Source organism: Polaribacter sp. NJDZ03, assembly GCF_019263805.1.
In the GTDB taxonomy this organism is placed as follows: domain Bacteria; phylum Bacteroidota; class Bacteroidia; order Flavobacteriales; family Flavobacteriaceae; genus Polaribacter.
In genome coordinates this window covers 3,616,099-3,731,441 of sequence record NZ_CP079195.1, presented here as the reverse complement: position 1 = coordinate 3,731,441, position 115,343 = coordinate 3,616,099, and the positions used below count along the sequence as shown (strand labels likewise).

The 115,343-nt window shown below is 30.4% G+C and carries 100 protein-coding genes (2 of these 100 only partly in view); 30 read left to right on the top strand and 70 right to left on the bottom strand.

Annotated elements, in window-relative coordinates; translation table 11 throughout:
• From KV700_RS15855 to KV700_RS15780, 16 genes are all read right to left on the bottom strand, one after another.
• Positions 1-349, bottom strand: the start of a protein-coding gene (locus tag KV700_RS15855) for a right-handed parallel beta-helix repeat-containing protein (protein ID WP_254712934.1). Its footprint begins 1,472 nt before the window's first position; only the first 349 of its 1,821 coding nucleotides appear in the window; its start codon is at positions 347-349; its stop codon lies off the left edge, out of view.
• A gap of 151 nt (positions 350-500) precedes the next feature.
• A complete protein-coding gene (locus KV700_RS15850) occupies positions 501-3,740 on the bottom strand; it encodes a glycoside hydrolase family 2 TIM barrel-domain containing protein (protein ID WP_218598470.1) in 3,240 nt (1,079 codons plus the stop codon).
• Between the two features lie 165 nt (positions 3,741-3,905).
• Positions 3,906-5,417, bottom strand: coding sequence for a sulfatase (locus KV700_RS15845; RefSeq protein WP_208889976.1), 1,512 nt, complete (start codon positions 5,415-5,417; stop codon positions 3,906-3,908).
• A 55-nt stretch (positions 5,418-5,472) separates the two neighbouring features.
• Positions 5,473-8,133, bottom strand: coding sequence for a PQQ-like beta-propeller repeat protein (locus KV700_RS15840; protein ID WP_218598469.1), 2,661 nt, complete (start codon positions 8,131-8,133; stop codon positions 5,473-5,475).
• 38 nt (positions 8,134-8,171) lie between these two features.
• Positions 8,172-9,713: a sulfatase gene (locus KV700_RS15835; protein ID WP_218598468.1), complete on the bottom strand. Its 1,542-nt coding sequence runs from the start codon at positions 9,711-9,713 to the stop codon at positions 8,172-8,174.
• Between the two features lie 19 nt (positions 9,714-9,732).
• Positions 9,733-11,157, bottom strand: coding sequence for a sulfatase (locus KV700_RS15830; RefSeq protein WP_218598467.1), 1,425 nt, complete (start codon positions 11,155-11,157; stop codon positions 9,733-9,735).
• 87 nt (positions 11,158-11,244) lie between these two features.
• Positions 11,245-12,801, bottom strand: coding sequence for a sulfatase (locus tag KV700_RS15825; RefSeq protein ID WP_218598466.1), 1,557 nt, complete (start codon positions 12,799-12,801; stop codon positions 11,245-11,247).
• A gap of 4 nt (positions 12,802-12,805) precedes the next feature.
• A complete protein-coding gene (locus KV700_RS15820; RefSeq protein WP_218598465.1) occupies positions 12,806-13,624 on the bottom strand; it encodes a sialate O-acetylesterase in 819 nt (272 codons plus the stop codon).
• A gap of 40 nt (positions 13,625-13,664) precedes the next feature.
• A complete protein-coding gene (locus KV700_RS15815) occupies positions 13,665-14,552 on the bottom strand; it encodes a sialate O-acetylesterase (RefSeq protein ID WP_218598464.1) in 888 nt (295 codons plus the stop codon).
• A 136-nt stretch (positions 14,553-14,688) separates the two neighbouring features.
• Positions 14,689-16,968, bottom strand: a complete 2,280-nt coding sequence (locus tag KV700_RS15810; RefSeq protein ID WP_218598463.1) for a beta-galactosidase — start codon at positions 16,966-16,968, stop codon at positions 14,689-14,691.
• A 6-nt stretch (positions 16,969-16,974) separates the two neighbouring features.
• Positions 16,975-18,783, bottom strand: a complete 1,809-nt coding sequence (locus KV700_RS15805) for a right-handed parallel beta-helix repeat-containing protein (RefSeq protein ID WP_254712933.1) — start codon at positions 18,781-18,783, stop codon at positions 16,975-16,977.
• Positions 18,784-18,792: 9 nt separating this feature from the next.
• Positions 18,793-20,268 carry a sulfatase gene (locus KV700_RS15800; protein ID WP_218598462.1) on the bottom strand — a complete coding sequence of 492 codons (1,476 nt, stop codon included), beginning with the start codon at positions 20,266-20,268 and terminating at the stop codon, positions 18,793-18,795.
• Positions 20,269-20,531: 263 nt separating this feature from the next.
• Positions 20,532-23,363: a PQQ-binding-like beta-propeller repeat protein gene (locus KV700_RS15795; protein ID WP_218598461.1), complete on the bottom strand. Its 2,832-nt coding sequence runs from the start codon at positions 23,361-23,363 to the stop codon at positions 20,532-20,534.
• A 260-nt stretch (positions 23,364-23,623) separates the two neighbouring features.
• Positions 23,624-27,751, bottom strand: a complete 4,128-nt coding sequence (locus KV700_RS15790; RefSeq protein ID WP_218598460.1) for a hybrid sensor histidine kinase/response regulator transcription factor — start codon at positions 27,749-27,751, stop codon at positions 23,624-23,626.
• 398 nt (positions 27,752-28,149) lie between these two features.
• Entirely contained in the window at positions 28,150-28,578 is a 429-nt protein-coding gene (locus KV700_RS15785; RefSeq protein ID WP_218598459.1) for a GNAT family N-acetyltransferase, read from the bottom strand.
• Between the two features lie 286 nt (positions 28,579-28,864).
• Entirely contained in the window at positions 28,865-30,454 is a 1,590-nt protein-coding gene (locus KV700_RS15780; RefSeq protein ID WP_218598458.1) for an FMN-binding glutamate synthase family protein, read from the bottom strand.
• Between the two features lie 545 nt (positions 30,455-30,999).
• Here KV700_RS15780 and KV700_RS15775 point away from each other — a divergent pair.
• Positions 31,000-31,446, top strand: coding sequence for a GNAT family N-acetyltransferase (locus KV700_RS15775; RefSeq protein WP_218598457.1), 447 nt, complete (start codon positions 31,000-31,002; stop codon positions 31,444-31,446).
• Positions 31,446-32,348 carry a DMT family transporter gene (locus KV700_RS15770; protein WP_218598456.1) on the top strand — a complete coding sequence of 301 codons (903 nt, stop codon included), beginning with the start codon at positions 31,446-31,448 and terminating at the stop codon, positions 32,346-32,348. Before KV700_RS15775 ends, KV700_RS15770 begins: the two co-directional genes overlap by 1 nt.
• A 290-nt stretch (positions 32,349-32,638) precedes the next feature.
• Here KV700_RS15770 and KV700_RS15765 read toward each other — a convergent pair whose 3' ends face one another.
• Both KV700_RS15765 and KV700_RS15760 read right to left on the bottom strand, forming a co-directional pair.
• A complete protein-coding gene (locus KV700_RS15765; protein WP_218598455.1) occupies positions 32,639-34,138 on the bottom strand; it encodes an aminotransferase class V-fold PLP-dependent enzyme in 1,500 nt (499 codons plus the stop codon).
• Positions 34,139-34,146: 8 nt separating this feature from the next.
• Positions 34,147-36,126 (bottom strand): cytochrome c biogenesis protein CcdA, encoded by a 1,980-nt coding sequence (locus KV700_RS15760; protein ID WP_218598454.1) that lies wholly within the window; start codon positions 36,124-36,126, stop codon positions 34,147-34,149.
• A 623-nt stretch (positions 36,127-36,749) separates the two neighbouring features.
• Between KV700_RS15760 and KV700_RS15755 the strand changes: the two genes are divergently transcribed.
• Positions 36,750-37,991 carry a DEAD/DEAH box helicase gene (locus KV700_RS15755; RefSeq protein ID WP_218598453.1) on the top strand — a complete coding sequence of 414 codons (1,242 nt, stop codon included), beginning with the start codon at positions 36,750-36,752 and terminating at the stop codon, positions 37,989-37,991.
• A gap of 104 nt (positions 37,992-38,095) precedes the next feature.
• Here KV700_RS15755 and KV700_RS15750 read toward each other — a convergent pair whose 3' ends face one another.
• The 3 genes from KV700_RS15750 to KV700_RS15740 form a co-directional block, all read right to left on the bottom strand.
• Positions 38,096-38,701 (bottom strand): thioredoxin family protein, encoded by a 606-nt coding sequence (locus KV700_RS15750; RefSeq protein ID WP_166382697.1) that lies wholly within the window; start codon positions 38,699-38,701, stop codon positions 38,096-38,098.
• Between the two features lie 17 nt (positions 38,702-38,718).
• Positions 38,719-39,225: a TlpA disulfide reductase family protein gene (locus KV700_RS15745; RefSeq protein ID WP_218598452.1), complete on the bottom strand. Its 507-nt coding sequence runs from the start codon at positions 39,223-39,225 to the stop codon at positions 38,719-38,721.
• Between the two features lie 216 nt (positions 39,226-39,441).
• Positions 39,442-40,221 carry a S1/P1 nuclease gene (locus KV700_RS15740; RefSeq protein WP_218598451.1) on the bottom strand — a complete coding sequence of 260 codons (780 nt, stop codon included), beginning with the start codon at positions 40,219-40,221 and terminating at the stop codon, positions 39,442-39,444.
• Between the two features lie 122 nt (positions 40,222-40,343).
• Between KV700_RS15740 and KV700_RS15735 the strand changes: the two genes are divergently transcribed.
• The 7 genes from KV700_RS15735 (at position 40,344) to KV700_RS15705 (ending at position 45,587) form a co-directional block, all read left to right on the top strand.
• Positions 40,344-41,204 (top strand): SPFH domain-containing protein, encoded by an 861-nt coding sequence (locus tag KV700_RS15735; protein WP_218598450.1) that lies wholly within the window; start codon positions 40,344-40,346, stop codon positions 41,202-41,204.
• Between the two features lie 39 nt (positions 41,205-41,243).
• The gene (locus tag KV700_RS15730) at positions 41,244-41,411 is read left to right on the top strand and encodes a DUF4177 domain-containing protein (protein ID WP_166382691.1); all 168 of its coding nucleotides are present in this window, start codon (positions 41,244-41,246) and stop codon (positions 41,409-41,411) included.
• Position 41,412: 1 nt separating this feature from the next.
• Entirely contained in the window at positions 41,413-41,913 is a 501-nt protein-coding gene (locus tag KV700_RS15725; RefSeq protein WP_218598449.1) for a hypothetical protein, read from the top strand.
• 1 nt (position 41,914) lies between these two features.
• Positions 41,915-42,838, top strand: a complete 924-nt coding sequence (locus KV700_RS15720; RefSeq protein ID WP_218598448.1) for a S9 family peptidase — start codon at positions 41,915-41,917, stop codon at positions 42,836-42,838.
• 1 nt (position 42,839) lies between these two features.
• A complete protein-coding gene (locus tag KV700_RS15715; RefSeq protein ID WP_218598447.1) occupies positions 42,840-43,004 on the top strand; it encodes an Arc family DNA-binding protein in 165 nt (54 codons plus the stop codon).
• Positions 43,005-43,545: 541 nt separating this feature from the next.
• The gene (locus KV700_RS15710; RefSeq protein WP_166382685.1) at positions 43,546-44,853 is read left to right on the top strand and encodes a DUF819 domain-containing protein; all 1,308 of its coding nucleotides are present in this window, start codon (positions 43,546-43,548) and stop codon (positions 44,851-44,853) included.
• A gap of 38 nt (positions 44,854-44,891) precedes the next feature.
• Complete coding sequence (locus KV700_RS15705; RefSeq protein ID WP_166382683.1) at positions 44,892-45,587, top strand: DUF4369 domain-containing protein; 696 nt, start codon at positions 44,892-44,894, stop codon at positions 45,585-45,587.
• Between the two features lie 173 nt (positions 45,588-45,760).
• Here KV700_RS15705 and KV700_RS15700 read toward each other — a convergent pair whose 3' ends face one another.
• The 36 genes from KV700_RS15700 to rpsL all read right to left on the bottom strand — a co-directional run bounded on the left by KV700_RS15700 (position 45,761) and on the right by rpsL (position 68,365).
• On the bottom strand, positions 45,761-46,675 hold the full coding sequence (locus KV700_RS15700; RefSeq protein WP_218599870.1) for a dimethylarginine dimethylaminohydrolase family protein: 915 nt from the start codon (positions 46,673-46,675) through the stop codon (positions 45,761-45,763).
• A gap of 64 nt (positions 46,676-46,739) precedes the next feature.
• Entirely contained in the window at positions 46,740-48,026 is a 1,287-nt protein-coding gene (locus tag KV700_RS15695; protein WP_166382681.1) for a citrate synthase, read from the bottom strand.
• Positions 48,027-48,203: 177 nt separating this feature from the next.
• A complete protein-coding gene (eno, locus tag KV700_RS15690; protein WP_166382679.1) occupies positions 48,204-49,493 on the bottom strand; it encodes a phosphopyruvate hydratase in 1,290 nt (429 codons plus the stop codon).
• A gap of 127 nt (positions 49,494-49,620) precedes the next feature.
• A complete protein-coding gene (gene carA / locus KV700_RS15685) occupies positions 49,621-50,739 on the bottom strand; it encodes a glutamine-hydrolyzing carbamoyl-phosphate synthase small subunit (protein WP_218598446.1) in 1,119 nt (372 codons plus the stop codon).
• 92 nt (positions 50,740-50,831) lie between these two features.
• Positions 50,832-51,305, bottom strand: coding sequence for a 50S ribosomal protein L17 (rplQ, locus tag KV700_RS15680; protein ID WP_166382674.1), 474 nt, complete (start codon positions 51,303-51,305; stop codon positions 50,832-50,834).
• A 60-nt stretch (positions 51,306-51,365) separates the two neighbouring features.
• Positions 51,366-52,358: a DNA-directed RNA polymerase subunit alpha gene (locus KV700_RS15675; protein WP_165732609.1), complete on the bottom strand. Its 993-nt coding sequence runs from the start codon at positions 52,356-52,358 to the stop codon at positions 51,366-51,368.
• Between the two features lie 93 nt (positions 52,359-52,451).
• Positions 52,452-53,057, bottom strand: coding sequence for a 30S ribosomal protein S4 (rpsD, locus tag KV700_RS15670; RefSeq protein ID WP_166382672.1), 606 nt, complete (start codon positions 53,055-53,057; stop codon positions 52,452-52,454).
• 82 nt (positions 53,058-53,139) lie between these two features.
• Entirely contained in the window at positions 53,140-53,523 is a 384-nt protein-coding gene (gene rpsK / locus KV700_RS15665) for a 30S ribosomal protein S11 (protein WP_036825729.1), read from the bottom strand.
• A 77-nt stretch (positions 53,524-53,600) separates the two neighbouring features.
• Positions 53,601-53,966, bottom strand: a complete 366-nt coding sequence (rpsM, locus tag KV700_RS15660) for a 30S ribosomal protein S13 (protein ID WP_166382670.1) — start codon at positions 53,964-53,966, stop codon at positions 53,601-53,603.
• Positions 53,966-54,082, bottom strand: coding sequence for a type B 50S ribosomal protein L36 (gene ykgO / locus KV700_RS15655; protein ID WP_004568720.1), 117 nt, complete (start codon positions 54,080-54,082; stop codon positions 53,966-53,968). The genes rpsM and ykgO overlap by 1 nt, the downstream gene beginning before the upstream one ends.
• Before the next feature lie 13 nt (positions 54,083-54,095).
• Positions 54,096-54,311, bottom strand: coding sequence for a translation initiation factor IF-1 (infA, locus tag KV700_RS15650; protein ID WP_004568721.1), 216 nt, complete (start codon positions 54,309-54,311; stop codon positions 54,096-54,098).
• Between the two features lies 1 nt (position 54,312).
• Positions 54,313-55,635: a preprotein translocase subunit SecY gene (gene secY, locus KV700_RS15645; protein WP_166383215.1), complete on the bottom strand. Its 1,323-nt coding sequence runs from the start codon at positions 55,633-55,635 to the stop codon at positions 54,313-54,315.
• Between the two features lie 13 nt (positions 55,636-55,648).
• Positions 55,649-56,098 (bottom strand): 50S ribosomal protein L15, encoded by a 450-nt coding sequence (rplO, locus tag KV700_RS15640; protein WP_166382668.1) that lies wholly within the window; start codon positions 56,096-56,098, stop codon positions 55,649-55,651.
• A gap of 13 nt (positions 56,099-56,111) precedes the next feature.
• Positions 56,112-56,294 (bottom strand): 50S ribosomal protein L30, encoded by a 183-nt coding sequence (gene rpmD / locus KV700_RS15635; RefSeq protein ID WP_036783629.1) that lies wholly within the window; start codon positions 56,292-56,294, stop codon positions 56,112-56,114.
• A gap of 11 nt (positions 56,295-56,305) precedes the next feature.
• Complete coding sequence (gene rpsE, locus KV700_RS15630) at positions 56,306-56,830, bottom strand: 30S ribosomal protein S5 (RefSeq protein ID WP_166383213.1); 525 nt, start codon at positions 56,828-56,830, stop codon at positions 56,306-56,308.
• Positions 56,831-56,833: 3 nt separating this feature from the next.
• Complete coding sequence (gene rplR / locus KV700_RS15625; protein WP_165732605.1) at positions 56,834-57,184, bottom strand: 50S ribosomal protein L18; 351 nt, start codon at positions 57,182-57,184, stop codon at positions 56,834-56,836.
• Positions 57,185-57,195: 11 nt separating this feature from the next.
• Positions 57,196-57,741 carry a 50S ribosomal protein L6 gene (rplF, locus tag KV700_RS15620; protein WP_166382666.1) on the bottom strand — a complete coding sequence of 182 codons (546 nt, stop codon included), beginning with the start codon at positions 57,739-57,741 and terminating at the stop codon, positions 57,196-57,198.
• Between the two features lie 9 nt (positions 57,742-57,750).
• Positions 57,751-58,149, bottom strand: a complete 399-nt coding sequence (gene rpsH / locus KV700_RS15615) for a 30S ribosomal protein S8 (RefSeq protein ID WP_068451535.1) — start codon at positions 58,147-58,149, stop codon at positions 57,751-57,753.
• Between the two features lie 164 nt (positions 58,150-58,313).
• The gene (rpsN, locus tag KV700_RS15610) at positions 58,314-58,583 is read right to left on the bottom strand and encodes a 30S ribosomal protein S14 (RefSeq protein ID WP_165732603.1); all 270 of its coding nucleotides are present in this window, start codon (positions 58,581-58,583) and stop codon (positions 58,314-58,316) included.
• 3 nt (positions 58,584-58,586) lie between these two features.
• A complete protein-coding gene (gene rplE / locus KV700_RS15605) occupies positions 58,587-59,138 on the bottom strand; it encodes a 50S ribosomal protein L5 (protein ID WP_068451529.1) in 552 nt (183 codons plus the stop codon).
• A gap of 8 nt (positions 59,139-59,146) precedes the next feature.
• Positions 59,147-59,449, bottom strand: a complete 303-nt coding sequence (gene rplX / locus KV700_RS15600; protein WP_068451526.1) for a 50S ribosomal protein L24 — start codon at positions 59,447-59,449, stop codon at positions 59,147-59,149.
• Positions 59,450-59,462: 13 nt separating this feature from the next.
• A complete protein-coding gene (gene rplN / locus KV700_RS15595) occupies positions 59,463-59,831 on the bottom strand; it encodes a 50S ribosomal protein L14 (protein ID WP_068451523.1) in 369 nt (122 codons plus the stop codon).
• Between the two features lies 1 nt (position 59,832).
• Positions 59,833-60,090 (bottom strand): 30S ribosomal protein S17, encoded by a 258-nt coding sequence (gene rpsQ / locus KV700_RS15590; protein ID WP_065320234.1) that lies wholly within the window; start codon positions 60,088-60,090, stop codon positions 59,833-59,835.
• A 20-nt stretch (positions 60,091-60,110) separates the two neighbouring features.
• Entirely contained in the window at positions 60,111-60,302 is a 192-nt protein-coding gene (gene rpmC / locus KV700_RS15585) for a 50S ribosomal protein L29 (protein ID WP_100947456.1), read from the bottom strand.
• A gap of 11 nt (positions 60,303-60,313) precedes the next feature.
• Positions 60,314-60,745 carry a 50S ribosomal protein L16 gene (gene rplP / locus KV700_RS15580; protein ID WP_165732601.1) on the bottom strand — a complete coding sequence of 144 codons (432 nt, stop codon included), beginning with the start codon at positions 60,743-60,745 and terminating at the stop codon, positions 60,314-60,316.
• A 22-nt stretch (positions 60,746-60,767) separates the two neighbouring features.
• The gene (gene rpsC, locus KV700_RS15575) at positions 60,768-61,493 is read right to left on the bottom strand and encodes a 30S ribosomal protein S3 (RefSeq protein WP_166382664.1); all 726 of its coding nucleotides are present in this window, start codon (positions 61,491-61,493) and stop codon (positions 60,768-60,770) included.
• Between the two features lie 11 nt (positions 61,494-61,504).
• A complete protein-coding gene (rplV, locus tag KV700_RS15570; protein WP_166382662.1) occupies positions 61,505-61,909 on the bottom strand; it encodes a 50S ribosomal protein L22 in 405 nt (134 codons plus the stop codon).
• A gap of 6 nt (positions 61,910-61,915) precedes the next feature.
• Positions 61,916-62,194 carry a 30S ribosomal protein S19 gene (gene rpsS / locus KV700_RS15565; protein ID WP_068451508.1) on the bottom strand — a complete coding sequence of 93 codons (279 nt, stop codon included), beginning with the start codon at positions 62,192-62,194 and terminating at the stop codon, positions 61,916-61,918.
• Between the two features lie 6 nt (positions 62,195-62,200).
• Positions 62,201-63,025, bottom strand: a complete 825-nt coding sequence (rplB, locus tag KV700_RS15560) for a 50S ribosomal protein L2 (RefSeq protein WP_166382660.1) — start codon at positions 63,023-63,025, stop codon at positions 62,201-62,203.
• Between the two features lie 12 nt (positions 63,026-63,037).
• Positions 63,038-63,328, bottom strand: coding sequence for a 50S ribosomal protein L23 (gene rplW, locus KV700_RS15555; RefSeq protein ID WP_166382658.1), 291 nt, complete (start codon positions 63,326-63,328; stop codon positions 63,038-63,040).
• Positions 63,329-63,337: 9 nt separating this feature from the next.
• Positions 63,338-63,967 (bottom strand): 50S ribosomal protein L4, encoded by a 630-nt coding sequence (gene rplD / locus KV700_RS15550; RefSeq protein ID WP_165732598.1) that lies wholly within the window; start codon positions 63,965-63,967, stop codon positions 63,338-63,340.
• Positions 63,967-64,584: a 50S ribosomal protein L3 gene (rplC, locus tag KV700_RS15545; protein WP_165732597.1), complete on the bottom strand. Its 618-nt coding sequence runs from the start codon at positions 64,582-64,584 to the stop codon at positions 63,967-63,969. The genes rplD and rplC overlap by 1 nt, the downstream gene beginning before the upstream one ends.
• 341 nt (positions 64,585-64,925) lie before the next feature.
• On the bottom strand, positions 64,926-65,231 hold the full coding sequence (gene rpsJ, locus KV700_RS15540) for a 30S ribosomal protein S10 (protein WP_004568745.1): 306 nt from the start codon (positions 65,229-65,231) through the stop codon (positions 64,926-64,928).
• Positions 65,232-65,250: 19 nt separating this feature from the next.
• Positions 65,251-67,368 carry an elongation factor G gene (gene fusA, locus KV700_RS15535; protein WP_166382656.1) on the bottom strand — a complete coding sequence of 706 codons (2,118 nt, stop codon included), beginning with the start codon at positions 67,366-67,368 and terminating at the stop codon, positions 65,251-65,253.
• A 5-nt stretch (positions 67,369-67,373) separates the two neighbouring features.
• Positions 67,374-67,853: a 30S ribosomal protein S7 gene (gene rpsG / locus KV700_RS15530; RefSeq protein ID WP_087522435.1), complete on the bottom strand. Its 480-nt coding sequence runs from the start codon at positions 67,851-67,853 to the stop codon at positions 67,374-67,376.
• A gap of 137 nt (positions 67,854-67,990) precedes the next feature.
• Positions 67,991-68,365 carry a 30S ribosomal protein S12 gene (gene rpsL, locus KV700_RS15525; protein WP_018943587.1) on the bottom strand — a complete coding sequence of 125 codons (375 nt, stop codon included), beginning with the start codon at positions 68,363-68,365 and terminating at the stop codon, positions 67,991-67,993.
• 176 nt (positions 68,366-68,541) lie between these two features.
• On the opposite strand from rpsL, the gene KV700_RS15520 reads away from it, so the two are divergent.
• The 7 genes from KV700_RS15520 to rlmB all read left to right on the top strand — a co-directional run bounded on the left by KV700_RS15520 (position 68,542) and on the right by rlmB (position 82,220).
• The gene (locus tag KV700_RS15520) at positions 68,542-70,206 is read left to right on the top strand and encodes a POTRA domain-containing protein (protein ID WP_218598445.1); all 1,665 of its coding nucleotides are present in this window, start codon (positions 68,542-68,544) and stop codon (positions 70,204-70,206) included.
• 117 nt (positions 70,207-70,323) lie between these two features.
• Entirely contained in the window at positions 70,324-73,521 is a 3,198-nt protein-coding gene (locus tag KV700_RS15515) for a SusC/RagA family TonB-linked outer membrane protein (RefSeq protein WP_218598444.1), read from the top strand.
• 13 nt (positions 73,522-73,534) lie between these two features.
• Entirely contained in the window at positions 73,535-75,010 is a 1,476-nt protein-coding gene (locus tag KV700_RS15510) for a RagB/SusD family nutrient uptake outer membrane protein (RefSeq protein WP_218598443.1), read from the top strand.
• A gap of 964 nt (positions 75,011-75,974) precedes the next feature.
• Positions 75,975-79,055 (top strand): SusC/RagA family TonB-linked outer membrane protein, encoded by a 3,081-nt coding sequence (locus tag KV700_RS15505; protein ID WP_218598442.1) that lies wholly within the window; start codon positions 75,975-75,977, stop codon positions 79,053-79,055.
• Positions 79,056-79,081: 26 nt separating this feature from the next.
• Positions 79,082-80,569 (top strand): SusD/RagB family nutrient-binding outer membrane lipoprotein, encoded by a 1,488-nt coding sequence (locus KV700_RS15500; RefSeq protein ID WP_218598441.1) that lies wholly within the window; start codon positions 79,082-79,084, stop codon positions 80,567-80,569.
• Positions 80,570-80,592: 23 nt separating this feature from the next.
• Positions 80,593-81,366 carry a hypothetical protein gene (locus tag KV700_RS15495; protein WP_218598440.1) on the top strand — a complete coding sequence of 258 codons (774 nt, stop codon included), beginning with the start codon at positions 80,593-80,595 and terminating at the stop codon, positions 81,364-81,366.
• Between the two features lie 92 nt (positions 81,367-81,458).
• Entirely contained in the window at positions 81,459-82,220 is a 762-nt protein-coding gene (gene rlmB, locus KV700_RS15490; RefSeq protein ID WP_166382642.1) for a 23S rRNA (guanosine(2251)-2'-O)-methyltransferase RlmB, read from the top strand.
• A 103-nt stretch (positions 82,221-82,323) separates the two neighbouring features.
• On the opposite strand, the gene KV700_RS15485 is transcribed toward rlmB, so the two are convergent.
• Positions 82,324-83,001 carry a rhomboid family intramembrane serine protease gene (locus tag KV700_RS15485; RefSeq protein WP_218598439.1) on the bottom strand — a complete coding sequence of 226 codons (678 nt, stop codon included), beginning with the start codon at positions 82,999-83,001 and terminating at the stop codon, positions 82,324-82,326.
• 77 nt (positions 83,002-83,078) lie between these two features.
• Between KV700_RS15485 and KV700_RS15480 the strand changes: the two genes are divergently transcribed.
• Positions 83,079-84,350 (top strand): replication-associated recombination protein A, encoded by a 1,272-nt coding sequence (locus tag KV700_RS15480; protein ID WP_218598438.1) that lies wholly within the window; start codon positions 83,079-83,081, stop codon positions 84,348-84,350.
• Between the two features lie 143 nt (positions 84,351-84,493).
• Here KV700_RS15480 and KV700_RS15475 read toward each other — a convergent pair whose 3' ends face one another.
• On the bottom strand, positions 84,494-85,240 hold the full coding sequence (locus KV700_RS15475) for a hypothetical protein (RefSeq protein ID WP_166382636.1): 747 nt from the start codon (positions 85,238-85,240) through the stop codon (positions 84,494-84,496).
• A gap of 136 nt (positions 85,241-85,376) precedes the next feature.
• Entirely contained in the window at positions 85,377-86,063 is a 687-nt protein-coding gene (locus KV700_RS15470; protein ID WP_166382634.1) for a YjjG family noncanonical pyrimidine nucleotidase, read from the bottom strand.
• 38 nt (positions 86,064-86,101) lie between these two features.
• Here KV700_RS15470 and KV700_RS15465 point away from each other — a divergent pair, with 38 nt between their 5' ends.
• From KV700_RS15465 to KV700_RS15455, 3 genes are read left to right on the top strand one after another with little or no spacing between them, the layout of a single operon-like run.
• Positions 86,102-87,388 (top strand): lipopolysaccharide biosynthesis protein, encoded by a 1,287-nt coding sequence (locus tag KV700_RS15465; protein WP_218598437.1) that lies wholly within the window; start codon positions 86,102-86,104, stop codon positions 87,386-87,388.
• 3 nt (positions 87,389-87,391) lie between these two features.
• Entirely contained in the window at positions 87,392-88,501 is a 1,110-nt protein-coding gene (locus KV700_RS15460; RefSeq protein WP_218598436.1) for a CapA family protein, read from the top strand.
• Positions 88,501-90,093, top strand: coding sequence for an asparagine synthetase B family protein (locus tag KV700_RS15455; RefSeq protein WP_218598435.1), 1,593 nt, complete (start codon positions 88,501-88,503; stop codon positions 90,091-90,093). The genes KV700_RS15460 and KV700_RS15455 overlap by 1 nt, the downstream gene beginning before the upstream one ends.
• A 156-nt stretch (positions 90,094-90,249) precedes the next feature.
• On the opposite strand, the gene KV700_RS15450 is transcribed toward KV700_RS15455, so the two are convergent.
• The 6 genes from KV700_RS15450 to KV700_RS15425 form a co-directional block, all read right to left on the bottom strand.
• The gene (locus KV700_RS15450) at positions 90,250-91,350 is read right to left on the bottom strand and encodes a GNAT family N-acetyltransferase (protein ID WP_218598434.1); all 1,101 of its coding nucleotides are present in this window, start codon (positions 91,348-91,350) and stop codon (positions 90,250-90,252) included.
• Entirely contained in the window at positions 91,351-92,319 is a 969-nt protein-coding gene (locus KV700_RS15445) for a polysaccharide deacetylase family protein (RefSeq protein ID WP_218598433.1), read from the bottom strand.
• Between the two features lie 14 nt (positions 92,320-92,333).
• Positions 92,334-93,203: a hypothetical protein gene (locus KV700_RS15440; RefSeq protein WP_218598432.1), complete on the bottom strand. Its 870-nt coding sequence runs from the start codon at positions 93,201-93,203 to the stop codon at positions 92,334-92,336.
• Entirely contained in the window at positions 93,203-94,507 is a 1,305-nt protein-coding gene (locus KV700_RS15435; RefSeq protein ID WP_218598431.1) for a polysaccharide deacetylase family protein, read from the bottom strand. Before KV700_RS15435 ends, KV700_RS15440 begins: the two co-directional genes overlap by 1 nt.
• Positions 94,508-94,600: 93 nt before the next feature.
• On the bottom strand, positions 94,601-95,287 hold the full coding sequence (gene radC, locus KV700_RS15430) for a DNA repair protein RadC (protein WP_166382618.1): 687 nt from the start codon (positions 95,285-95,287) through the stop codon (positions 94,601-94,603).
• A gap of 80 nt (positions 95,288-95,367) precedes the next feature.
• A complete protein-coding gene (locus tag KV700_RS15425) occupies positions 95,368-97,572 on the bottom strand; it encodes a multiheme c-type cytochrome (RefSeq protein ID WP_218598430.1) in 2,205 nt (734 codons plus the stop codon).
• A 449-nt stretch (positions 97,573-98,021) separates the two neighbouring features.
• Here KV700_RS15425 and trkA point away from each other — a divergent pair, with 449 nt between their 5' ends.
• The 4 genes from trkA to KV700_RS15405 all read left to right on the top strand — a co-directional run bounded on the left by trkA (position 98,022) and on the right by KV700_RS15405 (position 103,189).
• Positions 98,022-99,368: a Trk system potassium transporter TrkA gene (trkA, locus tag KV700_RS15420; RefSeq protein WP_166382614.1), complete on the top strand. Its 1,347-nt coding sequence runs from the start codon at positions 98,022-98,024 to the stop codon at positions 99,366-99,368.
• Between the two features lie 2 nt (positions 99,369-99,370).
• Positions 99,371-100,873, top strand: a complete 1,503-nt coding sequence (locus tag KV700_RS15415; RefSeq protein ID WP_166382612.1) for a TrkH family potassium uptake protein — start codon at positions 99,371-99,373, stop codon at positions 100,871-100,873.
• 89 nt (positions 100,874-100,962) lie between these two features.
• The gene (locus tag KV700_RS15410) at positions 100,963-102,102 is read left to right on the top strand and encodes a hypothetical protein (protein ID WP_218598429.1); all 1,140 of its coding nucleotides are present in this window, start codon (positions 100,963-100,965) and stop codon (positions 102,100-102,102) included.
• Entirely contained in the window at positions 102,092-103,189 is a 1,098-nt protein-coding gene (locus KV700_RS15405; protein ID WP_218598428.1) for a nucleotidyltransferase family protein, read from the top strand. Before KV700_RS15410 ends, KV700_RS15405 begins: the two co-directional genes overlap by 11 nt.
• Here KV700_RS15405 and KV700_RS15400 read toward each other — a convergent pair.
• A complete protein-coding gene (locus KV700_RS15400) occupies positions 103,173-104,525 on the bottom strand; it encodes a UDP-N-acetylmuramate--L-alanine ligase (RefSeq protein WP_218598427.1) in 1,353 nt (450 codons plus the stop codon). The two genes, KV700_RS15405 and KV700_RS15400, sit on opposite strands and share 17 nt — an antisense overlap.
• A gap of 130 nt (positions 104,526-104,655) precedes the next feature.
• Here KV700_RS15400 and KV700_RS15395 point away from each other — a divergent pair, with 130 nt between their 5' ends.
• From KV700_RS15395 to KV700_RS15380, 4 genes are all read left to right on the top strand, one after another.
• On the top strand, positions 104,656-110,781 hold the full coding sequence (locus KV700_RS15395) for an alpha-2-macroglobulin (protein WP_218598426.1): 6,126 nt from the start codon (positions 104,656-104,658) through the stop codon (positions 110,779-110,781).
• Positions 110,782-110,867: 86 nt separating this feature from the next.
• Positions 110,868-111,314 (top strand): hypothetical protein, encoded by a 447-nt coding sequence (locus tag KV700_RS15390; RefSeq protein ID WP_218598425.1) that lies wholly within the window; start codon positions 110,868-110,870, stop codon positions 111,312-111,314.
• Between the two features lie 165 nt (positions 111,315-111,479).
• Positions 111,480-111,926 (top strand): hypothetical protein, encoded by a 447-nt coding sequence (locus KV700_RS15385; protein WP_166382600.1) that lies wholly within the window; start codon positions 111,480-111,482, stop codon positions 111,924-111,926.
• 348 nt (positions 111,927-112,274) lie between these two features.
• Positions 112,275-112,757 (top strand): hypothetical protein, encoded by a 483-nt coding sequence (locus tag KV700_RS15380; RefSeq protein ID WP_166382598.1) that lies wholly within the window; start codon positions 112,275-112,277, stop codon positions 112,755-112,757.
• A gap of 32 nt (positions 112,758-112,789) precedes the next feature.
• Here the strand turns inward: KV700_RS15380 and KV700_RS15375 are convergent, their stop codons facing one another.
• From KV700_RS15375 to KV700_RS15365, 3 genes are read right to left on the bottom strand one after another with little or no spacing between them, the layout of a single operon-like run.
• Positions 112,790-113,146 carry a TfoX/Sxy family protein gene (locus tag KV700_RS15375; RefSeq protein WP_166382596.1) on the bottom strand — a complete coding sequence of 119 codons (357 nt, stop codon included), beginning with the start codon at positions 113,144-113,146 and terminating at the stop codon, positions 112,790-112,792.
• A gap of 8 nt (positions 113,147-113,154) precedes the next feature.
• Entirely contained in the window at positions 113,155-113,670 is a 516-nt protein-coding gene (locus KV700_RS15370) for a DUF4136 domain-containing protein (RefSeq protein ID WP_218598424.1), read from the bottom strand.
• An 8-nt stretch (positions 113,671-113,678) separates the two neighbouring features.
• Positions 113,679-114,668, bottom strand: a complete 990-nt coding sequence (locus KV700_RS15365) for a M28 family peptidase (protein WP_218598423.1) — start codon at positions 114,666-114,668, stop codon at positions 113,679-113,681.
• Between the two features lie 67 nt (positions 114,669-114,735).
• On the opposite strand from KV700_RS15365, the gene kdsA reads away from it, so the two are divergent.
• Positions 114,736-115,343, top strand: the 5' portion of a protein-coding gene (kdsA, locus tag KV700_RS15360; protein WP_166382590.1) for a 3-deoxy-8-phosphooctulonate synthase. Its footprint extends 211 nt past the window's final position; only the first 608 of its 819 coding nucleotides appear in the window; the start codon lies at positions 114,736-114,738; its stop codon lies off the right edge, out of view.

Here is a 115,343-nt window from a genome sequence, read left to right as displayed (position 1 = left end):
CTGTAATTGGTACAATTTTACCATGAAACATAAATGTAGAACCGTTTCCATCTAACGTAAAACCATCGAAATTAAAAATTGGAAAAGCTATTTTCTTTAAACTATTATCGTGGTTTGTAACTGCTCTATAAACCTCGAAAGCATTCTCTGGATAAAATTCATATTGCCCTTTTGGAAAAAACAACGTGATGTTTTTCTTTCCTTCTAAAGAGTCTATTAATTGATACAGCTCTAACGTAACATCTTTACCTGGTTTAATACCAAAATCTGCAACATTTATGGTTTCATTTTGTGCACTAGAAGTGAATCCTAAAAATAACAAAAACATAAAAGTGAAAAAGTTCTTCATAAAAATATAATTTTAATTTCTTATGTAAACCTAAGCACATAATGCTCTTATACTGTATTTATGCGTATAAAGATTGTATTCTTTAGTATAAACTTCTATTTATAAAACATTTAAGAGAAAACAATACTTAAATTGTTTTCTCTTAAATGTTTTAATTTTTGGTATTAATTATAAATTCAAACTCATACTTTTTTGAAGGAACTACATATTTTGGTAAAGTTTCAGACAACGTTCCATTTACACTCATTTGAATTAAGTGTAAATTCAAGGTATAAAAACCTTGTTTCATTAAATCATAAGGATGTTTGGCATTCTGAATATTTTCTGGCGAATACGGCCAAATTGAAAATCCGAATTTTGGTGAACCTTCTATTTTTAAAGTGTTCTTTTTATTTTCTGATAATTGCAACCATCTTACATCAGAACGGTTTCCGTTTTCTTGTGGAAAAACATAGTTTGTAAATAAATCGTCTGTTTTAAAGGTGAATTCATCTACTTCTGTACCTCGTTTTCTATCAATGTAGTTTTCATTAGGCCCTTTTCCGAAGAAAGTAGTTGTTTTATAGTCTTTAGAAATACCTAATGTCATTCCGAATTTCACCAAACCCGGTAAACTTTCTTTTGCATCTAAATCCATCTTAACAACAATTCTACCATCACTTAAAAAAGTATAAATCAAATTAAGTTGTACCTCATCTTTGTAAGTTTTCTCAACAACAACTTTTGTTTCATTCGTTTTATCAGAAATAACTTTTACAGATTTCGTTTCTAATTTATCATTTAAAAACTCCCAATATTTTCTAGATTTTTTAAAATCGCCACTACTTGCTCCACGTAAATCGTTATCTATTGGTGGTCTAAAAAAGTTAGCTTTTAAAGGTGATAGAATTTGTTCTTTTTCATTTTTGATGAATGAAGTTAATTCTCCTGATTTTTTAGAAACTTTAGCTTTATATTTTCTACTTGAAACAGAAATTTCAGTATTATTTTCTACGACTTCTAATTTAGAGTTTGATGTTGAATTATAATTATTTTCTGATGATGTTTCTTTGACTACTAATTGTTCTTTTGCAACTTCAAATCCTTTTTCTGCCCAAAAAGTAGCTGCTTTTTCTTGCACTGAAATTTTTAACCAATATTCATTTTCATCTTTAAAACGCACTTTTTTAAATGGAATGTTTATTCCTGATGATGAACTTGCTTTCACATCAACATTTTCTAAAAGCCCAGACTGAATTTCTTTTCCGTTTTCAGACAACGTCCATTTTACATTGTATTTATTTAAATTGGTTTCATTTAAATGATTTATTGCTAAAACTACTCCATTTTCTACATCAACAGACTTAAAATTAAATGGTTGATGAATGTATTTTACTTCCCATGCATGTGGATTTGGTTTTCTATCCGCAGAAAAAACACCATTTATACAGAAATTTTTATCATTCGGATAATCTTCAAAATCTCCTCCATACGCGTAAAAATCATTTCCATTTTTGTCCTTTTTAACCAAACCTTGGTCTATCATATCCCAAATAAAACCTCCTATTAAATTCTTTTTCGAGTTTATTAAATCCCAATACTCTCCTAAACCACCAATGGAATTCCCCATGGCATGCGCATATTCACACATTATAATGGGTCTGTCTATATATTTGCTTTCAGACATTGCTTTTAGTTGATAAATCTCTGGATACATTCTACTTAAGACATCTACATATTTAGGATCATCAGGATTTGCATGCGTAGGTCCTCTAAATACCTTCTGCCCTTCTTCTCCTTCTTTATAATCTGGATGATTTGGGTTTCCTTGCGCTCCTTCATAATGTATAAAACGTGATGGATCATAATCTTTAGCCCAACTTGCAGCTGCTGCAAAAGCAGGTCCTGTTCCTGCTTCATTACCCATAGACCAAGAAATTATGGAAGCATAATTTTTATCTCTATCAATCATTCTCATAATTCTACTTAAAATAGGAATGGACAAACTAGGTTGTTGTGGCGCGTAACTGCCTAAATGATGCGTTTCTACATTCGCTTCATCCATCACATAAATTCCGTATTTGTCACACAATTCATAGAAATAAGGATCATTTGGGTAATGTGACGTTCTTACGGCATTAAAATTGAATTTCTTCAACAACTTCACATCATCTTCTAAATCTTTCCTGGTTAACGCTTTTCCTCTTACAGGATGATGATCGTGCCTGTTTACTCCTTTTATTTTTGTTGCTTTTCCATTGATTAACAGCTCGTTTTCTTTACTAAAACCTATTTGTCTAAAACCAACTTTCTGCCTTCTAGATTCTAAAATTTTACCTGATGCATCTTTTACATCAAAAACCAACGTGTACAAATATGGGTTTTCTGATGACCATTTTATTGGATTTTTAATGCTTGCTTCTAAAAATGCAAACTTGGTAATATCTCTTTGTGGCCATCTTTCAAAAAAAACGTCTTCAATAGAACAAGACATTGTTTTTTTGGTTACTTTTTTATTTTCAGCATCATACAAATCAGCTGAAATAGTATACCCTTTTAAGTTATCTTCATCACCTTTCATCCATAAATGCGGACGAACTTCTAATTTGGCATCTTCCAACTTATCATCGAACTTTATTCTTACAAAAAAGTCATTTAAAGCTATTTTAGGTTGTGCTAAAAGGAGTACTTCTCTATGAATTCCACTTAAACGCCACATATCTTGGTCTTCTAAATAACTACCATCACTCCATCTAAAAACCTGAATTGCAACCCTGTTTTTTCTTTCTGATAAAAATTCTGTAATATCAAATTCTGCAGCCAATCTACTACCTTGGCTATAGCCTACTTTTTTGCCATTTACCCAAACATAAAATGCTGATGAAACACCACCAAAATGTAAAATAACAGATTGCTCTTTCCAATCATCCGGAATGGTAAAATCTCTGTAATAACTTCCAACAGGATTGTCTCTATACTTTTCTATAAATGGAAATTGAGGGGGATGTGGTCCCATATAATTAAAATTTCTTTTTCCTCCATTTTTAATATCGGGAGTAAAAGGATAAATTATATTGGTATAAATTGGTTGTCCGAAACCTTGTAATTCCCAATTTGAAGGCACAGCAATATCACTCCAACTTTCTCCATTAAAATCATTCTTGATAAAATCTGTTGGTCTGTTTTGAGATTTCTCTACAAAATTAAACTTCCACGTTCCGTTTAAAGATTGCATTCTAGACTTGTCTCTATTTCCTTCTAAAGCATCTGCATGATTGGTAAAAGAATAACTCGGCACTCTTGATCGTAATTTATTTTGTTCAAACATCAATTCGTTTTCCCAATCGTTTTGAGAAAAAGAAATTTGAGAAATTAAGATTAATAAAAAAACTATAGAAGACTTTGTATTCATAATAATGAGTGTTTTTTAGCTGTAATTCAAACCTTAATCAAAAAATTACATTAGGATATCTAATATTTAAAGGCAATTATTTGGTCTTATAAACATAAAAAGGATTTGAATAAATACGCCTAAACATTTTATCCAAATCCAATCTAATTTTATCTTAAAACGGCATTACTCCGTAATATATTTCTGTCCTAATTTTAAACCAGGTTCATCATACATTTTCATTTGCTTAAACAATTCTGCTTGCATCATTTTTGCAATACCTGCATATGCTGCATCGTGGTAAAAATTAATCAACTCATCCGGATCTTTTTGTAAATCGAATAAATATGGTTTTTCTTTTTTATCAATTACCAATTTATATCTATCACTTACTGCAGAAACCCACCATCCGCCAGACTTGGCGAAATACGTAATCCTATCACTATTTACTACTTTTTTATTGTTTGTAAAATCGTCTGAAGTATCTAAACCTTGAAATTTAGCATCCGTTTTAACATTCATCAAACTTAAAATAGTGGGTGTAAAATCTACATTTGTATAAGCTGTATTGATTACTTTCCCTGAAGGAATTTTGTTTGGATAACGAATTAAAAAAGGAATTCTTGCAGAACCTTCATAAGGTACACCTTTGTTACGTCTGTTGTGTTCAAAAAACATATCTCCATGATCTGAAGTAAAAATAACAATGGTATTTTCTGTAAGGTGATTATCTTCTAAAAACTGTAGAATTCTACCTACAGAATCATCAATATGACTCACCATTCCGAAATACTGTTTCAACGCATTTTTTTCATTTTCAAAAGCCTTTTTACCAAAAGCTTCGTTATTGTCTGGTTTACCGCCACCAGCCCAAGAAGGCTTTATGGCAGTGTATTCTGGTGCCATTGTTTTTGGTGCTTCAATATTTAAATCTTCATACATGGTATTGTATGGAGGCTTTGCGTAATCTGGCGTATGCGGATCTGGAATAGAAAGCATTAACGCAAAAGGTTTATTTTTATCTCTTTCTAAAATTTCTAAGGTTTTATCCGTAAAATAATCAGTTGAATGAACAACTTCTTCTTTTGGAAGTTTCGCTGCATTATTCTCATTAATCCCTTTAAATTTATCTCCTTTTATATGAAAATAAGGTGCATGTCCACCTTTCATCATATATCGATTATCATCAAAACCAGCTTTGTATTTAATACCAAAAGCATATTTTTCATGCCCCGCTAAATGCCATTTACCAACATAAGAAGTTGCATAGCCTTGGTCTCTTAAAATGGTTGCAAAAGTGGGTACATCTTCACTAATATGCATTCCGTTTTTTGGAGCACCAGTAGCTCCTGGATGCAAACCTGTAACCAAAGAAGCTCTAGATGGCGTACAAACTGGAGAAGCTGCATAATAGCTTGTTGCAATAGCTCCTTCTTCTGCCAATTTATCTATATACGGAGTTTTAGAGTTGTTTCCTTTTCCCCAAACAAAAGCTTGTGCTTCTGGTAATAATTTTTGATACGCACTAATGGTTCTAAAATTATGCTCATCCGTATGAATGATAATTAAATTTGGCTTTTCATTTGTATTTAAAACAACCTCCTCTTTAGCTTGATTGGTAACTTTTTTCTGACTTGTGCAACTCATTATAGAGAAAACACAAACTACAGAAAACAGTAATTGGTTTTTAATTTTCATGTTATTTCGTTTGATTTTGTTATTAGTTAAATACTGTTGCTGCTTTTTTTAATAATTAATACGTTACATCAATAAATCTTAAAGAACCCGCCGGTACTTTTACATCCATTTGACTTTTAGAAACTATTAAATTTTCTTTACTTAAAATATCTTGTACAGATTTTGGTTTTCTATGTTGAAATACAATGGTTACATCCCTTTCTTGAGGTTCAATATATCCGGAATCCATTAAAATGATTCTTGTATGGTTTTCATCAATTTTAATAGCAGACCAAGCAGCACCTTTTACCAAAATAGGTAACCGCTTTGCACCCGTTTCTATAATCTTTTTTAATTCTGAAGCATATTTTTTAGCGGATACAAATTCATTATTAGAAAGCCCTTGTTTCGCATTACTGATACTAAAAGGAATGTTCTTTTCTGATAACTCTTGGGCACTTTCTATCGGCGCAATTGCGACCATTCCATTAGGAATTTCTGGCATATAGTTCAACCATCTGTATTTTACACCCAAAGCGATTTTAGAGAAATCATTATCTGGAATATTTGTTCCTGCCCAATGCATTTGTGCTAAAGAAAAAATAGCATTCTCATCGTCTTTTTTATATTGTTTTATATTATGATGATTATCTACCGTATGAATCAATTTTTCATCTACATCTTTTATTAAATGCCAAGAACCTATAGATAAAATATCTTCGTTTTCTACCACTGGTAAAACGCCAGATTTCATCATTGCAAATAGAATATCTAAACCCGGTTCTTCTACAAAACCAGAAGTAGAAACAATACCGTAACGCGCACCGTAAGCAGCCATCATAACTCCTTGTCTTAAATAAGGCGAAACTGAATTTTGACCTCCAGGAGTTAAAGGTCTCCAACTTGTAGGATTATCATCAATCAAACGCATGGCAAAATCATTAATATAACCGCCAGATTTCATTCCAATTCGTCCCGCCAAGTTTAAATCTTGAGTTCTATTGCTGGTATCTTCAGATGCAGGCACTAAAAAATCGCTGTATTTTCCTGATAAAAAAACATCTTTCCAAAGTGGTAAATGTGTAGTTGCAGCCCAAAACATATTTTTATATCTAAAATAGAGTTTTGCTCTGTTTTTTTTTCTGATTGCTTTCGCCAATCTTGGTAAATATTCTTTTACAAAATATTGCACTCTCGGGTCTTCTACATTATCCATTTCTGCATATACAAATCCATAGCAAGTGTTTGGAGCAACTTCTAAAATTTGTTCTAAAGTTTCTATTTGAATGTAAAAAGGATCATTACCATGACCTGCCCAAAAAGTAAAAGGTTGCCCTTCTGCTTCGTAATCTCTAGCCATTTGAATAATTTGTTCTCTAGAATCTTGGTACTTTCCTCGTTTGTCTTTTTTTAAAGCCGATTCACCAATTTTGTTTACTAAATACGTTCTATCTGTAGCTTCTTTAGGCGATTTCTGAATCACAAATTTCACGTTTCCTCCGTCTAACTTTTCAACTTTATCAGAAGCTCCATTTTTTGTAATCATCACAAAATCTTTGTTCGATTTCTTCTGATAACTAGGTATTTTATACTCTAAGATTTGGTTGTATAGTTTTGTTATATTTTGCTCCACAGCTAACATTCTACCTTGTTTTTTGTGCGCAGTTTTGTACCAGTTATCTTTTGATAAGTTAAAAAAATCTACATTATTTCCACCATCTACAGTTCCTGTTCCTATTAATTGGTTTGATTTAGGTTCATAAACAAAATCACTATAAACACCCTTTCCGTATTTTTCTCCACCTGTATTTAATAACTTTCCTTTTGTGTCTAAAATAATTAAAATACCGCCGTGTTGAAACATAATTTCGTTTCTACTTGCCAAAAAACTTCCATGAGAATGTGCATAACGTTGCACCTGCTTTTTACTACCTGCATATTCTGCTAAAACATTAAAGTCAGCATCTAAAGCAGAAAAGAAAGGTTTAAAACTATTATCGGCAAAAAATAAAATATCATCTTTTTGATCATTATTGATGTCGGCTATCGCAATATCTGTAACCATCGTTTTGGTTAACGCTTTTAATTCTTTCTTTTTAATACTAACTTCCTTTAAAACTTGTTTAGAATCAGCATCTAAAATCCCCATAAATTCCCAACGGAATTTATCATGAAAATACGTCATTAAAAAAAGTGATTGTTTACCGGAATCTGTAAAAACTCCTGTTTCAATTTTTCTAACTACTCCTTCAATTCTTGTTGATGAAACTTGTTTACCGTTTATATCTATTTCATACAAATGATAATCATTTCCACCTGCAAAAATTTGAATTTTATCACCATTTTTTACCACAGCAATTTCTGACAAACGTACTTTATGATCTGGAGTAAATTGCCATAGTAAGCTACCATTACTATCAATACAATACACTATTCCGTTACCAGCAACAGCTAATAAATCATCATTGTCATCATTATTAATATCTTCTGCAATAATTTCAAAAATCACCGAAGGTTGGTCTATTTTATAGTTCCAAAGTTCTTTTCCTTCTAAAGAATAAGCAGCTAAACTTTCACTTAACTCTGATACAAATAAAATGGGTTTATGATTAATTTCTCCAACAACCGAATTTCTAATATTATTAGTTTTTGTTGAAAAATCCTTAGACTGAAAAGCAAACAATTGAGTTGATAACAAAAAACTTATTGCGAAACTAAAAAGTGAATTTATTTTCATTGATAAAGAATATTAATTAGACTTAAAAATAAAAGGACTTAAAACTCTAATATTGAATTTGGTGGTAAAGGAACTTTGTTGTCTTTTCTCCAAGAAACCAATTCTTTTAATAAGCTTTCTGTGGTTTCTACTTCTATATTGGATAAATTCTTAGATTCTTTAGGGTCCGCTTTTAAGTTGTATAATTCTAGTTTTCCATCAGCCAAAAACTGAATTAACTTATAATCTCCTTTTCTTATAACAGAACAAGTTCCGTGTTTAAAACGACTTGCTAAATGCCAAAACAATGGTCTTTCTGATAACTTTTTATCATCCGAAGAAAATAAATCTGTAATAGAATTCCCATCTAAAGTTCCTTTAAAATCAGTAATATTTGCTAAATTCATCAACGTAGGAAAAACATCTAAACCACTTACAGCAACTTCACTCCTTCTAGGCGTTACTTTATTGGGCCAGTTTACAAACATCGGCACTTTAATTCCGCCTTCGTAAATATGCCCTTTTGAGCCACGCATTAAATCATTAGCACTTGCCATACTATGATAACCATTGTCTGACGTGAAAATAATTACCGTATTTTCTCTTAAGTTATTAGCGTCTAAATAATCTGTAATTCTTTTGATATTATCATCTACAGATTCCACCATCGTTGCATAACTTGCAAAATATTCGTGCTTCTTTTTATTAGCATGTAATCCTTGACCGGTAATAGTATCACCCCGTTTATCAAAGTATTTTTGATACAATTCTTTACTTCTATATTTTATAGGTCTGTGAACCGCATAATAATTTAAATTGATTAAAAAAGGCTCGTTTTTATGTTCAGCAATAAACTCAATAGCATCATCTGTTAAACGATCTGTTAGCCAATTATCTGTCGGTTTTTTCTCTATAAACGGATTGCTAAATGGTGCCCAATAACCACCTGCTTTACTTTTGTAACCATCTTGTTCATAAGCTGGATCTCCTCTAAAACTTCCTCCAACATTTTTTATAAAACCTCTTCCTTCCGGATAATATTGTTGAATATCTGGCTTTTTATGAGCTGCTACCCAAGAATAATCACCTGTATTTGGCTGTTTTAATTTTTCTTTAAGCGGATATTCCATTGCCAATTCTTCCTTAGGATAAGGGCCAACAATATGCCATTTACCCAAATGGATAGATTTGTAACCTTCTTTAGCCAAAGGTTCTGCATAAATAGGATGCTCTTTACCCACAGTCCATCTAGAAAAAATATTTTCTTGATCGTCTCCTTTTTCTAAAACAGGCACTGTATAAACGCCTGTTCTAAAAGATTGTTTCCCCGTAAAAATTGCAGTTCTAGAAGGCGAACATGTAGGGTACATATAGGCATTATCTAACACCAAACTTTCTTTTGCTAGCGCATCTATATTTGGAGTTTCAAAATATGTGGAGCCATTAAAACCAACATCTGCGTAGCCTAAATCATCCACCAAAACAAATATGATGTTTGGTTTTTTAACATCCTTAGAAACTTCTTTTTTTACACTATTGCATGAAATAAAAAAAGGAATTATGATTATTGATGCATAAAGGTGTTTTAAGCGAAACGTCATATTATTCTTAATTAAATTTTTATTTCAAGATACTTTTCAATTCTTTTCTAAATGCATTCAAAACCTCTTTATTAGAAGAGTTTTTAGCAATATTTGTCCACTCATTTGGGTCTATTCTATGATCGTACAACTCCTCAAAACCATCTGAATATACGGTATATCTATAATCTTTATTTCTTAAAGAATGAATTCCTTTGTCTTTAGAAGTCAACACATATTCTTTTACTACGTTCGTAGGATTTTTTACTAAATCATAGATGCTTTTTCCTTCTAACTCTTTATTTATAGGAAGGTTTGCCATTTCCACTAACGTTGGATAGACATCTAATAAAGAAACTAAAGAAGTACTTACTTTTGGTTTCCCATCTCCTCTTGGGTCAAAAATTAACAAAGGTGTTTTTGCAGAACGTTCCCACAATACATTTTTAGACCAATGCTCTTTTTCACCTAAATGCCAACCATGATCTCCCATTAAAACGACAATGGTATTATCTGCGTATTTACTTTCTTTTAATCCGTTTAATAAATGTCCTACACAAGCATCAGCAAAAGAAATATTAGCCATATACGCTCTCACCGCTTCTTTCCATTTTCCATGTTCTACAACAGATTTATGAACGCCTCTTTTTGCCATATTCTGCCCCATTTTACCAACATCATCTAAATCATTTTTTAGAGTTTCTGGTAACTTTATGTCTTCTAGGTTATACATATCAAAAAATTCCTTCGGGGCAAACCAAGGCAAATGCGGTCTAAAAATTCCGCAAGCTAAAAAGAAAGGTTTATCGTGCTTTTCTTCTAAAAATTTAGCTGCATAATCCGCAGATTCAAAATCATTATTTTCTTCTAAAGTTACATCTACAGGAAACCAATCAAAAGAATGTAAAAAAGAACCTTTTACTCCGTATTTTTTCAAATTTAATCCGTGAGATTGTTTGTCTTTATCTTCTGGAAAAGCACCTCCTAAACCACCTTTTCTTTCTTGTTGAAAAGATCCAGGATCACTACCTGGTCTTGGTTTTTTCCCATTTCCTCTTGGACTATGAAATATTTTTCCAGCAGCAGCTGTTTTATACCCATTTTTCTCGAAATACTGAGGAATGGTTACTGTATTCTCAAATCCTTTTACATCTCTAAAATGCTCTGAATTACCATAAACGCCCGTGGTAGAAGGTCTATAACCAGACATGATACTTGCTCTAGAAGGATTACACAAAGGAGCAGAACAATAGGCATTTTTAAAAATGGTACTTTTATCTGCAAGTGCATCTATATTTGGTGTTTTTGTTTGCGGATTTCCTCCAAAAGCGCCCACCCAATCATTTAAATCATCAACCATAATGAATAGTACATTTGGTTTAGAAGCATCATTTTGAGCAAAACTTGAAAATGTAATTGAAACAAAAAAGAGCGTAATTACACCTTTGATAAATATAGATTTCATTTTTTTTTATTTTTAAACAAAGAAACTTTAAACTTATAGGTTGTTTGTATTCTAAGGTTTATAATATGTCTTTATGTGTAGTTTTTACTACTTTTTAAACTGATCGTATTCTGGGTTTATTTTGGCATTTTTAAAGCGAGGTCTGTCTTTCCACATATTGTACGTTGCTTCTAGTTGCTTAGCATCTTCAGGAAACTGACCTTTATCTCCTGTTTCTTTAATCCAGTTTTCTAAAACATTTCTGTGCTTTAATAAAACTTCTGAATACTCAGTATTCAATGCTAAATTATTCATTTGATTCGGATCTTTTTTCAAATCATACAATTCTTCTACAGGACGAACCCCAAACCAATGTTGTTCTTGATATGGTGTTAATTTACCTTCCTCATGCAATTTTCTAAAATCTGTTACAATCTTTTTATTATCTCTATAACCAGCTTGCATCATTGGTCTTTCAGGAAAATAATTTTTAATATATCTGTACTCTTCAGAAACTACGGTTCTTATTTTATCAATTGTATAATCACATCTATCTCTTGCTCCAATTACATATTCTTTTTCTTGATAATCATTCGAAAATAAATCTTGTCCCACTAAATAAGAAGGCATTTTAGCATTACCTAGTGCTAATGTAGTTGCAGAAACATCTAGCAAAGAAACCAAATCGTTTCTTACAGTTCCGGCTTTTAAAACAGGATTATCACCTTTAATAATTAAAGGCACCAACAATCCACCTTCATAACAAAATTGTTTATGTCTTAACGAAGTTGGACTACCATGGTCTGAAAAGAAAAAGATGATGGTATTCTCTAACTCGCCATCTGCTTCTAATTGCTTTATCACTTTTTCTAAAGTAACATCAGAACCTCTGTTTGCATTGTAATGTGTTGTCCAAGCTTCTCTTTGCGATTTTATATTTGGAAAATAAGGTGGTAGTGGCACATCATTAGTAGCCAATTTTTCTCCTTCTCTTACATATTTTGCATCTTTTTTACCTCCCATAATTTGAACTTGTCCAAACCAAGGTTGATTTTTATCTTTTCTAGCATTCCACACATACTCTTTTACTGTCATAAAGTCTATAGCATGATTTCCTTGCCAACCATTCATACCTGCTTTATAATCTTCTTTGGTGCCAACATCATACAAGGCTCTTCTATCGTAATCAAAATTATAATCGTCTTTACCACTATTAAACGTAAAATAACCGGCTTCTTTCATCAATTCCGGAATCGTTTTCATTCCTTCTGGCAAGTGTATTCTTAATTCTTCTGGTACAATTTCACCATCTGTAAACCTACTAGATCTATGATTATGTGTACCTGTTGTGGTTTGATACACACCTGTTATTAATGCAGATCTTGCTGCAGAACAAACTGGTGCAGTTGCATAGGCTCTTTTAAATAAAATGCCTTCTGATGCTAATTTATCGATTACTGGTGTGTGCCCTTTATTTATAGAATCTCCATAAGCACCCATAAATGGGGATAAATCTTCTGCTACAACCCATAAAATATTAGGCTTTTTTACTATTTCTTTTGTTTGTTTTGTTGCTTTTTCTTTTTGATTACAAGCTACAAAAGTAGTAGCTAACATTAAAACACATAAAATTCTAACTGCGAAATAAGAATACTGTTTTTTCATTTTGTTAATTATTTGAAAGTTTTATTAATTCTTTAGCAAAGGCAATGCCTAATCTTTTTTGCCCTATGGTATTGTAATGTAAATTGTCTGAATGTTTCGGGAAATCTAACCAATTTTCATTGGTGGATGTTTCTATAATTTCTATATTCTTGTCAGAATTAGCTACAGATAACATTGCATTTCTAACTTGTGTTGGGCCAATTTTATATTTTCTTGGCAGCACATTTACTTGTCCTATTACAATTGGTAAATCTTTTATTTTTAATTCACTTCTATACCCATTTATCAAATTCTGAAGATTCTTTTGATAAGACGTTGCTGTAATGGCCTTATTAGTATCACTCTCTCCTTGCATCCAAAGTAAACCTAAGATTTTAAAGGTTTTATTTTCTGCTTTTAATTCTTCTAAATTCTGATGAATATTTTTAATATGAGCAGCATATAATTGCAATGCTTGTCTTTCTTCTCCTCGTTCTGCAATCATTGCTTTTTCTTTTGTCCATTCTGTGCTCCAAGCACCGTACAAAGAAGTTCCTCCAACAGCTTTTTTAATCAATAAATAATGTTGTTCTGGATTTGCTTCTGCTAAAGTTAACCCCACCATTAATTCTGGACCAAAACTCTTCTTAAAAGAGGATAACGGTTCTGGCTTCTTTTTTTCTATATCTGATGTTGAGATTAAAACTCTATCAGAAACATCTTGAATTCTTTTTATAAGAGCAGCATCTAATTCTTTAGAAACACCACGACCTGCCATATTAGATTGTCCTGCCAACAAAACAACATGAATTTCTTCTTGAGAAAAAGTTATCGAAGAAATCATAAGGCAAGTCAAAAAACTCAGTAGTAACTTATTCATAAACTTATTTTAGAAAATCTATTAATTCTTGTGCCAATTGTACACCTAACCTTTTTTGTCCCTCCGCATTGTAGTGTACATTGTCTGTATGTTTAGGAAAATCCGACCAACTTGTATCTGTACTTGTTTTAACTAAACGCACATTTTTTACTGCTGATGGTACTTTTTCCATCTGTTCTCTAACCGTTTTTGCGCCCTTTTTAATTCCGTATCTAGAGTTAATCTGACCAAAAACAAACGGCATTTCTTCTACATTAAAAGTCGTTCTGTACTTTTTTATTAATTTTTCTAAATTATCTGCGTAACTATTTGCTGCTTTTTCTAAAGTAGCATCATTTTCTCCTTGCATCCAGGCAAACCCAATAATTTTATAAGACTTTCCTTTTTTCTTTAAAATAGCTAAGTTCTCATTGATTAAATTGATGTGTTGTTCAACTAAATTCCAGCTTTGTTTTTTTGCCCCTTTTTCTATTTCTTTCGCTTTTTCTAAAGTCCAATCTGGGTTCCAAGCTCCATATAAAGCAGTACCTCCTTTAGCGTGTTTTATCAACAAAAATTCTTTGTTAGGATATTTTTCTGCCAAGGTTAAACCAATCATTAATTCCGGACCAAAACGTTTTGTAAAATCGTATTTTTCACTTGGTTTATTTTTATACCAAGACAATGGTGTTTGGTCTGTATTAGACTGACTTATAAAAACTCTATTTGCAACTTTTTCAATTCTTACTTTGATGGATGCATCCAAATTATCATAATTACCTGCTCCTGCCATATTAGATTGTCCTGCTAATAAAACAACTTGGACTTCTTTCTTCTCTTGAGAAATTAAGACTGTTTTACAAGAAAAAAATACGGTTATTAATACTACTGATAAGATTTTAGATAATTTCATAAAATTATTTTTTTTACCTGCCAGGTTTCAAAAACCTTGTAGGTATTGTGTTTTTCAAGGACTATTTTAATCGTCTTTTTAGTATTTAAAATACCTACAAGGTCAAAAAAAAACCTTGCAGGAGTTCGTATCCTTATTATTTTAAAGTAACCTCAACAAAATATACCTCATTTGGTTTTAAAATAGGTGTTGATGAAACTGCTATTCCTTTTATTAAATCTTTACAAATGATATTTTCATTACCTTTTAATGAAATTTTTAGTGAAGCGTCTGTATTACCAACATTTACAATAGACAATACATTATTATCAGCATTGTTTTTTACAACTCTCCAAATACATCCTTTTCTATCTGCTGTATTTGTTTCTTCAATAGAAATATCAGAAAGTAGATTTTTTTCTTTTAAGAGTGATAAAACTTCGTTTCTAATTTTAGCAACCGAATTCAATCTAATAATAGTTCCCTTCCCTTTCGTTAAAGCAATTAATTCGTTTCCGTATTCGTTTTTCACTAAACTAATGTCATCAATAATTATAGTTCCTCCATTATTCAAATATGATTGTAAGGCGTTTAATTCATCTTTGGTAACAAAAGGAGTATTATACACAGCAACAAGATTCCAATTTTTATTATTCTGTTTTTTAATGATATTTTCAGTTATAAATCCTAAAGGAATTCCTTCAAAATTTAAACCTTCATACAAACGATAAAGATCATCCATATGTGCTTTTTTATTAATAGCAGACGTTTTAGAATAAAACAAACGGACTGGTTTTCTGTCTCTTTGAATTGCCATTATTTCTTCTGAATTAGCATTCAAATCTATTAACGTCATGGCAACTTCATTAGTTACTCTTGGTTGCTGATTGTTAGAACCAGCATACCCTTTATCCTTTTTTGCTTTATTGGAAATAGAACCATCTGCGTTTCTTGGCCAATACCAAATCTGGCTTGCAGTCATACCGTAAGAATGCGCCAACCAAAAACTAGCTCTTGCATAATTTGGGTCTAAATCTAATTTACGAGACCTTACTGTTGATAAATAATGTAACTCAGAATTAAAGTTTATTTTATTAGGACTTACAGATTTCATAAAATCATATCCCATACACAACTCTCTCCATTCAAAAGCATAATGTTTTTGCCATTCATGAGGTTTCCCCCAGGTATAGGTGTGATCGGCACCAGAATCGTTACCAATAATTCCGCTTAAATCTGTTAATGCTTCTAAATCTATTCCATGAACTCTTTGGTTATTCGTCCAAAGATTTGGCATAATTTTTAAATGCACTTTTGCATCTGCATCGTGTTTTGCTATTTCTGTTTTTAAGAAGGCATACCAATCTGTTACTCTATCCATATTAAAAGCAGCCCAATCATACCAAATTGGCAATCCTTTTAAACTGATATCAATAGGAATATCTATTTGTACATCATTAAAATCTTTAAAATTGGTATTCCAAACTGCATTTAAAGCAGCTATATTTTGATGTTTCTTTGATAACCAAACTTTAAACTTTTCAATTGTAAATTGAGAAACACCACCAGAAGCCCAGGGTAATTTTTTCTTTTTCGCATCTGTATAGGTATAGAAATGAGGTTCATTTACCAACATATATCCTAACTGACTAAACTTTTTTCCTGCTATTTTTGGTACAAAAGCTTCTAATAATTTTGTTTGAATTTCTCTTGCCCCAGGATTATCTATATCATACGCAGTATAGGTATCTTCTCTCATAGAAAAATTTGGACCGTATTTTTCTTCTGCCCATTTTGGAACACCTTTATGATTCATAAAAATAAAACCTAAAGAACCATCCGTTTTTTCGTTCAATAAGTCCATTCTTTTTTTATTGATAGTTCCGTCTTCTTTTGAAACATAAGTAGGCGTTATAAAGAAACTATCTTGATTTCCATGAAACTCAGTAAGTTCTTTAGTTTTAGGTTTCCAAGTATAATCCGCTAAAAAAACAGGTCGATTATTAAACGTTAACTGGTCATTTTCTACGGTGACTTTTGTCCAATCTACATTCGGACTCACTTTTCTAAACGTCTTTTTGTCTAGTAATGATTCAATTTCTAAAATCGCTTTATCTAACATTAAATTCACTTCCTTTCTTTCGAAATTTGGTAAATCTTCTGCCATTTTAGTAGCTTCCATTTTAAAAGAAGGAACTAGTTTATATAAAGATTCATTTACTTTTACATTTTTATCATCCCAATTAGCATATTTTAAAAATATTTCTGCAGTTCTAATAGTCGTTTTTTCCTTTAAAACATCAATGTTTTTTTTCTCTGCCTTTTTAACTAATTTTTCTAAAATTTTAATTTTAGAATTCGCTGCTGTTTCTAAAGATTGCGCTTGAACTATATTTGCCGATAAAAATAAAACCACATAAAAAAGAACCTGTTTCATTACGTATTATTTTAAACCTTTATTACTCTTAAATTTCAACTCTTTTTTAGAAGCTTCATCTGCTTTTAAAATATTTTTATTATCCCCTGAATAAGAGTTTTTAGAAATTTCTACATTCTTACAATGTATCAAATCGAACATATAAGCATCTGGAAACTGAACTTTAAAAGTGTTGGTTTGTTTAATGGTATTTCCTTTAATTATTAGTCCATCTACCCTATCTGCCCAAATTATTCTATTGTCAAATGTTTCAATAAAATTGTTTTCGAAAGTGATATTTCTATCATACGTTATCGTATCATCAAACGATTTCCCTAATCTTGGAGATACTTTTAAAATTGCGTGTTCAGAGCCTCCTGTTGCACAATCTACAAATCTGTTATTTCTGATAATTACTTCTTCTACATTACCAGATTCGAACCAATAAAACGTTTCTCCCCTTAACATAATGGAAGACATCATAGAAGATAAATCGTTGTCTTCTATAATAATTTTCTTTGGAGTTTTAATAATGATGTTTCTTGCTCTGTGATCTCTAATTATATTTTTTCGCATGGTAAAAGTAGGATTCCATGTTTTGTTTTCTAATAGATCTCCAGTTTTTAAACCTGCAGGAATTTCATTTTTAAAAGTTACATCTGTATAATAATCGTTAATTACTTTTACAGCAGTTACCGTATTTATTTCCGCTCTTTGCGGATTTGGTTGTTTTATAAACCAAACCTCATCATTGATTCCTGCAAACTCAAATCCCATTTGTTGATCGTGCATTAAGGCGATTCTAACGGTTTTATCATTTAGAATTTCTTTTACTTCAACATAGGTTCCATGTACGTTTGTTCCATCATCATACATGCCTTCAAGTCGGCAACCTTCAATTAAAATATCACCTTTACAATTTGCAAAATGTGTTGCATCTGCAACAATAGACATTACTCTGTCTGAGCCTTTTCTAATATAAATTCCTGAATTTAAAATTTTAATATCTTCAGATCTTTCAAACAAAAAACCCATTCCTAAAGCGTGATGAATGGTCACATTATTAAACTCTATGTTTTTAGAATTTCTAGTTAAAAAAGCAGGAGCATATCTATTGTTTAATTTATCTCCTTTAGATTGTAATACAGAACCTACTCTTGGATATTTTTTAAGGTTTTTATCATAAAAACGTAAAATTCCATTCGGTCTTTTTTCTACAAAATTAGATTCTAAGCTTGCATCCCAAGCTCCATAATCTACTGCTTTTGTTTCTTTATTGTGTGGCAAAGAGCTGCCTAAAGACGTAAAATTAAAATGATTGATTCCAGGAAATTCAATCCTACCTTTACTAAGTTTCCATGAAAACCCTTTTGTATATGGTTTTAGCTCATACCACTGTTCTTTTTCATTTACTGCAGTAACATCTCCTTGAAAAGAAAAAGGAATATCCCAATCTATAGTTATGTTTTTTACATCAATCTTATGTAATCCATCAAATACAAATGGTAATGTTTGACCTCTAAAAATAAATTCAGAATCATTTCCTTCTATTTCAACGGAATTAAAGTTTTCAAAATTAAAAATGATTTTTTTAAACCCATTTCCATGATTTGTAACATACAAGAATTTACCAACCGCATAATCTGTTTTAAAAAAGTAATTTCCTTTTTCAAACACCAATTTAATGTCTTTGGTTTTTGCATTTTCAATTGCTTCTCTCACAACCAAAGTCATATCTCCTTTGCTGTGCTTTATATTAATTATTTCAGTTGCATTGCTATTGATCGTTGCAAAAAAAATAAATACTGCTACTATTTTATATAAACTGTTTATCATAATCGCTTTTTATAAATTAACTCCAGAACCTTGTAAAGATGCATCATGCCCCCACATAATCATCCAAGGATCTGAGGTCTCTTTTTGAAATTTTTTCATCTTACTTTTCATCGACTCTAAGACATCACTAAATTCTTCTTTATATGCAAGATTATCTAGCTCATTTTTATCTTTTGATAAATCATACAATTCAAATTTTGGTCTAAATAGAAAATCTTGTACTTTTTTAGGTCCAAAATATTCTATTTTGTTCCTATAAATACTTTGCCAAGTAGAAGACGCCCATAAATCGGATGCAAAAGGATACTCTAACCTATAAGCAATATTCCAAATTAACTTGTAATTTTTACTTCTAACCACTCTCATTGGGTAGTACATAGTAATTTCATGAAACGTATGTGAAGCATAAATTTCGTCCCAACCTTCTGGATCTGCTTTATCTAAAATTGAATTGAACGATTTTCCGTGAAATTGCTCTTTTTTAAATTCAATTTTTGCCATATCTAAAATGGTTGGTGTTAAATCTACCCAAGAAATCATCGCTTTATTTGTTGTCCCTTTTGTACCCTTTGTTGGATCTTTTATAATACAAGGCAATTTAATTCCTGGTTCATTAACGGTAGTTTTAGCACCTGGAAAAGCCATTCCGTTATCAGAAATATAAATAACAATAGTGTTATCTGCCTTACCCGTTTCTTGTAACATTTTCATCAACTTACCAAAACCTTGGTCTATTCTAGAAATACTCTGGTAATATTGTGCAATTTCTTCTCTAGTCTGTTTTGTGTCTGGTAAAAAAGAAGGGACTAAAACATCTTCTGGATTATAAATTACAGTTTCTACATCTTTATAACCTTCTTTTTTATTTCCAAAACTATTCGGTGTATCCCATTGTTCTGGTTCAAAAGGGTGTCCTCTATGAGGATCATCTGTACAGAAGTATAAGAAAAATGGTTTGTCTGATTTTAAAACATCGGCACAAGCATCTGCCATTTCAACGGTATTTCTAGGATCTGCTTCTAAAACCTGATTAAAGTGATACACTTTTTCTGGAGCTACATGGTATTTACCAATTCTTGCAGTTTCGTAACCAGATTTCTCCATAATAACAGGTAAAGACGTTTCTGTATCATACGTACTAAAGTGATGATAATCATGCACGTGACCATAAGATCCTGTTGCGTGACCAAATTTACCTGATAAAATAACAGATCTACTTGCCGCACAACTTGCACTGGTACAATAGGCGTTTGTAAACTTTACTCCTTCTGATGCTAATTGATCTAAATTTGGAGTTTTAATAACCGGATTTCCATACGCACCAATGGCATCGGTACCGTGATCATCTGCAACAAATAAAATAATATTTGGTTGATTACTTTTTGATACCTGCGCAACTTCCTTTTGTTTTTCTTTACACGCAATAAACCCCAATACAACTATTGCAAATAGTATTTTTATATAATTAGTCCTTTTTAAATACATAATTGATTATCATTTTTTTTAGTTAGAGAACTTTTAGTATTAGTCATTTTTACAAAATAAATTCTAAGGTTTATATGGAAACATCTTTTTTTAGTGATTGATTTTTACTCTTTAATATCTATTAAAAAAGAAAAAACAACCAAAATATTTCATCTAAAACCTCATTGTAAATTTTACACTTTGTAACTACTGTAAAGTTCTAAAACAATCGTACAGCGCTTGTTTTTGAGAATACATTTCTTGTATCTACCAATAATTTATTCTTAAAACGCCTTCTCTAACTCTATATCTATAAATCTAAAAGCACCTAAAGGGATATTTATTTTTAATGAAGAATTTTCTACTTTAAACGCTTCTTCACTTAAAATATCAGTAATTTTTTTTATCTTAATATCATTAAAACTTACAATTGCAGAGCTCTCTTCCGGGTTGATATACCCGTTATCTAAAATGGTTAATCTTAAATGTTTTGGAGAGGTTTGTGCAACTACCCAAGCAACATCACCAGAAACAGTAACAGGTAGCTTTTTAGCACTTTCTTTAATCTCTTTTTCTATTATTTTGTAATATTCATCGGCTTTATAAGTTTGACTTCCATCCGCTGAATAATAATTATGTCCGTCTGTAATATATTCCTTTAAAATGTTTTTATAAAAAGGGTGTAAATTTTCTGAAAGTGATTTTCTTACTACATTTTTCTGAGCAAAAACTCCTTTTTGAGGTGGTGTAATTAATACCAATCCGTTTTCATAAGGCGCTAAAAAGTTTAATCTTCTTTCTTTTACTCCTGCAGCATATCTAGAAAAATCCCATTCTGTAACTGCTGCTCCTGGCCAAGAACCACTTAATCTACTAATTGCATACGGATTATTTTTTTCAAATTCTTCATCATAAAAAATACTCCATTTTACATTAGAACCTTCATCTATATAATGATGATCTGGTTCTTTCATACTTACATGAACTGGCGAAAAACTTAAAATTTCATTTCTTTTTGGCACATATAAAGCTCCTTTTGCAATCAACTCCCAATAAACACTTAAATAGTCTTGATCTACCGCAAAGTTATTAATGTATTGTGCTCCGTAAGAAGTGTGAAAAATTAACATTCTTAAAAAATGATTTGGCAACCTCTGGTATCCTAATTGTCTAGATCTATCAAAAGAAGCATTGTCTGGCACAGACCTTGTTCCCCAAGAATTGACTGCTCCACTTGCCCACATACCAGTTCTACCTGCCAAACTAAGTTCCATAGATTTATCTGTAGTTTCTTCCATAGAAGGAACAAAAACATCTGCAAACTCGCCAGACATTAATCGAGACCAAGGTTTGTTATAATTACTACCCAACCAAGAAACATGCTTAGACCTTAAAAATATATTGGCATTTTTTCCTTGTACATATTTTGCCAAAGGATACACTAAATCATCGACCAAAAAGTTTAAATTATCTGAATGATCTTCCATTTCTGGATAAATTAAAACTGTTTTCTTTCCGTTAGCCATATCTACAACTTTCTTTGTAGTGTTTATATGAAACATATACGGATCGTTACCATGACCTGCCCAATAAGCAATACCTGGTTCTCCATTAAACTGATTGGTAATTTGCGTTAAAGCTTCATCACTTGTTAATGTATATTTCTTTCTTCTATCTCTAGAATTTTTATATTTTTCATTGGTGACTTGAGAACGATCCCAATTTTCTACTTCTCTCATGTGTAATGAGTTTAAGAAAACTGGCGAATCATAATTTTTAGAAATTTCATTTTTTAAACCTACTAAATTATCCGGTACTTTTTCGGTCATAAAATAAACCGGTTGTGATTTTTCTTGATAATCTGGTTTCTGAAACTGATCTAAATTATTTCTGATAATTTTTGTGTTCTCTAAAATGGAAGCAATTTTACCTTGAGGATGTAAGTTTTTAAATTCCTTTTTCCAATTTTTATTTTCTGTATTGATAATATGAATCTGACTTCCTCCACTTTGGCTACTTGCCAAAATAATATTATTTGTTGTTGGGTCTTTCCATAAATCATTATACGCATACGTACTTACCAATCTTTCTACAGAAGTTTTATAATTCCCTTTTTCATATAAATGAATTTGACTTCCGGCTCTTGATAATAAAATATCTTTTCCGTTTTGTTTAATCACTTCAGAATGTGCAATATCATAACCAAAACTAATTTTATCTAATTTATGAAAAGTAAATGTATCTTCTTTAATACTGTACAATGTTACCAACAAATCATTTACATGAGCAGATGCACCCAATAAAATTTCCTTTTCACCATCATTATCATAATCAACAATTTTTAAATCTCCTATGGGTCTAATTCTTAGTTTTCCCTTTACAGATTTATCTTGTTGAATTGGTTTCTTTTTAAAAGGAAGATTTTCTAAAGGATTAAAAAAGTACAAAGTTCCTACATTCTGCATGTGATTGTTGGTACCCAAAACTACTAAAGTTTCGGTCTGGTCTTTGTTCTCTACAACTCTTATAAAATTAGTCATGCTCACATTATTCGGAGCTCTTTTTTGACCAACTTTTTTATATGATTTTTCAATTGAAAAAGTGGACGTTTCAATTTCTTTTACTTCCTTCCCTTTTGCATCTAAGTAATAGATTTTCTTATCAAAGCCACCAGCTACAACATACATTTTATTGTCTTTTTTAATTGCAGTAACTGCAAACATAGGTGCATCATTCTTTTTAAAACTCCACAATAATTTTCCTTCAGCATTTAAACAATAAATATTCCCATCAGCATTTGCTGCTAAAATTTCATCTTTACCATCATTATCTAAATCTCGTACCCAAACATCATGATTCATAAAACCAGACAAAGCATTTTTCCAAAGAATTTTTCCATCAAAAGAAACCCCTAACAAAGTTCCTTCATAACTGTTTGCTACTATATAAGAACTTCCTTTATTAATAGCCGTTCTCACTTTTAATATGGTTAGTACCGTTTCTATACTAACGATTGCTTTATCATCCTTCATCGTATTTGGCTTATTAGATGAACAGTTAAAACTCACTAATAACGTAACTGCAATTAGTAAAGACTTTTTAAGAATTTGATTCATATATGGTTCGTTTTTAAACTTACTATAAAATAAGCTATTTAAAAGTTTCTACTTGTACTTGTGAATATATTAAAAGTATGCATGCGTAAATCTAGATAATAAAAAAACGCCACATAAAATATGTAGCGTTTTCATTTATAATATTATTTTAAAATTAAAATCCAGCCCAGGAGCTTCTGGAGCTGCACTAGAAGCTTGCGCCTTTTGTGGATTAAGTTTTCTTAACAGCAACACTTTTAATTAAAAGAATAAATTAATTATTATGAAAGTTTATTATCGTTCTCTGCCCCATATTTACTTGGTGAGACGTTGTATTTTTCTTTAAAAATTTTTGTAAAATGTGTTCTACTTTTAAAACCTGTCATTAAAAAAACTTCGTTTACAGATAATTTTTGATTTACCAGAAATTGTGCTGCCTTTTTTAAACGATACATTTTTATCAACTCAAAAGGAGTTTGATTGGTCAATACTTTTACTTTTTGGTAAAAATGTGTTCTATTCAAATACAATTCTTTGGCTAGTGTATTAATGTCAAAATCTTGATTATCTAGATTCTCTTCCATAATACTATAAAGCTTCTCTAAAAAAGCATTGTCATTTCTATTATTCTTATTATTTTCTTTGGTTAACGGAATACCAACCTGATACCTTTCTCTTAATTGTTTTCTGTTATTAAGTAACGCTTCTGTATTTGTAATTAAACGCTGTACATTAAAAGGTTTCTTTATGTAGGCATCTGCTCCATCTCTTAAGCCTCTAACATGATCTTCTATATTTATTAATGCTGTAAGTAAAATTACAGGGATATGACTTGTTTTTAAATCAGATTTAATTGCAATACATAAATCTAAGCCATTTAGCTGTGGCATTTGCACATCACTAATTACAATATCTGGCCAATTATTTTCTAAAGCCTCTAAACATTCTTGTCCGTCTCTAAAAGCCCTAACTGTAAAATATTTAGACAAAATACCCGTAACGTAGGTTCTCATTTCTAAATTATCTTCAGCATAAAAAACTAAAGCATCAGAAAATTCGCCACTAACAGTTACCGTTGTTAAATCTTCTTCTACAATTTGTTTATCAATTACAATTTCTTTTTCTTTTGGTAACTCTACCGTTTTTTTATCTAAAACTTCATCTTCTTCTACTTGTTGTTTTACTATTGGTAATTGAAAACTTATAGTAGTTCCTTCATTAACTTTACTAGTTGCATTTATGTAACCATAATGCATCTCTACTAATTTTTTTGAAAAAGCCAAACCAATACCAGAACCTGCAATATGCTCCTTTTGCGTAGATTCCGATTGATAAAACCTTTCAAAAACATGCTCTAAATCTACCTCATCTATTCCCATTCCTGTATCTGTAACAGATACATTTAAATCTTTCTCATCATAACTAAATTCAATTTTAATAGTGTCTCCTGCCTTGGTATATTTAAAAGCATTGTTAATTAAATTATTGCAAATCTTTTCAATTTTACTCTTATCACCAGAGACTATAATATTTTTATTTTTAGCAACAAGCTGAAATTCTTTCTGATCTTTACTTGCCAAAAACATAAAATCATTTGCTAATTCTTGTAAAAAATCATTAAAGTTAAAACGCGTATAATGCATTTTTAACAAATTAGCTTCTGCCCTTCTAAAATCGTGAACTTGATCTACTAATTGTTTTATTTTTTTAGTTTGACGTTTCACCAAACTTAATTTTTCCGACACATCTAAATTATTCTTATACCGATCTAATAAAACATCTACAGGACCAGAAATAAGTGTTATTGGTGTTTTAATTTCATGAGAAATGTTAGAGAAAAACCGTAATTTAGATTCATTTAATTCTTTTACAGAGTCTTTTTCTAATTTCTCTATGGCTACATTATGATTTAAAGATTGAATTTTAGTGATCGTCGAAATAATTAAATAAAGTATTAGTAAAATTAACAATGCGTAAATAAAATAAGCAGTGTTGGTTTTCCAAAAAGGAGGAACAATTACAATCTTAAGCTTTTTAGGTGCTGTCCATTCATTTAATGAATTCGAAGCCATAAAACTTAACTCATACTTTCCTGGTTGTAAACCACTGTAGTTAACAACATTATTATTTGATGCTGTTACTACCCAATCTTTATTAATTGGATGTAACTTATACTTTAATGAATGGTTTTTAGGATTAGAAAAATGTAGGCTTGCAATATCAAAAGAAAACACGTTTTCATCATGTTGTAGTTGTATCTCATTTAATTCTGATAAACTACTTTTTAAAATCACCCTATCTTTAATGGTATCTCCGGGAGAAATTGTACGATTAAATATTTTAAAATTCTCTAATTGAACTTTAGGCAATTCTTCTTTATTAATAATCTTATCCGGATTAAAATAACAAAAACCATCTACTCCAGAAAAAAGAAGTGTACCGTTCTTCAATTTTTCTGAAGAAAATAAAAAGTCTTCAAAAGGCAAACCATCTACCAAATTAAACTTTCTAAAAACCTTACTTTTTAAATCGAATTTATTTAAACCAATATTAGTAGAAATCCATAAACTATTATCATTATCTGCCAATATACTCTTTACAACATTATTTGAAAGTCCATCTTTTTCTGTAAAAGAAGTAAAGGTTAGTCCATTATCTTTTGTTTCTACTTTACAAATTCCACCACTCTCGGTTCCAACCCATAAATCGCCATTTGGCAACCTTAAAATTGAAGTTACAAAATTACTTGATATTGAAGTTTTATCATTTTTATCATTTAAAAATTGATGAATACTTAACTCTTCTAATGGTGTACCTTTAAGATTATCAACTCTAAACAATCCATCTGAATCGACTCCAATCCAGATAAAATTCTTTTGTGGATCTGCATAAATATATCTTGCTAATGCAATTTTTTTAGAATCAAAATAAGGGTTATCATTTAAAGATTCTATATTTTTAATTGTATTTGAATTATCTATAGTTATTTTAAAAACACCTTGACTAGCACCAATCCAAATATTTCCATATCTATCTTCGGTAAAAGATCTAAAAGCTTGTAATGGACTATTTATAAAATTACTAGATGTAATTTTTTCTAGATTTCTACTTCCTGGTTTTACCCTAAAGAAACCAACCCCTGCAATTTTTAGCCAAGTATTTTTTTTTGAATCTACAAAAACAGAAGAAACACTTAATAATTGATTTTTAGGTACATTAAAAGGTAAGGGTTCAAATAATTCTGTTTCTGTATTAAACAAAGCAAGACCTCCAAAAACACCAGTAATATAGACTCTTTTACTATCTAAATCAGAAAAATGAGTAATCGTATTAGATGCAATACCATATTTGTACCCCATTTTTTTATTATACTTCTTAAAAGGCGTTTCTTTTATATCAAACTGATATAAACCTTTATTAAAAGTACCAACCCAAATGTTATTAGCCGCAGAAATTATACTACTAATTCTTAATCTATCTACACCATCATTAAAATATTGTATTTTAAAAGGTTTTATACTTTTACAGGTTAGGTTCTTTTTAATGTCATTAATTTTAATAATCCCCTTATTTAAAGTACCTACCCATAAATCTCCATTATTATCTATACTTAAGTTATTTAACTGCTTTTCTGATAATATTTGTTCTTTAAAAGTAAATTCATTTTTTTCCGCATTGTAGCAAACTACTCCTAAACCATACTCTAAATTAATTAAAAATAGAGATTCATTTACTTTAGTAATTCCGGTTGCATAATTGATATTTTTATCCAATATCCTTTTAAAACTATTTTTTAGGATATCAAAAAAATACAAACCTTGTGATGTGATAAAGACTAAATTTTCATCATTCAATTCTAAAACATCATAAAACTTTAAATTGTTAGGTTCGTTTACTTTTGGAACAAAGCGATTTATTAACTTATAATTTTCATCGAAGAGAAAGACTCCGTTACCTTCTGTTAAACAGTAAATCTTGTTGTTTTTCTTATTAATAAAAACTTTTCTTATTATGGGGCCACTGTTGTCTTTTCCCATAAGTTTATTGGAATATAATTTCACAAATTTTTCTTGAGAAGACTTATATATCGTTACACCCTGATCCGTACCAATCCAAATATTTTTTTTATGATCTTCTGTAATAGACCTAACTCTGTTACTTGTAAGAATATCTTTATCTATAGTATTTTTAAAAGTAACTAGCTTGTAACCATCATATTTATTAATTCCCTCATAAGTTCCAACCCATAAAAAACCATTGCTGTCATTTAAAACGGAGGTAACTCCATTATGCGCTAAACCATCAGAAATAGTGATTTTTTTTGCATACTCAATTTCTTTTTCTTGAGAAAAAAAGCTAATTACACAAAAAAATGTAAGTAAAAAAGCGAAGCAATATTTTTTTAACATTGGCGTATGGAAGTTTAATAAGGCAATAAAAATACTAAAGTTTTTCTGTTTTAAGATAATAATGAATCTATAATGAGTTAGAAAAAATATACTTCTTTTATTGAGTGTCTTTTCTATATTAAGATCTTTAATATAAGTAACAAAACTTAAAATATTTCTTTAAAATTACTTTTCTTCAGAAGATTTAAATGAAGTATGAAATAAAGGAAAACTTAAATGTAAAATTGACTTCATTTTATTTCAGGAATAAGTTAAACTTTTCTATGATAATTTTAAAATAATTCACATTGAGGTTCTTCTATATTAAAAAAGTCAATGTCTCATTCAAGGAAATATCTCAAACAATAAAAAACTAAAATGATGTTACTTAAATCATTTATTGAGTATTTAACAAAAAACTATTCAATTGTTAGTCTATAAACATTTGTTTCTCTTTTGATAAAACCTAGTTTTTGATATAATTTATTAGCTGCAACTCTATCTGGACTCGATGTTAAATTGATGTTTTTAATACCTTTATTAGATGTATATTCTATAGCTAATTGAGTTAATTTTTCTCCAACTCCCTTACCTCTTGCAGCATTATCAACCACTACATCTTCTATCCAAACTTTATTACCGGTAGGTATCTTATTAAAAACAAGAGTTAGCGTACCTAATATATTACTATTTTCTTCGGCTATAAAAAGTACCGTATTATCAGAGCCAACAATATCTTCCAAATCTTTTTGGCTAGGTAATATACAACTAGTGCTAAGTTGTGGTATTAACTTTCTAAATGCTTCTAAAATATTATCATTAACTGTTTCTAACTTATAAATTTTCATCACAATAAAATTTAATTTTAATTCATTATTCACAAAGCCTAAATTTAAATAAAAAATCTTCAATGTTAGCTACTAACTTATTCATTTAGATTTTTAAAAAATACACTATTTTTTAGTTATCTTATCTTCTCTTCTTCAGATAAATTAAAGCGATAAATAAGGTAAACTATAAAAACAAAGCGTTTCTATAATTTGGTATGTAAGAATTATCTGTACATTTTAAACAAAAAAAAAGTTGATACTTTCTATGTAGAAAATATCAACTTTATATTCAGAGTTCGTTTATCTAACTCATAACTCTTGTAAGATGAAAGAATTTTTTATAATCTAAAGGAATCGTACTTATATCAAGCAAACACCCTTCTTTTAAGTAAGGATAAATATCTTCGTAAGTTTTTACATTATATAAACCTACTCTTTTACTAATATGATCTCTTGTTAGCTCACTAGGTTCATTTAAACCTGCAGCCGCAACCAGTTCTAAAAAACTATGAATAGTCGCGTCGTGATATCTTTTTGCTCTTGGTGCTTTATCCTCTACAACTAATCCTTTTACTAAAGATTTATTTTGAGTTGCTACACCAACAGGACAAGTATTAGAATTACACTGTAGCGCTTGTATACAACCAATGGCAAGCATCATTGCACGTGCACTATTACAACCATCTGCTCCTAAAGAAATTGCTCTAGCCATGTGAAATCCTGATATAATTTTCCCCGCTACAATTACTTTAATATCTTTTCTTAATCCAAAACCAACTAGCGTATCGTGTACAAAAATTAAACCTTCACGCAATGGCATTCCCATTGAATTAGAGAATTCTACTGGCGCAGCACCAGTTCCTCCTTCTCCACCATCTACTGTAATAAAATCGGGTTGTATTCCTGTAAAAATCATCGCTTCACAAAAATCCATAAACTCTTGTTTTCTTCCTAAACATAATTTAAAACCAATCGGTTTTCCATCAGAAAGTTCTCTTAACTTTTTAATAAAATACATAAATTCAATTGGGTTCGAAAAAGCTGAATGAGATGGTGGAGAATGCACCGCAATACCTGGTTTTACGTGTCTTATTTTTGCAATTTCTTCTGTATTTTTTGAAGCTGGTAAAATTCCACCATGACCAGGTTTAGCACCTTGCGATAGTTTAATTTCTATCATTTTAACCGATGGTTTAATGGCATTTTCTCTAAATGTTGTATCATTAAAAGTTCCGTCTTCATTTCTACAACCAAAATACCCTGTACCAACTTGCCAAATTAAATCTCCTCCATGTTCTAAATGGTATTGACTAATTGCTCCCTCACCAGTATTATGTGCAAAATTCCCCATTTTTGCACCTTTGTTTAATGCTAAAACAGCATTTTTACTTAAAGAACCAAAACTCATTGCAGAAATATTAAGTAAACTAGAAGAATAAGGTTGTTTACAATCTTTACCACCAATTAATAACCTTGGAAATTCTTCAATTTCTTTTGGATTATGTTTAGCATACATAGAGTGTTCTAACCACTCATAACCAGAATGGTACAAATCCATCTGAGTCCCAAAAGGTTCAGTATCATTTTCTCCCTTTGCTCTTCTATATACTAAAGATCTTAAAATTCGGTTTAATGGTCTCCCTTCAGTATCTGTTTCTACAAAATACTGCATAATTTCGGGCCTTACGGATTCTAAAATATATCTAAACCTACCTAACAATGGAAAATTACGTCTAATAGTATGTTTTGTTTGAAAAACATCAAAAAGTCCCAAAATAATTAACGGACCAATCAATAAAAAAGACCAAATAATTGGAAACCAAAATTGTGCAATAACAATAACAGCAGCTGTAATAAGAATAGAAATGATTATAAAATATTCACGAACTTTCATAAGATAAATTGATTTTGTTGAAGAAGTTTACTTTAATAGATTATTTTAATTCAATCAAATTTAACAACAAGATTAATTTGTAAATCTATGAATTATATTCCTCTAAAAAAAACCTTGTAACCACAGTATAAAACTATGTTTTTAAAAGATTAAATTTTAAAAGATAGGAGTTATAGCCATTTTAGTAAAATAAAACGGCAGCAATACTTTACCTCTTCTTACTTATCCACATTGCCAACCAATACCATATTTGTGTTTTTTTTAATTAAACTTATAAAAACTAAATTAGTAATAGTTACATTTACCCTTATAGCATTGTTAAACAATTTTAAATGATTTATAATATGGTAGATTTTTGGTTGATTTACTCCTTTTCATTTCTAAAAAACTAGTAAATATTCACATTTTCCTTTACTAATAATTCTCTTTTTTCTTTTTAGAAGTATAATCGTTTTATAAGAATCTTTACTAATTTTGTTTTACTTCTGCATGCAGGTAATAACTAGTATTTTAAATTATAAAAGCAGCAACATAAAAAAAAGAATATGATTACTATTCAAACTGTAAAAGAAGAAGACTTAAAAGATGTGTTAGCACTTGAGCAACTTGTTTTTAATGCAGGTAGTTACCCTGCTTTTGTAATTCGTCAACTATTTGATATTTCTAATAATTTATTTATTGTAGCCAAAGAAAATAATAAAATTTTAGGTTTTGCAGTAGGTGCTTTAAACACTAACAACAAAAAAGCATGGATTTTATCATTAGGAGTGCATCCTGAAGCGAGAAGCAAACAAATAAGAAAACAACTAACCAATAAATTAGTCAACCTTTTAAAAGAGGAAAATTGTTTAGAAATATGCTTAACAGTGCATCCTGATAATGCTCCAGCAATTAAAATTTATAAAGAGTTAAGTTTTAAAGGCGAAACAATTTTAGAAAACTATTTTCTAGAGAATGAAAAAAGAATTATTATGACATTAAAAAATAGTTAATGAAAAACCTCATAAACAATAAATGGTTTTTATTACTTGTAATTGCATTAACCTGGGGAAGCTCATTTATGCTGATAAAAAAATCATTGGTAGTTTTTTCTCCTTATGAAATTGGTGCAATAAGGGTTGTTGGTTCCGGTTTACTTTTAGCCTTTATTGGTATTCCTGCGCTTTTTAAAATGTCTAAAAAAACAATTTTATGGGTAACAATTGCTGGTTTCTTTGGTAATTTCTTACCAATGTATTTATTCCCTATTGCACAAACACAAGTAAGTAGTTCTCTGGCAGGAATTTTAGATTCTTTAGTACCCATTTTTGTAATGATTTTTGGTTTTTTATTATTTAGAATTAAAAGTAAAAAAACACAAATTCTGGGTGCCATAATTGGTTTTTTGGGTGCTGCAAGTATTATTTATTTTTCTGAAGCAAATGCAGAAGATTCTAACTTTTGGTATGTAATGTTGGTTGTACTTGCAGGTGCATCTTATGGTGTAAATGCAGTGGTTATAAAAGAGAGAATACCTAATTTAAATGCTATAAAATTAACTGCAGCAATATATTCTATCTGGGCAATTCCATCTTTAGTTATTTTATATTTTACTGGTTTTATTCAAAATTTTGAAATGAAGCCAGAATTTACAGAACCTTTAAGTTATTTGGCTTTTTTAACCGTTTTTGGTACCGCAATTGCCATGTTATTATATTTTAAATTAATACAAGACACCTCTGCTGTTTTTGCAAGTACTGCTAGTTATTTACTACCAATTGTTGCGGTGATTTGGGGTGTTTTAGATGGAGAAAAATTTACTTTTTGGTATGTTTTTGGTGGCGCATTAATTTTAATCGGAATTTACTTAATTAGAGAGAAAAAGAAAGATCCAAAATTAGTTCCTCGCGGATAAATTTTAAAATATTTAAACTGCTTTCACAATCAATATAACAGGTATATCTATTCAGTTATTCAATGTTATTATTATAGAGAATCTTAGAAGTTAACGGATTTAGAAAAGCTCCTTTGGGATTATAAAATATAGGTTGAAATTTACAAACTCAAATAAAATTAATTTCAAAAAGGAAGGGATTGTATTCCTACAACCCTTTTTTTATATTCTTAAAATGAATAAAACCGTAAATTAACTAATTTAATTTTCATGTCTTTTTCTCATTAAAAACCTCTCTTAAAGGAATAACTTTATAATGAAAACCACTTTTTTACCAACTCTTTTTCAATAGGCTGAACGGTCTTGTGCGAAAAATCATTTTTAAGATTATCATATTTATAATCTTTAGACCATTCTTCAATATTTTCAGACAGTCCTTTTAGAGAATCACAAATAAAGTTTAACTCTTCTGATGTAATTGTTGGATGAATTGACAAACGAATCCAACCTGGTTTGTCTGTACTACAACCCAGCAATATTTCATCTTTTATTCTATTAGATGTTGCTTGATCTACATTCAATAAAAAATGTCCGTAAGTTCCTGCACAAGAACAACCTCCTCTAGTTTGAATTCCGAATCTATCATTTAATATTTTTACAACCATATTAAAGTGATGTTTTTCAAAATAAAAAGAAAAAATACTTAGTCGGTCTTTATGGTTTGGTGCTAATATTTTTACTCCAGAAAGGCTTTCTAAAGTTTCAAATACTACTGCATTTATTTCATCTTCCCTTTTCTTAATGTTTACAACTCCCATTTTGTCTTTCAACTGAATAGAAAGTGCAATTTTTATAGCCTGCATAAATCCTGGTGTTCCACCATCTTCTCTTGTTTCTACATCTACAAAATAATCATGCTGTCCCCAAGGATTTGTATAGCTTACTGTACCTCCACCTGGGTTATCTGGCACCACGTTTTTATACAATTTTTTATTAAAAACTAAAACTCCAGAAGTTCCTGGCCCACCTAAAAATTTATGTGGAGAAAAAAAGATGGCATCTAACTGTTCGTCTTCATTTTCTGGGTGCATATTTATATCTACATAAGGAGCACAACAAGCAAAATCGACAAAACAGAGTCCGTTGTATTTATGTATTAGTTTTGCAACTTCATGATACGCTGTTTTAATTCCTGTAACATTAGAACAGGACGTTATAGAAGCAATCTTTATTTTTCTGTGCTCGTATTTCTTAATACATTCTTCAAATTTCTTTACACATAACAAACCTTCATCATCACAAGGAACTACCTCAACATCTGCAATTGTTTCTATCCAAGATGTATGGTTAGAATGATGCTCCATATGAGAAACAAAAACAATAGGTCTAATTTCGTCTGGAATATGAGTATGTTCTTTTAAATTTTCTGAAACTTTTAAACCTAAAATCCTCTGAAATTTATTAACAACACCTGTCATCCCTGTACCGGAAGTAATTAAAACATCATTATCATTTGCATTCACATGACGTTTAATAATACTTCTAGCTTCATGGTACGCTAGAGTCATAGCAGCACCAGAAGTAGAGGTTTCTGTATGTGTATTTGCTATAAACGGTCCAAATTCATTTATTAACTTTTCTTCAATTGGTCGATATAATCTTCCGCTTGCAGTCCAATCTGTATAGATTAATTTTTGTTCCCCATACGGAGATTGAAAAGTCTGGTTAATACCAATGATATTTTTTTTAAACTGATTAAAATAATTTTCTAAATCAGATTTTACTATGTTGTTTTTATTTGCTGAAATCATAATTAAAATTATTTAAATTTTTTAATACCTTCTTTCATCCAATTATAATATTCATCGCTATTAGGCGTATATCCTACTGGCGCATTTAAATCTTCTTCATCATGATTCATTAAAACATAAAAAGGTTGCGTATTGGTCTTGTATTTAATGGTTTGCATTTCACTCCATTTCTGACCAATATACTTTAATTTTTTACCAGGTCTTAATTTACTTTCTACCACTTCATCATCCGCTAACTTTCGTTTATCATCAACATATAACGAAATTAAAATTACGTCATTTTTAAGCATTTTTAAAATATTTGGTTGCACCCAAACATTTTGCTCCATTTTTCTACAATTTACACAAGCATGTCCTGTAAAGTCCATCATTACTGGCTTCCCTACTTTTTTAGCATACGCCAAACCTTTATCATAGTCATTAAATGATAAAATATTATGTGGAGGCATTAAATGTGCTCCATCAGGAATTTCTGTCTGAGAAGCATCTCCAGAACCTAGTTTCATATAACCTACTCCGTAAGGAGATTCGCTATAATGCTGTGGTGGTGGAAAAGCGCTAATTAAATTTAAAGGTGCTCCCCATAAACCTGGTAACATATATAATGTAAAAGTTAATGAAAATAATCCCAAACCTAATCTACCAACAGAAATATGTTTTATCGGAGAATCATGTGGTAATTGTATTTTTCCGAAAAGATATAAAGTTAACCCTCCAAAAACGGCAATCCAAATAGCAATAAACACTTCTCTTTCTAACCAATGTAATTGAAGCACTAAATCTGCATTCGATAAGAATTTGAAAGCCAAAGCAAGTTCTAAGAATCCTAAAACTACTTTTACAGTGTTTAACCAACCACCAGATTTTGGCAAAGAATTTAACCAACCAGGAAAAGCTGCAAATAATGCAAATGGTAAAGCAATTGCTAAAGAAAAACCTAACATGCCCACAATTGGACCTATTTGACTTCCTCCGGCTGCAGCTTCTACTAATAAAGTACCAACAATAGGGCCTGTACAAGAAAAGGATACAATAGCCAGTGCCAAAGCCATAAAAAAGATTCCAATTAAACCTCCTCTATCTGCTTGAGAATCTACTTTATTTGCCCAAGAATTTGGTAACATAATTTCGAAAGCACCTAAAAAAGAGGCTGCAAAAACCAATAATAAAACAAAGAAGATAACGTTAAACCACACATTTGTAGAAAGTGCATTTAATGCATCTGCTCCGAAAAGAAGACTGACTAAAACACCTAATAAAACATAAATTACAATAATTGAAAGTCCGTAAATAATTGCATTTTTAATTCCTGCAGCCTTTGTTTTACTTTGTTTTGTAAAAAAGCTCACCGTCATTGGTATCATCGGGAACACACAAGGCGTTAACAATGCAGCAAAACCAGATATAAAGGCAATTAAAAAGATTGAAATTAAACCTCTTTGATTATTGTCTTCACTTGGTGTGTTTGTCGTGGTACTTTTTATAACACTTTCTTTTTCTGATGTTATACTTGCAGCTGAGATATCTTTTGTAACCGTTGTATTTTTTAACTTAAATTCTAAATCTACATAGGTAGGCGGAAGACATTTGCTATCATCACAAACCATAAACTCTACTTCTCCTATTATTGCAGTAAGTTCTGTGCTTGTAATTTTTACCTTTTGCTTAAAAGTTGCACTGTCTTCAAAAAACTTAATAACCATATTAAAAACAGGATCATCTATTGTATGTCCCTCTTCTTCTACAACATTATCTATTAAGGAATAACCTTCATTTTCTTCAAAAGTAAATGAAGTAGGTATTGGTCCATCTTCTGGCACATTTTGAGAATATAAATGCCAACCTCTATCTATACTTGCCTTTGCGATAAGATTGTATTCTGTTTCTGATACCTTTTCTACAGAAGTAGTCCATTTTACAGGTTCAAAAACCTGAGCGTATGATGCAAACCCAAGCGTTAATAATAAAATTAAAATTATTTTCTTCATCTGTTTCTATTTGGTATTTAGTATCAGTTTTATTTTTAAAACTTTTAAGTTAAAGGAGAATAATAAGGTCTTACTAATTACGTTTTACATAAATAGTGAGCCCCTTTTTTTTAAAGCCCCAATATTAATATTTCTAAGGATGCCTACAAAGTTTAATAGGTTAATTATATTATAATTCCGCCTATAAAATGATCTAAATAAATCCACTTTAAAACCATTAAAATTTGGCTTTTGCTTATAATCTATAACTTCATTTTTTTTTCTAAACTTTTTAAGGTCAATTTGCCTTCTGCAACTTTTCTAATTTATAGAAGTTAAACAGCTACTAAGATATCAACTTTATCCGGATTAGCATCAAATTGTACAAAAGCTTAGCTTGATAACGTCTTTTTTAGATCCAGTTAAATTTCGGGTAAGAATTGGTTAGACTAAAAATAGACACATCATTCTAATCATCTTTTTATTATAGATATTAAAAAGCTACAAATATGAAAAGCTATAAAAAAAGAATCCATTTCAAGTGAAATCCATTTATATACGTAAATAAAACGTTCATTATTCAAAATTTTATAAATACAAAATGCATTGATACAATTAAACTATCTTTGCATAAAAAATAATCAATGCAGTTTTCTGAATTACCTTTACATAAATCCATCTTAAAAGCAGTTGCTGAAGAGCGATTTCACAGACCAACCCAAGTACAAGAAAAAGCAATTCCTTTAGTTTTAGCTAAAAAAAACGTAATTGTTTCTGCACAAACAGGTACTGGAAAAACTGCTGCTTTTGCTTTGCCAATAATTCAGCTTTTATTAGACAAAGAAGTAGAAGAGGATAAAAAAACTAAAAAGAAGATAAAATCTTTAATTATAACACCAACTCGTGAGTTGGCAATACAAATTTTAGAGAATTTTGTAAGCTATACCAAATACACAGATTTAAAAACTACCGCTGTTTTTGGAGGTGTATCTTTAGAACCTCAAAAAGAAATATTAGGTAAAGGTGTAGATGTTTTAGTTGCAACTCCTGGTAGATTAATTGATTTACAATTACAAGGAAACATCGATTTAAGTGCTATTGAAATTTTTGTTTTAGATGAAGCAGATTTAATGCTAGACATGGGCTTTATTGCCGATGTTAAAAAAATAGAAGCATTATGTCCTAAGCAAAAACAAACATTACTTTTTTCTGCAACAATTCCAGAAAAAATAGATGAATTGGCTAAAAGGATTTTAAAAAGTCCCATTAAGATTGAAATAAATCCAGAAGAAACTACCGCAAAAAATATTGGTCAGTTATTGTATTATCTTCCAAAGAAAAACAAAACCGATTTATGTTTGCATTTGTTAAGAAACACCATAAACGGGAAAATAATTATTTTTAGACGTACAAAGTTTGGTGTCGATAAATTAGAAGAATCACTACTTAAAAACGGGTATAAAGTTACGAGTATTCATGGTGATAAAACCCAAGCTATACGTAACAAAGCTATAGAAGATTTTAAAGATAAAAAAGCAAATATTTTAATTGCGACAGATGTTGCAGCGCGTGGAATTGACATTACAAATGTAGATGCCATTATTAATTTTGATATACCAAACATACCAGAAACGTATATTCACAGAATTGGTAGAACTGGTAGAGCTGGTAAATCTGGAATTGCATTTTCTTTCTGCTCTCCAGATGAAAATGCATATATTAAATTAATTGAAACTTTAATTGAAAAAAGAATTAAAATTATTGCAGAACATCCTTACCCTATTGCTCCTCCAAAACACAGAAAAAAACAACCAAACACGGAAAGCAAACATAACAAAGGAAGAAAGTCTGAAGCTTCTAAGAAGAATAAAAAACGTTGGTATTAAACTTAGCCCACCTTTTAAAATTATAGCATAAAAAACCCCAAGTGAAAACTTGGGATTTTTTGTAAATAGAGGAAAAAGTTCAATTAATCTCTAAATCATTTCTCTTATAATACCTTAACAGAACAACCAATTGCTCTTGTGGTTGTTTTTGTTGGTTTTTTGCCTAACAATAAAGCATCAATAACATTTTCTACATATTTTTCTGTTACAGCATCTTCATCTCTAGAACTATTGTCTATTGCACCAATATATTCAACTTTCATACTTGGCTTGCTTACAATAAACACATGTGGTGTTTTTGTTGCTCCAAATTTAGGATATACCTTTTGCCCTTCATCTAACAAATAAGGAAACATGAATCCTTTTTCTGCTGCTCTAACCTTCATGTCTTCTAAACTATCTCCTTTAGATGCTTTTGGGTCATTTGGATTAATTGAAATTACAGGAAAACCTAATTTCTTATATTTTAAATCTAAAGCAATTATTCTATCTTCATTAGCTATAGAATACGGACACGTATTGCACGTAAAAATGATAACAAATCCCTTTGCATCAGAATAATCTGATAAAGAAACCATTCTATCATCAATATTTTTTAACTTAAAATCTTCTATAGTGTCACCTACCTGGTAACCATCTGCAGTTTTTATAGTAAAAGCACTTGCTAATAAAACTACAAATAATATTAAAATTGATTTTGTATATTTCATATCGTTCATTTATTCGTTTATAAAATCGTTTTTAATTCAGACTCTAGTTTTTCATAATCAAAAGATTGTTCGTAAAACTTTCTACCTTTTGCATTGTAAATTAATGTGGCAGGTAATGCTCCAGACCAAGTAGAATCGATTGCTTTAATCCAAACATCTTCATTTATATCATTTAATAAAACCACTTTAGACTGTAAATTATGTTTATTAATAAAAGGAATTAATCTTTTATCTACTTGTTTAGGAAAATCTAAACTCACCAAAATAACCTCTACATTTTTAGCTTCATATTCTTGGTTTAATTTTTCAAACGCAGGTAATTCTTTTACACAAGGCGCACACCAAGTTGCCCAAAAATTTACTACATACGTTTTACCATCATTTTTTTCTAACAAAGGCTTTAACTCATTATATGTATAAGACTTTACTGAGCTTACTTTTTGTGATACTTCTTTTACTTCTCCTTTTTTACAGGAAAATAAAAGGGAGAAAAATAACAAAGTATAGAAACCGTTTTTTAGCATTTTATAAACTTACAAAGAAGATATCTTATTAAAAAACAATTAACTAATCCTTAACAAAAAAAAGGTTGTCTAAAAAAGGATTATATATTGTCATACTGAACTTGTTTCAGTATCTCAACGTACTGAATTTCAAAATTCATAAGAATCTGAAATAAATTCAGATTGACAAAAAACGCCCTTTTTAAACAGCCTCTTTTATTAGAAATATTGTTTTTACTAGAAAATATCGTTTAAAATTTTTGCCAAACGAATTCCTCCTTTTTGTAATTGAGTTCTTACAGTTCCTAAATGATCATAAGAATATCTATATTTTAAATTCTCACCAACTTTTACAGATTTATAAACTTCTTTTGTAACTTCATGAACTTCATCTACCCAATCTACAACTGTTCCTTTTTCAATAGCTTTAATTTCTGCTTTTGATAAATCTTTGGCGTTTTCAGCCAGTTCTATATAACTCATGTTATATTCTTCTATTATTTTAGAATCCCAAACCGAGTGTAAGTTTGTACCCTTACCAAACCACTGCAATTGTATTGTATTTCCTCCTTTATCTTCTCTTTGCCCAACATGCATTGGTTGGTGTAAATCTCCAACTAAATGTACCAACATTTTTAAATAGAAAACTTTATCTTCTTCAGAACTATTATCATTCTTTAAAACCGCTACACATTTATAGATACCAGTAACAATATCTCCTGCCGGATTTTTTGCTGCATCTGCATACTTTTCATCTAAGCCCATATTTACATAATGCCAAGAATAAAATTCATTGTATTTTTTATCAGATTTTATTTCATCACCAAAGGTGGATACAAAAGCCAAACTTTGTCCCTTTAACAATTTATCAATTTTTCTTTTTGCTTTTTTTGTTAAATGATGTTCTGCTATTTTACCTGTAGTTCTATGTCCTGTTGGTCCCCAAAAAACAGTTTCTTCTGCTGAAAAATTTGAGAATAAAAATATCGATAGTATAAAAAGTACTTTAATCTTCATCTTATGTTTTTAAAATTATGTTTCAACAAATTTATAAAATTATTCTTCACCAAATTTGTAATTCTCAAAAATAATATTATATCTTTACGATATGATTTTAATATCACTTTAAATAAATTTATATGAAAGCAGAGAAAATTATTAAACCAGCAAACGGTTATTTAATGTTATTAATAGTAATACTATTATTTATTGGTGGTATTGTATTGTCTACTATAGAAGAAACAATTATGTATATGGTTGTTAGTTTAATTGGCTTTTTTGGTTTCTTCGGCTTTATTTTGGTAAACCCAAATACTTCTAAAGTGATTTTATTATTTGGTAAATATGTAGGAACCATTAAAACGAATGGTTTGTATTGGGCAAATCCCTTATTTAGAAAAAAAACAATTTCTTTAAGAGCTAGTAATTTCGATTCTGAACGTTTAAAAGTAAATGATAAATTAGGAAATCCGATTATGATTTCTACCATTTTGGTTTGGAGAGTAACAGATACGTATAAAGCTGCTTTTGATGTTGATAATTACGAAAACTTTGTACGAGTACAAACAGATGCTGCTGTAAGAAAATTAGCAAGTATGTATCCGTATGATAATTTTGCAGATGAAGGCCATGACGAAGATATTACTTTACGTTCTAGTGTTAACGAAGTTTCTGAAGCTTTAGAAAAAGAAATTGACGAACGTTTAACAATTGCAGGTATTGAAGTTTTAGAAGCAAGAATTGGATATTTAGCCTATGCTAATGAAATTGCTTCTGCCATGTTAAAAAGACAACAAGCAACTGCAATTGTAGCTGCAAGACATAAAATTGTACAAGGTGCTGTGGAAATGGTAGAAATGGCTTTAAACGAATTAAGTAGAAAACAAATTGTTGAGTTAGATGATGAACGCAAAGCAGCAATGGTAAGTAATTTATTAGTTATTTTGTGTGGAGATAAAGAAGCGTCTCCGGTTGTAAATGCAGGTACTTTGAGTCATTAAAATATCATATATCTAAATAGAAGCCTAAAAAACTAAAATATGAAAGAGTACAAATTTTTAAAACAAAAAATAAGTTGGTCTAACAGCCAGAAAAACTTTGAAGACGAAATAAATGAACACGCTAAACAAGGTTGGCGCGTAATTAATGTATATGCAAATACCAATGGTGGCGTTTATGCCGTTTTGGAAAAAGATAAAAATCGTTAAAATGAAAATTTTTAAAGAAGAACAAAGTTTTAGACAAACTTGGTTAATTGTAGTATTAATTATCGCCTCCATTGTTCCTGTAGCAATGATGATAAAAAAATACTTAAAAGCAGATACAACGTTATCTACACAAGAGTTTTTAATTACAATTGGTGTTATTCTATTATCGATTTCATTAATTTTCTTCTTTAAACTAACAACCAAAATTGATGAAGTAGGAATTCATTACCAGTTTTTCCCTTTGCATTTTAAGGTGAAAACAATTCCTTGGAATACAATTTCTAAAGCTTATGTAAGAAAGTATCAACCTATAAGTGAGTTTGGTGGTTGGGGATTAAGAGGTGGCTTCTTTTTTAATAAAGGAAAAGAAAAAGCTGTAAATGTTTCTGGTGATATTGGCATTCAATTAATACTTAAAAATGGAGAAAAGTTATTAATAGGAACTCTATTAAAAGAAGAAGCAAAAAGAGTTTTAGAAACTTATAATTCAAAAATAAATTAATATGATTCGTTTTATCACTTATTTAGCTATCACATTTTTTGGGACATTTATTTCTTTAGCACAAGTAAAATCCGAAGAAATTTTAATAAAAAATGGAGCAATAGAACTTCCAGGAACCTTAACTTTTACAGAAGAAAATTCGCCTTTAATTATTTGGGTTCATGGTTCTGGACCTGTAGACAGAAACGGAAATCAGCCTGCACAAAATGTAAAAGCAAACTACATTAAACAATTTAGAGATTCTATCAATAAAAAAGATATTGCTTTTTATAGTTACGATAAAAGAACAGCTAACAAGAATAATAGCAAATTACTAGCAAATACAAAAATTACAGATTTTGCTGTAGATGTAGAAAAAGTAATCACCTATTTTAAAAACGAAAAGCATTTTTCTAAAATTATTTTAGTTGGCCATAGTCAAGGTTCATTAATTGCAATGATGGCTTCTAAAGAGGTCGATAAATACATCTCTATTGCTGGTACAGGAGAACAAATTGATGAAACCATTATAAAACAAATCACAAAAAACAATGCTCCATTAGGTGTCGCGGCCAGGAAACAATTTGATACTTTAAGAGTAAGAGGTAAAATTGAAACTGTACATCCGTTTTTAATGAGCATATTTGGCAAACCAAATCAGGCTTTTTTATACGATTGGATGCAGTTAAACCCCAAAACCGAGATTAAAAAACTAACTATTCCTATTTTAATTATTAATGGTGATAAAGATATTCAGGTAAGCATAGAAGATGCTAAAATGTTGCATGCTGCAAATACAGATTCTAAATTGGTAATTATAGAAAACATGAATCATGTTTTAAAGGACATTCAAAAAGAAGAAGACAATCTAAAATCTTACTATTCTTCGGAATACCAAATCTCAGATAAACTAATAAAAACCATTAGTTTATTTATAAAAAAATAACATGGCAAAGAAAAAAGCATTCGCGTTGCGAGTAAATGAAGACATGATAAAAGCAATTGAAAAATGGGCTGCAGATGAATTTCGTTCTACAAACGGACAAATAGAATGGATGCTTATGCAAGCACTTAAAAAAGCAAAAAGAGAACCCACCAAAAAAGAAGATTAAAAGTAGGTCTTTGAAAAGTACTAAGCAAATATAACATCAACAAGAATATTCCCTTACTATAAGCCTAAGCAGAACCATTTCCTTTAACCAAAGGATTAAAACAACCTAAATATTAATAATAGATGCTCAATTTATATTGAGCGTTTAGTAATTTGTATATTGCCTATTTGATAAAAGTTTGGTAAACCTATTTTTGGTGTCTAATTATGCAAAACAAAAAATTATTAATTAATTTATAGTTTTAAGCTTTTAATTATATGAGCTATAATATATACTCTATAACAGATAAATATTACAAAAAAATTGCTACTGGTTTGCATGAATACTGCTTTTGTCAAGATGTAACTATTTTAGCTAACTTTTTATAAAAATTAACTAAAAGACTTATAATCAAACAGTACAAGCATAAGTATCCTTAAAAAAATAAATGAAAGCTAAGAATAAAATTAGGCTATTTTTACACAAAATTTTTAAATAGTAATCTTTATAGGTTGCAAGTAGAAATTATTTTAAAAACAGACTTTAAAAAAACAATTTAAGTATGACAACACCCACTTTTACAAATGATGCAATCGTTTTTGGAATCTTAATGTTATCACTCGGTTTCGTTTTCTATACAGAAAATATAAAAAGTGGTTTCTGGCATAAGTTTTATAAGATTGTACCTGGTTTATTTATGGCCTATTTTATTCCTGCAATTTTTACTACTGCCGGCATCATATCCCCAGAATGGGAAACCTTAAACACTGCGGGAGAAGTTGTAAAAGGAAAATCGCAATTGTATTATATTTCTAGTCGATTTTTATTGCCTGCTGCCCTAGTTTTAATGACTTTAAGCATCGATTTAAAAGCTATTTTTAACCTAGGTTCTAAAGCATTAATTATGTTTTTTACGGGTACTGTAGGTATTATTATTGGAGGACCAATAGCAATTCTACTAATTTCAATTTTCTCTCCAGAAACGGTTGGAGGTTCTGACTTTGATGCTGTTTGGCGTGGTTTATCTACACTTGCAGGAAGTTGGATTGGTGGTGGTGCAAACCAAACAGCCATGTTAGAAATTTATAAATACAACCCTGCAAAATATGGAGGAATGGTCTTTGTAGATATAGTAGTCGCTAATGTTTGGATGGCTATCTTATTAATAGGAATTGGTAAAAAAGATAAAATAGACAAGTGGTTGGGTGCAGATACTTCTGCCATTGAAGATCTAAAAGATAAAGTATCTTTATTTACTAAAAAAGTAAAAAGGAATCCTTCTGTAACAGACTTTATGATAATTCTTGCTATTGCATTTGGTACCGTTGGTTTAGGTCATTTTACTGCAGCATATTTAAGTGCTTTTTTCAGTGAATTAGTTGCTAGTATAGAATCTGAAACTTGGAGAAACATCTTTACTTTCTTAGGTTCTAGTTTCTTTTGGTTAATTAGTATTTCTACAGTTATTGCAGTGCTTTTATCTTTTACAAAAGCAAAAAATTACGAAGGTGCAGGTGCAAGCAAAATTGGAAGTGTATTTATTTATATTCTGGTTGCTACCATTGGTATGAAAATGGATTTAGCAATGATTTTTGATAATGTAGGTTTAATTGCTATTGGCCTTGTTTGGATGTCTATTCATGCTGGATTATTAATTATAGTTGCCAAATTAATTAAAGCTCCTTATTTCTTTTTAGCACTTGGTAGTCAAGCTAATGTTGGTGGTGCAGCTTCTGCCCCAATTGTAGCACAAGCATTTCATCCTTCTTTAGCTACTGTTGGTGTTTTGTTAGCCGTTTTTGGGTACGCAATAGGGACAATTGGTGCAATTTTATGTACTATTTTAATGGAATTATCGGCAACACTTTAAAAAAAATGAGCATATTTGCATACGAAAAATATAGATTTATGAAGAAAATTATTACGCTTTTAGTCCTATCAATTTTAATTACGGCATGTTCTTCTAAAAAAGAAGGAAATATGACTGTACAAGGTCAAATTAAAGGTCTTAAAAAAGGAACTCTATACCTTCAAAAAATGAAAGATACATTATTAGTATCTGTAGATTCTGTAAAATTATTAGGTAGTGATAAATTTACTTTAATTGATAATGTAGAATCTCCTGTATTATATTATTTAACATTTGATGGAAATACAAGTGATAAAAGGATTTTATTTTTTGGTGAAAAAGGAATTATTACCATTAATGATAATGTAGAAAATTTTGGTTACGCTCCAAAAATAACAGGCTCTAAAAATCAAGAAATTTTAGATAATTATAATATAATTAAAAATAAATTTCAGGATCAGCGATTAGAATTCATCAAAAAAGATTTTGATGCTAAAAAAGCAAACGACCAAGAATTAGTTACTCAATTAGAGAGAGACTATCAGAATCTTGTAAAAAGAAGAGTTCTATATACTACTAATTTTGCAATTACAAATGCAGGTTTAGAAGTAGCGCCTTACATTGGATTAACAGAAATGTATGATGCTAGTTTAAAAATGTTAGATACGGTAAACAATTCTTTAACTGATAAAGTAAAAAACTCTGATTACGGAATACGTTTTCAAGAATACTTAAATTCAATCAAAGAAAAATAGTGAAAATATTTTATTCTATTAACTAAAAAAAACGAGCAAATTGCTCGTTTTTTTTTAGTTTTAAAAAGTGACAAACAGTCAATTTTAAAATATAATAAATACATTTCAAACTTCTTTTATCTAAAAAATGATTGCATTTTAAGAACAATTATAAGTAGTTGAAACATATATCTTTAATCTCTAATTAAAGGCAATGTAGAGCATCTAAGTAATCCTTCTTGCTTTGCTATTTGCGAATAGGATACTTCTTCTACGGTAAAACCATTATCTCTAAGCCAGGTATTTAATCTTGTAAAGTTTTTTTCTGAAATAATTACTTCTTCAGAAATTGAAAAAATATTACTATTCATGCTATACATTTCTTCTTTTGTTATTTCAAAAATGTTTTCCTTTCCAAAAAAATCTACTAACCATTCATATTCTCTTTCAATTAAAAAACCATTTTTATGAAGAATAGCTTTGTCTTTTCCTATTGGCTGAAAACAGCAGTCTAAATGCAATGCGTTATCTTTTGCATCTGTATTTGATTTTCTTAACTCAAAAGATTTTACTTTTTTATGAGGAAATAATTCTTGAAGAGAAATTACAGCGTCCATATTAGTACGTGCTGTAATAAAATCTGAATAATCGCTACCCGAATATGTCCCAACAAAAATATACTCATTCCAAGGCATTACATCACCACCTTCTATATGACATTCTTTAGGTAAAACAGCCACTTTTAAAGGGTCTATTTGTGATATTACTTTATCTATTGCCTTATACTCTTTTTCTCTATCTGGAAGAATATTAGCTTCTATAAAAGTATCATCAATTACAAAAGCAATATCTCTAGAAAATATTTGATTGTAATTTTCAATTATATCTGGCCTAAATACTTCTACATTATACCTTTTTAAAACTTCAGCAACAGCTTCCATCTCTAAGTTCATTGCAGATTCTTTAGGGTATGTACCCGCTAAAACATGCTCTATACTTTTAGGGTCATAGCAGTCTTCTACTCTTGGCACACCTCCATTACTTTTGGCAGTACCTAAAATTACAGCCCTTAATCTTGAGGTTTCGTTTTTAATATTTAGTTCTAACATAGATAATATGGATAAAAAAAGCTTCATAAAATATGAAGCTTTGTTTTTGTAAATGTAATAAAATTTATCTTTTTTCTATTTCAACAAATGGTCTGTAATTTTCACCTGTATAAATTTGACGTGGTCTACCTATTGGTTCTTTGTTAAGACGCATTTCTTTCCATTGAGCAATCCAACCTGGTAAACGTCCTAAAGCAAACATTACTGTAAACATTTCTGTTGGTATTCCCATAGCTCTGTAGATTATACCTGAATAGAAATCTACATTAGGGTATAATTTTCTTTCTACAAAATAAGGATCACTTAAAGCTTCTTGCTCTAGACTTCTAGCGATATCTAAAATAGGATCTGTAACACCTAAATCATTTAAAACTTCATCTGCTGCAGCTTTAATAATTTTAGCTCTAGGATCAAAGTTTTTATAAACTCTATGTCCAAATCCCATTAAACGGAAAGAATCATTTTTATCTTTTGCTTTAGCCATGTATTTTTTAGTGTCTCCACCATCAGCTTTTATACCTTCTAACATTTCTAAAACAGCCTGATTTGCTCCACCATGTAATGGTCCCCAAAGTGCAGATATTCCTGCAGAAAGAGATGCAAATAATCCTGCATGAGAAGAACCTACAATTCTTACTGTAGACGTAGAACAGTTTTGCTCATGATCTGCATGTAAAATTAATAATTTATCTAAAGCATCTTTAACAATTGGGTTAATTACAAAATCTTCATTAGGTTGTTTAAACATCATGTACATTAAATTCTCAACGTACCCTAAAGATTTTTTTCCGTAATTTAAGTGCATTCCTTGTTTCTTGCGCATAGTCCAAGCAACTAAAACAGGAAATTTAGCCATAATACGCACAATAGCATTGTACATATCTTCAGTAGACTCTATGTTCACAGAAGATGGATTAAAAGCTGTTAATGCACTTGTTAAAGAAGACAAAACACCCATTGGATGTGCTGTTTTAGGAAAAGCTTCTAATATTTTTCTAACATCATCATCTACTAATGAATGATCTCTAATATCTTTATGAAATTTTTCTAATTGTTCATTAGTTGGTAAATTTCCAAATATTAAAGCGTAAGATACTTCTAAAAAGTCTCCTTTTTCAGCCAATTCTTCAATTGAATAACCTCTATAGCGTAAAATACCTTTTTCACCGTCTAAGAAAGTAATAGCACTTTCACAAGAACCTGTGTTCTTAAAACCAGGATCAATAGTTATCACTCCATTAGTTACTCCTCTTAAAGTTTTAATATCTATGGCTACTTCATTTTCTGTTCCTTTTACAAGTGGAAATTCATAAGATTTATCTCCAATTTGTAATTTAGCTGTATCTGACATTTAATGATGATTTTTTAGTATTGTTAAGTTTGACGAAGATACCAAATTTTCGAGCATTTTAAAAGGGTCTAGTAATAGATTTTAGAAATTTTAAAATAAAAGTAATTTATATGAATATAAAACAAAAAAAACCTCATAATTTCTTATGAGGTAGTATTATATTTAAAAAAAATATTTTTATAGGTTAAAAGCTTTTAAACCTGGAAAATAAGCAGTTGCTCCCAATTCTTCTTCAATACGTAATAATTGGTTGTATTTTGCCATTCTATCAGAACGAGAAGCAGAACCAGTTTTTATTTGTCCACAGTTTAATGCTACTGCTAAATCTGCAATAGTATTATCTTCTGTTTCACCAGATCTATGAGACATTACTGAAGTATAACCTGCATTTTTAGCCATATTTACAGCTGCAATAGTTTCTGTTAAACTACCAATTTGGTTTACTTTAATTAAGATAGAGTTTGCAATACCGTTTTCAATACCCTTAGATAAACGTTCTACATTAGTTACAAATAAATCATCACCAACTAATTGTACTTTATCTCCAATTAATTCTGTTAAATATTTTGTACCATCCCAATCATTTTCATCCATTCCATCCTCAATAGAGATAATAGGATATTTTACAGTCAATTCAGCTAAATAATCTGCTTGTTCTTTACTTGAACGGATAACACCTTTATCACCTTCAAATTTTGTGTAATCGTATTTACCATTCACATAAAATTCTGCAGCTGCACAATCTAATGCAATTTTAATTTCTTCACCAAAAACATAACCAGCATTTTTAACTGCTAATGCGATAGTTTCAATAGCATCTTCTGTACCTCCTGGTAAATTTGGTGCAAAACCACCTTCATCTCCAACAGCAGTTGATAAATTTCTATCGTGTAAAACCTTTTTAAGATTATGAAAAATTTCAGAACCCATTTTCATTGCTTCTGTAAATGTTTTTGCCTTAACTGGCATAATCATAAATTCTTGAAATGCAATTGGAGCATCAGAATGAGAACCACCATTAATGATATTCATCATTGGTAATGGTAAAGTATTAGCAGAAACACCACCTACATATCTATATAAAGGCATTCCTAACTCATTAGCAGCAGCTTTAGCAGCAGCCAAAGAAACTCCTAAAATAGCATTAGCTCCTAAATTAGATTTATTTGGAGTACCGTCTAAATCAATCATTAATTGATCAATAGTATTTTGCTCAAAAACAGAAGTACCTAACAATTCTGGTGCAATAATATTATTTACATTAGATACTGCTGTTAAAACACCTTTACCCATGTAATCTTTACCACCATCACGTAATTCTACTGCTTCGTGCTCTCCTGTAGAAGCTCCAGAAGGAACTGCTGCTCTACCTAAAATACCATTTTCTGTAGTTACATCTACTTCAACTGTTGGATTACCTCTTGAATCAAAAATTTGACGTGCGTGAACGCTAATTATTATACTCATTATATTTATTATTTAATTAATTTATGTCTTTAATTTATACTGCTAATTTACAAAAAACCACTCATAAATGAGTGGTTTTAAATAGTTACTTACGAAAACGTTTTCAGTTGAATTAAATTAACGAATGTTAACTTATCACTGATTTAGCTTCCTTAATATTTTCTATAAATTGATCAAATAAATACTCAGAATCGTGCGGTCCTGGGCTTGCTTCTGGGTGGTATTGTACAGAAAAAACATTCTTGTTTTTCATACGAATACCTGCAACAGTATGATCATTTAAATGTACATGTGTAATTTCTACATTGTCATTCGCTTCCGTTTCTTCTCTATTGATAGCAAAACCATGATTTTGAGAAGTAATTTCTCCTTTACCAGTCAATAAGTTTTTTACAGGGTGATTAATTCCTCTATGACCATTGTGCATTTTATAGGTAGAAATTCCATTAGCTAAAGCAATCACCTGATGACCTAAACAGATACCAAATAATGGTAAATTTCTTTTTATAATTTCTTTAGCAACTTCTTGCGCTTCAATTAATGGTTCTGGATCTCCAGGTCCATTAGAAATAAAATAACCATCAGGATTAAAAGCAGATAAATCCTCAAATTTAGCGTTGTAAGGAAACACTTTTATATAAGCTCCTCTTTTTACTAAGTTTCTTAAAATATTCTTTTTAATACCAATATCTAAAGCAGATATTTTAATTTCAGAATTCTCATCACCTACAAAATAAGGTTCTTTTGTAGATACTTTAGAAGCCAACTCTAAGCCTTCCATAGTAGGTACAGCAGATAACTGTTTTTTTAATGCTTCAATATTATCTACATCTGTAGATATAATAGCATTCATTGCTCCATTATCTCTAATATAAGCTACTAATGCTCTAGTATCAACATCAGAAATAGCAACAAGATTATGCTTTGTAAACCAATCTTTTAAATTACCATTAGAATCTACTCTAGAATGTGTAAAACTAAAATTTCTACAAATTAAACCTGAAATTTTTATTCCATCAGATTCAACTTCATTATCATTTACCCCATAATTACCAATATGAGCATTTGTTGCAACCATTAATTGACCAAAATATGAAGGGTCTGTAAAAATTTCTTGATATCCTGTCATACCTGTATTAAAACAGATTTCTCCAGTAGAAGTTCCTTCGATTCCTACGGATTTACCATAAAAAATTGTTCCATCTGCTAATAAGACAAGCGCCTTTTTTCGTGTTTGATATTTCATTGATAGTTGTTGTGTTTCTTAGTACAAAAATATAAAAAAAGGGATAAACGTAAACGCTTATCCCTTTATATAAATTAAAAAATTTTCATTTTTTATTCTTCAGATTTTTCTTCTGTTGCTGTTCCTTCTACCTGTGGAGTATCTGCTTTTTTACTTTTTCCTCTACGTGTAGTTTTCTTAGCTTTTTTACCATTAGGATTGTAAATTTCGTTGTAATCAACTAATTCTACCATTGCCATAGGAGCATTATCCCCTTGACGATTTCCTAACTTAATAATACGAAGATAACCTCCTGGTCTATCTGCTACTTTTACAGAGATTTCTTTAAATAATTCTGTAACTGCATATTTATCACGTAAGTGAGAAAATACAACACGTCTGTTGTGAGTAGTATCACTTTTAGACTTTGTTATTAATGGTTCTGCAAAAACTCTTAATGCTTTTGCTTTAGCCACTGTAGTGTTAATACGTTTATGTTCTATTAAAGAACATGTCATATTAGCTAACATTGCCTTTCTGTGTGAAGTAGTTCTTCCTAAATGATTATGCTTTTTTCCGTGTCTCATGACCTTTGTTTTATAATTTCATCTTGCATCAACTCGTTATGAGGAGCAAATTATGAAAAATTAATCTCTATCTAATTTGTATTTTGTTAAATCCATACCGAAACTTAAACCTTTAACAATCACTAATTCTTCTAGTTCTGTTAATGATTTTTTACCAAAGTTTCTAAACTTCATTAAATCACTTTTGTTAAAAGAAACTAAATCTCCTAATGTATCCACTTCTGCAGCCTTTAAACAATTTAAAGCTCTAACAGATAAATCCATGTCGATTAATCTAGTTTTTAATAACTGACGCATGTGTAATGATTCCTCATCATACGTTTCTGTTTGTGCGATTTCATCTGCCTCTAAAGTGATACGCTCATCAGAGAATAACATAAAGTGGTGGATTAATATTTTTGCAGCTTCAGTTAATGCATCTTTAGGATTGATTGATCCATCAGTATCGATATCGAAAACTAATTTCTCATAATCCGTTTTTTGTTCTACACGAAAATTTTCGATTGCATACTTTACATTCTTAATTGGTGTGTAGATAGAATCTGTAAAGATTGTTCCTATTGGTGCTGAAGCTTTTTTATTTTCTTCTGCAGGCACAAATCCTCTACCTTTTTCTATAGTAATTTCTGCATTTAACTTTACAGACTTATCCATGTTACAGATTACTAAATCTGGATTCAATACTTGAAAACCAGAGATAAATTTCTGTAAGTCTCCTGCAGTAAACTGCTCTTGACCAGATAATGAAATAGATACAGTTTCTCTATCTGTTTCTTCTATTTGTTTCTTAAAACGAACTTGTTTTAAGTTTAAAATAATTTCTGTAACGTCTTCTACAACTCCAGATACAGTAGAAAACTCGTGCTCTACACCATCAATTCTTAATGATGTAATTGCAAACCCCTCTAAAGAAGATAAAAGAACTCTTCTTAAAGCGTTTCCTATTGTTAAACCAAAACCTGGTTCTAAAGGTCTAAACTCAAATCTACCTGTAAAATCAGTAGATTCAATCATAATAACCTTATCTGGTTTTTGAAAATTTAAAATTGCCATTCTCTTCGTTTTAATTGTTACTCGGTTGCGCGGTTTATAAACGTGAAGAAATGTTTATAAACCCTTTGGCCGAATTTCAATGTGATTAATTTATTACTTAGAATATAATTCTACGATTAATTGTTCTTTGATGTTTTCTGGAATTTGTAATCTTTCTGGTGCTTTTACAAAAGTTCCAGATTTAGTATCTGTGTTCCAAGTTAACCATTCGAAAACATTGCTGTTAGAAGCTAATGCATTTTCAATAGCACTTAAAGATTTAGATTTCTCTCTTACAGCTACAACATCTCCTTCATTTAAACTATAAGAAGGTATGTTAACTATTTCTCCATTAACAGTAATGTGTCTGTGAGAAACTAATTGACGAGCTCCACTTCTAGAGTTAGAAACCCCCATTCTGTAAACAACATTATCTAAACGAGATTCACATAATTGTAATAAGATTTCACCTGTAATCCCAGAAGCAGCTTGTGCTTGTTTAAACAAGTTACTGAATTGACGCTCTAAAATACCATAAGTATATTTCGCTTTTTGCTTCTCCATTAATTGAGTTGCATATTCAGATTTCTTTCCTCTTCTTCTTGCATTTCCATGCTGTCCTGGAGGGAAATTTCTTTTTTCGAAGTTTTTATCTTCTCCAAAAATTGCTTCACCAAACTTACGAGCAATTTTAGTTTTTGGTCCTGTATATCTTGCCATTTCTTTTGTTGTTATAGATAGGGATTATGAATTAAGGCTTTCTCCTTCGATAATCTTGTTCCTATCAAGTTAAAAAATTAAATTATACTCTTCTTCTCTTCGGTGGACGACATCCATTATGAGGAATAGGTGTAACATCAATAATTTCTGTTACTTCAATACCTGCATTATGAATAGATCTAATAGCAGATTCTCTACCATTACCCGGTCCTTTTACATACACTTTTACTTTACGTAAACCTGCTTCTTTTGCAACGTTTGCACAATCTTCTGCGGCTAATTGAGCTGCATATGGAGTATTCTTTTTAGAACCTCTAAAACCCATTTTACCAGCAGATGACCAAGAAATAACGTCACCTTTTTTATTTGTTAAAGAAATAATGATATTGTTAAAAGATGCAGTTACGTGCGCCTCTCCAATAGCATCAATTATTACTTTACGCTTTTTTGAACTTGCTTTTGCCATAATTTTTCAGTTTTAGTAATTTAGTTTTCTAACTTTATAGTCAAGACTATTATTAGATCTTTATTACTTTATCTAACTTATTTTTTCTTGTTAGCTACAGTTTTTCTCTTACCTTTTCTTGTACGAGAGTTATTCTTAGTTCTTTGTCCTCTTAAAGGAAGACCAAGTCTATGACGAATACCTCTTTGACAACCGATATCCATCAAACGTTTGATGTTAATCTGTACCTCAGAACGTAGTTCACCTTCAATAGTGAAAGATCCTACTTGTTCTCTAATTGCTGCGATTTGATCATCTGTCCAATCTTGAACTTTAATGCTCTCATCTACTTTTGCTTCTGCTAGAACTTTAATTGCTCTGCTGCTTCCTATACCAAAGATGTAAGTTAATGCGATAACACCTCTTTTATTCTTTGGAATATCAATACCTGCTATTCTTGCCATTACCCTTGTCTTTGTTTAAATCTAGGATTTTGTTTATTAATCACGTATAATCTACCTTTCCTGCGAACTATTTTGCAGTCGGCACTTCTTTTTTTAACTGATGCTCTAACTTTCATCTGTTTTGTTTTTTTAGTATCTGTAAGTAATTCTTGCCTTTGATAAATCGTATGGGCTCATTTCTAATTTCACCTTATCTCCAGGTAATAATTTGATATAATGCATACGCATTTTACCAGAAATGTGTGCCGTAACAATATGTCCATTTTCTAATTCTACACGAAACATTGCATTAGATAATGCTTCTGTAATTGTTCCGTCTTGCTGAATTGCTGATTGTTTAGCCATATTATTTATTCGATTTTCTGTTGCTATTTCCCGCTTTCATTAAACCATCATAATGACGATTTAATAAGTACGAATTAATTTGTTGCAACGTATCAATTGCAACTCCAACCATAATTATTAATGATGTACCACCATAAAACATGGCCCAACTCTGTTGTACTCCAAACTGAACTACAATTGATGGTAAGATTGATAATGCTGCTAAAAATAACGATCCTGGGAACGTAATTCTAGATAATACAGAATCTAATCTATCTGCTGTGTCTTTTCCTGGTCTAATTCCTGGTATAAAACCACCACTTCTTTTTAAATCATCCGCCATTTTATTCGTAGGAATAGTAATAGCAGTATAGAAATAACTAAAAATGACAATTAACAATGCAAAAATAACATTGTACCATAAACCATTCATATCCTGTAAACTAGCAATTGCTGGAAATCTCTGAGCCAAAGCAACTGGTAAAAACATAATTGCTTGAGCAAAGATAATAGGCATAACACCTGCTGCATTTAACTTCAAAGGAATATAATCTCTTGAACCTGCAACGTTTTGAACATTTCCTACAACTGTTCTTCTAGCATATTGAACTGCAATCTTTCGAACCGCAGTAACTAATAGCACAGTTAATAAAATTACTACAAACCAAACAATCATTTCTATTAAAACCATCATAATACCACCTGCACCCGCATTTGTTGTTTTAGCAACAAACTCTTGTAAAAATGCAGCTGGAAAGTTAGCAATAATACCTACAGTAATTAATAATGAAATACCATTACCAACACCTTTGTCTGTAATACGCTCACCTAACCACATTGCAAAAATTGTTCCGGCGGTTAAAATGATAATTGATGATACCCAAAAAGTAGCTCCACTTACTAAAAAAGCCTCTGGTCCTAAACCAAATTGAGTTTTAATAGCAGTAATATACGTAGGTGCTTGCACTAACGTAATACCTATTGTTAACCATCTTGTTATTTGTGTAATTTTTTTACGTCCACTTTCGCCATCTTTTTGAAGTTTTTGTAAATAAGGAACCGCAATTCCCATTAACTGAACAACAATAGACGCTGAAATATAAGGCATAATACCAAGTGCCATTACTGACGCTCTAGCAAATGCTCCTCCTGTAAATGCATTCAATAAACCTAAAAGACCTCCAGAAGTACTCTCTTTTAAAGCTGAAAGTTGTAATGGATCTATTCCAGGTAATGGAACAGAAGCCATAAAACGATACACAGCTATTAAACCGATTGTAAGAAGAATTTTATTTTTCAACTCCTCAATACTGAAAATCTCTTTTAATCTATTAATAAAATTCATCATTTACGGGATGTTATAAAGTAACAGCTTCTCCTCCAGCCGCTTCGATAGCTGCTTTTGCTGTTGCTGTAAATTTATGTACAGTTATATTTAATTTAGCTTTTAACTCACCACTCCCTAATATTTTAATTAAGTCGTTTTTCCTTGCCAATCTATTAGCAATTAAAGTATCTAAAGTAACTGTATCTGTTATCTTTCCACTATCAACTAAAGATTGTAATTTATCGATATTGATACCTTGATATTCAACACGATTAATATTTGTGAAACCAAATTTTGGTACACGTCTTTGAAGCGGCATTTGCCCTCCCTCAAAACCAATCTTTTTAGAATAACCAGAACGAGATTTCTGTCCGTTGTGACCTCTTGTAGCGGTACCACCTTTTCCAGATCCTTCACCCCTTGCAATTCTTTTTCCTTTTTTAATGGAACCTTCTGCCGGTGTTAAATTATGTAAACTCATTTTTTTAAATATCTTATTTAATTTCTTCGAAAGAAACTAAGTGTTTAACTGTATTTACCATACCAACTATAGAAGGAGTTGCCTCATGCTCTACAGTTTGGTTCATTTTACGTAAACCTAATGCCTCTAAAGTTCTCTTTTGACTTTGTAGACGTCCGATTTGACTTTTTACTTGTGTAACTTTTATTCTTGCCATCGTTCTTAGGTTTATCCGTTAAATACTTTGTCTAAAGAAATCCCTCTTTGTTTAGCAATACCTGCTGCACTACGTAATTGTAATAAAGCATTAAAAGTTGCCTTAACTACGTTATGAGGATTTGATGATCCTTGAGATTTTGATAATACATCATGAATACCAACTGACTCTAGTACGTGCCTTACAGCACCACCAGCAATAACTCCAGTACCATGAGATGCAGGCTTAAGAAAAACTTTAGCTCCACCAAATTTACCTTTTTGTTCATGAGGTAAAGTTGCATCTAAAATAGGAATTCTAACTAAATTTTTCTTTGCGTCTTCAATTGCTTTTGCAATTGCAGATGCAACATCTTTAGATTTACCTAAACCATGTCCAACAACACCATTACTATCTCCAACAACTACGATTGCAGAGAAACCAAATGCTCTACCACCTTTTGTTACTTTAGTAACACGTTGTACTCCTACTAATCTATCTACAAGATCTAACCCACTAGGTTTTACTCTTTCTACGTTTTTATATCCTTGCATAATTTCTTAAAATTTTAAACCCGCTTCTCTTGCAGCGTCTGCTAATACTTTAACTCTACCGTGATATAAATACCCGTTTCTATCGAAAGCGATTGTTTCAACTCCTGCTTTAGTAGCTTTTTCAGCGATTAATTTACCAACTGCTGTAGCTGCCTCGATTTTAGTACTTGCGTTTATTTCTTTATTTCTAGATGAAACTGAAGCTAATGTCACTCCGTTTACATCGTCTACTAATTGAGCGTAAATTTCCTTGTTACTTCTGTAAACCGATAATCTTGGTTTAGTAGCAGTACCAGAAACAATTTTTCTAATTCTACGCTTAATTCTAGCTCTTCTTTGTAGCTTTGATAATGCCATAATGCTATATATTATGCAGATTTACCTGCTTTTCTTCTTAATATTTCACCAACAAACTTAACTCCTTTACCTTTATAAGGCTCTGGTGCTCTGAAAGAACGAATCTTTGCAGCTATTTGACCAACTAATTGTTTGTCAAATGAAGATAATTTAATGATCGGGTTTTTCCCTTTCTCAGATACTGTTTCTATTTTAACTTCTGGAGCTATCTCTAGAACAATATTATGAGAGAAACCTAAAGCTAAATCTAATTTTTGTCCTTGATTAGATGCTCTATAACCTACACCTACCAATTCTAAATCTTTAGTCCAACCTTTACTTACACCTTCAATCATATTTGCGATTAAAGCTCTCATTAAACCATGTTGTGCTTTATGGTCTTTACTTTCTGATGCTCTATCTAAAGTGATAATACCATCTTCAATTGATACTGTAATTCCTTTAGAAATAGTCTGAGTTAACTCACCTAATTTCCCTTTAACAGTAACAACATTGTCTTTTACGTTAACATCTACACCTTGTGAAATGCTAACAGGATTTTTTCCAATTCTACTCATTTCTATAGATTAATAAACATAACATAAAACTTCTCCTCCAACATTCTCTTGACGTGCTTTTTTGTTTGTCATTACACCCTTAGATGTAGAAACAATAGCAATTCCAAGTCCGTTTAATACTCTTGGCATCTCTGTAGAGCCAACATATTTACGTAAACCTGGTGTACTGATTCGTTGAATCTTTCTAATTACTGATTCTTTTGTTTCTCTTTCGTACTTTAAAGCGATCTTAATTGTCCCTTGAACTTTATCGTCATTGAACTGGTAGCTTAAAATATACCCTTGATCAAACAAAATTTTAGTCATTTCCTTCTTCAAGTTTGAAGCCGGAATTTCCACTACTCTGTGTCCTGCTGCGATTGCATTTCTTACTCTAGTAAGAAAATCCGCGATTGGATCTGTATACATATTTATATAAAATTGCGATTACGGTTTTCAAATATCTCTATTTATGCTACAGATTTCTCTGTGATAAATGAACCTATAATCAGTTAAAATTCTTATACTCAAAAAAAATAGAGCGTGCAAAGATACACATTCTATTTTTATATTTGAGCTTTATTTAAAATTATCTACCAAGATGCCTTTTTAACACCTGGTATTAAACCTTGATTGGCCATTTCTCTAAAAGTAACACGAGATAAACCAAATTGTCTCATATATCCTTTTGGACGTCCAGTTAATTTACATCTATTATGCATTCTAACTGGTGAAGCGTTTTTAGGTAATTTTTGCAATGCATCATAGTCTCCAGCTTCTTTTAAAGCTTTTCTCTTTTCAGCATATTTTGCAACAGTTGCTGCTCTCTTACGCTCACGCGCTTTCATTGATTCTTTAGCCATTTCTTAATTTTTTTTGAATGGTAAACCTAATTCTCCTAATAATGATTTAGCTTCTTTATCAGTAGCTGCAGATGTTACAAATGTAATATCCATTCCACTAATTTTTTTAACTTGATCAATATTAATCTCTGGGTAGATGATTTGTTCAGTAATACCTAAATTGTAATTACCTCTTCCATCAAAACCATTAGCTTTTATACCGTTAAAGTCTCTTACACGTGGTAAAGAAGCGGTAACTAATCTATCTAAAAATTCATACATTTTATCTCCACGTAAAGTAACTTTAACACCAATTGGCATTCCTTTACGTAATTTAAATGCAGCAATATCTTTTTTAGACATTGTAGAAACAGCCTTTTGACCAGTAATTTTAGTCAACTCTTCTAAAGCATAATCTATTAATTTCTTATCTGCAATTGCAGCACCAACACCTTTAGAAACAACTATTTTTTCTAATTTTGGCACTTGCATTACATTCTTATAACTGAATTCTTCAGTAAGAGCACTTATAACTCTTTCCTTGTATTCTGCTTTTAATCTTGGTACGTAACTCATGATTATTCTTATTTTTTAGTTTTTTTAGAGACTCTAGTCTTAGTATCTCCATCAACCTTATAACCTACTCTCACAGCTACACCATCTTCTACTAACATTAAGTTAGATATATGAAGTGAAGCTTCTTTCTTTACAATACCACCTTGAGGGTTTTGAGCGCTAGGTTTAGTGTGCTTAGAAACTAAGTTAACACCTTCTACTAAAACTCTATCCTTCTCTTTAATGATTTGTAAAACCTTTCCTTCAGATCCTTTATGATCTCCTGCAATTACTTTTACAGTATCTCCTGATTTTAATTTGAACTTCTTCATCTTGTATAATGATTTAAAGCACTTCAGGTGCTAATGATACTATTTTCATGAATTGTTTCTCACGAAGTTCACGTGCAACAGGTCCAAATACACGAGTTCCTCTCATCTCCTCTGTAGGATTTAAAAGTACACAAGCGTTATCATCAAATCTGATGTATGATCCGTCTTTACGTCTTACTTCTTTCTTCGTTCTCACAACAACTGCTCTAGATACTTGACCTTTTTTTACAGTTCCGTTTGGAGTTGCAGATTTAACAGCTACTACAATCTTGTCTCCAATACTTGCGTAACGTTTTCTTGTTCCTCCTAAAACTCTAATCACTAAAACTTCTTTTGCTCCAGTGTTATCTGCGACTTTTAATCTTGATTCTGTCTGTAACATATTATTTAGCTCTTTCTAGGATTTCTACTAATCTCCAACGTTTAGATTTACTCATAGGTCTTGTTTCCATGATCCTAACAGTATCTCCTTCGTTGCAATCATTCTGTTCGTCGTGTGCAACATACTTCTTCGTCTTTAATACGAATTTACCGTACATTGGGTGCTTTACTCTCTTAGTTTCTGCAACAACAATAGATTTTTCCATTTTGTTACTAGAAACAACACCAATTCTCTCTTTTCTAAGATTTCTTTTTTCCATCTTTAAAACTGACTATAGAATTATTGTAATTCTCTTTTTGTTAATTCTGTTGCAATTCTTGCTACAGTTCTTCTTAAACCTCTCAATTGCAATGGATTCTCCAAAGGAGTTATTGCGTGAGCCATTTTAAGATCAGTATAATTCTTTTGCAACGCTCCAAGCTTTTCATTAAGATCAGCTATAGATAATTCTTTTACTTCAGATTGTTTCATTTTATTTAGAATTATGCGTTAATATCAAAATCTCTTGCTACTACAAACTTCGTTTTTACAGGAAGTTTTTGAGCTGCTAAACGTAAAGCTTCTTTTGCTACTTCTATCGATACTCCACCGATTTCAAACAAAATTCTACCTGGTTTAATAACTGCAACAAAATGATCTGGTGCTCCTTTACCCTTACCCATACGTACCTCTAAAGGTTTCTTAGTGATAGGCTTGTCTGGAAATACTTTAATCCATAACTGACCTTCTCTTTTCATATGACGAGTTGCCGCGATACGAGCTGCTTCTATTTGACGAGAAGTTAATAAATTCTGGTCTAGTGATTTGATACCAAACATTCCATTAGAAAGTTGATTTCCTCTACCAGAAATACCAGTCATATTTCCTTTCGACTTCTGTACCTTACGGTATTTTACTCTTTTTGGCTGTAACATTTTTAATTTCTAATTTTAAAAATTATTTTCTTTTACGAGGTTGAGGACGTTTAGATCTATCACCACCACCTTTATTACCACCTTGTTTTTTAGACAAGCCAACTAATGGAGATAATTCTCTTTTTCCATAAACTTCACCCTTCATAATCCATACTTTAACACCTAGTCTTCCGTATTGAGTATGAGCTTCTACAAGTGCATAGTCAATATCAGCTCTAAAAGTAGAAAGTGGAATTCTTCCTTCTTTATAATGTTCTGAACGTGCCATTTCAGCTCCGTTTAAACGACCTGAAATTTGAATTTTAATTCCTTCAGCGTTCATACGCATAGTAGCCTGAATAGCCATCTTAGTAGCTCTCTTGTATGAAATTCTATTTTCAATTTGACGTGCAACACTAACTGCAACTAATTTTGCATCTAATTCTGGACGTTTAATTTCAAAAATATTAATTTGAACTTCTTTACCTGTAATTTTCTTAAGCTCTTCTTTTAACTTGTCTACCTCTTGACCTCCTTTACCAATAATGATACCTGGACGTGCAGTAGTGATAGTAACGGTTACAAGTTTTAAAGTACGCTCTATAATTACTCTAGAAACACTTGCTTTAAATAATCTAGCATTTACATACTGTCTTATTTTAAAATCTTCAGCTAATTTATCTCCGTAGTCATTACCACCGTACCAGTTAGATTCCCAACCTCTGATGATTCCTAAACGATTTCCTATTGGATTAGTTTTTTGTCCCATTTCTACTTTGATTAATTGCTTAAATTTTTACTACCTAACTCTAAAGTAACGTGATTAGAACGCTTACGAATTCTATGTGCACGCCCCTGTGGAGCTGGTCTTAATCTCTTTAACATTCCTGCGCTATCAACACAAATTGTTTTTACAAATAATTTAGCCTCTTCTATAGATGCCTCTTCATTTTTAGCTTGCCAGTTTGCAATTGCAGACAACAACAATTTCTCTAAATTAATTGAAGCTTCTTTTGGGCTAAATTTTAAGATTTGTAAAGCTTTTTCAACTTCAACTCCTCTTATCTGATCTGCGACTAAACGCATTTTTCTCGGTGATGTAGGACAGTTAGTAAGCTTCGCGAAAGCACGTTGCTTTCTATCTGCTTTTAACTGATCTGCCATGTTTTTTTTACGAACTCCCATATCCTACTATTTTTTTCCTTTATTTTTTGCACCAGCGTGTCCTCTAAAAGAACGAGTTGGTGAAAATTCGCCTAATTTATGCCCTACCATGTTTTCTGTTACAAAAACTGGTACAAACTGACGTCCGTTATGAACAGCAATAGTTTGTCCTACAAAATCTGGAGTAATCATACTTGCTCTAGACCAAGTTTTAATTACAGTTTTGCTACCAGCTTCTACATTAGCTAACACTTTTTTCTCTAATTTATAGTGAACGTAAGGTCCTTTTTTTAATGATCTTGCCATAACTTATTATTTCTTTCTACGTTCTATAATGTACTTATTACTAGCTTTAGTCTTAGATCTAGTTTTAAATCCTTTAGCAGGAATACCATTTCTAGATCTTGGATGACCTCCAGAAGCACGACCTTCACCACCACCCATTGGGTGATCGACAGGATTCATTCTTACTGCGTTAACTCTTGGTCTTCTACCTAACCATCTTCTTCTACCTGCTTTACCAGATACTAATAATTGATGATCTGAATTAGATACAACTCCAATAGTAGCCATACATGTTAACAAGATTAATCTTGTTTCACCAGAAGGTAACTTAACTGTTGCATACTTACCGTCTCTTGCCATTAATTGAGCAAAAGAACCAGCAGAACGAGCCATAACGGCACCTTGACCTGGACGTAATTCAATACAAGAAATTGCAGTTCCTAAAGGAATTTCACTTAATGACATTGCATTTCCAATTTCTGGAGCAATAGCACTACCTGCTACAATTGTTTGACCTACTGTTAAACCGTTTTGTGCAATTACATAACGCTTTTCTCCATCAGCATAACTAAGTAAAGCAATAAATGCAGTACGATTTGGATCGTACTCTATAGTTTTAACTGTTGCGGGAATACCTGCTTTATCTCTTTTAAAATCGATAATACGATATCTTTGTTTATGACCACCACCTATATTACGTGTTGTCATTCTACCCTGACTGTTTCGACCTCCAGATCGTTTTTTCGGAGCAAGTAAACTTTTCTCCGGCTTATCAGTTGTTATGGTGTCGAACCCATTTACAACTCTAAAACGCTGACCTGGTGTTATTGGTTTTAATTTTCTAACTGACATTTTTGTCTTTTCTTAAAGATTGTTATAAAAATCAATGCTTTCTCCTTCTGCTACTTGAACGACAGCCTTTTTGTATCCACTTTTAATACCAGTAACTAAACCTTTTTTAGTAAACTTAGTATTTCTTTGTATTGGATAGTTTAAAGTCTTAACGCTTAAAATAGAAACACCATAAGTTGCTTCAACAGCTCCTTTGATTTCTAATTTATTAGCTTTTTTATCTACAATAAATGTAAAGCGATTATATACTTCGCTATCATTTGTTGCTTTTTCCGTGATAATAGGTTTTATTAAAATACTCATTATGAATCCCTATTTGGTTAAATTTGTATTAATTCCTTCTAAAGAACCTTCAGTAATAATAATCTTACTAGCATTTAAAATACCATAAGTATTTAAATCTGCAGCATTTATTACTGTAGTACCTTTTAAGTTTCTAGAAGATAAATACACATTCGTATTTAATCCGTTCAAAACAAATAAAGATCTTCTAGCATCTAAAGCTAATGCACCTAATAAGTTTGTGAAGTTTTTTGTTTTTGGACTATCAAATTCAAAATCCTCAATAACTACTAAGTTATTATCTGTTGCTTGAATACTTAAAGCAGACTTACGTGCTAAACGCTTTAAGTTTTTATTCAATTTAAAAGAATAACTTCTTGGTCTTGGACCGAACATACGACCTCCACCTCTAAAAACACCAGACTTGATAGATCCTGCTCTTGCAGTACCAGTTCCTTTTTGTTTTTTTATCTTTCTTGTAGAACCAGTAATTTCTGCTCTTTCTTTAGACTTATGCGTTCCTTGACGTTGGTTAGCCAAATATTGCTTTACATCTAAATAAATTGCGTGATCGTTAGGTTCTATTCCAAATACATCTTTAGAAAGCTCAACCTTTCTACCTGTATCTTTTCCTGTAATATCTAAAACTGCTACTTCCATTATTTCTGAATAGTTACAAAAGCATTTTTGTGTCCAGGAATCGCTCCTTTAACAACAAGTAAGTTCTTTTCAGCAACTACTTTTAATACTCTTAAGTTTTGTACTTTCACTTTATCTCCACCCATACGGCCTCCCATTCGCATTCCTTTGAATACTCTTGCAGGATATGACGCAGCACCAATAGAACCCGGAGCTCTTAAACGGTTATGCTGTCCGTGAGTAGCTTGACCTACACCACCAAAACCATGACGTTTTACAACACCCTGGAAACCTTTACCTTTAGATACACCAGACACATCAACGAACTCGCCTTCTTCAAAGTGACCTACTGTAATAGAATCTCCTAATTTAAAACTCTCTTCAAATCCTTGAAATTCAACGACTTTTCTCTTAGCAGTGGTACCAGCTTTTTTAAAGTGGCCATCTAACGCTTTGTTAGAACTTTTTGCTTTTTTGTCATCGAAACCAAGCTGTAACGCACTATAGCCGTCAACCTCTTCGGTTCTGACCTGAGTGACAACGCAAGGACCTGCTTCGATTACAGTACAAGGAATATTCTTCCCGTTCTCATCGAATAAGCTGGTCATCCCAATCTTTCTTCCTATTAACCCAGACATTTAGTTAAAATTTTAGACGATAGATCTATTTATCCAGCGCGTCTATATTAATAATTTATTTTTTGAAACAATTGTTTCATTTTCGTCCTTTAAATTTCGACCAAAAAAAACAGCGCAAACAAATTCAACGCTGATTTTGTTTTTCCCGTTTTTCCTTCGCGAAACGCTCTGGACATGTTACTATTTCTTAATTTTACTCAAAAAATAGCGTCACCCTACTCTATTTCGGGTTGCAAAAGTATAAAAAACTTTCGGTTTAACAAAATTAAACCGAAAGTTAATATAAAATTACTTTTTTTTTAGAGATTCTCACTTTCATGAGAACTTCAATTAAAGTTTAATTAAACTTTAATTTCTACTTCAACACCACTTGGTAACTCAAGTTTCATTAAAGCATCAATAGTTTTCGAAGAAGAACTATAAATGTCTAATAATCTTTTGTAAGAAGCTAATTGAAATTGCTCTCTAGATTTTTTATTTACGTGTGGAGAACGTAATACAGTGAAAATCTTTTTATGTGTTGGTAATGGTATTGGTCCGTTTACAACAGCACCAGTACTTTTTACCGTCTTTACAATTTTTTCAGCAGATTTATCTACTAAATTGTAATCGTAAGACTTTAATTTAATTCTAATTTTTTGACTCATCTTGTAAATATTAAGTAGATTAACCTTTAGATTTTGCAATTACTTCTTCCGATACATTAGAAGGAGTTTCTGCATAATGTGAAAATTCCATAGTAGATGTTGCTCTACCAGAAGACATAGTTCTTAAAGCTGTAACATATCCAAACATTTCAGATAAAGGAACAATTGCTTTTACAACTTTAGATCCAGCACGATCACTCATGTCGTTAACTTGACCTCTTCTTCTATTTAAATCTCCAACGATATCACCCATGTTAGCTTCTGGAGTTAACACTTCTACCTTCATTAAAGGTTCCATGATTTTTGCTTTTGCAGATTTCGCAGAAGCTTTATACCCCATTCTTGCAGCTAACTCAAAAGATAATGCATCAGAATCCACTGCGTGGAAAGACCCATCTCTTAAAGTAACTTTCATTGAATCCATTTCGTATCCTGCTAATGGACCATTCTTCATAGCTTCTCTGAATCCTTTCTCTACAGAAGGAACAAATTCTCTAGGAACATTACCACCTTTAATAACAGAATCGAATTGTAATCCTTGAACACCTTCATCTGCAGGCCCTATTGTAAATGCAATATCAGCAAATTTACCACGACCACCAGATTGCTTTTTATAAACTTCTCTATGATCAGTTACAGCAGTGATTGCTTCTTTATATTCAACTTGAGGCTGTCCTTGATTAACTTCAACCTTAAACTCACGTTTTAAACGATCTACAAGTACATCTAAGTGCAACTCACCCATTCCAGAAATAATAGTCTGTCCTGAAGCTTCGTCTGAACGCACTGTAAAAGTAGGATCTTCTTCTGCTAACTTAGCAAGTCCAATTCCTAATTTATCTACATCCGCTTTTGTTTTAGGCTCAACAGCAATACCAATTACTGGATCTGGAAAATCCATAGACTCTAATACAAGAGGGAATTTTTCAGCAGTTAAAGTATCTCCTGTTTTAATAGATTTAAAACCTACAGCAGCTCCAATATCTCCAGCTTCAATATAATCAATTGCATTTTGCTTATTCGCATGCATTTGATAAATACGAGAAATACGTTCTTTTTTACCTGAACGGTTATTTAAAACATAAGAACCAGCATCTAAACGACCAGAATATGCTCTAAAAAATGCTAAACGACCAACAAAAGGGTCAGTAGCAATTTTAAATGCTAAAGCAGCAAAAGGTTCATCTACACTTGGCTTACGTAATTCTTTTTCTTCTGTATCTGGGTTCACACCAATAATACCTTCCTTATCCATAGGAGAAGGCAAGTAACGACATACAGCATCTAAAAGAAACTGAACACCTTTGTTTTTAAATGCAGAACCACAAATCATTGGAATGATTGCCATATCCATAACAGCAGCTCTAAGTGCAGCATGCACTTCATCTTCTGTAATAGAATTTTCATCTTCCATGAATTTCTCTAAAAGATTCTCATCATAACTTGCAACTTCTTCAATAAGGTTTGCACGTAATAATTTAGCTTCTTCTTTTAAGTCTTCAGGAATATCTACAACATCAAATGTTGCACCCATTCCTTCTTCATGCCATATAATAGCTCTATTTTTAACTAGATCTACAATACCTTTAAAGTTCTCTTCATCACCAATGTTTAAAACAATTGGCACAGCGTTAGAACCTAACATTGTTTTTACCTGACCACAAACCATCATAAAATCAGATCCTTGACGGTCCATTTTATTAACAAATCCGATACGAGGCACTTTATAGTTATCAGCAAGTCTCCAGTTAGTTTCTGATTGAGGCTCAACACCATCAACTGCAGAAAATAAGAAAACTAAACCATCCAAAACACGTAATGATCTATTTACTTCTACAGTAAAATCTACGTGACCTGGAGTATCAATAATATTAAAATGGTAATCTTTAGTCTCTGGAAGAATTTCAGCATTTTCTTTCGGAAATTGCCAAGTACAAGTAGTTGCAGCAGAAGTAATTGTAATACCTCTTTCCTGCTCTTGCTCCATCCAGTCCATTGTAGCTGCTCCATCATGCACCTCACCTATCTTGTGAGAAACACCTGTATAAAACAATACACGTTCTGTTGTTGTAGTCTTACCAGCATCAATGTGCGCAGCAATACCAATATTTCTTGTATATTTTAAATCTCTAGCCATTTCTATTAAAATCTGAAGTGTGAGAACGCTTTATTTGCTTCTGCCATCTTGTGAGTGTCAGTACGTTTTTTAACTGCAGCTCCTTCTTCTTTAGCCGCAGCTAAAATTTCAGCAGCTAAACGCTGTGCCATCGTTTTTTCGTTTCTCTTACGAGTATACAAAATCATCCATTTAATAGCCATAGACACTTTACGGTCTGGTCTAATTTGCATTGGTATTTGGAATGTTGCTCCACCAACACGACGAGATCTTACTTCTACGTGAGGCATTACATTAGACAAACCATCTTTCCAAATTTCTAAAGCCGACTTCTCTTCGTCTTCTCCTTTTCTTTCTTCTACTAGCTCTAAAGCGTCATAAAACACTTTAAACGCTACAGACTTCTTACCGCTCCACATTAAGTTATTCACAAAACGCGTTACTAACTGATCGTTAAATTTAGGATCCGGTAATAAGACTCTTTTTTTTGCTGCTCTTTTTCTCATGTCTTTTACATTAAAAAAGTTAATTAATTTGTTACTAGCTCTTTGTCACAAAACATTAAACCAACAGCTAAAAGCTCAAGAAAAACTCAAACTACTAACTACCACCTTAAAGCACTATAACCCTTTACCGATAACTCTTACTTCTTTGGGCGTTTTGCACCATACTTTGAACGTCTTTGGGTTCTACCCTCAACTCCCGCTGTATCTAATGCACCACGTACTACGTGATATTTAACACCTGGTAAATCTTTTACCCTTCCACCTCTAACTAATACTATCGAGTGCTCTTGTAAGTTATGTCCTTCACCTGGGATGTATGCGTTTATCTCATTACCATTTGTCAATCTAACTCTGGCAACTTTACGCATTGCTGAATTAGGTTTCTTTGGTGTTGTAGTATAAACACGAGTACACACTCCACGTCTTTGAGGACAAGACGACAAAGCAGCCGATTTACTCTTCTTAGTTATTTTGGTTCTTCCTTTACGAACTAATTGTTGAATAGTTGGCATACTAAATTATTACTGTTTTTCGTTTATAATTAAACCTTTACTCTTTTTTAAGAGTCCGCAAATGTACAATTATTTTCTAATTATTCAAGTATCAGCAAGTTATTTTTTCTTAATGTTCATTTTTTTGTTAGTTATTGGGATTTTCTTTTACTTTTGATTCTTATATTTTATCCATTTTGAATAAAAAAATTACTCCTTATATATATATGCTACTTGCACTGCTTTCTTATACAGAAACCTTTGCACAAGCATCTTCTTTAAAACTTACTTCGATAAATAAAACAGAAGCTGCCGTTTTAAATAAAATTAATTATCAAAAAAAACACATAGACACCGTTTTATTAGACTTAGAAATTAATAGAATTTCTGAGTATTTAAAAAACTTAGGTTATTTTACAAACACAATAGATAGCGTTAAAAACACAAAACAGCAATACATTGCTTACTTTAATCTAAATAGTAAAATAGACAGTGCCATTATTACAACAAATAAAGGTTCTGAAATTTATTTAGAAAAATTTAAAATAAAAGAAAACACATTTTCTATTCCAATAGAAAAACTACAAGCCACACTCTCTGAAATTTCTACAAACCTAGAACTAGAAGGAAAGTCTTTTTCTAAAGTGAAATTAAAAAACATCACCATTAAAAGCAAAACACTTTTTGCCCATTTAATAATTAATCCTTCTAAAAAAAGAACGCTAAATAAAGTAATCATAAAAGGATATGAAAATTTCCCTAAATCCTATTTAAAAAATTACTTTAACATAAAATCGTCAGATATATTTAATCAACAAAAAATTTCAGAAATATCTGAAGCATCTAATAATTTAGATTTTATTAAGGAAATTAAATCTCCCGAAATTTTATTTACAAAAGACTCTACATTATTATATATGTATTTAAAAAAACATCAGAATAATAGTTTTGATGGAATTATAGGTTTTGCATCTAAAGAAAATGGAGATCTCTTATTTAATGGGAATTTAGAAATACAATTAAACAACATTTTAAATACTGGTGAAAAATATGGCTTGTTCTGGAATAGTATTGGTGAAGAAAAACAAGAATTAAAATTAAATACAGAAATACCATACATATTCAACTCTAGATTTAGCCCAGAATTAACTTTCTCTATCTATAAACAAGACTCTACATTTATAAACTCAAAGTTTGATTCTAAGATTGGATACCACATTAATTCTAAAATTAAATTATCATTGACTTATAATGCTGAAAAATCTGAAAATCTAAAAGAAAAATTATCCAATAATATTGAAACCTATAGTAATTATTTTTTAGGGCTTCAATTAAAATATAGTATCCCTAAAAATGATTATTTCTTAAACAATAAATTCCAACTAGACATAAACCCTAGTTTTGGTAGCAGAGAAACAACTAACAAAACTACGAACCAATTTAAACTTGAAGGATCAACATCTTATTTGTGGGAATTAAATTCACGAAATAGTATTTTTATAAAAAACAAAACAGGTTACTTAAATTCTGATTCTTATATTAATAATGAACTATTTAGAATTGGAGGCGCAAGTTCCATAAGAGGTTTCAATGAACAAAGTCTAATTACTAATAAATACACATTTGTAAATTTAGAATACAGATACTTAACATCAGAAAAATCTTACCTATATACCATAACAGATTTGGCTAAAGTAAATTTAAACTCTAAAAACCAAAATCTAATAGGATTAGGCTTAGGCTATTTATTTAATACAAGCAACTCACAAATAAATATGAGCCTTTCTTTAGGAAAAGTCAAACAACAAGAAACAGACCTTAAGAGCATTAAACTAACGATAAACTGGAAAAATTATTTTTAATTAAACATAAATAATTTAACACTTATTAACTTTATTTTAACATTTTTTGTGAAAAAAAATTGCTAATCCAACAATTAATATTGATATTTGGATCAACTAATTCAAATTCAAAAAATAATGAAAACAAAGTTTAAAGGATTTTTTACGCTATTATTAGCGCTTCTAATGCAAATATCTTTTGCACAAGAAAAAAAAGTTTCTGGGACCGTATCAGATACATCTGGCACATTACCCGGAGTAAGTGTAGCTATTAAAGGCACAAGCAATGGAACCCAAACTGATTTTGACGGTAAATATTCTATTAACGCAAAACAAGGAGACATCTTAAGTTTTAGCTATGTAGGATACAAAACTATTGAAAAAAAAGTCGGAAACTCGACAACGATAAATATTAACCTAGAAGAAGGCGGAACTCAATTAGAAGAAGTTGTAGTAGTTGCATATGGCTCACAATCTAGAGCATCTCTTACTGGTTCTGTAAGCGTAATTGACGCTGAACAATTACAAAACGCAACTTTCTCTAACCCTATACAGGGTTTAGAAGGATTAGCTTCTGGCTTAAGAATTATACAAGCTAGTGGACAACCTGGTTCTGACCCCATCATTAGAATTAGAGGTTTTGGTTCTATAAATGCTTCCAGTGCTCCACTTATCGTTTTAGATGGCGTGCCATATTCTGGAAGCCTAAGTAGTATTAACCCTCAAGATATTGAATCAACGAGTGTTTTAAAAGACGCTTCCTCTACTTCCTTATACGGTAACAAAGCCTCAAACGGTGTCTTAATGATTACCACTAAAAAAGGTTCTAATAACAAAACACAAATAAGCATAGATACTAGAATAGGTATTACTCAAAGAGCTGCTAAAGAGTATAATATTATTGGATCACCCGGTGAGTTTTACGAATCTTACCACAGTGTACTTTCTAATTCTGAATTCTATGCACAAGGACAAGCCGGAACCCCTGTTACAATAGGTGATGCTAGGCAAACTGCCTCCAACACACTTATAGGAGCATTAGGATACAACTTGTATGATGTTTCTAACGAAACTTTAATTAATCCCTTAACAGGAAAATTAAATAGCGCAGCAAAACTATTAGTTAATGACAGTTGGAATGATGCTTTATTTAGAGATGCTGCAACTTTTAAGTCTACCAACATTAACATATCTGGTGGCTCAGAAGACATAAACTATTATTTCTCTTTAGGAACGCAAACTGATAATGGATATACTGTTGGTAGTAGTTTTAAAAGACATACTGCTCGTTTAAAAGTTAATTCTAAGAAAATTGCTAATATTGTCTCTCTAAGTGGAGATGTATCTTATGCTAAATCTAACAGTCAAAATGTTGCTTCTACGGTTGATGCAAACGGCACTCCCACATCAAGTTTTGCAAATGCTTTCTTTTGGAATAGACGAATTGCTCCTATATATCCTGTTTTTCAATATGATGAAAACTGGAGCCCTATTTTAAATAAAAATAACCCAGGTGGTATTGCTTATGATTTTGGTCAAACTCAAGTTTTTCCTAACGGCACAACAAGAGGTCCTAGAAATTATGCCCCAGGAGAGCACCCTCTTGCCGTAATAGAGAACTCTACTGATACTAATGAAAGAGACAATTTTAATGGAGCATTAAGAGCTAAAATTGATTTACCTGTAGATATTAAGTTTGAATACGTCATGAACCTTTTAACAGAGACTGATAAAGGTATTGACTTTACAAAGCCAGGTGCAGGTGCTTTTGCCAAAGCTCAAAATGGACTTTTAACAAATAATAGAAATAATTATTCTGCTTTTACAAACCAACAATTATTGACCTGGAAAAAAAGTTATGGATCTCATAGTTTTGATGCACTTTTAGGACATGAAACTTATGTAGAGTCTTTCACAACATTATCTCTTACAAAATATAATATAATTGGAGGCTTTAGCCCAATATTAGACAACACTTCTGTATACAACTCAGCAAGTAACTACAATACCGATTACACAACTGAAGGATATTTTTCTAGATTTATTTATGGGTTTGATAATAGTTATTACATTAACCTTACCGCTAGACATGATGCTTCTTCTGTTTTTCATCCAGATACACGTTGGGGTACATTTTGGTCTGCAGGTGCTTCATGGACTATTAGTAACGAAGAGTTTATGAAAAACTCTAAAGTTATAGACTATGCAAAATTAACAGTAAACTATGGTACTACTGGTAATGACAGGATATTTTACGAAGGCACTAGCACCAGAAATCTTGTAGCCTATGAAAATCAATATCAAATTGATGAAAATAATGGTGCATTAACACAAACGCTATATAGTTTAGGAGGTAAAGATATTACTTGGGAAAAGGCACATCTTTTTGATGTTGCTTATGAAATGAGTTTATTTAATAGCGTTAATCTTTCTTTAGGTTATTACCATAAATCCTCAGAAGATCTTTTATTCAACAATCCATTGCAATTATCAACAGGACAAGCTTCTAGACCTGAGAATTTTGGATCTATGTCTAATAGCGGTATAGAGGTTGAACTAGCTTGGAATGCAGTAAAAAAAGAAAAAACAAATGTTAACTTCAATGCAAACCTATCTACATTGAACAATAAAATCACAGAACTCCCAAGAGATTCTATAACAAGCGGTAACTTTAGAAGAGTGGTTGGTAAAAGCATATATGATTATTTTATGGTAAAATCCGCAGGTGTAAACCCAGATAATGGAAATGCTAAATATTTTACTAAAGACCCAACTACTGGTGAAAGCATCACAACTGAAGATTACGCAGACGCCGTAACAAATGGTAGAGAATTTCTTGACAAAAGAGCAATACCAACAATTACAGGGGGATTTGGTACAAATATAAAAGTAGGTGATTTTTCATTAGGCCTACAGTTCGCTTATCAATTAGGAGGTTACGGTATTGATAACGAATATTTTGACTTATTAGGAGCTACAGCAAATGTTACTAATTTTGCCGATTACGATAAAACATGGACAGTTGATAACCCGACAGCTAGTTTACCTCGAGTAGATCCTCTAAGCCCAGATCAATATAGAGTTTCAGATCTTTATTTAGTAGACTTAAGCTACTTAAGTTTAAGCAATATTAATTTAGGCTACACGCTTAACAATGAAGCTATCAAAAAATACCACATAGATAATATTCGTTTTTATGGAACTGTAAATAATGCATTTCTACTATATAGTGCAAGACAAGGGTATGATCCACGATTAAATTCAGTAGGAGCTTCTTCTCCTGAATATGGTGCAAACAGAACAATTGCTTTTGGTGTAAACATAAATCTTAATTAAAATGAAAATAATTATGAAACAAATAAAATTTTTAAATATACAAGTAGACAAATGTTTTGTCTTGCTCATCACAACAATGCTTTTTATTTCTTGCGCTGATTTAGATAGAGATTTTGAAGACGAAAGATACTTAACAGAATCTCATGCAATAGAAAATGCAAGTGCTGGTGGTATTATAGGTCTTCAGGCTTTAGACGGTGCTATTTTGTCTTATTTTAGAGACGGAGAAAGTAGTGATGATGAATTTGGAATGAAAGCGGTAGATCTTGGTATGGATTTAAGAAGTAACGACATGGATCAAAGTAGAAATACTTGGTTTGGAGCTTATAATAATTATGATAATATTATTTTAACTTCAAATGATAATGATTTTATTTGGAAATTTTTTTATAAGATTATCAATAATTCGAACGGTATAATTAATACTATTCCAGATGATGCTCCTCAAGAAGCATTAAACTTTAAGTATAAATCTTATTCCTACAGAGCAATCGCTTATTTCTATTTAGTAAGAATTTATCAACAAACTAAAGCTGATGACTCTACAATAGCCATACCTCTTGATTTTGGAGATTTTGTAGGACAACCAAAATCTACTGTAGGTGAAGTAAAAAAACAAATCCTTGATGACTTAACATTGGCCTATAATGGACTAAAAAATTTTAATAGATCATCTAAACAAGAGGTTGATGCTAGCGTAGTAGCGGCATACTTAGCTAGATATCATCTAACTTACGAGAACTGGACAGAAGCAGAAAAATTTGCTGATATTGCAATGAAAGTTGGAAGCATAAGCAGTGATGTTGCTCATGGTTTTGATGAACTATCATTATCAGAAACTATTTGGGGTGCTGAAGTAACTGCAGCTACATCTGAAGTATACGCAACTTTCTTTTCACATATAAGCCAAATAAATGATGGGTATAGTGGATGGAATCATTTTAAAACTATAAATTCTAATTTATATGATTTAATACCTTTAACAGATAAAAGACAGGTCTGGTTTGCTGATAAGCAATATGAGCCCGGTGTAATATTAGTACCTGGTACATGGACACATTATAATATTACACCAAAGTACACAAGTTTAAAGTTTATTGCTCAGCCAGGACCTGGTCAATTTATTGGAGATTATATCTATTTAAGAAATACTGAATTTTATTTAACAAAAGCGGAAGCTTTAGCGAGACAAAATAAAGACAGTGAAGCTCAACAATTATTATTTGATTTCAATTCTGTTAGAGATCCTAGCTATACTAAATCAACTAAAACTGGACAAACTTTAATTAATGAAATTTTAATGTATAGAAGAATTGAATTATGGGGTGATGGCGTAGCTTCTTTTGATATGGCAAGAAACAGTGTGGGCCTTAATAGAAAAGACAATAGAAAAAACCTTGTGATGCCAGGTGCAGATTTAGTAATACCTGCATTAGATGCAAAAATGATTTATCAAATTCCTTTAAGAGAAGTTGATGCTACAAATTAAAATAACATAATAAATAATTTTAAAAACCAGGGAAATATTTCTCTGGTTTTTTGTTACAAGAAATTTAAACAAAAAGTACAACTAATCACTTTTTCAACATAATTAAAACAAAACATCACAACTTACACATTTTTATTAAATATCACCCCCTATAAAAGGGGATTTCAATGAGTTAAACTCACTAAAAAAAAGACTTATAGACTACATATTTTTAAGAATAAATTTTGTAAAATAAAAAGATATTTGAAATTTATTATAAAAACAAATACTCTTAATTAACAAAAAACATCTTGCTACTAATGAAATAGCAGCTAGAATATTTTATAAAACCAGAAGTAACATTGCTGGTTTAACTAAAAATACGTTAAAATAAGCTTCGTTTAATTACAACAACGAGACACCGGAATACAAATAGAACTATAGATTATGATGCTGTCAAAGGTAGTAATCATATAAATCTAACAACTAACACAAAAATAAATAACAGATTAGATATTTATACAAATGACTAAACGAAAGATGATACGCTAGAAGAGGATAAAACGAAAAGTAGAAAAGAAAAAAGGTTAAAGTCTAGTAAATAGAAACCACTCTATAACTAAAACAAAAACTATAATTATATAAAACATCAAAAAAATATTATCAAATACTCATCAATATCACAAAATCAATAAATATTCAATTACAAAAATGATAAAAGAGGTACTATATTTACATATTTTTCAAATTAAAAAATAAAATAAAGCAAAATACAAATATTTATTATCAGCAAAAATACTACTATAAAAAAGATTAACCCCACACATAAAAGACATAAACATTTAGAAAATAACAGATTACAACAAAAGAGAAAAAAAAACCAACAATTTTCATTTCAAAAATGAAAAAACTATTTGTGTTAAAAAATTGTTTTATTAAGATTTATTTAAGACTTTTGGAATTAATTAATTCAAATAATTATACAATGAAGACAAAGTTTAATGGATTTTTAACGCTACTCTTAGCGTTAATCGTGCAAATTTCTTTTGCACAGGAAAAAACTATTTCCGGTACTGTATCTGATAGTTCAGGTAGTTTACCAGGAGTTAGTGTACTAATTAAAGGAACCTCTAAAGGGGTTGAAACTGATTTTGATGGAAAATATACATTAAAAGCAAAATCTGGAGCTGTGTTAGTTTACAGATATCTTGGTTACAAAACTACTGAGAAAACTATTGGAGCTTCAAGCGTCATAAACGTAACCTTGGTAGAAGGTGGTGAAATTTTGGATGAAATAGTTGTTACTTCTTTGGGTATAAAAAGAAATGCCAAAGAATTAACATATGCTGCTACAACTTTAAAAAGTGATGAAGTAACACAAACTAAATCATTTAATGTTGCTACTGCTATGGTTGGTAAAGTTGCAGGTTTGCAAATTAACACGACTAACAATGGTGTAAACCCTAGTACTAGGGTAGTATTAAGAGGTAACAGATCTTTATTAGGTAATAATGAAGCATTAATAGTAATTGATGGTTTTCCTTCTAGTAGAGATGCTCTAGATCGTATAAGCCCTAATGATATAACTAATATTAGTGTTCTAAAAGGTGCAGGAGCTGCAGCTCTATATGGTTCTGAAGCGACAAATGGGGTAGTATTAATTACCACTAAAGTTGGATCAGGAAAATTAAGTGTAGAATATGCAGGGTCTATAACTATTGAAAATGCAGCTTACCTTCCTGAAGTTCAAAATGAATTTGGTGTAGGAGGTTTTCCTGATGGTACTTTATTTCCATTAGAAAATGTTGCTTGGGGGCCACGTTATGATGGTAGACTAGTTGATGCAAGTGAAACTTTAGATGATGGATCAGTTTGGCAAGTGCCTTTTTCTCCAATTGAAGATAACCACAAGAACTTCTTTGAAACAGGTATAACTACAAGACATGGTGTTACAGTAAGTGGAGGTGATGACGCAGGTAGTATTCTTCTTTCATTAGATCAAACAAATACGACAGGTATTGTACCAAAAGATAAATATAATAGAACAAACTTCAGATTAAAAGCAACAAGAAAATATGACAAATTAACTGTTGGAGGAAATCTATCTATGTTTAGATCTCATTCTAATGTTGTAGGTGAAGGTGGTCGTCAAAGTAGACCGTTATACTGGAATATTATAAATACTCCATTACATTTACCTATGGAAGAATTGAAAAATTGGAGAACAGGTGAGTTTACTAGAAATGAAACTTCTTATTTTGCTTTTTATGAAAACCCTTACTTTATTGTTGATACACAAAGAGAGAAATTAGATATTACTGAATTTAATATTCTTACAAATGTAGATTATAAATTTAATGACTGGTTAAAAGCATCATTAAATGTAGGTTTTACTTCTTCTGGACAAACGAATAAAAGAGAATTTGGAGCATTTGATTATAGTTTTGAATTAGCTAATACATACGCTAGAATGGATCCTTATGGAGCTAGTACTGCAGATGGTTCTTTTAATTCATCAAGATTTAATTCTGATTTTTTATTACAATTTGAAAAGCAAGTATCTCAAGACTTTAACCTTAAAGCTATTTTAGGACAAAATACAAGAATCACAAGCTCTAAAGGAATATCAATTTCAGGGGGTGATTTAATTATACCAGATTTCTATAATGTTTCTACGAGAACAGGTGATTTAGCAGGATCTGAATCAACTACTAATTATAGAAGAGTAAGTTTTTATACAGAATTAACTTTAGGGTATAAAGATTATTTATTTTTAAATGCAACTGGTAGAAATGATCAATCTTCTACATTACCAAAAGATGATAATTCTTTCTTTTACTATGGTGCAGGGATGTCTTTTGTAGCATCAAGTGCTTTTCCTAGCATTGTTTCAGACAAAGGACTTAGCTTCTTAAAAGGAACCTTAAGTTATACCGAAACTGGTAATGATCCAGGACTTTACCAAACACAAGGTATTTTCTTTGCGCCAGGTAATTTCCCTTATGGTAGTACTGCTGGTTTATCACAATCAAGTCAAATACCTGCTCCAGGATTAAGACCAGAGATTACTAAATCTATTGATGCAGGTATAGAATTTAGAATGTTTAACAATCGTTTTTCAGGAGAACTTGCTGGTTATAAAACAAATTCTATTGACCAAATAATCCCTGTAAATATTTCTAGTGCATCTGGTGCTACTAGTGCTAGAGTTAACGTTGGTGAAGTTGAAAACTTAGGTATAGAACTTAACTTAATGGGAACAATACTAAGAAGTGAAAATTTCTCTTGGGATATGGGCGTAAATTGGAGTGCTATGAAATCTGAAGTAATATCTTTAGATAATGGAGTTGATGAATTAGATCTTGGAGGTTTTGCTGATGCTCAAATTATTGCAAAAGTAGGGGAATCTTATCCACAAATAAGAACAACATCTTACTTAAAAGACGATCAAGGACGTATTGTAGTTGGTGCTGATGGAGATCCTATTCAAGATTCTCAAAATCAAATACAAGGAAAAACAACTCCAGATTATACTATTGGATTAAATACCACTATTAAGTATAAAAACTTTAGCTTATACGCAGTAGCGGATTACAGAACAGGTCATGTCTTTTACAACGGATTAGTAGATGCTCTAGAATTTACTGGATTATCTAAACATAGTGCTACTGCAGGAAGACAACCTTTTGTATTCCCTAATTCTTCTTACGCGGATGGATCTGGTGGCTATACAGCAAATACAAATAGATTAACATCAGGTGGTGGAAATGCTTTCTGGACTGCTTATAATGAAGTAAAAGAAAACTATGTTACAGACGCAACTACCTTAAAACTTAGAGAGGTTTCATTATCATATACCTTTGGAAAAGATGTTCTTGAGAAAGTTGGAGTAAGCAATTTAGTATTAAATTTTTATGGAAGAAATTTAATTACCTTAAGACCAAAAGACAACGTATACACTGATCCTGAGTTTAACTTTACTACTGGTAATGCTGTAGGAGTTGGAACTCAAAGTCAGACTGCTCCTACAAGACAATTTGGAATGGGTATAAATGTAACATTCTAAAAAAATAAAATATAAAAACATATAAAATGAAAAAATCAATATTAATAATATTCGCTTTTGCTTTGGTTAGTGTAAGCTGTAGCGATTTTTTGGATGTCAACGACAACCCCAACAATCCACCTATTTCAACACCAAGAATAACATTACCTGTTGCACAACAAAGTTTTTCATCATTAAATGCAAGAACAATGACGTATTTAGGTAACTTTTTGGCAGTAAATTGGGCAACACCATCAAACTGGTCTACAAATGAAATCTACTCTAGATATAATTTTACAGCTTCAGATTTCAATAATATTTTTGAAACTTCTTACGCAGATATTTTTAAAAACTTAACATATATTGAAACATATGAAGATCCTTCTGGAACAGTAGACTACTCATACTATCAGGCAATTTCTAAAATTATAAAAGGATTTCAGTATCAAATGCTTGTAGACTTATATGGTGATGTACCTTATTCTGAAGCAAATTTAAGAGGAGATAATACAACTCCAAAATATGACGATGCAGAGACTATTTACAAAGCGGTTATAGAAGACTTAACAGCTGTTGTAGGCTTAATAAATAATGCACCTGTAAATGCTCAAAACCCAGAAAGCCAAGATATTATTTTTGGTGGAGATATGTCTCATTGGATTGAATTTGCAAATACCATTAAATTAAGAATGTTAGTTAGATTAAGCAATACAGGTCAGGATGCATACATTGCTAGTCAAATTGCAACAATTAATGCAAATGGTGCAGGCTTCATTACAACAGATGTAACCTCTAATCCAGGTTATACAACTGCGCAATTTAAACAAAATCCTTTCTACGACTACTTTAGAGTAGAAGTAACAGCTGCAGAACAAGATAGAGGAGATTTTACGGTTGCTTCGGAATATGCAATTACATATTTAACGAACACAAATGATCCAAGATTAGAGCGCTTATACACTTCTTCAGAAAATGCTGATGAGTTTAAAGGAGCTCAACAAAAAACAATCCTTCCGGGTGTAGGTTTTACTTCTAAAGATTTAGCAAAAATTGGTCCAGGACTTATAAAAACTGCAGAAGGAGATCAAATAATTATGTCATTAGCTGAAGCTCTTTTTATCCAGTCTGAGGCTACAACTAGAGGTTATATATCTGGTGGAGACGCAGCAGCTCAAGCAAATTATGAAGCAGCAATTGAAGCTTCATTTACTCAGTTAGAAGTTGCAGATCCTATAGCAAGTGCTCAAACATACTATGCACAAACTACACCAAGTGTTAACTGGTCTAGTTCACCTAATAAAATTGAAGCAATTATAACTCAGAAATGGGTTGCGCTTAATGGAACTTCTTCTATAGAATCTTGGATAGATTTAACAAGAACAGGTTATCCTGCTGGATTACCGATCCCAGATGAATCTAATGGTTCTAGACCAGTAAGATTACTATATCCTTCTTCTGAGGTGTCTAGAAACAATGACAATGTACCTACACTAACAAGTAATGATGTATTTACAAAAAATCCTTTTTGGAAATAAATAAATAATATAAAACAAATAAAATGAAAAATATAAAAATCTTAGTACTACTTTTCATTAGTACTTTTGCATTTACATCTTGTGACGCATTATTGGATGATTATGAAACTGATTTTGGAAAAGGTCCAGTACTAACTCAATTCTTAAATCAGTCTATAACCAATAACTTTGTACAAGATGGTACGGGAATAATTTATGAATACGAAGTTCCAATTGTATATCAAGGAGGAGATAATACTCCTTTAGATGAAGATGTTACAATAACAATTTCTGTAGATGCAGATGCTTCAACAGCAACTGAAGGTGTAGAATTTTCTTTAACAGAAACCAGTTTTACAATACCTGCTGGATCAAATACTGCAATGGCTAAAATATCAGTAAATTCAGCTAAATTAGATCACCTAAACCCATTAACAGCAGTAATACAAATTGACTCATCATCTCAAACTGTTTCTGAGAATAACAAAACTATAATTACATTGCAAGGAATTTGTCCTACTGATTTAGCAGGTGACTATACTTATTCTGACGGAAATGAAACAAATGCAACCATCGTAGAAAATTCACCTGGTAAATACACAGTTTCTAGGGACAATAATTTTGGAACTGCATATTCTTTCAATTTTTCAGATGTATGTGGCAAACTTACAGTTACTAGTACTTATATAACTGATAACTTTAGTTCTTATTCTGACTTTGAAGGATCAGGAACTATAGATGCGGCGGGAACTATTACGTTTACATATACAATTGACCCACTATTAAATAATAGAACAATGACTCTTGTAAAAGATTAATAAATATTATTGACATTAATTTATTTACCACAAAAGCTTCAAATAAGCTTTTGTGGTTTTTTTTTATTTACATTTGCAACATGGAGAATAACATGACAACAGAAAGTACACCAACAACCAATATTTTTGGAATTAGAGCCATAATTGAAGCCATAGAAAGTGGTTCTTCAATTAATAAAATATACTTACAGAAAGGACTAAGAGGAGAATTGTTTTATGAATTGAATAAGTTAATCAAAACAAACAACCTTACTACAAGCATGGTGCCTGTAGAAAAGTTAGATCGATTATCTAAAAACAGTAATCATCAAGGTGCTGTTGCACAAATATCTCCAGTAGAATTTTACGATTTAGAAGAATTGATTGAAAAAACAGTAGAGAGTGATAAAACACCTTTATTTTTATTATTAGATCAAGTCTCTGATGTACGTAATTTTGGAGCCATCATTAGAACAGCAGAATGTTCTGGAGTCAACGGAATTATCATTCAAAAAAATGGAAGTGCTCCGGTAAATGCAGAAACAATAAAAACATCTGCAGGTGCAGCTTTTAAAATTCCTATTTGTAAAGTAGATCACATTAAAGATGCTATGTTTTTATTACAAGCATCAGATATTAAAACAGTCGCAGCTACAGAAAAGACAGAAGACTCTGTATATGATATCGATTTTAAACAACCAATTGCCATAATTATGGGTTCTGAGCATAGAGGTGTAAACCCTTCTATATTAAAAATGGTAGACTATAAAGCAAAATTACCTTTGTTAGGTGAAATAGCTTCTTTAAACGTATCTGTTGCATGTGGTGTTTTACTATATGAAGCGGTAAGACAAAGAATTGTAGTAGGTAGTTAGATATTAAAGAAAGTATATATTTAAAACAAAGCTGTATGTAAGTAATTATATACAGCTTTTTCTAATTCTCCTTTTATCTAACTTAAGCGAGAAAACAAAAAAATTAGTTATCACTTTCATCACTCAACTCCTCCTCTACTTTTGGTGGTGCAAAATTACCATGTTCGTCAAATAAAGTATCGAATTCTGTTTCTATAAATTGATGTTCTTCTCTAATAATTCCTTTATTTCTAAACGTAAATGCAAAAAGAAATCCTACTATAAAACCAGATAAATGTCCTTCCCAAGAAATACCTTCTTTTATAGGGAGCACATACCATATCATACTTCCATATAGAAATATTATAATTAAAGACAATGCGACCAACCTAAAGTGTCTTTTTATAATTCCACTAAAAAAAACAAAACTAAACAGTAAGTACACAATTCCGCTTGCACCGATATGGTAAGCCTCTCTTGCTATACACCAAGTTATGAAACCTGTAAAAAAACCGCCGAAAAGCAGTACTTTATAAGCTACTTCTCTATAAAAATAAAAAAGACTGCTTAAAAGCACAAATAAGGGAATGGAATTATTAAAAAGATGACTTACATTACTATGTATAAAATGAGTCAGGAAAACACCTCTAAAACCAACAAAAGTTCTAGGAAAAACACCGTATTTATTAAAATTAATGTCAAATTGTATTTCAATCCAATAAATAAACCAAATTGCAACAATGTATACAACCGGAATTAAAAAAATTGATTTTGATATATTTAAATGATTCTCCTCTTTCATCTGGTATAAAATTAACAAAAATAGAACCAATGTCGATTTTTACAATTTCTGTCAGAAATCTTTATTATTTTTACTGAATGAATGAACCTTTGGCAGAAAGAATTAGACCTAAAACTCTAGAAGACTATATCAGTCAGCAACATTTAGTAGGTAAAACAGGTGTTTTAACCAATTTAATTAAAAAAGGAATCATTCCTTCATTAATTTTATGGGGACCTCCAGGAATTGGAAAAACTACACTTGCCAATATTATTGCTACGGAATCTAAACGCCCTTTTTATACCTTAAGTGCTATTAGTTCTGGGGTAAAGGATGTACGAGAAATTATAGAAAAGGCAAAAAAAAGCGGAGGGTTGTTTACTGTTAAAAATCCTATTTTATTTATTGATGAAATTCATAGATTTAGTAAATCTCAACAAGATTCACTTTTAGGAGCTGTAGAAAAAGGATGGGTAACCTTAATTGGTGCAACCACAGAAAACCCAAGTTTCGAAGTTATTCCTGCCCTACTCTCTCGTTGCCAAGTATATATTTTAAATTCTTTTGATAAAACAGATCTCGTGGCACTTTTACATAGAGCTATGGAGAAAGACGAACTTTTATCAACCAAAAAAATTACTTTAAAAGAAACAGATGCATTATTACAAGTATCTGGTGGAGATGCTAGAAAGCTTCTTAATATTTTTGAATTATTAGTATCTGAAGAGGATGAAATTGAAATTACCAACGATTTAGTACTCGCTAAAATTCAGAAAAACACTGTTAGATATGATAAAACGGGTGAACAACATTATGACATTATTTCTGCTTTTATAAAATCGATTAGAGGAAGTGACCCTAATGGGGCGGTTTATTGGTTGGCTAGAATGATTGAAGGTGGCGAAGATGTAAAATTTATTGCCAGAAGACTACTTATTTCTGCTTCAGAAGATATTGGTAATGCAAACCCTACTGCATTAATTTTAGCAAATAACACATTCCAAGCAGTTTCTGTTGTTGGCCATCCAGAATCTAGAATTATATTAAGTCAATGTGCTATTTATTTGGCTAACTCCGCCAAAAGTAATGCTTCATATATGGCTATTAATGAGGCACAAAATTTAGTACAGAAAACGGGAGATTTATCTATTCCTATTCATTTAAGAAATGCACCAACTAAATTAATGAAAGATTTAGACTATGGTAAAAACTACAAATACTCGCACAATTACCCAAATAACTTTGTAGAACAAGAATTTTTACCAGATGAAATATCTGGAACCAAATTGTATGAACCAGGTAATAATGCTAGAGAAAATCAGTTTAGAGAAATCTTAAAAAACAGATGGAAAAACAGTTATAATTATTAAAATCTAATCATATAAATATATGATAATAAAAAAGAGGCCACTTAGAAACAATTTCTAAGTGACCTCTTTTTTATTATACATACAAGACTCTAAAAAATTAGAAAACCAATCTGAGGTATTTCTAATTTAATGTACGGAATTGATTAAAACTTAATTGTGTAGTGTTTTGTTACTAAGGTATCATTTTCATAATACTCTGCCACCCAGTTATTGCCATTTTTATAGATAATTCCATTCTTATCTTTAATAACAAAAACATCTTTTACATTTGTTTTAAGTATCTGAAAAACAACTGCCGGTGTAGTATCTACTAACTGGAAACCATTTTTTTTAACCTGACTATATAAAACGTCTAAATTATTTTTTGCCAGAGCAACTTCTTTAGTAGCAACCATTTTAACAGGCGCTACTTCTGCAACCTCAACAACTGTTTTAACAATAGATTCTGCTTGTAATGGAGTAAATGTATACTCGAATTCTTCCATAGTAGCATAGGCTTTTCTAATAGCTTCTTGGTACGATTTTTTATATTCCTTCTCTTTACTCTTACCCTCTTCTGATGTATACAAAACCTTACCGTTGCAATCTTGTAATTGTATTTTACTTTTTACAGTAAACATACTAGAATCGTCTATAACATTTGCAGTTAAAGCCTTACATCTATTCGTCATTAAATCTGATGGTAATGTTTCATTACTTAAAAAAACTTCAAATCCTTTTTTTTCTAAAAGAAACTTAGTTAAGGAACTTGTTTGGTATTGATCTGAACTCTTTAAAAACTCAAATCTATCTGGTACAATTACATATTTATAGTTATTGATACTTAGTTCTTGACTAAATGCCGATATTGTTATTAAAAACAAAAAACTAAATGTTATTTTTTTAATCATTTTAATTGAATATTTATTGGATTTCTAATTTTACAGTATTATTATTTGTTAATGCAATATCGCAAAATTGTACGATACTATATAGATTTCTATATAAATTAACTTTTCTTTATTTAAATATAAAACGCTTTATAAGTTACAAATATTGCTTTATTTCTAAAAGGGAATTAACAGAAAAAAAATCTCCTTTTACTGAAGTATTATTTTCAAAATTACAATAAATAGCCTGCATACCAACATTTATTGCTCCTTCTATATCTGCCTCTAAACTATCACCAATCATAATAGAATTGTCTTTATTTGCTTTTGCGATATCTAAAGCGTACGTAAATACTTTAGGGTTTGGCTTTTTAACACCCACAGATTCTGAAGTAATAATTTTATCAAAATAATGATAAATATTAGAACTCATCATCTTCTTATTTTGCACTTCTTCAAAACCATTGGTAATGATGTGCAATTTATATTTATCTTTTAAGTAATCTAAAAGTTCAAAAGTTCCATCAAATAAATAATTAAAATCTGGCAGAAAATCTAAATAGTCAACTGCCATCTCATCAATAATAGCATCTGAAATCGTATAATTTAAAGCATCAAAACTATCTTTTAATCTACCGTATCTTAACTTGTCTTTAGTAACCTTCTCTTCTCTAAACAATTTCCAATAATTAAAATTTAAAGGTTTGTAAACAGTTAAAAAAGTTTCTATATTTAAAGTAATACTATGTTTAGTAAAAACCTTCTGAAAGGCTAAATCAGAATTTTTTTCGAAATCCCATAAAGTGTGATCTAAATCAAAAAAGACATGTTGTATCTGTGTCATTTACATTATATTTGAATACATTATTTTAAGTAAGTAATATGCAACTATTTTCTTTTCTAAAAAAAGAGTTTGTTAAAAATGTATTTACATTAATAACAGGAGCTGCTTTAGGTCAAATAATTGTTTATACTTCTATTTTATTACTTACCAGACTTTTTTCGCCTGAATTATTTGGTATTTATATATTATTCACTTCTTCTGTATTAGTTTTAAAACCAATCATTACGTTACAATTAGAATTAGCAATCATTTTACCACAGAAAGATGAAGATGCTATTAATACATTTGCTTTAACCATATTTGCAACGCTAGTTCTAAGCCTATTAACATTTATCATCATATTAATTTTTAAAAGATCAATATTATCATTTTTTGAAATAAAAAAATTATCTTTTCTTATTTATTTTATTCCTTTTAGTACACTTTTCTTGGGCTTTATAACCTCTTTAAATTACTGGAATAATAGAAATAAAAAATTTAATAATATTGCTAATGGTACTATTACTAAATCTGCAGTAATGAGCGTTGGCCAGATAACAACAGGCTTTAGTGCTGCTAATTATTTGGGGTTAATTCCAGGAATGTTATTGGGACAAATAGCACAATTTATATTTCTCCTTAAAAAATCTACAGCCTCTATTTATAAATTAAAAAATGAAATTTCTTATTCTAGAATGCTCATATTAATAAAAAAATACAAGGATATACCACTTTTAAATACACTTATTACTTTTTTAAACACACTCTCTAACGAAATACCTGTATTGTTAATTACCAAGTATTTTGGACTTTCAACCGCAGGTATTTATGGTTTAGCTATTAAAGTAGGAAGAGCTCCAAGTGGAATAGTACAGGATTCTGTAAGCCAAGTATTCTTTAATAAAGCTACTGAAGTTTATAATAAAAAAGAAAATTTGCAAAATATAGTAAAGAAAACGTGCTTTAATTTATTGAAAATTTCTTTATTAATCTTTATTCCATTATTCATTATTTCTTACTTTTTAGATTTTATATTTGGAAGCGAATGGACAGATGTTGGCACGTATTTAAGAATTTTAATTCCATGGTTATATATTATGTTTTTAAGTTCACCTATAACTTCTTTAATAGTAATTTTAAACAAACAAAAAGTTATACTTTTTTACGACATATGCCTTTTAACTTTTCGCTTTCTAGCCTTTTATGCTGGATATTATTTTTATAATGATATTTTAATATCATTAATTTTATTTTCAGCTGTTGGTGTCTTTTTTAATATCTTTATTCTTATTTACTTTTTTAAAATTTCTAAGACTGAAAGTGTAAACAGAAATGCATATAAATAATTTATGATTTTAACATTTACTGGAGATATAAGTATTACTGGTTCTTTTAAAGAAAAAATTAAATCTAATGCTGAGATTTTTTCTAAGAACATTACTGATGAGTTAATAAAATCTGATTTTGTTATTGGTAATTTAGAAGGACCTACAACAACTTCTAAGAAATATCACAATTACAACACACCTCTTAAAAGTCCTGTTAACAGTATTGATTATTTAAATAAAAGAAATATTTCTATATTTAATTTAGCTAATAATCATATTCTAGATTATGGTGAATTAGGATTACAACACACAATATCTGCTATTAAAAATGAAAAATGCAGCTATTTTGGTGCAGATATGTCAAAAGAAAAAGCAATTACACCATTAATTATAAAAAAGGATGGAATTTCAATTGCACTTTTTGGTATTGCAGAATGTAACCCTAAAAAAAATGACAAAGGATACGTTTTTAATGCTGATGAATTTTTAGACTTTAAAAAACAATTAAACACCTATAAAAGCAAGGTCAATTTTATTTTCGTGAATTTTCATGGAGGAGAAGAATATACCTTATACCCCTCTACTGTAAAAAGAAATTTTCTTAAAAAAATTGCAGCATTAGATGAAGTTAGCTGTGTTATTGCGCATCATTCTCATACATTACAAGGTTATGAAAAACATAAAAATACCTTTATATTTTATTCTTTAGGTAATTTTATTTTTGATATCCCAAACCACAAACCCTATAAAGAAACTAACAATAGCGCACTATTAAAGTTTCATTTCACAAAAAATAACTTTACATTTAAGTTTATTCCTTACCTTATTAATAAAGGAAAAATTGATTCCGTAGACTCTAAAGAGTTTCAAGAAAAAATAGAAGAATTATGTAATTTCTCTAATTATAAAACAAAGTGGCAAAAAGAAGCATATAGAATCTTATTTAGAAAAGAAAACCCTAAATTGATAGAAACAATTAACGATAAAAGTTCTTTGCAAAACAAATCATTTTTAGCAATATTAATATCTAAGAAATTTTACACTAAAGTTTTATCAATCCTAAAAGATAAATATCAATTTTCGTTATATTCTAGTGCTATTATTTATAAAATAAAAAAGAAGTTTATTTAATGGAAATTACATTAAAACATAATTTAGGTTTTTCTTGGTATAAAAACAATACGGTTTCTATAAAAGGGTATTTTTATATAAATGATACGTTTTACGAAAAAGAAAAAGCCTTAAATCTACTTTCTAAAATAACAACGACAGATAAATTTAAAGAAGTTTTAAATACCATTAATGGTGTTTTTACTATCATTATTAAAAATAAAGAAAATATTTTTATAGCTTCTGATGTTACTAGGACCTTCCCTCTTTTTTATACACTTCAAAATAAAAAACTTTTTTTAAGTGATGATATTCATTATTTAAAAGACACCTTTAATATTAACGATTTTGATACCACTTCTGAAATAGATTTTAAGGCAGCAAACCACACTCAAGGAAAAAAAACATTACTAAAAAATGTTTATCAAGTTCAAGCAAGTGAGTTTCTAATCGTTGAAAAGAATCATATCGTTGAAAGTGATTTTTTTTATTCCTACGCTATAGAAAAAGAAAGTTCAGATTCTTATGCAATATTAAAAAACAAAGCTATAAATGCGTTTGAAAATACTTTTAAACGCTTTATTAGATCATTAAATAATAGAACTGCTATTATTCCTTTAAGCGGTGGATTTGATTCAAGATTAATTGCTGTAATGTTAAAAAAACACAATTACAAAAATGTAATTTGTTATACCTATGGAAGAAAAGATAGTTTTGAAATTAAAAATTCTAAAAAAACTGCAGAAGTATTAGGTTTTAAATGGCTTTTTATTGAATACGATTCTCAAATAATCAACAATTATTTAGAAACAAATGAATTTAAAGAATACGCACATTTTGCAGGAAAGTTATCTTCTATGCCATATTTACAAGAGTATTTTGCTGTAAAACATTTAAAAGACAATAAAGTTATCCCCAAAAACGCCATCTTTATTCCTGGTTATGCAGGAGATTTTTTAGGTGGCAGTCAGTTTCTAAAAGTAATTCCAGAAAAATTAGAACACAATAAAATTGTTGATTTAATTATTTCAAAAAAATATTCTAATTTTAAACTTACCATTTCTAATAAAAAAAGGATAAAAAAAGAAGTTGAAAAAACATTATTAGATTTTGATACAAACTATTTAAAAAAAATTCCTTCATCTGTTTTTGAAGATTTTGATCTTAAAGAAAAAATTGCCAAATACATTTTTAATTCAGCAAATTTTTACACGTATTTCGGGTTTGAACATCGGTTCCCTTTTTGGGATAAAGAATTGTTAGATTTCTTTAAGAAAGTTCCTGTAAAGCACAAAATTATGAAAACTCTTTATGATGATGTTCTAATTAATGAATATTTTAAATCCTATAATGTACATTTTGAACAAGAATTACAACCTTCTGAAAAAAATATTTATGCTCAAAAAATAAAAAACCAAATAAAACCATTTTTACCTACTTATATAAAACAGTACCTCATTCAAAAAAATGATTGGATGAATTACAAACCAATTACAAACCAAATGTTTATTGTAATGGATTCAAATAAACTGAGCGTTCATAAATCATCAAAAAACTACAACGAGATAATTACACAATGGTACATTTATTATTCTAAAAACAAGATAAAATAATTTTATAAACCGGTACGTTTAATTCGTTTCTCAAAAAAAATGCTGTGTTTAATTAAATTACAATCATCTAAACTAACTCAAAAACCTTTATAAAAAAGTAACACCTAAATTATAGATCCTTCAAAATCTAATATGTAATTTGAATTTTGAAATAAGTTAAGTAAAAACCACATCACCATCTCCGGTTTGAATCGAAATGGTGTACTTTAAAATAGAACTACTCAATTTATTTGTTACAAAGTACTTTTGATTAAATGTCTTTTTCTTTATAAAAAAAAGCTTCTGGTTTAATTTCTCCTCCAATTCATGATTGTATACAACAATTGTTTTTACCTTTTTCTGGAGACAAATATCAACAATAAAGCTTGAAATTTCATTCATATATTCATTTGTAGAATATGAATAAGGTATTTTTAAATGACCATCTCTTATTGTAATCATTAAACATGAAATCAATTGCTGATCTTTGTTATAAATTGTGTAAAAATCAGATTCAAATTGATTTGCATAACAAGAAAAAAAATAACTCTTATTTTCTTGTTTTACCTCTTCACTCGTTAAAATCCAAGGAAAACTTTGAATCCATTGAAACTCTTTTTCACTTCTTTTAAATAAATTATTATTAAAATTCTCAAGAAAAACTACAATATCTTCATTCCAAACTTCATTAACCTTTACTTGAATATTTTTATTATTAGTTTGATTTTTAAAAGTAAATCGAAGATCAAAAATGAAATTTAAAACCTCATCAACAAAGGACCAAAACCTTTTTGTTAACTCGAATATTCTTCTTTTTGGTGGTAAAATATCAGCAAGACTAAATCGAATATAATATCTTGTTCCTGTTAAACTGTATAACAATTTAAATTGCGTTGTTTTATCATACAATAACTTAGAGGTCTCAGAGTAATTTGTGTACATTAATTTGTAATCCCAATCTTTTAAAACTTCATTAAAAATGAGTGTTGAAACTCCTTTTCTACGAAACTCTGGATGTACCCAGCTTCCACTTAACCAACCAAAAGACACTTTTTTTTCTTGATTATAAAATATATCTGCCCAAACAGTTCTATATCCAATAATTTGGTGCTCTTTAAAAGCCATAAACAACACAATATCATTTTTATGAGCTCTAGGATTATTTATATACGATCTTACCCTAGCTTTTGATATTGGCTTGTTTTGTAGGTTGATAAACTCCTTAGAATTTACATAGCTCTCCAATTCTTGAAGTGAAATTTTTTTGATAGTAACCATTTAATTTCTATGTATCTTATTTTTTTTAAAAGGAATCTTCAAAAAATATTTCATGTATTCTTTTAACAAATAGTCTTCTGCATTTGTGTTTCCTATTTCAAAAGGTATTCTTTGAAAATTAGTTTCAATATTATCTTTTTTAATTCCGGATGTACCAAAACTAATATCTATTATTTTTTCTTCTGATAGTTTGGTAAAAAACTCTTTAGAAACATCTAAATCTGTAAACGGAAAGGAAAAAAAACGATCGTCTAAATTAAACTTCTGAACCAACCAATCCATACTTTCTTTAGTTTGGTTAACTTGTTCCTTAAAACTAATATCTGCATACAAAGCATGGCTCTTAGAGTGTGCCCCAACAGTAAACCCCGTATCTATCAATTCATTAATTTGAATAGAAGATAAGTAAGGTTTCTCCGTTTCTAGATATTCCTCAAAACTATAATTAACAGCATTTGCTAATTCATCTAAAATATGTTTATTGTTATAATTAATTGCAAACAAAATTTCTTCTATAGCTTCTTTACCTTCAAAAAAATCATGAAATACTTTTTTACATTTTACGGATGATTTTTCATAAACTTGAAATAATAAACTAGCTTTATATCTAAAGAAAAGCGCTTTATTATCAACAAAATCTGAGTTTATAAAAACAGTTGCAGGTATATTTCTTTCTTTTAAAATTGGAGCGACTATTTTGTAGAAGTTAGAAAGACCATCATCAAAAGTTAAGTGAAAGTAATTCTGATTTAATTCATCCTTAGATTTAGAAATTTCTATAAATTCTTTCATAGAAATAGGATTGAAATAATTACCTAAAACATCAATATCATTTTTAAATTCTGCAATTTTTCTAGATGGATATAAACTTTTTTCAAAGGTTGGTTTTTCATCAGAAACTTTGTGATAAAACGGTACAATTACCCTTTGATTAGATACTGCAATAAGTTTTTTTAAAATAGGATTCATTATTTCATTATATATTAAAAAAACATATTTAATGCATTAGAGTTTAAATAATAGTAACGTTCATTTTCGGCTCCAAAACTCTTAAAAAAAGAACCAATATCAGGTAAGTTACTCCCCTCAAAATCTAATGTAAAATTAGAATTTTGATATTCTTTAATAACATTATTTATTAAAAAACTCGATGCATTTAATTTTCTTGCTTCATTATTATAAGCCGAAAACAAGTAAATAATTCTATTATTAGATTTTAAAAATAACGAGCCTCCTAATAAAATATCATCCTTAAAAACACCTAAAACAAAACCTTTATCATTATTTACTACATAACCTGCTAATTTTTCAATCAAGTTTTCAGGAAAACTGATATGATCATAAAACTCCTTTTTAATTTTGATTAAATCTGATATAGAACTACTTTCTATAAGTAAATTATTTTTTTCTCCTGCTTTTACAGAACGTTTTCTTCTTTTTGAAAAAGATTTAAAAATAATATCATAATTTTTATTTAACCCTAAGGTGTAATTAATTCTACAATTCATTTTCCCGATCAGATAATTATCAGAATTAAATTGTAAATTAATTTTCACAAAGGTTTTTGGTAGCGCTTTCAAAAAATCGGAAAACAAATCTTCAGTTATATTTTCTATCGAAAAAACCCCCAATTGCTGACAAAAAAAAGGTTGTGTAATATATTTTATAAAATATTTTTGTTTCCATGGCAATGGCATCACCACTTTATAATCATCTAAAACTAAAACATCCCAGTTTTCTGCAACAATATCTAAGTACCAAGAAAAAGCATAGATTCTAGATTGAATAGAATTTTCTATACAAGCATCATATTTAAGAATATTTAAATCTTTTCTTTTAACATATTGAATCATTATGAAACAGCTATTTTAATCATAGATTCATACAATCTTTTCCAGCCTTTCCAACGTAAATAATCACTTAAACTTTCATTATGAAATAAGGTTATAAAAGTTCCGTTAACCGCTTTTACCTCATTTTTTATATCTCTTATTCTTCCTAAAGATTGTTTAGGTGTTAGCTTCATGTAATCGTTTAAAGTAGTGTCCATTAATGCAAATGGAAATACCTTTAACGGGGTTTGAATTTCGAAATCTAAATCGTAAAAATAAAAAGGCGTACACGTACTTGCTCTAAAACCTACGTTACTTGCATAGCCCATAGAGTAATCTTCTTCTACTTCTAAATCTATTAAATGTTGATACGTTTCTGGCAAACTAAATCGCAAATAATGTTGCCTAGACCTCTGAATTGGAGAATTAATAATATTCTCTAATCTCAGTTTTTCCTTTTTTAATAAAGAAGTATTGTGCATGGTAAAATAAGAAGGATGTAAACCCACTTTTGCATAATCTACCATTTCTTTAATAAGTAGTTTGTACTTACTTTTTGAAGCAGAAACATTGGTATCAAAAGTAGTATAATCGCCAATTAAAAAGAAAAAGATTGTTTTAATTTTATATTCCTTTTTAATCTCTAAAATTTTCTGAAAAGTATCAAAAGGATCTTTTTTTAGATTGAACGTAACTGCAAATCGATTCCAAACATCTAACACTCTAAAATAAAGTAAATCATTAATAAAACCGCCTACACTTCTTATCAAGCTTTTATATTTATAAGCATATGCATTATCAATATCTACCGTAGAAATAAATTCATACGTACGATTTTTGTAATCATAATCTGGAAACTTTTCTTTTAAAGCATCTAATAATTTATAAGCCCAAATATCTACTACTGGTTTTTCTAAAAAACGTTTTTTATAAGCCAAACTCTGGTCTGCAGTATAACGACCATGAATATCTTTTACGTGTGGTAAATATTCTTCATATCTAGTAATAAGATAAAAGCTGGCCGCAAAAACATCAAAAGGAATAGAAGACTTTGGTCCGGTTTTAAAGAAACAAGGCGTTTCATCCCATTTCTGCATAGAAATTTCCATATCATTAACACCTTGCTCAAACAGTAAATTATTACTTTTTACAAAAAATTCATTTCCTAAAGGTGTTTTTGTGTAGGTCATTTTAGGACCATTAAAAGCCACAAATTCTTCTACTTTAGAAGTAAAATCTACCGGAATTAATAAAGTTCTTGTAAGAATATGTTTAAAAATATAACGAACTCTTGGGGTAATTTTATGTGTGTAAACTAGTATCATGTATTCAGTTTTCAGTCTCAGTTTGCAGTCTCAGTGTTCAGTTATAATTTCAAGTACCCTTTTTAAATGATTACTAAAACCGATAACTGCAAACTAAAGCAATCCTTCATCTGCAAAGCTAAAATACGCTTTTTCGGTAATAATTAAATGATCTAGCAGCTTTATATCTAAAGTGTTTCCTGCTTCTTTAATTTTTTGAGTAAGTTGTTTATCTGCATTACTAGGTTGTAATTTACCAGAAGGATGATTATGGCAAACAATCATTGCTACAGATGCCAATTCTAAGGCTCTTTTAAACAACAACCTAACGTCTACAACCGTGGCAGTTAAGCCTCCTTTACTAATCTGACTTTTTGCTAAAACTTTGTTAGAATTATTTAAAAATAGCACCCAAAATTCTTCGTGCTCTAAATCTCCAATAACAGGTTGCATTAAATTAAAACCATCCTTACTACTCGTAATCTTAGGTTTTTCTAAGGCAATTTCTAATTGACGTCTTTTACCAATTTCTAAGGCGGTAATAATAGCAATTGCCTTTGCTTCTCCTATTCCCTTAAAAGTGGTTAATTTTTCTACGGATAATTTTGCAAGCTCGTTTATGTTGCCAGCTACATATTGCAAAATTCTTTTAGACAATGCTACAGCGCTTTCTTGCCTGTTACCAGAACCGATAAGGATTGCTATTAATTCTGCATCAGAAAGTGCTGATTTTCCTTTTGCCAACAACTTTTCTCTAGGCCTATCATCTAAAGCCCAAGATTTAATAGTTAACTTTTCCATTTTCTTTTTTCATAAAAATACAAAAATGAAAATTAACTGTTATAAACTTATTTTTATTGATAAAAACCCTTCAAATAAATTTAATCTAATTCTAATTGATTTAGAAAATTAATATACTGTTGGTTCTTTGGGTATAAATCTACTAATCTTTCCACAATATTCTTCGCTTTTACTTTTTGATCAGATTTAGAATATAAATAAGCCAATGCATACAATAAACCTTCATTTTGCGCATCTACTTTTAAACCTTTGACCAATGCTTTCTCACTATTTTTAAAGTCTTGTTTTTTATCGTACAACAATCCTAAATTATAATAAACACGAATATTGTCAGGCATTTTTACCATCGCTATTTTAAGTTGCTCAATTGCCTCATCTTCTCTATTTAATTCTGCATACATTAAAGCTAAAGAGTAATAAACAGGTCCATATTCTGGCTCTTGTTCAATAACTGTTTTAAAAGCTATTTCAGCCTTTTCATAATCTTTAATATTATAATATAATGTAGCTAAATTTATTCTAATTTGATTGTTAATGACATCAATAGATTGAGCACTTTCAAAAGTTTCTATGGCTTTTTCTATATATCCCTGTTTTAGAAAATAGTCACCTTTTTTCATTCTTATCCCTACAAAATCTAAATTTGTATCAATATGTAACCAAAATTCTTTTTTTACTTTTTGATAACTTTCTTTATAAACTTCAGGCACATCTGTTTCAGCCAAACCTCCTAAACCATAAAAAGCCTTTACTCTAACAGTTCTTTTTGGGTCTTCTAATAAAGGTAAAAAATAAGCATTATAATCCGTGGTATTTATGCCACCTAAAACATCTACACTGGCTGCTCTTACCAAGGCAGAATCATCATTTAAAAGTGAAATATAATCTTCCACAAAATTCTGTGCATTGTAATTAGCCAACACTTTTGTTGCAGATGCTCTTACTATTTCGGGTTGATGCGTATCGTGCATCAAATCAATTAAACCTTCATGACCATTTGGTTGCATGGTTATTCCTGGTGCTAATTTTTCTGAATAATGAATAGAATCTACCTCTCCAAATAATTTTGTGAAATTTTCGGCTGCCCAAACATCATCTTTATCTTTGTGACAACCAGAACAAGCATTTGGATTTCCATATTTTACACTTAAATCTGGTCTTGGCACTCTAAAACTATGATCTCTTCTAAAGTCATTTCCCATATAAAATCTTCCTGTCATGTGGCAGTTAATACATTTTGCCCCATCGGTATTTTGTTCGTGAAAATGATGTGTAGGAGTATCATATTTTTCTGAAACATGACATTGCGCACACAATTTATTACCATCAAACTTTAGTTTTAATGTATGTGCATCATGGCAATCTGTACAAGTTACATCATTTTGATACATTTTACTCTGCGTAAACGAACCATACACATAATCTTCATCTAAAATTTGTCCGTCTGCCTGATATAAAGGAGCTTCTAATAACTGTGGATAATAATGATCTAACATCGTTCCTTCAAAATTAAAGGCTCCAGAAAACTGCTCTCTTCTCATATGGCAACGTGCGCATTGGTCTACCAATTCTTTAGGCCTTGTTTTTATTGTCATTTGAAAAGTTCCGCTGTCCATGTAATCTTCACCAAGTTTATCTACATCGGCAACATGTTCTTTTCCTGGACCATGACACGCTTCACAATTCACATTAATAATTGCAAACTCGGTATTATAACTATGTGTTTCTGCATCGTAATTTTTACGAACATTTGTAGAGTGACAATCAGAACACATATTATTCCAATTTAAACCACCTCTAGACCAATGCAACCACTCAGAGTGTACAACTTTAAAATCTGGATATAAATCGAACCATTTATTCTCTACAGAATCCCAAGCAGTTCTTAAACATTGGTAATGTCCGTCTGGAAATTGAACAATATATTGCTGTAAAGGAGTAATACCAAACGTGTATATTATTTTATAATCGTGGTTTTCACCATCTGGTCCTTCTGTATTTACATAAAAATCATTGTCTTTTTTATAAAAATGAGATGTCACACCCTGACTTGTAAATTTCTGATTGTTAAAATCACCTAAAATAGAAACACTGTCGGCAATTTCCATCGCTTTATCATGATGCGATCCTTCCCAATTTTTAAATTGATCTTGATGACATTCTTTACACTTCTGGTCTCCTAAAAAATGATCATCAGGAATAATTTTTCCTGAAAGAAAAACACTACTATCAGCTACTACAGCCTTATAATCTTGTTTTTTATCACAAGAAAAAAAAGACATCATAAATAAGGAAAAGATTAAAAATGAGTTTATTTTTAAAAAGACGGATGAGCGTAAGTTGATTATTTTCACGAAACTTAATGTTTATAAATAGTAAAACTAAAGTTTCTAGGTAACAGAAAAGAAGATATTTATCATCTTTTATTGAAAAAATACTTTTTTTGACTCTTAATAAAATACAGTGAAAATCAAAATACACAACTACTAATCAGGCTTTTATTAAAAGAATAAAAATAACTGTAATTATTTTTATACCTCATAAACCTATAAAACATTCCTAATTATTTTTTCTAATATGCTTATATTCTGTTTTGTTGATTACCTCATTGTTAACTATTATTTTTACAAATCTGTTAAAGAACCGATACTTACTTAAATTTGAAAAAATCTATTTATTACCCTTTTCCATGAAAACTCTTTATATCTTTGCCGACACATTCTACCTTTAAATTATGAAAATTATTATAGCTGGTGCTGGAGAAGTTGGTTTTCACTTAGCTAAACTTCTTTCTTACGAATCTCAAGACACCTATATTATAGACTTTAATGGTGAAAAGTTAGAATATCTGAACAGTCATTTAGATGTAATTACTAAAAAAGGTGATGCTACATCCATAAAATTATTAAAAGAAATTGGAATTGAATCTGCAGATTTGTTAATTGCGGTTACCGATAGTCAGAATACCAATTTTACTATTTCTGTAATTGGAAAATCTTTAGGAGCCAAAAAAACAATTGCTAGAATAGACAATCCTGAGTTTTTGAATAACTGTGAAGTAGATTTTACAAAATTTGGTTTAGACTTTATGATTTCGCCTCAAGAATTAGCGGCTAATGAAATAAAAATGCTGTTAAATCAATCTTCATTTAATGATACTGTAGCATTTGAAAGCGGTATTTTTAATGTATTAGGTACGCCATTAACCTATAAATCTCCCATTGTAGATTTAACGGTTAAAGATGCAAAAGAAAAATTTGCTGATGTAGATTTCATCACAATTGCAATTAAAAGACAAGGTGAATCTCAAACGATTATTCCTAGAGGAGATATTGTTTATGAAATAGGAGACCAAGTTTATTTTTGTGTACCAAATTACAGCATGAAAGACCTTTACCCTATTACTGGTAAAAAACGCTTGCAAATTAAAAATGTAATGATTCTTGGAGGTGGTAGTATTGGAGAAAAAACGGCAAGAAAACTTTGTAAAGATAATTTTAGAGTAAAACTTATAGAAAAGAATAGAGATAAAGCAGAATTTTTAGCTGAAGAGCTAAGTGATACTTTAGTTATTAATGGTGATGGTAGAGATTTAGAACTATTAGAAGAAGAAAACATTAGAGAAACGGATGCTTTTATTGCGGTTACAGGAAACTCTGAAACCAATATTATGTCTTGTTTACTTGCAAAATCTAAAGGTGTTAAAAAAACAATTGCCTTAGTTGAAAATATGGAATATATTGATATTTCTCAAACTATTGGCATTCAATCTTTAATTAATAAAAAATTACTTGCTGCAAGTAATATTTTTAGACATATTAGAAAAGGTGAAATTTTAGACCTTGCCAATTTACACAATGTAGATGCAGAAATTTTTGAATTTGAGGTTCAAGAAGGTGCCAAAGTATCAGAACATCCTATTAAAGATATACGCATTCCTAGAGAAGCTATTTTTGGTGGTATTATTAGAGATAAAAAGGCAATTATGCCTCATGGAAATGTACAAATTATAACAGGTGATAAAGTAATCGTATTTTGTTTAACAGAAGCCATAAGTGCTGTAGAACGTTTATTTAAATAAATATGACGAGTACTTTAAACACCAAAATAATATTTCGATTTTTAGGTATTACTGCAATCTTAAACGGTTGCTTTATGTTTATTGCATATCCGTTTAGTCTGTATCATAATGAAGATGCCAAGTGGGGAATTTTAAATGCAGGAGTTGTAACTGTAATTCTTGGACTATTACTTTATTTTCTAAACAAACCTAAAAGCACCCATTTAAAAAAGAAAGATGGATACTTAATTGTAACCTTAGGTTGGCTAATCCTCTCTTTAACAGGAATGCTCCCTTATTTATTTTCTGGAACCATACCAAGCGTTGCAGATGCTTTTTTCGAAACCATATCTGGCTATTCTACCACAGGTTCATCTATATTAACAGACATAGAATCCATGCCAAAAGGAATCTTATTTTGGCGCAGTGCAACGCATTGGATTGGAGGAATGGGAATAATTGTACTTACTATTGCTATTTTACCATTATTAGGTATTGGAGGAATGCAACTTTTTATGGCAGAAGCTCCAGGCCCATCTGCAGATAAATTACACCCTAGAATTACAGATACTGCAAAACGCTTGTATTTAATTTATATATCTCTTACGTTTGCCCAATTCTTTTTATTAAAATTAGCTGGTATGAATTGGTTTGATGCTATTAACCATGCTATGGCAACAATGAGTACGGGTGGTTTTTCTACTAAAAATAGTAGTGTAGCTTTCTACAACAACCTACCTCTGGTACAATATATTATTATCTTTTTTATGTTTGTGGCAGGTACTAACTTTGTACTTACTTATTTCGCTTTAAAAGGAAAGGTTCGTAAAGTTTATGAAAGTGAAGAATTTAAATACTACTTTTTTGGAATATTAGGCGTTTCTACATTAATAGCAATTTTAATCATCTTTTTTCAAGACCCTAATTTACAAACAACCATTCAGCACCCTATGATTTATGGTGAAGTAGAAAGCGCTATTAGACATTCACTTTTTATGGTGATTTCTGTGGTAACTACAACTGGTTTTGTAAGTGCAGATTTTACCATGTGGAATTTCTTTGCAACAGGTATTTTCTTTGCCTTGTTCTTTACAGGTGGTTCTGCAGGTTCTACAAGTGGTGGAATAAAAATAGTTAGACACATTGTAATGCTTAAAAATAGTTTTCTAGAATTTAAAAAAGCCTTACACCCAAATGCAATAATACCTGTACGATTAGACGGAAAATCAATACCTCCAACTATTGTATTTAATATACTATCGTTTTTTATTATTTACATGCTCATCTTTATATTAGCCTCTGTAATACTAACCCTTTTAGGCTTAGATTTTATGTCTGCTTTAGGTGCAGCTGCTTCCTCTTTAGGAAACATTGGACCCGCTATTGGTAGTGTAAGCCCTGTAGATAGTTATTCTCATTTATCTGATGCCGCTAAATGGTTTTGTTCCTTTTTAATGCTTATTGGGCGTTTAGAACTTTTTACAGTACTTATTTTATTTACTCCTTTCTTTTGGCGTAAAAATTAATTATAGATTTAATTTTCAAATAATTTACGCCTCAATTTTGAGGCGTTTTTTGTTTTGTATAAATAATAAAAAAGCTACTTTTATTCTTTATGAAAAAACAATCGAATTTCTTGTATAAAGCTATTGAAGACAAAACTATTGTTTGGTTTGAAAATAGTAATGAATATCTAATTCTAGAAAATACCACTGCAGATATTTTAAAAAGATTAAGCAAAGGAATTGCTGTAAAAGAAATTGCTGAAGCTTTATCTAAAAAATTGGCAGTTCCTTTAGATAGAACTATAGATTTTATAATAGACTTAGAAAAAAAGATTTACGTACCTAAAAGCAATAAGGAATCTGAAATCATTAATGATTATAGAGATATTGAAAAACCAAAATCTTATGAGTTTATAAAGTTCTACAAAGTTAACAACGTTGTTTTTAAAGTTTCTTTTTTAAGTGAAAAAGAACTTTCTCTTGTGCATCCTAAATTTGCACATTTAGTGATTAAGGATAGCAGCAATTTTGATTATGAATTTGATGTTTTTATAAATAATAAATTTATTTTTCTTATTGTTGATAAGCAACTGATAGGTGCTTGGAGCCGTGATGATATTCATTATTTTCAAGGCAAGTTTTCGATGCAATTTATTCAGAAAATTCATCAGAAAGAAGAAGACGAATGGATGGGCGTTTTTCACGCATCCGCTGTAAGCGACGACAAAAAATCAATCTTATTTTTAGGTGATTCAGGCAATGGAAAAAGTACTTCTTTAGCATTGTTACAAGCAAACGGTTTTACTTGTTTAGCAGATGATTTTGTACCTATAGATATCGAAAAAAGAGAAGTGTATAGCTTTCCGGCATCTATATCGATTAAAAAAAACAGCTTAGAAACGTTGCTTCCTATTTATCCAGAATTAGAAACAACCGCAGAATATAATTTTACAAGATTAAACAAAATTGTACGCTATTTAAAGCCTAATAACACCAATTATTTTAATCATTTACCTTGTAATGATTTGGTTTTTATAAAATATGAAAAAGATGCTGATTTAACTTGTGAGAAAATTTCTAAACTAGCTGCTTTTCAACAATTAATACCAGATTCTTGGATATCACCAAAGAAAGAAAATGCAGAAATATTTTTAGACTGGTTTAGTCGTTTAAATTGTTACCAACTAACCTACTCTAATAATGACGAAATGATAGCAACTGTTTCTAAAATATTTAATAATGACTTATAAAGAAACGCTTTTTTTTGTTGCTAAATGTTTAACAATTTCTTCGGAAGAAAAAAACAAAATAGAAATTGAGACACAACTAAAAACTACAGAAATAGATTGGGATGCTGTTGTAAAAGTAAGCACAGGTCATTTTGTATTTCCTGCTTTGTATTGCAATCTAAAAAAAGCCGGTTTTCTGAATTATTTACCGGAAGAATTGGTGAATTATATGATTCATATAACAGATTTAAATAGAGAACGTAATCTGCAAATAATAGAGCAAGCTAAAGAAATAAATACTCTTTTATTAGCTAATAATATTACTCCTATTTTCTTAAAAGGAACAGGCAACTTGCTTGAAGGTTTGTACGAAGATATTGCCGAGAGAATGGTTGGGGATATAGATATAATTGTTTCTAATACCGATTTTGAAAAAGCTATTCAGCTTTTAAAAGATCAAATGTATTCCGCTAAAGATGAGGTTTACATGAACTTTCATTGGCATTATCCTAAAATGGTAAAAGAGAACCGTATTGCTGCTGTAGAAGTGCATAACAAAGTTTTAAAAAAGCCATACACTCAGTATTTAGATTACCAAACTCTAAAAAAAGATTCTTTTAGTGTAAATAAAATTACAGTTGCTTCTTTTGAAAATCAATCTTTAATTACCGTTTTACAAAAACAGATTAATGATAATCTCTATTTTTCTAAAACTATTACTTTAAGAAACGTATATGACAGCTATTTATTAGCTAACAAAACAACCTCAAAAAAGAGAGTTTTAAATAATAAAAAATTAGAAAAATATCTTAATAATTATGCAATTGTTGCATCAGAAATTTTGAACAATCCTAACAGTTTAACTTTTATCAAAAATGAAGAAGCTTCTAAATATTTAAGATCTTACCTTTTAATTTTAGAAAACTCCCAAGCAGAAATCAAAAAAATTAATCGAATTAATTCTTATATAAAATTAAAAGATAAGCTAAAAATTCTACAATATTCTTTTACTGATAAAGAGTACCGTACATATACATTTAGACGTTTTAAAAGCGTACCTTTTTATCTAAAACAATTTGGTTTCATAAAAACTAAACCAACCCCTTAACCTCTTCAAAATCTAAACCTCCATAATTACCAGAACTCATTAAAACCACTGCTGACTTCGCTAAATCTTGACTAAATAAAAAGGCTTTAAATTCATCTGGATTCGTATAAATAACCAAATCATCTCTTTCAAAAGCATTTGCAATTTGCTCTGCAGTAACTGCTGACAATTGTTTAATTTTTACAGCATGCGGAGAATAAAATACCACCGCTTTATCGGCTGCATCTAAGGCTCCTTTGTATTCTGCTAAAAATTCAGCATTCAAACTAGAATAGGTATGTAGTTCTAAACAAGCCAAAACTGTTCTTTCTGAATATTGTTCTTTAACCGCTTTTGTAGTTGCCTCCACTTTACTTGGTGAATGTGCAAAGTCTTTAAAAATTACTGTTGATGGAGTTTCTACAATTTTCTCTAATCGCTTGCTTGCTCCTGCAAAACTAGCAATAGCTTCATAAAAATCATCCTCATCAACCCCCATGTGTTGACAAATCCACTTTGCTCCTGCTAAATTCTGCAGATTGTGTTTACCAAAAACTTCTAAAGGTAAGTTTCCTTCTGCTGTCTCTAAATAGGTAATTCCGTTTTCAATAAAATGTTTAGGTGTCGTATAAGGATATTTCTTAATATGATTTTCTGAGGTTTCTACAACCTCTTTTACGATGGCATCTTCTTCATTATACACCATACTTCCTCCATTTACCATAGAATCTGTAAAGATTTTAAACTGATCTACATAACCTTCAAATGTTGGAAAAACATTAATATGATCCCAAGCAATTCCACTTAACAACGCAATATTTGGTTTGTATAAATGAAACTTTGGTCGCATGTCTATAGGCGAACTCAAATACTCATCACCTTCTAAAACAATAAAATCGTTTTCTTCTGTTAAATGTACCATGGTTTCAAAACCATCTAATTGTGCACCTACCATATAGTCTACTTCTTTTTCATGGTAATTTAATACATGTAAAATCATAGAAGTGATGGTTGTTTTACCATGAGAACCCCCAATTACAACACGAGTTTTATCTTTAGATTGCTCGTATAAAAACTCAGGATAAGAATAAATTTTTAAACCTAATTCTTGGGCTTTTAATAATTCTAGATTGTCTTTCTTAGCATGCATCCCCAAAATAATCACATCTAATTCTGATGTTATTTTCTCTGGAAACCAGCCAAATACTTCTGGCAATAAGCCGTATTTTTCTAATCGAGATTTAGAAGGATTGTGAATTGTATCATCAGATCCAGAAATTTGGTATCCTTTTTGGTATAAAGCAATTGCAAGGTTGTGCATGGCACTTCCGCCAATAGCAATAAAATGAATTTTCATCGAACAAAATTTAAAAAAGTAAAAATACAAAAGCTTACTACAATATAAAGTATCTTTAGACGTAAACTCTAATAAATTTTGATTTACAAGCTAATTTGTATATGCTTTAAAAGCATAAAATAAATTGATTATGAAAAAACTGACAACAACACTAATAATGATTATAGCTTTCTCTTCTTTTTCTAATGCTCAAGACGCTTTTAAAGACCTTTGGTTACAAGTAGATAGGTTTGAAAAAGACAATTTACCTAAATCTGCTTTAGAAATTGTAGATAAAATTTACGCTAAAGCGGATAAAGAAGAAAATTCTCCTCAATTGATAAAAACACTTTTTTATAAAAGTAAATATTCCTTAACATTAGAAGAAGATGCGCAATTAATCATTATTGATAATTTTAAAAAACATATTGCTAAAAGCGAATTCCCAACAAGAAACGTATTAGAGAACATACTAGGTAATTTATATTGGCAATATTTTAATGAAAATAGATACAAATTTTACAACCGAACAAAAATAGCCTCTTCGACAAGCTCTGAGTTTAAAAAAGGCGATTTTAGAACTTGGGATTTAGAAACCCTTTTTAAAGAAATTCACTGTCATTTTGAAACTTCTTTAGAAAATGCAGAAGTATTACAGAAAACAGATATTTATGACTATTCTGATATTTTACAAATCTCCAAAGAGTCTAAAACATACAGACCAACTTTATATGATTTTTTAGCAAATAATGCTTTAGATTTCTATAAATCATCAGAAACTAGCATTACCAGACCTTCTTATAAATTTGTGTTAGATAATTCAGATTTTTTATCTGATTACAAAACCTTTTCAGACTTAAAAATTGAAACTGAAGATCATTTATCATTACAATTTAATGCGTTAAAAATCTATCAGAATTTAATTCAGTTTCATACTAAAGAAAACAATTTAAATGCTTTAGTAGATATCGATATTCAACGTATAAACTTTATTTATGAACACGCTACTTTTACCCACAAAAAGAAAATCTATCTAAGCACTTTAAATAAAACAAAACAATATTTCATCAAAAATGAAGCAAGTGCTTTATATACTTTTCAAATTGCGAAATACCATAGAGAACAAGCCAACAATACACTTGCTTTTTCTATTTGTAATGAGGTAATTAATGAGTTTCCAAGAAGTATGGGAGCACAAAAATGTGCGGTTCTTAAAAGTCAAATTTTAGAAAAATCACTTTCTATTACTGCTGAGCAATTTGTGCCAATTAACACCAATTCTAGAGCACTAATCAATTATAAAAATATTGATAACATCTATTTTACAGCGTACAAAATAACAAGTACAGAACTAGAAAAGTTCAATAAAACGTATAATAATAGTGCTAAAATAAAATTTATAAACACTTTAGAGAAAAATAAAAATTGGAATGCCAACTTAAGAAATGAACAAGATTATTTACAACACAGTACAGAAATAATACTTCCAAAACTTGACAACGGAAATTATTTAATTGTTTCTTCGGATGATGAAATTATTGGCGAAAACACCATTTTTGGAACAGCTACAATTCAAGCAACCGATTTAACTTTAATTGAAAATAATTTTGACGACAAATATAATTATCAAATTGTAGATAGAAACACAGGTAAACCTATTAAAAATGCAGAGGTATCGCTATCTAACAACAAACCTATAAGAGGTGCAACTATCAATAAAACATTAACGACAGATAAAAACGGATTTGCTTCTTTTAAAAGTGAAAACTACTACCAAGATGTAATCATCAAAGTAAAAACGAAAGATGATGTTGCTACTTTTGGAAATCATTATTTATATAAAACCAATAGAAGACAAACAAATGAAGTAAACGAAAGTTTACAGTCTTTTATTTTTACGGATAGAAGTATTTACAGACCAGGACAAACGGTTTATTTTAAATCGATTGTTATTAAAAAACAAGGAGACCAATCGACTGTTTTTACGGATGGTTTTATAGAAATTAATTTAAAGGATGTAAACAATCAAACGGTAAATACACTAGCATTAAAATTGAATGAATTTGGTTCTGTTGCTGGTGAATTTATCTTACCAAACAATGGTTTAACGGGTCAGTATGCTATTGAAATAAAACAAAACTCGAAAAGTAAAAGTAATATCCGATTATATTCTAATCGTTCTTTTATTTCTGTTGAAGAATATAAAAGACCAAAATTTGAAACAGCATTTAAACCAATTACAGAAAGCTATAAAATTAACGATGCCATTACCATAAACGGATTTGCAAAAGCATTTTCTGGTGCAAATATTACAGATGCGAAAGTGGTGTATCGTGTGCACAGAAAAGTGCAATACCCGAGTTGGTATTATTGGAGAAGACCAAACCTAACTTCGAGTTCACAAGAAATTATAAACGGAGAAACTAGTACAGATGAAAATGGCGTGTTTAAAATAGTATTTAATGCCATTGCAGATGAAAGTGTTGATAAAGAAAGTCTGCCTATTTTTAATTATGAAATCACCGCAGACGTTACAGATATCAACGGAGAAACTCGCAGTGCAACTAGCATTGTAAATGTTGGCTATCATGCTTTAGTTGCAACTATTTTATCAGAAAACAACATCGATAAAAACAGCAATAACACTACTTTAAATATTGATACAAAGAACTTGAATGGCGAGTTTATTCCTGCAAAAGGAAATATCAAAATATATAAATTAGAAGCACCAAAAAATCCGTTAAGAGACAGACCTTGGGCAGCGCCAGATTATCAAGATATTTCTGAAAGAGAATTTAGAGAACTTTTTCCTCATGACTCCTATTCAGAAAATGAAATGGATGCCACTAATTGGAAAAAAGGAACACTTATTTTTAACGAAGAATTTAACACTGAAATTAGTAAAGAACTCCTTTTAAAAAACACAAAAAACTGGGTTTCTGGGAAGTATAAAATAGTTTTAGAAAGTAAAGATAAATTCAATCAGAAGGTAAAAGACGAAAAAATAATTACACTTTTAGCTACAAAAGAGAAACAAATTGCAGACAATAACTTATTTGTAATTCATGCAGATAAAACTGCTTATCAAATTGATGACGTGGTTGAAATACAATTAGGTTCTGCATCTAAAGACATTACCGTAATTGTACAGATTGAAAAAAATCATACAATTATAGAAACTCGTTTAATTAAATTAAATAATGATACAAAAACGATAAAAATACCGGTTAACAAAGAGGATCTTGGTGGTTTTGCTGTAAAATATCACTTTGTAAATTATAATTATTTTAAAAGCGGAAGTTTAATAATTAATGTAACTCAAGAAAAAGAAAACATAGAAATTGAAACCAATATATTTAGAGATAAATTATTACCAGGACAAGAGGAAACTTGGAGTTTTACCATTAAAAATGATAAAAACGACCAACTTGCTGCTGAAGTTTTAGCTTCTATGTATGATGCTTCTTTAGATGAATTTAAAGCGCATAATTGGAGTTTTAATCCGATAGCTTCAAAGCCAAAATATTATTCTTATACCCATAGTAATGCTAATAATAGTTTTAGCAATACTTATTTTAACATCGTTAATGCTCAAAGAAATCTATCTGGTTACCCAACAATTTCTTATGATACTTATAATTGGTTTGGGTTTAGTTTTGGAACGAATAGAAATCTTCATTTAAGACGTAAAATGACAAAAATGAGTGCACCAAGCCCAGAAATGATTGTGGTAATTGAAGATGAAAAAGAAGTTTCAGAAAACATTATTGAATCTACAGAAACGGATGAAAGTGAAATGGTTGATGATGTTTCTTTTGTTAAAGAGGAAGAAGAAAAAGTCTCTTTAGAAGGAATACAAATCAGAAAAAACTTTAATGAAACTGCTTTCTTTTTACCTCAATTAAGAACTGATAAAAACGGACAAGTAAGTTTTTCTTTTACAATGCCAGAAGCATTGACAAAATGGAAATTGCAATTATTAGCACATACAAAATCGTTAAAATCTGCAACCAAAACATTAGAAACGGTTACGCAAAAAGAATTGATGATTGTACCAAATGCACCAAGATTTTTACGTGAAGGAGATGAAATTACACTTTCGGCAAAAGTAACCAACTTAACAAATAACCAATTAAGTGGTTTTGCTAAACTAATTTTAACAGATGCCATTACAGGAAAAGAAATTGATACAGCATTAGAAAACCTCAATGCTAACAAAAAATTTACCGTAGATAAAGACGGAAATACCAATGTTTCTTGGAGTTTATCAATTCCGGAAACTGTGCAAGCAGTACAATATAAAATTGTTGCAAAAGCTGGTGATTTCTCTGATGGTGAACAAAATGTTTTACCTGTTTTATCCAACAGAATGTTGGTTACAGAAACTTTACCAATGTGGGTAAGATCTAACGAAACTAAAACTTTTACCTTAGATAAGTTAAAGAATAATACTTCTTCTACTTTAAAAAACCATAAGTTGACTTTAGAAATGACATCAAACCCAGTTTGGTATGCAATTCAATCTTTGCCCTATTTAATGGAATATCCGTATGAATGTGCAGAGCAAGTTTTCTCTAGATATTATGCAAATACTTTGGCAAGTTTTGTAGCAAATTCTAACCCTAAAATTCAAGAGGTTTTTAATGCTTGGAAATCTTCTGATGCGCTTTTATCAAACTTAGAAAAAAATGAGGAATTAAAATATTTGATAATTCAAGAAACTCCTTGGTTAAGAGATGCACAATCTGAAACCGAACAAAAAAAGAGAATTGCTTTATTATTCGACTTGAATAAGATGAAAAATGAGCAAGAAAAAGCCATCAATAAATTACAAGATATTCAGATGAATTCTGGTGGTTTTCCTTGGTTTAAAGGTAGTAGAAATGAAAGCAATTTTATAACACAACATATTGCAACTGGTTTTGGTCATCTGCAAAAATTGAGCGTTACAGATTTAGATACTTCAACAAAAAAAATGATTGAAAAAGCTGTACAGTTCTTAGATGAAGAATTGGATGATCAGTATAAGAAGTTATTAGACAACGCAGAGCAAATCAAACAAAAAGCAAAAACAGAAAAGAAAGGTAAAAAAGCATATGATGATTATTTAGCTAAAAATAATTTGAACTATTTTACCATTCAGTATTTGTATATGCGTAGTTTTTACAGCAACATTTCTATGGATAACAACTTGCAAAAAGCGGTTGCTTATTACAGAAATCAAACTGTTACCTATTGGAATGATTATAATTTATATGCAAAAGGACAAATTGCTTTATCATTATTTAGAAATGATAAAAAAGAAACTGCTAACAAAATTTTAAAATCATTAAAAGAAAATTCAATTACTTCTGATGAATTAGGAATGTATTGGAAAGAAAATGCTGCAGGGTACTATTATTATCAAGCTCCTATAGAAACTCAGGCATTAATGATAGAGGTTTTCTCTGAAGTTGGTGTCATTCCGAATGAGCCTCAAAGAGCGAAGAGGAATCTAAGTGATATTGACAATTTAAAAATTTGGTTGCTAAAAAACAAGCAAACCAATAGTTGGAAAACTACCAAAGCTACGTCTGAAGCAGTGTATGCTTTATTATTAAATGGAAGTGATTGGATATCGGTAACTGATATGGTAGCTATAAAAGTTGGTGACAAAGAAATTAATCCAACAAAGTTGGAAGAAGTAAAAGTAGAAGCCGGAACTGGTTATTTTAAAACTTCTTGGAATGGGTCTGAAATTACACCAAAAATGGCAGCAATTACCATCAACAAGAAAGGAGAAGGAATTGCATGGGGAGGTTTGTATTGGCAATATTTTGAAGATTTAGATAAAATTACTTCTGCAGAAACTCCGTTAAAATTAGATAAGAAATTATTCTTAAAAGTAAATTCAGATACAGGTAAAGAGTTACAAGAAATAATAAAAAACACACAGTTAAAGGTTGGTGATTTAATTACAGTTAGAATTGAGTTAAGAAGTGACAGAAATATGGAGTTTATTCACATGAAAGATATGAGAGCTTCTGGAGTAGAACCCATAAATGTTTTATCTAGCTATAAATGGCAAGACAATTTAGGATATTACGAAAGCACTAAAGATGCTGCAACGAACTTCTTTTTTGATCGATTACCAAAAGGTGTTTATGTTTTCGAATATGATGTAAGAGTTAATAATGCTGGTAATTTTAGTAACGGAATTACAACTATACAAAGTATGTATGCTCCAGAATTTAGCAGTCATTCTAAAGGGATAAGAATTAAGGTGTTAGAAAATTAAGCATTTTACCTAGCAAAATAGTACCTCATATATTTTGAAAAAAGGGTAAAAAGGTTGTATTTTTGAGTAACCCCCAATTTAAAATAATGAAAAAAATATTATTAGCCCTCAATTTAATATTTGCAGTAAGTTTAACAGTAAAAGCCCAAAACATATCCGACCATGCAATTGGTGTTCGTATCGGCGGCGGAAATGGAACAGGTGGAGAAATCTCCTACCAAAAGCATTTAAAAAATAACAACCGTTTAGAAGTAGATTTAGGTTTAGCCAGTGAAGTTAACGATTTTAAAGTAACAGGTTTGTACCAATGGCTTTGGAGCATCGAAGAACAATTTAACTGGTACGCAGGCGTTGGTGGCGGAATTGCATCCGCTAGTAAATTAGGTGTTTACGGAGCTGGAGTTGTAGGATTTGAATATAACTTTAATGCCCCAATAGTAGCCTCTTTAGATTATAGACCAGAACTTGGTTTTTCTGGAGCTTTAGGCGGTTTAACTTCTAATATAGGTATAGCCGTTAGATATCAGTTTTAAAAAAAATCCCCCTAAAAAAAACCTTCTAATGTTAATCATTAGAAGGTTTTTTTATGTGCTAAATTGTTAAGGAAAAATTCTTTTGGATTCATTTTTCAATAAATAAAGTTCATTTAGATGAAAAATTAAATATAACTTTGAACTTTAATAAAAAAACAAATGAATATGAAAAAAACACTTTTAAGTATTGGTCTTTTAGTAGCTGGAGTATTTTCTATAAATGCACAAAGTATTTCTGAAAATGCAATTGGTCTAAGATTTAGTGGCGGAAATGGAGTTGGAGGAGAAATATCTTATCAAAGAGCATTAGGTGAAAACAACCGTTTAGAAGTAGATTTGGGTTTAGCAAATGAATTTGCTGATTTTAAAGCAACAGGTTTATACCAATGGGTTTGGAATTTAGAAGATAAATTTAATTGGTACGCAGGAGCTGGTGGAGGAATCGTTTCTAATGGTGGAACAGCAATTTATGGAGCTGGTGTTGTAGGTATTGAATATAATTTTGATGCACCAATTTTACTTTCTTTAGATTATAGACCAGAAGTAGGAATTACTGGAGGATTAAGCGGTGTAAACTCGGATATTGCACTTTCTGTAAGATACCAATTCTAAATAATTAATTTATTATAATAAAAATCCTCTAAATTAATTTTTAGAGGATTTTCTTTTTTTACTCGCTTTTACTAGCAGGATAAAACCCAAAGCTAATTACAATCAATAATTTAAACCTAATGCTCGCAATTAGAAATTTACTTTTAAAGAGCTCTATTGGTTTCGTTTATGGCATACTTTAAAATTATTTTACCTTTTAAAAACCTTCTACTGTAACTATTGGACCTTTTTTATTATAAACTAAAGTTTCTATCGAAAAACCTTTTGAATCAATAATTCAATGGATAAAGATCATTTAGATACAGTAAAACATCTAAATTTGAAACATAATAAAAAACACACATAAACATGAAAAAAACACTTTTAATTATAGGTCTATTAGTAGCTGGAGCATTTTCTGTAAATGCACAAAGTATTTCTGAAAACGCAATCGGTTTACGTTTAGGAGATAATGATGGTTTTGGAGGAGAAATATCTTACCAAAGAGCTTTAGGAGATAATAACAGATTAGAAATTGATTTAGGTTTAAGAAACAACAAAAACTACGACGGTTTTAAAGCTACTGGTATTTACCAATGGATTTGGAATATTGAAGGTGGTTTTAATTGGTATGCTGGTGTAGGTGGTGGTTTAGGAAACTACAGTGGAAAAGACAACAAAGATAATTTTTCTGAAACATTTGCTTTTGCAGCTGGTGATATTGGAATTGAGTACAATTTTACAGACGCACCAATATTACTTTCTTTAGATTTAAGGCCAGAATTTGGTTTTGGAAATACATACAATGATTTTGATAATGACGTAGCATTCGGTATCAGGTACCAATTCTAGATAATAAAAGATTATAAAAAAAATCCTCTAAATTATTTTTTAGAGGGTTTTCTTTTTTTACTCGCTTTTGCTAGCGGATTAAAATCTAAAGCCAATTGCAACCAATAGTTTAAATCTTCCTCTAAATCTACTGCTTCTTCAGAGAGAAATACAAAACCTTTCATCGGTTTTCCTGTAAAATTCATTTTGTTACAACCTTCTTTTTCTAAAGATGCTTCATAAATATTAGGATTAATACGCGCCATAATTTCTTCTTTCATTACAGCAACATACATTTTATCATCTACCATAAATAACAAACCTCCCATCATCTTTTTAGTAATAAAAGAAACACTTTTTTCATTTAAAAATTGAGAAACTCTATCTGCTAAATATTCACTATAAGCCATTATTATTTTTATTTTAGCGGATAACTATCTAATATTTTATGGAGAACTTCTTTAAAATAAAGCACTCTTTTTTCTGGAGTTCTTTTCTCTTTTATGGTTGATATTAAAATTCCTTCCCAAAAAAGTTCGTTGGTTTTGGCATCCACAAATTCTACCATTATTTCTTCATCTAGTTTTTTTCCTCCAATTGGTATTCCACCAGAAACAGCTAAACCACCGTTTCTACCTCCACTTCCTAAACCAATAGCAATGGTATTTGTAACTTTAGGAGCAGATGTTTTTGACTTAAAGTTGATATAAAAATCAGGAACTTCTACTTCTTTAAAACCCTTTTCTTCCATTTCTTCAAATAGTGCATCTGCTGCCCTATCCACGTCAAATTCATTTAAACCAGCACCAATATCATCAAAAAAAGCATAGGTTTTGTATTCCTTAAAGTTGGTGTTCTCATCATAATCGGTAATTACTTTAGAGGTTGAGCAACTCATTAATAAAAGTAATATGAAGTATTGGGCTTTTTTCATCAGAAATATTATTTATTTTCTTCAATTACAACTCTTGTTGGGGTATCTTTTCCGCTAATAATGCTCTCTGTACCTTTAGCAACCGCCTTTATTGTTTCTGTAATTACCGTCATGTTTAAAGTCTCTGCTTCATCAGAAGCTTGATGATAATCTTTATCAACATCTATTGGTGTTGTAGAAAAAGTATGCGAAGGCACACCTAATCTTGCCAAAGAAGCATTGTCTGATCTAAAAAACAAATTAAACTTTTTATACGGATCTGCAAATAACTGATAACCAGTTCCTATTAAGTTTTTCTGAATAATTTTTCCAAAATCAGATCTTTCAAACCCCGTTAACCAAGCTGTATTTGGTCCAAAACTTGGCACCTTACCAATCATTTCTAAATTAATACCTGCAACAAATTTACTCGCATCAATTCCTTTACCAAAATGAGTAGAACCAATTAACCCCATTTCTTCACCTGTAAAAGCAACAAAAAGAATCGTTCTTTCATTAGTTCCTTTCGCTTTAAAATATGCTGCCAAAGCCAAAACTCCTGTTACGCCAGAAGCATCATCATTAGCACCATTATAAATACTATCTAATTGTCCTTCTTTTTTTACAATGCCTAAATGATCGTAATGTGCAGAAATAACTACAATTTCATTTTTTCTAGATTTCCCTTCTAAAATACCGATAATATTACTAGTTGTAATTTCCTTTTTAGAGCTTTTATCTTTAAACGTAAACGTTTGTCTATAATTCTTTAAAGTATCATAAGTAGACAAACCTATTTTTTTAAATTCATTTTCTATGTATTTCGCAGCTTTTTCAATTCCAGGGGTACCTGTATTTCTACCTTCCATATCATCCGAAGCTAATATGTAAAGGTGTTTTTTTACAGTAATAGAATCTATTGTTGCTACCTTTCTCTTGGTTTTAACTACTTTAGAGCTTTCTTTACAAGAAAAAATAAACACAAACAAAAGGACATAAATTAAGCTAATTTTCTTCATTTTAATAGATTTTTAAAAGGATAAATATAGCTAATTTTATTTCGTATTTTTGCTAAAAATATATAAAATGGATTTATCTCTTATACCAAACATAAAACACGTAAACTCAAATAACTTTTTTTTACTTGCAGGTCCTTGTGCCATTGAAAGTGAAGAAATGGCCATGAGAATTGCAGAAAAAGTACTTACAATTACAGACAAATTAGAAATTCCTTATATTTTTAAAGGGAGTTTTAAAAAGGCAAATAGAAGTAGAATTGATAGTTTTACCGGGATTGGAGATGAAAAAGCATTGAAAATTTTACGTAAAGTTTCTGAAACTTTTAATGTGCCAACTGTTACAGATATTCATGAAATTTCAGATGCTATTAAAGCTGCAGAATATGTAGATGTGTTACAGATCCCTGCTTTTTTAGTGCGCCAAACAGATTTAGTAGTAGCTGCTGCACAAACGGGTAAGGTTGTCAACTTAAAAAAAGGACAATTTATGAGTCCTGGTGCTATGAAACATGCAGTACAGAAAGTAAAAGATGCAGGGTCTGAAAAAGCGTGGATTACCGATAGAGGTACTATGTTTGGCTACCAAGATATGATTGTAGATTTTAGAGGAATTCCAGAAATGCGAAAATTTGCACCTACAATTTTAGACGTTACGCATTCTCTACAACAACCTAA

Coding starts and splice junctions, on each gene's coding strand:
- KV700_RS15850 (WP_218598470.1), bottom strand. CDS start 3,740: ATGAATACAAAGTCTTCTATAGTTTTTTTATTAATCTTAATTTCTCAA.
- KV700_RS15845 (WP_208889976.1), bottom strand. CDS start 5,417: ATGAAAATTAAAAACCAATTACTGTTTTCTGTAGTTTGTGTTTTCTCT.
- KV700_RS15840 (WP_218598469.1), bottom strand. CDS start 8,133: ATGAAAATAAATTCACTTTTTAGTTTCGCAATAAGTTTTTTGTTATCA.
- KV700_RS15835 (WP_218598468.1), bottom strand. CDS start 9,713: ATGACGTTTCGCTTAAAACACCTTTATGCATCAATAATCATAATTCCT.
- KV700_RS15830 (WP_218598467.1), bottom strand. CDS start 11,157: ATGAAATCTATATTTATCAAAGGTGTAATTACGCTCTTTTTTGTTTCA.
- KV700_RS15825 (WP_218598466.1), bottom strand. CDS start 12,801: ATGAAAAAACAGTATTCTTATTTCGCAGTTAGAATTTTATGTGTTTTA.
- KV700_RS15820 (WP_218598465.1), bottom strand. CDS start 13,624: ATGATTTCTTCGATAACTTTTTCTCAAGAAGAAATTCATGTTGTTTTG.
- KV700_RS15815 (WP_218598464.1), bottom strand. CDS start 14,552: ATGAAATTATCTAAAATCTTATCAGTAGTATTAATAACCGTATTTTTT.
- KV700_RS15810 (WP_218598463.1), bottom strand. CDS start 16,968: ATGAAACAGGTTCTTTTTTATGTGGTTTTATTTTTATCGGCAAATATA.
- KV700_RS15805 (WP_254712933.1), bottom strand. CDS start 18,783: ATGATAAACAGTTTATATAAAATAGTAGCAGTATTTATTTTTTTTGCA.
- KV700_RS15800 (WP_218598462.1), bottom strand. CDS start 20,268: ATGTATTTAAAAAGGACTAATTATATAAAAATACTATTTGCAATAGTT.
- KV700_RS15795 (WP_218598461.1), bottom strand. CDS start 23,363: ATGAATCAAATTCTTAAAAAGTCTTTACTAATTGCAGTTACGTTATTA.
- KV700_RS15790 (WP_218598460.1), bottom strand. CDS start 27,751: ATGTTAAAAAAATATTGCTTCGCTTTTTTACTTACATTTTTTTGTGTA.
- KV700_RS15785 (WP_218598459.1), bottom strand. CDS start 28,578: ATGAAAATTTATAAGTTAGAAACAGTTAATGATAATATTTTAGAAGCA.
- KV700_RS15780 (WP_218598458.1), bottom strand. CDS start 30,454: ATGAAAGTTCGTGAATATTTTATAATCATTTCTATTCTTATTACAGCT.
- KV700_RS15775 (WP_218598457.1), top strand. CDS start 31,000: ATGATTACTATTCAAACTGTAAAAGAAGAAGACTTAAAAGATGTGTTA.
- KV700_RS15770 (WP_218598456.1), top strand. CDS start 31,446: ATGAAAAACCTCATAAACAATAAATGGTTTTTATTACTTGTAATTGCA.
- KV700_RS15765 (WP_218598455.1), bottom strand. CDS start 34,138: ATGATTTCAGCAAATAAAAACAACATAGTAAAATCTGATTTAGAAAAT.
- KV700_RS15760 (WP_218598454.1), bottom strand. CDS start 36,126: ATGAAGAAAATAATTTTAATTTTATTATTAACGCTTGGGTTTGCATCA.
- KV700_RS15755 (WP_218598453.1), top strand. CDS start 36,750: ATGCAGTTTTCTGAATTACCTTTACATAAATCCATCTTAAAAGCAGTT.
- KV700_RS15750 (WP_166382697.1), bottom strand. CDS start 38,701: ATGAAATATACAAAATCAATTTTAATATTATTTGTAGTTTTATTAGCA.
- KV700_RS15745 (WP_218598452.1), bottom strand. CDS start 39,225: ATGCTAAAAAACGGTTTCTATACTTTGTTATTTTTCTCCCTTTTATTT.
- KV700_RS15740 (WP_218598451.1), bottom strand. CDS start 40,221: ATGAAGATTAAAGTACTTTTTATACTATCGATATTTTTATTCTCAAAT.
- KV700_RS15735 (WP_218598450.1), top strand. CDS start 40,344: ATGAAAGCAGAGAAAATTATTAAACCAGCAAACGGTTATTTAATGTTA.
- KV700_RS15730 (WP_166382691.1), top strand. CDS start 41,244: ATGAAAGAGTACAAATTTTTAAAACAAAAAATAAGTTGGTCTAACAGC.
- KV700_RS15725 (WP_218598449.1), top strand. CDS start 41,413: ATGAAAATTTTTAAAGAAGAACAAAGTTTTAGACAAACTTGGTTAATT.
- KV700_RS15720 (WP_218598448.1), top strand. CDS start 41,915: ATGATTCGTTTTATCACTTATTTAGCTATCACATTTTTTGGGACATTT.
- KV700_RS15715 (WP_218598447.1), top strand. CDS start 42,840: ATGGCAAAGAAAAAAGCATTCGCGTTGCGAGTAAATGAAGACATGATA.
- KV700_RS15710 (WP_166382685.1), top strand. CDS start 43,546: ATGACAACACCCACTTTTACAAATGATGCAATCGTTTTTGGAATCTTA.
- KV700_RS15705 (WP_166382683.1), top strand. CDS start 44,892: ATGAAGAAAATTATTACGCTTTTAGTCCTATCAATTTTAATTACGGCA.
- KV700_RS15700 (WP_218599870.1), bottom strand. CDS start 46,675: ATGTTAGAACTAAATATTAAAAACGAAACCTCAAGATTAAGGGCTGTA.
- KV700_RS15695 (WP_166382681.1), bottom strand. CDS start 48,026: ATGTCAGATACAGCTAAATTACAAATTGGAGATAAATCTTATGAATTT.
- eno (WP_166382679.1), bottom strand. CDS start 49,493: ATGAGTATAATAATTAGCGTTCACGCACGTCAAATTTTTGATTCAAGA.
- carA (WP_218598446.1), bottom strand. CDS start 50,739: ATGAAATATCAAACACGAAAAAAGGCGCTTGTCTTATTAGCAGATGGA.
- rplQ (WP_166382674.1), bottom strand. CDS start 51,305: ATGAGACACGGAAAAAAGCATAATCATTTAGGAAGAACTACTTCACAC.
- KV700_RS15675 (WP_165732609.1), bottom strand. CDS start 52,358: ATGGCAATTTTAAATTTTCAAAAACCAGATAAGGTTATTATGATTGAA.
- rpsD (WP_166382672.1), bottom strand. CDS start 53,057: ATGGCAAGATATACAGGACCAAAAACTAAAATTGCTCGTAAGTTTGGT.
- rpsK (WP_036825729.1), bottom strand. CDS start 53,523: ATGGCAAAAGCAAGTTCAAAAAAGCGTAAAGTAATAATTGATGCTATT.
- rpsM (WP_166382670.1), bottom strand. CDS start 53,966: ATGGCAAGAATAGCAGGTATTGATATTCCAAAGAATAAAAGAGGTGTT.
- ykgO (WP_004568720.1), bottom strand. CDS start 54,082: ATGAAAGTTAGAGCATCAGTTAAAAAAAGAAGTGCCGACTGCAAAATA.
- infA (WP_004568721.1), bottom strand. CDS start 54,311: ATGGCTAAACAATCAGCAATTCAGCAAGACGGAACAATTACAGAAGCA.
- secY (WP_166383215.1), bottom strand. CDS start 55,635: ATGAATTTTATTAATAGATTAAAAGAGATTTTCAGTATTGAGGAGTTG.
- rplO (WP_166382668.1), bottom strand. CDS start 56,098: ATGAGTTTACATAATTTAACACCGGCAGAAGGTTCCATTAAAAAAGGA.
- rpmD (WP_036783629.1), bottom strand. CDS start 56,294: ATGGCAAGAATAAAAGTTACACAAGTAAAAAGTCAAATCGGACGTCTA.
- rplR (WP_165732605.1), bottom strand. CDS start 57,184: ATGGCATTATCAAAGCTACAAAGAAGAGCTAGAATTAAGCGTAGAATT.
- rplF (WP_166382666.1), bottom strand. CDS start 57,741: ATGAGTAGAATTGGAAAAAATCCTGTTAGCATTTCACAAGGTGTAGAT.
- rpsH (WP_068451535.1), bottom strand. CDS start 58,149: ATGTATACAGATCCAATCGCGGATTTTCTTACTAGAGTAAGAAATGCA.
- rpsN (WP_165732603.1), bottom strand. CDS start 58,583: ATGGCTAAAGAATCAATGAAAGCGCGTGAGCGTAAGAGAGCAGCAACT.
- rplE (WP_068451529.1), bottom strand. CDS start 59,138: ATGAGTTACGTACCAAGATTAAAAGCAGAATACAAGGAAAGAGTTATA.
- rplX (WP_068451526.1), bottom strand. CDS start 59,449: ATGAAGAAGTTCAAATTAAAATCAGGAGATACTGTAAAAGTAATTGCA.
- rplN (WP_068451523.1), bottom strand. CDS start 59,831: ATGTTACAGACAGAATCAAGATTAAAAGTCGCAGATAACACTGGAGCA.
- rpsQ (WP_065320234.1), bottom strand. CDS start 60,090: ATGGAAAAAAGAAATCTTAGAAAAGAGAGAATTGGTGTTGTTTCTAGT.
- rpmC (WP_100947456.1), bottom strand. CDS start 60,302: ATGAAACAATCTGAAGTAAAAGAATTATCTATAGCTGATCTTAATGAA.
- rplP (WP_165732601.1), bottom strand. CDS start 60,745: ATGTTACAGCCAAAAAGAGTAAAATACCGTAAGGTACAGAAGTCGAAA.
- rpsC (WP_166382664.1), bottom strand. CDS start 61,493: ATGGGACAAAAAACTAATCCAATAGGAAATCGTTTAGGAATCATCAGA.
- rplV (WP_166382662.1), bottom strand. CDS start 61,909: ATGGGAGTTCGTAAAAAAAACATGGCAGATCAGTTAAAAGCAGATAGA.
- rpsS (WP_068451508.1), bottom strand. CDS start 62,194: ATGGCAAGATCATTAAAAAAAGGACCTTACGTTCACTATAAATTAGAG.
- rplB (WP_166382660.1), bottom strand. CDS start 63,025: ATGTCAGTTAGAAAATTAAAACCAATAACACCAGGTCAGCGTTTTAGA.
- rplW (WP_166382658.1), bottom strand. CDS start 63,328: ATGAGTATTTTAATAAAACCTATTATCACGGAAAAAGCAACAAATGAT.
- rplD (WP_165732598.1), bottom strand. CDS start 63,967: ATGGAAGTAGCAGTTTTAGATATTACAGGAAAAGATACAGGTAGAAAG.
- rplC (WP_165732597.1), bottom strand. CDS start 64,584: ATGTCTGGGTTAATAGGAAGAAAGATTGGGATGACCAGCTTATTCGAT.
- rpsJ (WP_004568745.1), bottom strand. CDS start 65,231: ATGAGTCAAAAAATTAGAATTAAATTAAAGTCTTACGATTACAATTTA.
- fusA (WP_166382656.1), bottom strand. CDS start 67,368: ATGGCTAGAGATTTAAAATATACAAGAAATATTGGTATTGCTGCGCAC.
- rpsG (WP_087522435.1), bottom strand. CDS start 67,853: ATGAGAAAAAGAGCAGCAAAAAAAAGAGTCTTATTACCGGATCCTAAA.
- rpsL (WP_018943587.1), bottom strand. CDS start 68,365: ATGCCAACTATTCAACAATTAGTTCGTAAAGGAAGAACCAAAATAACT.
- KV700_RS15515 (WP_218598444.1), top strand. CDS start 70,324: ATGAAAACAAAGTTTAAAGGATTTTTTACGCTATTATTAGCGCTTCTA.
- KV700_RS15510 (WP_218598443.1), top strand. CDS start 73,535: ATGAAACAAATAAAATTTTTAAATATACAAGTAGACAAATGTTTTGTC.
- KV700_RS15505 (WP_218598442.1), top strand. CDS start 75,975: ATGAAGACAAAGTTTAATGGATTTTTAACGCTACTCTTAGCGTTAATC.
- KV700_RS15500 (WP_218598441.1), top strand. CDS start 79,082: ATGAAAAAATCAATATTAATAATATTCGCTTTTGCTTTGGTTAGTGTA.
- KV700_RS15495 (WP_218598440.1), top strand. CDS start 80,593: ATGAAAAATATAAAAATCTTAGTACTACTTTTCATTAGTACTTTTGCA.
- rlmB (WP_166382642.1), top strand. CDS start 81,459: ATGACAACAGAAAGTACACCAACAACCAATATTTTTGGAATTAGAGCC.
- KV700_RS15485 (WP_218598439.1), bottom strand. CDS start 83,001: ATGAAAGAGGAGAATCATTTAAATATATCAAAATCAATTTTTTTAATT.
- KV700_RS15480 (WP_218598438.1), top strand. CDS start 83,079: ATGAATGAACCTTTGGCAGAAAGAATTAGACCTAAAACTCTAGAAGAC.
- KV700_RS15475 (WP_166382636.1), bottom strand. CDS start 85,240: ATGATTAAAAAAATAACATTTAGTTTTTTGTTTTTAATAACAATATCG.
- KV700_RS15470 (WP_166382634.1), bottom strand. CDS start 86,063: ATGACACAGATACAACATGTCTTTTTTGATTTAGATCACACTTTATGG.
- KV700_RS15465 (WP_218598437.1), top strand. CDS start 86,102: ATGCAACTATTTTCTTTTCTAAAAAAAGAGTTTGTTAAAAATGTATTT.
- KV700_RS15460 (WP_218598436.1), top strand. CDS start 87,392: ATGATTTTAACATTTACTGGAGATATAAGTATTACTGGTTCTTTTAAA.
- KV700_RS15455 (WP_218598435.1), top strand. CDS start 88,501: ATGGAAATTACATTAAAACATAATTTAGGTTTTTCTTGGTATAAAAAC.
- KV700_RS15450 (WP_218598434.1), bottom strand. CDS start 91,350: ATGGTTACTATCAAAAAAATTTCACTTCAAGAATTGGAGAGCTATGTA.
- KV700_RS15445 (WP_218598433.1), bottom strand. CDS start 92,319: ATGAATCCTATTTTAAAAAAACTTATTGCAGTATCTAATCAAAGGGTA.
- KV700_RS15440 (WP_218598432.1), bottom strand. CDS start 93,203: ATGATTCAATATGTTAAAAGAAAAGATTTAAATATTCTTAAATATGAT.
- KV700_RS15435 (WP_218598431.1), bottom strand. CDS start 94,507: ATGATACTAGTTTACACACATAAAATTACCCCAAGAGTTCGTTATATT.
- radC (WP_166382618.1), bottom strand. CDS start 95,287: ATGGAAAAGTTAACTATTAAATCTTGGGCTTTAGATGATAGGCCTAGA.
- KV700_RS15425 (WP_218598430.1), bottom strand. CDS start 97,572: ATGATGTCTTTTTTTTCTTGTGATAAAAAACAAGATTATAAGGCTGTA.
- trkA (WP_166382614.1), top strand. CDS start 98,022: ATGAAAATTATTATAGCTGGTGCTGGAGAAGTTGGTTTTCACTTAGCT.
- KV700_RS15415 (WP_166382612.1), top strand. CDS start 99,371: ATGACGAGTACTTTAAACACCAAAATAATATTTCGATTTTTAGGTATT.
- KV700_RS15410 (WP_218598429.1), top strand. CDS start 100,963: ATGAAAAAACAATCGAATTTCTTGTATAAAGCTATTGAAGACAAAACT.
- KV700_RS15405 (WP_218598428.1), top strand. CDS start 102,092: ATGACTTATAAAGAAACGCTTTTTTTTGTTGCTAAATGTTTAACAATT.
- KV700_RS15400 (WP_218598427.1), bottom strand. CDS start 104,525: ATGAAAATTCATTTTATTGCTATTGGCGGAAGTGCCATGCACAACCTT.
- KV700_RS15395 (WP_218598426.1), top strand. CDS start 104,656: ATGAAAAAACTGACAACAACACTAATAATGATTATAGCTTTCTCTTCT.
- KV700_RS15390 (WP_218598425.1), top strand. CDS start 110,868: ATGAAAAAAATATTATTAGCCCTCAATTTAATATTTGCAGTAAGTTTA.
- KV700_RS15385 (WP_166382600.1), top strand. CDS start 111,480: ATGAAAAAAACACTTTTAAGTATTGGTCTTTTAGTAGCTGGAGTATTT.
- KV700_RS15380 (WP_166382598.1), top strand. CDS start 112,275: ATGAAAAAAACACTTTTAATTATAGGTCTATTAGTAGCTGGAGCATTT.
- KV700_RS15375 (WP_166382596.1), bottom strand. CDS start 113,146: ATGGCTTATAGTGAATATTTAGCAGATAGAGTTTCTCAATTTTTAAAT.
- KV700_RS15370 (WP_218598424.1), bottom strand. CDS start 113,670: ATGAAAAAAGCCCAATACTTCATATTACTTTTATTAATGAGTTGCTCA.
- KV700_RS15365 (WP_218598423.1), bottom strand. CDS start 114,668: ATGAAGAAAATTAGCTTAATTTATGTCCTTTTGTTTGTGTTTATTTTT.